Here is a 107,672-nt window from a genome sequence, read left to right as displayed (position 1 = left end):
CTGTTCCGTCGATTGAAGGGCTTTCGTCGCATCTTCTCGCGCTTCGACAAACTCGATCTGATGTTCATTGCCTTTATCAACTTCGCCCTGATTGTCGAAGCCCTTCGATAGTGTGAACACGCCCTAGTCTGTTGCCCGTCGGCCTTGCCTCGAATCTCAATGGCAACCTGTCGCACTACATAATCCGAAAGTGACTGGATGCAATGCTGATGTCAGGGCTTGCTGCCCGGCTGGGTTTCGATTTCTTTGATGATCTTGTCAGATAACGTGTTGAGCGCTCAGGCGGCGTCAATGAATTCGTCTTTATTGTTAATCCATGCTGCGTGATAGCCGCCCCTCTGCAGCTTCGTTATAGACGAAAGATTTTCTTTTGTCTTAAATAAAAGGATCGAAAGTTCAGTTACATTTTTCTGGATGGCACCGCTTTCAACCGCGAGCGCGAGTATGCCAGAAACCTCGGGTACTAAGTCGAAGAAATTGCTGTCAAAGCTTTTCATTTCTCTCCGAACGCCTAAGAATGATAGCTCACCGGACTCCTCTTCGAGAAAGTCCGATGTAGCGGACCGGAGCCGGTAGAGGGTTGGTAGTAGTGATGCCTGTGCAATTCGAGAGCGCGCCATTTTGTCAACAGCGGCCTGCTCCAAAGCACGTTTGCTTATTTTGTGCGGAACCCAAAAGGCAGCTACAGCAACTGCAAAAGAAGCAATACTTCCAAACGCTTGAATCGAAGCCGGCCAATCCAATTTCTCCTCCGTTAGTGTTGCATGTGCGAGCTTTGGCAAACGAATGTCAGTGTGGGCGCAGCGGAATCTTACCAGAGTAGGCGTTTGTGGCCGGCACTACGTCCATCCTTGAATTCGCGTGGCATGAGGGTGTTTCCCGCATGCAGGGTGACAGGCTCAGTAGCCGCATGGGGCCGTTGTTCGAGCGGAACCGTCGCTCGCATGTCCACGTGACGGTGATCGCGAACGTCACCTGTTGGCCGGAATCGGTCCCACGACCAATTCCGTAAACGACCCGAAGCGGACTGCCTGTATGCCGAAACATCAACAGCTCTTTGCAAAGTAGAGCGGACGTTCGTGCAGCGAAGTCCACAGACGGAGTTATCGGCCGTTGCGGTCGTCGGTGTCCACTGGTAGGTAAATATCACCAATGTCTAGTTTCGTGTTGAGCCAGTCAGTGGATTTTTTCATACCGCTTTTTATAGATTATTTTAATACATACATATATAGCTTGACCAACAATAGCTAGTCGCTGCATTTCGACAATATCCATCGAACCGGCATTTTGCGTTTTATAGAGATAAGTCGAGCCATCATCAAATTTGAAAGTAATGGATTTTGTCTGATTGCGTAGGCGATCACATTCGAGTCGCCGACAATATTTTGGTAGAGATCCATTAAACCTCCAGTGAATCAATAAAGGAGCAAGTAACATCTGTTTACGAGGATGAAAGCAATCTAAGGGCTACCGCCCCCTGGGCGTGCGGTCCGCACGTCCAGGGTGGAAATGTGTTCACTTTTTAGGAGGCTTGTGAACCGGTAGGGTTGGGTGTTTTCGTTTATTCGGGGGATCAACACGACGTCTTCTATCATCGTTGCCATCCTCTCGCTTTGGCTTTGGACCTGGCTTAATGGTTGTCATATGTTCCTCGCAGCATGTTAAAACACCGCTAAAATTAGCGGCCACTCTTATAGCTGGGCAAATGATAAGAAATCAATGCACCGTCGCAATTTTCACCATGGCAGAAGTGGCATGCTCATGTCCGAATGAAAGGTTCGAACAACATGCGTCTTGGGGATAGTGTTTCCACACGAATCACTACTCCCGCCCTAATACAACCACATGCTGAAATTCTCAGCTATCCAGTTTTTGTCCGTCACCCGAAATCCCCTTTTCGGGCGCTTATCCCCCTCCATTTTTTGGTGGTCAAAGACTTACTGTAGGAGGAAAGAGCCGTTTTTCGAGCAGCATTTACCCTTATTCGTGAGGACCGAGTCAGGAGACTGACGCCGCACATAGAGCGGTTGTTCGCGACCAGGCGGAACACGCTCGTTTGAATCCGCACCGATGAAGCGACGTTTAACACCGCGATTTGTTTGGCCGCTCCCTGGGCGTAGTCGACAGTTGAATGTCCGGGCGACGTTGCGGGCGAACGCCGCTTCTGGCCGGAATCGGTCCCACGACCGACTTCCGTAAACGCGCCGCAACGGACGCCCGAAGCAGAGCGCCGCGTATCTGACATGGAGTCCGTGACAGTGCGACGAACGCGCGATCGGGCCTCCGCGAGTGGCTCGGTTCGGCATGGCGCGCTGCCATGCCGCGCGGCGCTTTCGCGCTGAACGCGGGCGTCGACGGCGCAACCGCAAGCCGCCGAGCGCACGTGTTCAGCAAGCGCTGAGTCGGCGCGTTCTGCTCACCCGCCGGACGAATCGCTCAGCACAAAATCCCGCTCGCGCGAACCGAAACACGGCGCGCACTTTTTTTTCGGCGCACTTTGACGACGCAGCCCGGGCGCGACGTGGGCAGCATGCGCACGGACGACGGCATGCCCGCGAGCCGGCGAATCGACGCGCCCGGCGGGCGCGCGCCGCGACGCCGCGCCGCGCGCCCCGTCAATTTCCCGACAACCGGCCAGTGTTCGACCATGAGCCGCGACTGCAAGCTTGATCGGATAGATTTGCGCATCCGTTCAGAACTCCCCAAAAACAGCCGAATGCGCTCGACGCATTGTTCGGCGAGCAGCGGCACTGCGCGCCGCACGCGCCGATGTACACCGCCGATGTACACCGCCGACGTCAGCGATACGTCCAGATTCGATGCATCGCGAACGTGAACGGCGGCACGAGCGCGACGACGGCCGCGATGCTCCACGCGGCCGCGACGCCGAGCGCCTGCACGCCGCGCGAAATCGCCATCGTCAGCATCAATCCGGCGACCGACACGATCAGGAAACGCACGACGTTGCGCCAGCGCAGCGGCGCGGAAAAGCTCCACAACGTGTTCAGCAGGTACGACGCGCCCGTCGCGCTGACGAACGCGATCGCATTCGCCTGCACCGCGGTCGCGGCGAACGCGCCCATCAGCGCGCCGGCGATCGTCGCGTGCAGCACGGTGGACAATGCGCCGGACACACCGAAGCGCACGATCCGCGCGCCGATGCCGACGTCGGCGACGGCGCTCATCGCTGCGCGTCCCGCTTCGTCAGGACCGCGAACAGCGACACGCCGAATGGCAGCGAATGCTTCGGCAGCCAGCCGCGTTCCGCGCGGAAGATGCGATAGAGCATCGAATTGACCGCGCGCGGTCCGATCGCATCGCCGCTCGAACGCGCTCGATGCAGCAGCCGGTCGACCATCCGCGCGGCGACGGCAAGCGGAAACAGCAGCGTGTTGAAGTACGAACTCCGTACGATCGTGCAGCCGGCCGCCTGCGCGCAACGTTCGAGCGCCGCGCGGTCGTAGCGCCGGTAGTGATGGAGGAACGTGTCGTGCGCGCTCCACAGCCACTGGTACGCGGGCACGGTGACGACGATCGCGCCGCCCGGCGCGAGATGCTCGCTCACGCTGCGCAGCGCGGCCGCGTCGTCTTCGATGTGTTCGAGGCAATCGAAGAAGCAGATCAGATCGAAGCGCTGGTCGCCGAACGGCACGTTGTCCGGGCAGCGGCCCGCGCGGATGTCGAATCGCCAGCCGGTCTTCCGGTTCGCGAGCGCGCGTGCGGTTTCGTCCATCTCGAGCGCGCTCACCGCGCCGAACGCCGCGAGCATCCCGAGATTGCCGCCCGTGCCGGAACCGATTTCGAGAATGCGTGCGCCGGCCGGCAGCGCGAGCCCCGCCAGCAATGCATGCAGGATGTCGCGCCGTGCGCGGAACCACCAGTGCGTGGCCTCGGTTTCGGCCATCTGCAGATAAGCTTCGGGTGACATGGCGTCCTCCTGTCGGTCAGCGGCTTTCGGCGCGGGCGCGCGGCATCGCGCGCCGCCGCGCGAAATCGATCCGCGCGGCGTGCGCGGCACGCGACGCGGCGCTGCCGACGGGCAGCGCGGTCACCTTCGTGCGCGCCTGATAGCGGCGGCGCACGAGATAGATCGGCCGCTCCTTCGATTCGTAGTAGATGCGCCCGACGTACTCGCCGACGACACCGATGCCGATGAGCTCGATCCCGCCGATGAACAGCATCACCGAGATCAGCGATGCGTAGCCCGGCACCGGATTGCCCATCCACAGCGTGCGCGCGACGATGAAGCCGCCGTACAGGAACGCGAGCGCGGCGATGCACAGCCCGATGTAGGTCCAGCTGCGCAGCGGCACCGTGCTGAAGCTCGTGATCCCTTCGAGCGCGAAGTTCCAGAGCTTCCAGCCGGAGAACTTCGAATGCCCGGCGCAGCGCGCCTCGCGCTGATATTCGACGATCACGGTCCGGTAGCCGACCCACGCGAACAGCCCCTTCATGAAGCGGCGGCGTTCCGGCAAGCTGCGCAGTGCATTGACGACCTGCCGGTCCATCAGCCGGAAATCGCCGACGTTGACGGGCAGCTTCACTTCGGACAACGCATTGTGCACGCGGTAATAGAGCGAGGCCGCGGTGCGCTTCGCGAACGTGTCGCACGCGCGGTTGCTGCGCTTCGCCGCGACGACCTCGGCGCCTTCGCGCCAATGGTCGATCATCACCGGGATCAGGCTCGGCGGATCCTGCAAGTCCGCGTCGATCGGTATCACCGCGTCGCCGTTCGCTTCATCGAGGCCCGCCGTCAGCGCGGCTTCCTTGCCGAAGTTGCGCGTCAGGTCGATCACGCGCACGCGCGGGTCCTGCGCGCCGACGGCGACGAGCTTGTCGAGCGTGTCGTCGCGGCTGCCGTCGTTCACGCAGACGATCTCGAAGCGGATCGATTCGATGCGTTCCATCAACGGCACGACTTCCGCGAAAAATCGCGTGACCGCGTCGCCCTCGTTGTAGAACGGTACGACGAGCGAAATGAGCGGTGTGTTTATTTGATCCCGCATGGTGGTTCTCCCTGAGCCCCGTGGCAGCGGCGGCCGGCAAGCGGCAGCGCCGCTCGCGCGTGCCGCGGGGCGGCGACCGATGCGCCGCGCGCCGCAATGAAACGAATTGAATCGATCGCATCCGCCGCATCTTCGTCGCCGGGCAGACTCGGTGCGCCGTGGCGCTCGCGTGCGATGCGGCTCACGATGGCGGCGAGCGCGCCCGCCGTCACGAGCGGCAGGAACTGAAACCGCACCGGCTCGACGACGACGAGCCCCGCAAGCGGCATCACCGCGAGCAGCGCGAGCCCTTCGCGTTCGAGCGGCCGCCAGCCTTCCGCATGCGCGTAGCGCACAGCCCACGCGATCACGATTCCGTACCAGGCGAGGTCGTAGTCGTACAGGTACGGACTCACGAGCAGGCTCGCGCAGACGAGCGCGGCCGAACGCAGTGCATGCGAGGTCGCGCCACGCCACGCATAGATCACCGCGACGGCCGCGAACGCGATCGAGCCGGCTTGCAACAGTTGCGCGACGACGAGCGGCAGTCCCGCGAACGTCGCCAACGCGAAGAACGTCGGAATCCGCGCGAGCGTCGCCTGCCCTGCGCCGATCGTCTGCAGCGCGGACGCCGCGTCGTGCGCGAACGCACTCCATGCGCCGAAGCCGAACGCGAGCGTGCTCGACGCGGCGACGAGCGCGACCGTGGTCGCCCATGCGCGCAGCGCGCGCCACTGCGAAGCGCACAGCAGCGCGAGCGGAAACAGCAGCGCGAGCTGCGGCTTGATGACGAGGAGCCCGAAGCAACATCCGGCGAGCGTCGGGCGGCGGCGCAGCACGACGAGGCCGAGGCCGGCGAGCGCGGCCGTCAACAGGCTGTTCTGCCCGACGAGCGCGACGAAGAATGTGCCGGGGAACGCTAGCGCGCAAAGCGCCACGAGCCGGCGCGGCACGATCGCGCGCACCGTCGCGACGAACAGCGCGCCCGTGCCGGCGATCCACACGAGCGCCGCGACCGGATACGGCAGCCAGCCGAGCGGCGATACGAGCAGCAGCGTCGGCGGCGGATAGAGCCACAGCAACACGCCGCGCAAGTCGCGCATCGAAGGCACCGCCTGCAGCTCGACGGCGTGCAGCGTCGCGAACCGCCACGCGTCGACCGCGTGACCGTGCACCGCGAGCCGCGCGGCGCTCCACGTCGGCACGAAATCCAGCGTCGGCGGCAGCGGCGAGCCGAGTCCGCCGGACAGCCAGCGGAACAGGTAGATGGTCCCGAACGCCGCATAGCAAACGAGCGCGGCGATCGCATAGGTCCGCACCCGTTTCGCGCCCAGCCAGTGCGGGTGACGGCGCGGACCGGCCGCCGGCAGCGCCGGACATTCGACGTCGCGATGAACGGCCGCGTGGCCGTGCGGTTGCGCTTTCATCGTGCAGCTCCCGGCATCGTCCGCGCACGGCGCACGACGATCAGCAGCACCGCGAGCAGCACGACGGGCCCGATCTGCGGAAAGTGGGTCGCGCGATTGAAGAACTCGAAGAACGGCAGCAGCCAGCCGGCGACGAACACCGGCTGCTCGCCGGGCAGCCAGCCGGTATCGAGCGCGCACGCGAGCACGCAGAACAGCGCGACGCCGAGCCACGCGAGCTCGTAATGCCACAGATAGGGCGTCACGAGCAGCGTCGCGATCGCGAGCGCCGCAGCGCGAACACGCAGGTCGCTCGTGCGCAGCCAGACGTTCAGCGCCGCGACGGCCGCGAGCGCGCCGACGCCGATCTGCACCGCGTACGCGACGTGCAGCGACGCGCCGGCGAGCCGCATGGCCGAAAACGGCGCGGGCGACGCGAGCCAGTATTGAGCACCTTGCTCGAGCACGAGCTCGCGCAGCATCGTCGTGCCGGACAGGAACGCGCGCACGGACGCCGTTCCGCAGACGGCAACGCTCGCCGCCGCGAAGACCAGCGTGCCGACGGCGGCGGCGAAGAACGCGCGCCACGCGCGCGTCGCGACGAGCACCAGCGGAAACAACAGCGCCATGTGCGGCTTGATCGCGAGCAGGCTGATGCAGAGTCCGGCGATCACCGGACGCTTCGCGAGCAGTCGGACCGCGAATACCGCGCACGCGGCCGTGAGCAGCGAATTCTGCCCGGCGACGGCGGCAACGAGCACGCCGGGAAAAGACAGGATCACGAACGGTGCGAAACGCGGCTGCGTCAACCGCTCGCGCAAGCCCGACACCGCGCCGACGCCCTTCGCATACGCGACGAGACTGAACGCGCAGAACAGCAGGAGCGACGGCACGTAGGGCACGAGCGCGAGCGGCGCGACGAGCAGAAGCAGCGTCGGCGGATACACCCACGGCAGGAAGCTGCGATTCACGTACGCGCCGAGCTGCGCCGCTTCGACGCGCGAGAACGCGGGATAGTCGTAGACGGTCGCGGGCGCGCCGTGCAGCATCACGTGCGACCCGCTCCAGAACACCGTGAAGTCGATGCCGGGCCGAACGGTCGTGTTCGCGATGAACCCGTTTGTCGCCCACCCCCACGCGCCCAGCAGCGCGATGCTGAGAATCAGCGTCGCGCCGCCGTATGCGAGCACGCGATCGCTCGTCAGCCATCCGCCGGAACGCAACATGCCGAAGCATGTTCCCCGATTTGCGAGATCCATGATGCCCCGATGTGTGATTAAGCGTTTTGTTTAAACGCGTCGATATTTTTTGTGGGTTCGATCCGACGACGTTTCGATTGGCATGACGCCGCCGCGCTTCCATTGTTAGAAAAAAAAGCGAGTAGATGCAAATCGCGGCGGCGCGCGATATCGCCAGGGCCACGCAAAAAAAGCGAATTCCGCATGAAAAATGACGAACAGCGGCGGCCGCGTTACGGAGTTGAAACATTTTGAGTCGCAGGGTGTCTCCGCCGTCGTCGCCTGGCGCGGCTCTCGTCGCGGCGTTTCGAATCCGGGAAAGTCCCGACAAAATTTTTTCGACCTTGCCCGGCGGGCGTTTGCGGGCGGCGGCAGCGCGGCGGCACGCGCTCGTGTGTATCAAATCCGAAACCTTCTGCACCGCGTCATGCCCGCGGTATTGCATCGGTGAGCCGCTCGCCCTTGTCCCGCCGCGACTTCCCGAATGCTGGCCCACTCCTTGCGAAATGTGCTGCGCGGCAAACGACGACGCGACGATCGGAAGATTCGCAGCAGCCAGATCAACAGACAAGAATCTCGCCGACGTCACCCACGGGGTCGCATCCGACGCAATGCACGCGAGTGCGGCGCCGAATGTGTACAGGGAGTCGCCGTTCGACCAGCGGCGCACCGGCTACGGCCGGGCGCCGGGAAAAGATTGCTCGTTGTGAATACCGGGGAAAGGCAATGTCCACATTTACCACCCAGCGGCTTCCCAGCCGCTCCAGCAGCGAAACGGCGCACGCCTGCGCCGCCGCTCACGAACCGGCCGCCGGCCGGAACCGCCGGCGCTTGCGCATTTTTCCCGGGCGGCGCCGTGCGGCGCGCATCGACTCATGCGCACGCGCCGGCAAGCCCCATCCCGCAGATCGTTCCGTCCGCGCCGGCGCATGCGTTCGCGTGCAGGTCCCGCTGCGGCTGTTCTGATCCGCTGCCCGCTTTTCAGCAGTGCCCTGCAGTACCCGTAGTGCCTTGTAGTGCCTGTAGTTCCTTGTAGTTGGAGCAGTTCCCGTTGTACGTCCCGCGCCATCGATGGCAAGGGTTTTTCTTAGTGATTCAAAAGGAGAGAGTCATGTCCAGCCTCGTTCAATACGTGAAGCAGTTCGTTCGCGACGAAGGCGGCGTCAGTGCCATCGAATACGGCCTGATCGCTGCTTTGATCGCGATCGTGATCATCGGTTCGGTGAAGACGGTCGGCACCAATCTGAATTCCGTCTTCTCGACGATCGGCAGCGATCTGTAGGGTACGTCGCCGGAACGACGGACGGCTTCGTGCAACTCGCCGTCCGTCACGTTCCGTCCGTTCGTTCCCGTTCGATGTTCCGTTCGATACCGCTGAGGAGCGATTCATGAGAACCCAGTCCTTTTGCCGAAAGTCGATCCGTCCGCGCTGGCTCGACGCGCAACCCGCCCATGCCGTCATGAGCCGGCTGCGCGATGAATCAGGCGTGTCGGCGATCGAGTACGCGCTGATCGCAGCGCTCATCGCGATCGTGATCATCGGCTCGGTGCAGGTCGTCGGCACCAATCTGCAGTCGGTGTTCAGCACCGTCGCTTCGGATGTGTGATCTCAAACCTGCCTGGATGCGCCAGTCCGGCATGCCGGCTGGCGTCACCGCTGCGGCTTATCGAACAATTGAATACGACGCGAGGCCTTCCATGTTTTCCGCTCTGCCGCCGCAACCGATCCCGCTCTGCGTGACTTTGCTTGCAGTCGTCGCGGCCAGCATCGATCTGGCGAGCCGGCGCATTCCCAACCGACTGATCGCGCTCGGCCTCGCGGGCGCGCTCGTCGCGCAATGCGGGCTGCCCGGCCCGCACACCGGCTTCGCCGCCTGGCTCGCCGGAGCGGCAACGGGCGCCGGCCTGCTGCTGCCTTTCTATCTGTTGCGCGGCATCGCCGCGGGCGACGTGAAGCTGATGCTCGCGATCGGCGCGTGGGTCGGACCGTCGCTCGCGCTGCGCATCGTGCTCGCGACGTTCGTCGTCGGCGGCGCGTGGGCGCTCGCGGTCGCGCTCAAGCGCGGCCAATTCCGCAAGCTGCTCGCGAACCTGCGTCACCTGTTCGTGAGCGCGGCGCTGCTGCGCGATCCGTCGGCAGCGCGCGCCGCACCCGAGATCGACTCGGTCGGGACGCTGCCGTACGGCGTCGCGATCGCCATCGGCACGCTCGGCGTGCTGTTCACGGCGGCGACCTGACGCGGCGCATGCCGGCCCCTTACCCAACGATTGGAGCGACCATGAACCTGGATCAAGCAGAACCGCGACACGATGCGCAGATCGCCCATCTGCCGGAGCCGCCGGCGCTGCGCGCGTACCGCACGAAGCAGGCCACGCGTCTGCCGGCGGCACCGCGCTCGCTCGCGGAAACCGGCCTGGACGAAGCCTTCGTCGCGGCGCTGCTGCTGAAATCGATGCTCGTGCACGGGCGTTCGAGCCTGACCGAGATCGTCGAGCGTCACTGCCTGCCGCCCGTCGTGCTCGATGAAGTGCTGACGTTCCTCGCGTGCGAGCGTCTGATCGAAGTCACGCATCGCGGCCTGTCCGACATCGACCTGACGCTGCGCCTGACCGACCTCGGCCGCGCACTCGCGCGCGAGGAGAAAGCGCGCAACACTTACTGCGGCCCCGCACCCGTCACGCACGGAGCGTATGTCGCGACCGTCGCCGCCCACTCGATGCGCCACTTGACGATCGCGCGCGCCGACGCGCACGCGGCGTTCGACGGCGTCATCATCGAGCCGGCGATGCTCGACGCGGCCGCCGCGTCGATGAACGCAGGCCGGCCGCTGCTGCTCCACGGCCCCGCGGGCGGCGGCAAGACCTATCTCGCCGAGCGCCTCGGCGCGCTGCTGCGCGGCAACGTGCCGATTCCGCATGCGATCTACGCATCGGGCGAGATCATCAAGATCCACGATTCGCTCGTGCACGTCGATGCGCCGCGCGCGGCCGACGGCGCGAGCGGCGACCGCCGCTGGCGTCTGTGCCGCCGGCCCATCGTGCTGTCGGGCGGCGAGCTGACGCTCGACGAACTCGACCTGCGCCGCGACGGCGCGACGGGCTATTACCAGGCCCCGCCGCACGTGAAGGCGAACATGGGTCTCTACATCGTCGACGACCTCGGCCGCCAGCGCATCGCGCCGCGCGATCTGCTGAACCGCTGGCTGCTGCCGCTCGACCGCAACGTCGATCAGCTGACGTTCGCGAGCGGCGTGCGGCTCGAAATGCCGTTCGACGTGTGGCCGGTGTTCTCGAGCAACCTCACGCCCACGCAGTTCAACGACGACGCGTTCCTGCGGCGGCTCGGCTCGAAGCTGCATGTCGGGCCGCTGCCCGTCGACCGCTACCGCGCCGTGTACGACGCGAACTGCGCCGCGCTCGCGCTGACGTCGGACGCGTCGACGTTCGACTACCTGCTGCAACGCCTGCACACGCCCGCGCAGATACCGTTTCTCGCGTGCTATCCGGGCGATCTGCTGCGGCTCGTCTCGGCATCCGTCCGCTATCGCGGCGATGCGCCCACGGTCACGCCGCAGGCGCTGCACGAGGCGTGGCGCAGTTTCTTCGGTTCGGTGCCCGATGAACCGCCCTTCACCCCGCCGGATGCGGATCGCGATTGGTAACCGTCCGGTCCATTGGCTCTTGATACGACTAATGAGGAGTACCGCCATGAAAAACAGTCGCGCATTCACGATGCTCGCCATCGCCATCCTGGCGGGGCTGGCCGCCGTCGCCTTCGCATCGCGATGGCTCGTGCAGACATCGAGCAGCGCCGTCACGCCGGTCGCGGTGGCCGCGATCGACGTGAACCTCGGCGAGCCGCTCGGCCCGAACCAGCTCCGCATCATCAACTGGCCGACGGCCAGCGTGCCGCCCGGCGCGTTCACCGACGTCAAGTCACTCGAGGGCCGCGTCGTGCGCACGAGCCTCGCGCGCGGCGAGCCCGTGCTCGGCTCGAAGCTCGCGCCCGTCGGCACGAAGGGCGGCCTGTCCGCCGTGATCGCCCCGGGACACCGCGCGATCACCGTGCGCGTGAACGACGTCGTCGGCGTCGCGGGCTTCGCGCTGCCGGGCAACTACGTCGATGTGATCGTCAACACGCAGGAACAGTCGAAGGCCGATCCGCAGCAGAGCATCTCGAAGATCGTGCTCGAGAAGATCCTCGTGCTCGCCGTCGCGCAGCAAGTGAGCCGCGACGACACGGCGCCGAAGGTCGTCAACGCGGTCACGCTCGAAGTCTCGCCCGACCAGGCGGAAAAACTCGACCTCGCGCGCAGCGTCGGCACGCTGTCGCTCGTGCTGCGCAACCAGGTCGACAAGGACGCGCTGAATACCGGCGGCGCGACGAAGAACACGCTGCTCGGCCAGCCGGCGGCCGTGCCAGCGCCCGTCGCGGTGCACGCCGCGCAACCGCGCCCCGTGCGCACGCGCGTCGTCGTCGCGCATGCACATGGCGCGGCCGGCCGCGACTGCGTCGGCGTGTTGTCCGGCGTGACGGGCAGCGTCGAATGTTTCTGACATAAGCGGCAAAGCACTGACGATGCCTGGCGTTTCCGCTGCCCGTTTGCGTTTCGGCAGCTTTCGATAGTCAAACCCGGCGCACTGCGCCGGGCACTGGGGGACCACACGAAATGGACACCAAACCGCAACTTTCCCGGCCGACGCCGACGCGCTCGCGCGTCGTGCGCGGCGCGGCGCTCACCGCCGCGTGCTGCGCCGGGCTCCTCACCGTCTTCGCCGCGTCCGCGCAGGATGCCGTCGAAAATGCCGCAATCACGAAGGGCATCGCAGCGGCGCCGATGGCGATCGGCCGCGGACCGATGCAGATGATGATCAGCATGGCGCCCGCTCCGGTCGCCGGCGCCGCCGCGGCAGCCGAAGCCGCGGCGCCGCTGCGCGGTCCGAACTGCGTCGGCGAGATGCGCGAGGCGACGAGCGTCAGCGTGCCGCTCGGCAAGTCGCTGCTCGTGCCGCTCGACGAGCCGGTGCGCAACCGCACGATCGGCAATCCCGCCGTCGCGCAGGCGACGATGGTGTCGCCGCGCACGCTCTATCTCGTCGGTCTGTCGGTCGGCACGACCAACATGATCGTTCAGGGCAGGAGCGGCGCGTGCCAGATCATCGACGTCGCGGTCGGCGCGGACGCGGGCGGCCTGCAGGCGTCGCTGCGCCAGCTGATGCCCGCCGAGCGCGACATCCGCGTGTCGACCGCCGCCGACACGATCGTCCTCGCGGGCAACGTGTCGAGCGCGCAGGCCTCGCAGCAGGCGGTCGCGATCGCGAAGGCGTACAGCGACCGCACGAACGTCGGCGGGGGGGCCGGCGCGGGCCCGGGCGGCCCGCGCGGGGGCGTGCTCAACATGCTGACCGTCACGTCGCCGCAGCAGGTGATGCTCGAGGTGAAGGTCGCCGAGGTGTCGAAGACGCTGATCAACCAGATGGGGTCGGCCGTCAACATCCAGGGCGGATTCGGCTCGTGGACGGGCGCGCTCGTGACGAACCTGCTCGCGGGCGTCGGCAACGGCATCGCGGCGAGCAAGTCGAACAGGCTGCCGTTCAAGGCGGCGCTCGACGCGCAGAACACCGACCAGCCGGTGAAGATCCTCGCCGAGCCGCAGCTCGTGACGATCAGCGGCCAGGAAGCGACGTTCCTCGCGGGCGGCAAGATCTTCATCCCGGTTCCGCAGAGCAGCGGCACCGGCACGACGACGATCACGCTGCAGGAAGAGGAATTCGGCGTCGGGCTGAAGTTCACGCCGACCGTGCTGTCGAACGGCCGGATCAGCCTGAAGGTCGCGCCTGAAGTGTCCGAGCTGTCGCCGACGGGCGTCACGCTGTCCGCGACGAACGTGAGCGGCGTGTCGATCCTGCCGCTCATCACGACGCGGCGCGCATCGACGACGGTGCAGATGGGCGACGGCGAGACGTTCGCGATCGGCGGCCTCATCAAGGACAACATGCAAGGCTCGCTGAAGGCGCTGCCCGGCATCGGCGAGCTGCCCGTGCTCGGCGCGCTGTTGCGCAGCACGTCGTTCCAGCAGGATCGCACCGAGCTCGTGTTCGTCATCACGCCGCATCTGGTGAAGCCGCTCGAAACCGCTGACGTGCCGCTGCCGACCGACAGCTTCACGAAGCCCAATGAAATCGACGTCTATGCGACGGGCGACATGGAAGGCCGTGGCGCGATGCGCAAGCGCGAAGCCGCACCCGAGAACGCCGCACCTGCCGGCGCCGCCGTTCCCGCGAACGCCACGCCGATGAGCGCTGCGCCCGTCAATGCCGCCCCGACGGCCGCCGCGCCGACGCGCACCGCGCCCGCCGCTGCCGCTGCGCCCGCGAATGCTGCGCCCGCGAATGCTGCGCCCGTGAACGCCGCGCCGACCGCCGCCGCACCGGCGAACATCGCGCCGGATGCCGCGCAGACGTCCGCGCCTGCGCCTGCGCGTCCGTCGGCCACCGTGCAAGCGCCGCCGCCCGCGTTGCCGTCCGCGTCCGCGTCCGCGATCGCGCTGCGGCAAGGCGCGCGCGCCGCCGTGCCGGGCGCCGCGCCGGCCTTGCCCGCCGCACCGGCGGCCGCCACCGCATCGCCCACGCCCGCCGCACTCGCGGCGCCGGCTCCCGCCGGCGCGACCGCGCTGCGCCAAGGCGCCGCACAGCCGTCGCAACAGCTCGCCAACGCTGGCGCGATCGCGCAGCCCGTCGACCACTGAACTTCCGCAAGGGGACGCACATGAACCTCGATTACTTCACGCTGACGCGCCGCCTCGTGCTCGCCGCGTCGCTCGCCGCCTCGCTCGGCGGCTGCATGAACAGCACGCCCGTCTGGGACAGCCGCTTCGGCGATTCGGTCCGCGCCGTGATGCAGGCCCAGATCATCGATCCGCACGCCGCCGAGCACACGAAGTCGGCGACCGGCATCGACGGCAAGTCGGCCGCCGCTGCGCTCGAGAACTACGACAAGTCGTTCCAGCAGATCGAGCCCACGCCGAACGCTTTCGTGATCGGCGTCGGCGGCGGCAAGACGGGCGGTCAATAACCACCACGCGCTCAGGGAGACCGTCATGTCTCGCGTCACTTCTTCGTCAGGCGCCGCCCTTCACGGCGGGCGGCGCCGGCAGCGCGGCGTCGTATCGATTCTCGTCGCGCTGATGCTCGCGGTGCTGATCGGCTTCGTCGGCCTCGCGCTGGATCTCGGCAAGCTCTACGTGACGCGCAGCGAGTTGCAGAACAGCGCCGACGCATGCGCGCTCGCCGCGGCGCGCGACCTGACGGGCGCCACGATCAACTTGTCCGTGTCCGAGGCGGCCGGCATCACCGCCGGCCACCTCAACTACGCGCTGTTCGAGCAATTTCCGGTTCAGATGCAGACGAACTCGAACGTCACGTTCACCGATTCGCTCAGCAATCCGTTTCAACCGAAGAGCGCGATCGCCTCGCCCTCGTCGATCAAGTACGTGAAGTGCACGACGTCGCGAACGGGCATCGTCAACTGGTTCATCCAGACGCTCAACATGGTGCCGGGCGTGACCGTCGCGAATGCGTCGGTATCCGCGACCGCCGTCGCGACGATCGGCGCCGCGCAGACGACCTGCGCGATCCCGGTGTTCATCTGCAAGGCCGGCACGCAGACGAGCCCGCCCGTCGCGGGCGCGACGTACAACGTCGGCGACTGGCTGTCCGCGAAGACAGGCTCGCCGCCGTCGTTCGGCTCGGGCAATTTCGGCTGGTCGGCGCTCGACGGCTCGAACAGCGCGTCGGCGATCGCGAACGAGCTGACGGGCAACTACTGCGCACTGCCCGCGGCCGGCTCGCAGATCGGCACGCCGGGCAACAAGGCCGCGACGACGAACGCATACAACACTCGCTTCGGCATCTACGCGAATCCTTACAAGAATCCGTCGTTCGGCACGCCCGACTTCACCGGCTACGCGTACGACGCGACCACGTGGCCCGCGCAGAGCAACGCGTATTCGGACTTCGTCAGCAAGCGCTCGACGTTCACGAGCTATCAGGGCGATCTGATCACCGGCATCACCACGGGCGGCTCGTACAGCGCGAGCTACTACCAGGCGGGCGCCGACCGGCGGCTCGCGCTCGCGCCCGAAGTCGACTGCTCGGTGCTGCTGAGCGGCCACAGCGCGCCCGTGCTGTCGTGGGACTGCGTGCTGATGCTCGATCCGATGGGTTCCGGCGGCAGCGCAACACCCGTGCATCTCGAATACCGCGGCTCGTCGACGACTGCCGGCAGCCCGTGCGCGACGCAAGGCACGCCCGGCAACGGCAGTTCGGTCGGCCCGCAAGTGCCCGTCCTGCTCCAATAACCCGGAGACGATCATGAACCGACTCTCATCCCGCCCCCGTCCTGCGCGGATGCGCGGCGCCGTCGCGGTCGAATTCGCGATCGTGATGATTCCGCTCGTGCTGCTCGTGACCGGCGTCGCGGAATTCGGCCGCGCGATCTACCAGTACGAGGCGTTGACGAAAGCGACACGTGACGCGACGCGCTATCTGTCGACGTACCTGTCGACCGACCCCGCGTATCCGGTCGCGCAGGCGCAGTGTCTCGCCGTCTACGGCAGCACGACCTGCGGCTCGACCGGCAGCGAGCTCGCGCCGGGCCTGACGACGTCGATGGTCATCGTCTGCGATGCGTCGCACACGACGAACTGCGGCGACGCGTCCGATCCGGCGCAGTTCGCGAACGTGCCGACCTACGACACGAACAACGGCTCGCCCGATCCGGCGAATCTCGCGGGCAGCATCAATCTCGTCGAGGTCAAGATCAAGGGCTATCAGTACCAGCCGATCCCGGCGTTTCCGGGCCTGCCGACCTTGACCTTCGGCAACATCGTCACCGTGATGAGGCAAGTGTCATGAACGCGCGCCCCTTCTCCCTGATCCGGCGCCGTATGCAGCGCGGCGCGACGGCTGTCGAGTTCGCGCTCGTCGCCGCGATCCTCTGCACGATACTGATCGGCATCTGCGAGTTCGGCCGCGTGCTGTTCTACTGGAACACCGCGAGCGAGGCCGTCCGGCTCGGCGCGCGCACGGCGGCCGTCTGCGACGCCGATGCGTCCGTCGTGAAGACCCGCATCGGCCAGTTCATGCCGCTCATCGGCAATGCGAACGTGAGCCTGTCTTACTCGCCCGCCGGCTGCGATTCCGACGCGGCGACGGCGCGCAGCACCTGCACGTTCGTCACCGTGTCGGTCAAGAACGTGACGGTCAAGACGCTGATTCCGTTCGTGCCGCTCACGCTCGCGATGCCCTCCTTCGTCACCACGCTGCCCCGCGAAAGTCTCACGACGTCGTCGGGCGGCTCGGTTTGCCAATGAACCCCACACGAGGTCAACGACCATGATCAACATCCTCGTCGCTTCCGAAGACGCATCACGGCTCGCGCATCTCGCGCGGCTCGTCGGCGACGCCGGCCGCTATCGCGTCACGCGCACGATCGGCCGCGCCGCGCAGATCGTGCAGCGCACGGACGGCCTCGATGCGTTCGACATCCTGATGATCGACGGCCTCGCGCTCGACACCGCCGAGCTCGCCGCGATCGAGCGGCTGAGCCGCCTGCATCCGGGCCTGACGTGCATGCTCGTGACGACCGACGCGTCGTCGCAGACGCTGCTCGACGCGATGCGCGCCGGCGTGCGCGACGTGCTGCCCTGGCCGGTCGAACCGCACGCGCTCGACGATGCGCTGAAGCGCGCGGCCGCGCAGTGCACGCAGCGCGATACGCCCGACACGCGGATCGTGTCGTTCATGTCGTGCAAGGGCGGCGCGGGCACGAGCTTCATCGCGGGCAACGTCGCGTACGAGATCGCCGAAGGCGGGCAGCGCCGCACGCTGCTGATCGACCTGAACCAGCAGTTCGCCGACGCCGCGTTCCTCGTCAGCGACCAGACACCGCCGTCGACCATCGCACAGCTCTGCGGGCAGCTCGAAAGAATGGACGGCGCGTTTCTCGACGCGAGCGTCGTGCGCGTGACCGATACGTTCCACGTGCTCGCGGGCGCGGGCGATCCGCTCAAGGCCGCCGACCTCCGCGAGGACGCGCTCGAATGGATCCTCGGCGTCGCCGCGCCGCGCTACGACTTCGTGATCTTCGATCTCGGCGTGAGCCTGAACGCGGTGTCGATGGTCGCGCTCGACCGCAGCGACCACATCGAAGTCGTGCTGCAGCCGAGCATGCCGCACGTGCGCGCGGCCCGGCGCCTGCAGGAGCTGCTCGTGTCGCTCAGCTGCCCGCTCGAGCGCATGCAGCTCGTGCTGAACCGGCAGACGCGCGCATCCGACCGCGCGCGCGCGGCGCTCGAGGAAGTGCTCGGCGTGCGCGCGGCGCACGTGATTCCCGACGATCCCGCCACGGTCGGCGAGGCGGTCGACCAGGGCGTTCCGCTCTCCCGGCTCGCGCGCAACAGCGGCGTCGCGCGCAGCCTGCAGGCGTTCGCGAAGCGGCTCGTCGACGGCGGGCAGCGCCCGCGCCGCGACAGCACGCGCGACACACCGCTGATCGCACGGCTCTTCAGCCGTAGCGCGACGCCCAAACTCAAATCGATGTAACACCGTTCGAGGAGATCATCATGTCATTGCGAGACCAGATGTCCGTGCGGCGCGCACCACCGTTCATGTCCCGAAGCGACGCCATCGGCGCGGCGACCGCGATGGCGCGCGAAGCGTATCAGAAGCTGCGCCGCCAGATTCATGGCACCGTGCTCGAGCGCGTCGAGCTCGAGCGCCTGTCGCGGATGCCCGCCGAGCAGGTGCGCAACGAGATCGCCACGCTGATCGCGCGCATTCTCGACGACGAGAAGCTGCTCGCCAACGATCTCGAGCGGCGCCAGCTCACGATCGACGTCTACGACGAAATGTTCGGATTCGGTCCGCTCGAATCGCTGCTGCGCGATCCGACCGTGTCGGACATCCTCGTCAACACGGCGAGCGCCGTCTATGTCGAGCGGCATGGCCGGCTCGAGCTGACCGATGTCACGTTCTACGACGACGCGCACCTGATGAAGGTGATCGAGAAGATCGTGTCGCGCGTCGGCCGGCGGATCGACGAATCGAGCCCGATGGTCGACGCGCGCCTGCCCGACGGCTCGCGCGTGAACGCGATCATCCCGCCGTCCGCGATCGACGGCCCGTTGATGTCGATTCGTCGCTTCGCCGTCAATCCGCTGAAGATGGACGATCTCGTCAACTACCAGACGCTGACGCCGCCGATGGCGCAACTGCTCGAAGCGCTCGCGCACGCGAAGGTCAACGTGCTCGTGTCGGGCGGCACCGGCAGCGGCAAGACGACGCTCCTCAACATCCTGTCCGGCTTCATTCCCGATGACGAACGGATTGTGACGATCGAAGACGCGGCAGAGCTGCAATTGCAGCAGCATCACGTGCTGCGGCTCGAAACGCGGCCGCCGAACATCGAAGGCAAAGGCGAGATCACGCAGCGCACGCTCGTGCGCAACGCGCTGCGGATGCGGCCCGACCGCATCATCCTCGGCGAAGTGCGCGGCGCCGAAGCGCTCGACATGCTGAACGCGATGAATACCGGCCACGAAGGCTCGCTCGCGACGATCCACGCGAACACGCCGCGCGACGCGCTGACCCGGCTCGAAAACATGATCGGCGTCTCGGGCCTTTCGCTGCCGCCGAAGACGATGCGCCAGCAGATCAGCTCCGCGCTGTCGGTCGTCGTGCAGACCGCGCGCCTCACGGACGGCAAGCGCAAGATCGTCAGCATCCAGGAACTGACCGGCATGGAGGGCGAGATCATCAACATGCAGGAGATCTTCACGTTCAAGCGCACCGGTCTCGACGCGAACGGCAACGTGCTCGGCCACTTCACCGCGACGGGCGTGCGGCCGAAGTTCGCCGAGCGTCTGAGCGCGTTCGGCATCCAGTTGCCGGACGCGATGTACGACCCCGCACGCCGCTTCGACGTGGCGTAAGCCCGCGCTGAATGAAGGAGCCCGTCATGGACCCGATTTTCTACGGTTTCATTCTCCTGCTGTTCGTCGCCGTGGTGCTGGCGTTCGAAGGCGTCTATCAATGGTGGAACGCCCACCACGGCCCGGCCGCGCGGCGCATCGAGGCGCGCATCCGCGCGATGTCGGCGGGCGGCCAGGTGCAGAAGGAGCGGCTGTCGATCCTCAAGGAGCGGATGCTCAACGACGCGAAGCCGTTCGACCGCCTGCTGATGCGCCTGCCCCGCGTGCGGACGCTCGACCTGATGATCGAGCAATCGGGCCTCACGTGGTCAGTCGTGAAGCTCGCGTGGATCTCGCTTGCGATACCGTTCATCACATTCGTCGCGCTCAGCTTCGCGCCGCTGCCGCTATGGATCGCGGGCGCGGTTGCGGTCGCGGTCGTGTGCCTGCCGACGATGTTCGTGCTGCGCTGCCGGACGCGCCGCCTGCGCAAGCTCGAACGGCAGTTGCCGGACGCGTGCGACATGATCGCGCGCGCGCTGCGCGCGGGCCACGCGTTCTCGAGCGCGATCTCGATGGTGGGCGGGGAGTTCGCGGAGCCGATGGGCGGCGAATTCCGGATCACGTTCGACGAGATCAACTACGGCGTGCCGCTGCAGGAAGCGCTGCTGAATCTCGCGACGCGCGTGCCGGTGCCCGACCTGCGCTACTTCGTGATCGCGGTGCTGATCCAGCGCGAGACGGGCGGCAACCTCGCCGAGCTGCTCGACGGCATCGCGCTCCTGATTCGCGAGCGCTTCAAGCTGTTCGACAAGGTCCGCGTGCTGTCGGCGGAAGGCAAGCTGTCCGCGCTGATCCTGACGCTGCTGCCGTTCGGCACCGCGGCGCTCCTCGCGATCATGAATCCCGACTTCATCGCGGTGCTCTGGCAGGACCCGGCCGGCGTCCTGCTCGTCGGGGTCACGATCGGGGCGATGGCATTCGGCATCGTGTGGATGCGGTACATCATCCGGATTCGCGTGTGAAGCCGCGCACGACGCATCCGGCCATCATTCGTTGAACGACATTCGGGGACTGTCATGGAAAACTTCAACGTCACGCAACTCCTGCTGCTATTCGGCCTGTTCGCGATCGTCGTCGTGGGCGTGATGGCCGCGTGGCTCGCGTTCGCGCCGCGCGACTTCGCGCGGCGTCTCGAACAGATCGGCGGCGGCGCGGCGGCCGCGGCGGGCGACGGCGCGGCGCCGCAGGCCGTGTGGATCGAGAAGCTCGCCGAAATCTCGGCGCCGATCTCGAAGCTGTCGCTGCCGAAGGCCGGCTGGGAGAATTCGCCGCTGCGGCTGCGCCTCATCAACGCCGGATGGCGCTCGCCGGCCGCCGCGCACCTGTACTTCGCCGCGAAGACCGTGCTCGCGCTCGCGCTGCCCGCGGCCGCGATGCCGTTTCTGATCGACACCGTGCTCGCGGACAGCCCGTACATGCTGTCGTCGATGCTCGTGCTGATCGGCGCGTTCGGCTTCTATCTGCCGAACGCCGTGCTGTCGCGCCGCATCGCGTCGAGGCAGCGCGTCATCGTCGAGGATTTTCCGGACGCGCTCGACCTGCTGACCGTTTGCGTCGAAGCAGGACTCGGGCTCGACGCGGCGTTGACGAAGGTCGCCGACGAGCTACGGCTGCGCAGCCCCATCGTCGCGGACGAGCTCGGGCTGATGCTGCTCGAGATGCGCTCCGGCTTCTCGAAGGAGACCGCGCTGCGCAACCTCGCGCTGCGCACGGGCGCCGAAGACGTCGACGCGTTCAGCGCGATGCTGATCCAGGCGGACCGCTTCGGAACGAGCATCGGCGCGTCGCTGCGCGTGCTGTCGGACACGCTGCGCACGCAGCGGCGGATGCGCGCGGAGGAGCGCGCGGCGAAGATCGCGCTGAAGCTGCTGTTTCCGCTGATCTTCTGCATCTTTCCAGCGCTGCTGACGGTGCTGCTCGGGCCCGCGTTCATTCATATCTATCGGACGCTGCTGCCGACGATGGCGGGAGGTTGAGCGGCGCGCTCGCGGAGGCGCCGGGCGGCTTCGCCGTGCCGCTCGCGCCGTCCGGGCGGTCAACCCGCCGCGCCGGCAACAAGCAGTCCAAGGCCGCGCGGCGGTTGGGGCGTGGACGGCGGGCCGCCCGCCGCGCTAGGCGACGGCGCGTTCGCCGCGCGCCCGACGGCGTTCACTACCTGTATCGGGAATAGAGAAGCGGACGGCGCCCCGCCCGCGCGCCGCCCCGCCGCGCTTCCGCCTATGCCGGCTTGCTCGCGAGATCCAGCACCGAGCCGTCGCGCTTGAGCGTCGCGAGCACGATGCTCGAATTCGTCGACATCACGCCGCGTGCGCGATGCAGCCGGTTCATCACGAAATCGGAAAAGTGATCGAGGCTGCGGGCGCGCACGGTCAGCACGTAGTTCGATTCGCCCGTAACCACCTGCGCGGCGACGACCTCCGGCCACGACTGGATCGCGGCGACGAACGAGTCGTGCCAGTCGTCGATGTCGGGACGCATCGCCACGTGCACGAGCGCCTCGAATTCGACGCCGATGCGCTTCGGCGCGATCACGCACCGATAGCCTTCGATCACGCCCTGCTCTTCCATCAGCTTCACGCGCCGCAGGCACGCGGACGGCGACAGCGCGACCGACGTCGCGAGGTCCTGATTGCTGATGCGGCCGTCGCGCTCCAGCTCGCGAAGGATGCGCATATCGGTACGGTCCAGGCTCATTTCGCAGAATCCCGCAAAAAATCGATTTCGATTCGCAGACTCTATCACGACGAATCGTATCCAAGCACGATATCAGAAGCACATTTCATTTTTTCGCCGATAACATGCGCCCCATGAATCGTGCAGCGGCGGCGGCCCGGAAGGCCGCGCGCGGCGCGCGGCGCGGCCTTCGGGCGATGCGGCGCGCGGCGGCCCCGCCGCTGTTCCCGTCATCCCGCAGACAGCCTCCATCATGTTCGAACACATTCACGCATATCCCGGCGATCCGATCCTGTCGCTGTTCCAGGCATTCCAGCGCGATCCCGAGCCGCGCAAGGTCAACCTGAGCATCGGCCTTTATTACGACGAAAGCGGCGCCGTGCCGGTGCTGGACAGCGTGCGCGCGGCGGCGGCGCGGCTGAGCGAGCGGCACGGCGCGCACACGTATCTGCCGATGGAGGGCTTGGCCGACTACCGGCGCGCGCTGCAATCGCTCGTGTTCGGCGCCGACAGCGCCGCGCTGCGCGACAAGCGGATCGCGACGGTGCAGACGGTCGGCGGCTCCGGCGCGCTGCGTCTCGGCGCGGACCTCCTGAAGCGCTATTTCCCCGACAGCGCGATCTGGATCGGCGATCCGACCTGGGACAACCACCGCGTGCTGTTCGCCGCGGCGGGCCTCGACGTGCACACGTATCCGTATTACGACGCGGCGACGAACGGCATCCGCTTCGACGCGATGATGGCGACGCTCGACACGCTGCCCGCGCGCGCGATCGTGCTGCTGCAGCCGTGCTGCCACAACCCGACCGGCATCGACCTGTCGCGCGAGCAGTGGCGCGAAATCGTCGCGCTGTGCAGCCGGCGCGGGCTGATTCCGTTTCTCGACATCGCGTATCAAGGCTTCGGCGACGGCCTCGACGACGACGCATCGCCGATCCGCGCGATGACCGACGCGGGGCTGCCCGTCGTCGTCAGCAACTCGTTCTCGAAGAACTTCTCGCTGTACGGCGAGCGCTGCGGCGGGCTGTCGATCGCGTGCGCGAACGAAAGCGAAGCGGCGCAGGTGCTGAGCCAGATTCAGGCGGGCGTGCGCCGCATCTATTCGAGCCCGCCGCTCTATGGCGCGCGGCTGATCTCGACCGTGCTGAACGACGCGGCGCTCGCGCAGCAGTGGGATCGCGACGTCACCGCGATGCGCGAGCGCATCAAGCGGATGCGCTCGGCGCTCGCCGAGCGGCTCGCGGCGCGGCTGCCCGGCACGTCGTTCGGCTACCTGGTCGAGCAGCGCGGGATGTTCAGCTATACCGGCCTCGCACCCGCCGAAGTCGACGCGCTGCGCGAAGACAACGGCGTGTACCTGCTGCGCTCCGGCCGCGCGTGCGTCGCGGGCCTGAGCGACGCGAACGTCGACTACGTCGCGAACGCGATCGCCGCGGTGCTGAAGGCGCGCCGGATGCGCGCCGCAGCGTGACGTGACGTGACGTGTGACGTGAAGCGTGACGCATTTCGCGCGGCACCGAAACCGAAACAAGAACCGAAGCCGAAGCCGGAACCGACTGAAGCCGGCGGCGTGAACCCCGGCGCGCAAGCGCCGCGACGCTCCCGGCCCCTCCCCGACAATCAGATATCCAAAAGAGTTTCCCCATGCCCGAACTGATCCCCGTCGATCTGCCCGAACCCGCGCAGCCGTTCTCGTGGGCCACGCATGCACACGGCCTGATGTTCACCGCGCACGGTCCCGTCGATGCGGCGGGCGCGATCGTCGGCGGCGACATCGCGCAGCAGGCGCGTCTCACGCTGTCGAACCTCGCATCGGCCGTGCGCGCCGCCGATGCGCGGATGCAGGACATCGTTCAGGTGCTGCTGTACGTCGCCGACGCACGCGACATCCCTGTCATCGACACCGTCTACCGCGATTGCTTCGACGCGCCGTATCCGAACCGCGCTTGCGTCGCCGTGCAGGGCTTCGCGCATCCGGACATGCGCATCGAGCTCGTCGCGTACGTCGCGCTCGGGCAGCCGGCGAGCCGCGCCGCAGGCTAGGGCCGGTTCACGCCAATAACGGACCCGAGTCCGTCACTCGATCGACGCACCGCCGCCGGCCGACGACGCCGGCGGCGGCGCACGCGAAGCGTGTCGCAACACGGACGGCGGCGGCCCGCTCGCCTCGCCGCGGCAGGTTCCGCGCGGCGAGGGCTTTCCGCCGTCCGGCACAACGACACCTCGACAAGGAAACGAAGATGAACAGGTTTGGAGCATCGACATGGCCGATCGCGATCGGCATCGCGCTGTCGGGCCCTGCGTTCGCGCAGAGCTCGGTCACGCTGTACGGCATCGTCGACCAGAGCATCCGCTACACGACGCACGCCAACGCCGCGAACGACGGCGCCGTGCAGATGGCGAACGGCGCGATCACGAACAGCCGCTGGGGCCTGAAGGGCGCCGAGGATCTCGGCAACGGCCTGAAGGCGATCTTCCGTCTCGAGAACGGCTTCGAGCCGCAGTCGGGACAAGCGGACGGCGGGCGGCTGTTCGGCCGCTATGCGTACGTCGGCTTGTCGGGCGGCTTCGGCACGGTCGAGCTCGGCCGCCAGACGACCGAAGGCTTCAATCTGTTCGGCGATCTCGATCCGCTGACGATCGGCAACTACACGGCGAACATGTGGCCGTACTTTCTCACGCAGGGCTACGCGAGCAACGTCGTCAGCTATGCGAACTCGGTCGGCGGCCTCGCGGTCGGCGCAAGCTACGGCTTCGGCGGCGTCGCGGGCGGCATGAGCCGCAACGCCTATTGGGGCGTGCGCTCCGCCTACACGCACGGCGCGCTGACGGTCGGCGCGGTGTATCAGCAGACCCGCGACGCCGACGGCCGCGCACAGCAGATGTGGGGCGCGGCGGGCCGCTACGTCGCCGGGCCCGCGACGCTGTTCGTCGGCTATCTCGGCGGCAAGGATGCGACCGGCACGATCGATCGCGACTACCTGAACGATCCGGGCCGCGCTCTCGCCTACGGCTCGTTCGCCGATCACCCGCGCTACGACGCGATCGGCTACGCGGGCGTCGCGTACCGGATCGATCCGGCGATCACGCTCACGGGCGCGTTCTATTACGATGCGATCCGCAACGTGAACGGCGTCGACGGCAACGGCGGCAAGCGCTACGCGGGCGTGCTCGAAGCGGAATACGCACTGTCGAAGGCGACGCAGCTCTACGCGACCGTCGACTACAACAAGGTGTCGGGCGACGCCGTCACGGAGATGCCGGGCCGCGGCAACCAGACGGGCGTCGCGGTCGGGCTGCGGCACATGTTCTGACGAACGGTTCCGATCGTTCACGCAGGTCCGGCGGGCGCGCGACGCGCCCGCGATCCATAACGAGAATCGGAGGAGCATTCAATGAGTTCGGAAGAACAATTTCACGCGATCGCGGCCCGCGAAGGCGGGCTGCGGCGCACGCTGAGCGCGCGACAGATGTCGATGATCGCGATCGGCGGCGCGATCGGCACGGGCCTCTTTCTCGGCAGCGGCTTCGCGATCAGTTTCGCGGGGCCGAGCGTGCTGATCAGCTATGCGATCGGCGCGCTGATTTCGCTGCTGCTGATGGGCTGTCTTGCGGAGATGACGGTCGCGCACCCGACGTCGGGCTCGTTCGGCGCGCACGCCGAGCATTACCTGAGCCCGTGGGCGGGCTTTCTCGTGCGCTACGCGTATTGGGCGTGCATCGTGCTCGCAGTCGGCACCGAAGTCACCGCGATCGCGCTGTACATGAAGTACTGGCTTCCCGCGGTGCCGGGCTGGATCTGGATCGCCGGCTTCTCGGCCGTGCTCGTGCTCGTCAATGCGCGGAGCGTCGACGTGTTCGGCTCGGTCGAATACGGGTTCTCGGTCGTGAAGATCGCGGCGATCGTCGCGTTCATCGCGATCGGCGGCTATGTCGTGTTCGTCGATCCGTCGCTCGTCGCGGGTGCGGGCTCAAATGCGACCGCGAGCGGCGGCGCGGGCGCGCCGGGCCTTCATCACTACTTCGGGCACGGCGGCTTTTTCCCGAAAGGCATGTGGGGAATGTGGGTCGCGGTGATCGTGTCGATCTTCAGCTATCTGAGCATCGAGATGATCGCGGTCGCCGCGGGCGAGGCGCAGGACCCGGAGCGCGCGGTCACGCGCGCGTTCCGCTCGACGGTGATCCGCCTCGTGCTGTTCTATCTCGTCACGCTCGCGCTGATGCTCGCGATCGTCCCGTGGACCGCGGCCGGCCGCGACGAGAGCCCGTTCGTCAAGGTGATGATCGCGATTCATTTGCCGGGCGCGGCGGGCGTCATCAATTTCGTCGTGCTGATCGCCGCGCTGTCCGCGATGAACAGCCAGCTCTACATCACGACGCGGATGATGTTCAGCCTCGCGTGCGCGGGCCATGCGCCGCGCGGTCTCGGCAGGCTGAACGGGCGCGGCGTGCCGCTCAACGCGCTGCTGCTGTCGACGCTCGGCATCGCGATCGCGACGCTCGTGAGCATCGTCTATCCGGACGCGTCGTTCACGATCATGATGGCGATCTCGATGTTCGGCGCGATGTTCACGTGGATGATGATCTTCGTCACGCACTACTTCTTCCGCCGCAAGCGCGCGGCGCTCGGGATGCCGCAGCCCGGCTTCCGGATGCCGGGCTTCCCGTTCGCGACGCTCGCCGGCGCGGCGCTGATGCTCGCGATCATGGTGACGACGTACTTCACGCCCGAGTTCCACATGACGCTCGTGTTCGGCGTGCCGTTTCTCGTCGCGCTGAGCGTGCTGTACTTCGTGCGATATCGCCGTCAGCCGGCGGCGCTCGCGCAAGCGGAAACGCCGTCGCGGTAAGCGCGCCGCCGTCGTGCGCGCACGCGCGCCGCGTGCGCGACGGCGCGCGTCACGGCGCCCGGCCGGGCCTGCTCAGGCCGGGTCGAGGCTCGTCTCGCTGACGGCCGCGCGCAGCGCGACCATCGCCGTGCGCGCGCCGTTCGCGTCGCGGCCGTCGATCGCCGCGACGAGCCTGGCCGCCGCGTCGCGGATCGTGTCGTTGCGCTCGTTCAGCGTCGCCGCGTCCAGGTCGATCGCCATCACGCCCGCGCGCGCGACCTCGCCCATCTGCCGGATGAACTGATTGCGGCTCGCCTCGACGATCGACGCATGCAGCAGCTCGAGCGCGCGGCGCAGCGCGTCGGGCTCGACCGCCTCGCGCAGCGCCGCATGCGCGGCCCGGATCGCGCGCCGCTGCATGTCGTCCGAATGCATCGCCACCTGCGCGGCCGCTTCCGGTTCGATCAGGTCGCACATCGCGGTGACGTCGAGCAGGAAGTCCGTGTCCGCCGCGATCCGCATCCGCCACTGCATCACATGATCGTCGAAGAGCCGCCACTCGCAGCGCGGCGTGAGACGCGTGCCCGCTTTCGTCCGGGCGTGCAGCATCCGCCGCGCGGTCAGCATGCGCGTGACTTCGCGCATCACCGAGCGCGGCACGCCGAGCTGGCGCGCGAGCACGTCCTGCGGCGGCAGCAGGCCGGACGTGAATTCGCCGTCGACGATACGCGTGACGAGCTCGTCGAGCACCCGCTGCACGCGAGGGGACGCCTTCAGCGAGCGGCGCTCGGCGGCGTCGCTCAACGGTCTCGCCGGCGCACGCGCCGGGCTAAGGAGATGGTTGGTATCTAAGGAGTTCATCGGACTCATCCATGTGCGGAACGGAGTTTTTTCGCTGAAAACGGAAGGCGCGACTGCGGCATGCGAAGGCGGAGCCGGCTGCGGCAATCGCTGCCTCGGGAATAAAAAGCGCGATCGGAGCGTGTTCCGATCGCGAGGCCACTGCCGCAGACAACCGGGCCACCGGGCGGCAGATGGGGCACGACAGGCGCGGTGCGTGTCGTAACAATCGATTCGATGCGACCGGGCGGGCGCCGGGCGCGCAAGCGCAGAGAACGGGCGAACGACGCGCGCGCCCAGCCGGCGCGGCGGCGTCGACGCAGGACCGCGGACTGACCGGTGCATGCGGCGGGCGGCGCGCGGACGACATGCGCGGCGGCTGTACGGCCGCATGCGCGCAGCCGGTGCGCCGCGCGAGCGCGCACGCCGCGTCCGGACGCGAACCGCGCCCGGGCGCATGCTTCAGGGAACGCAACGCGCAACTTCGCCGCAGCGGCGCGCGCGCGACGAGGCATGGACGTTGCCGTACAATGCCGACAGCCATGTTGGGGTCTTCGCTGAAATTCTTTCGTGGTCAGGCCGCGCCGGGTGTTGGCGCACCTCGCGCGGCCGCTCGCATCAATGCACTCGTCCTATATCCATATCTCTCCCGCGATCCCTTCCGCGTGCGGCGCGCGCCGCCCGCCGCAGCCGAAAAACGGCGCGCCGCAAGGGCTCACGCGCATCCCGTCGGCCAGCGACGTCCAGCGTAAATCGGCCGGGTCGGCGGCCATCCAGCCGCCGGCTTTCGCGATCAGCACCGAATCTGCGATCGCATCGAAATCCGCCCGAAAATGGACGGAACTCTTGTTGACCAGAATCTTCATCGTTTCGGGCGCGACGCCCGCGATCCGATAGAAACTCCGGTCGGTCATCTGCACGCGCGCCGACGTGACGACGACGCGCACGTTGTCGATCCGCACGCACGCGGTCGGACCGAGCTCGAACGTCGCGCCCTTCAGCATCGGACCGTGGCAATGGCAGCGGCCGTTCGACAGCGACTCGACGCGAAACGTCCCGGTGAACGGCAGCCCGCTCTCCACGCCGAGCGTGAGCTCGACCGACGCGCCGAGCCCCGCCGCATGCGCGGCGCACGCGGCCGCCGGATCGAAGAACAGCCCGAGCGCCGCATCCGGCGCGCGATGCCTGACGAGCGCGCGCAGCAGCCCCGTCGTGTTCGAGGCGCCGCCCGCGCCCGGGTTGTCCTGCGTGTCGGCGATCACGACCGGCTTGTCCGCGCGGCGGGCGATCCGGATCGCCTCCTTCACCGCGTCGTCCGCCGACATGAAGTGCACCGACCACTCCGCCTCGCTCGACATGACGTGCTCGTACAGCGCGTCGACCGCGCGCGTCAGCTGGACGGGATCCGTGCCGTAGCCCCAGATCGCCGGCCCGCATTCGGAGAAGTCCGCCGCCGGAAAACCCGGCGCGAACGACAGCGACCGCACGCTGCCCGTCTCGAGCCGGCCGAGCAGCCGGAACAGACTCTTCGACGGCTCGAGCGACGTGCACATCGCGTTGACCGGAATCAGGAACGGCACGCGCCGCGCGATCCGGACATGGCGATGGCGCTTGCCGAGCAGCGCATCGAGCAGTGCGGCCGCGCGGCGCCCGGTGTCCGCCATGTCGACGTGCGGATACGTGCGGTACGTGACGAGCCCGTCCGCGCTGTCGAGCATCTGCTGCGTGACGTTCGCGTGCAGGTCGAGCGAAGCGACGATCGGCACGCGCGCGCCGGCCGCCCCGCGCAGCCGGCGCAGCAGCTCGCCTTCGCCGTCGTCGTAGCGCTCGGTCGCCATCGCGCCGTGCAGATCGACGTAGATGCCGTCGGCGCCGCACCGCTTCGCCGCATCGACGATCTCGCCCGCGATCCGCTCGAACGCGACCGATTCGACACGGCCCGACGGCATCGCGTCGGCCCAGATCGCGGGCAGCGCGACATGGCCGGCGTCGTCGAGCGCCGCGAGGCAGCCGGCGATCGGCAGGTTCATGCCCTTCAGCTTGCAGATCTCGGCGCCGCGCGACAGCGGATAGCGCCCGCCGTCCGCCGCGAAGCTCGCATAGCTCGCCTTGCTCGGAGCGAACGTGTTCGTCTCGTGCCGGAATCCGGCGACCAGGATCTTCATGATGCGGCGGCGCTCCATTTCTTCGCGTCGACGCGATTCACGAGCAGCACGATCGCGCCCGCGACGAACAGCGCGACCATCACCATCAGCCCGGCCTGCAGGCTGCCCGTTTCGTTCTTGATCCAGCCGATGATCGTCGGGCTCACGAAGCCGCCGAACAGGCCGATCGAATTGATGAGCGCGATGCCGCCCGCGGCGACGTCGCCCTTCAGATAGTCGGCGGGAATCGCCCAGAACACCGCGTATGCCGAATACATCAGCGCGGTTGCCGCGACGAGCGCGACCATCGCGACGACGAAGCGGTCGCCCGCGACCACCGTCGTCGTCAGCGCCGCCGCGCTCAAGAGCAGCGCGATCGCGCTGTGCAGGCGCCGCTCGCTGCGCTTGTCGGACCGGCGGCCGATCACCTGCATCGCGACGATCGCCGCCAGATACGGCAGCGCGGTGAGCGCGCCGATGTGCAGCAGGTTCTTCACGCCGGCGCCGCGCAGCAGCGTCGGCAGCCAGAAGCTGACCGCGTACAGGCCGCAGATGATCGCGAAGTAGGAGAACGCCATCGCATAGATTCGTGGATCTTTCAGCACCTCGCGAAACGCGGTGTGCCGGCTCGCCGCGCGCGGCGCCGAACCGAGTTCGCCCAGCAGGATCGCCTTCTCGCCGGCGCTCAGCCACTTCGCGTCGGCGGGCCGCTCGCACAGCGTGAAGAACAGCACGATGCCGAGCAGCACCGCGGGCAATCCTTCGAGCAGGAACAGCCACTGCCAGCCGGTCAGCCCGTACGCGCCCGAGAGCTGCGTCATGATGAGCGTCGACACCGGTCCGCCGATCAACGCGCCGACGGGCCCCGCGCACAGCAGCATCGCCATCGCGCGTCCCATTCGCGCCTCCGGATACCAGCGAGTCAGACAGAACAGCATGCCGGGGCTGAAGCCCGCCTCGAACACGCCAAGCAGAAAACGCAATACGTAGAACGTCGTGATGTCGGTCGCGAACATCATCGCGACCGACGTCAGCCCCCACAGCACCATGATGCGGCTCAGCGTGAGCCGCGCGCCGATACGGGTCAGCCACAGGTTGCTCGGCACCTCGAACGCCATGTAGCCGAGAAAGAAGATTCCCGCGCCGAATCCGTATACGGCCTCGTTCCATCCGAGGTCCGATTGCATCGCGAGCTTCGCGAAACTGATGTTGATGCGATCGATATAGGCCGTGATGTAACAGACTGCGAGAAACCCGAGGATGCGGATGTCGACCTTTCGATAGATTCGCGAGCGCGCGTTTCCGGAAGCGTTCTGTTCTCTCATAGGGCCCGTATTGGAATTTGAGTGCGCGTACTCCTGCGCCCATCTCATTTGTCGTGGCTCATTATCTCCATACTGTATGATCCCAGTGACAGCAACTTTGGTGTACAGCCGTTGCTTTGCAAGGCAACACGCGTATGGATCAATCGTTTCAGGTCAATCTCAGCCGCCTGCGTTACTTTCACGCGATTCTCGAACACGGATCGATCCGCGCGGCGGCTGAACGGCTGAACACCGCGCCATCCGTCGTCAGCCGGCAGTTGCAGCTGCTCGAGAACGAGATCGGCGCGCCGCTGTTCGAGCGCCGGCAGCACGGCATGATCGCGACCGAAGCAGCCGCCCTCCTCGTCCAATACACGCACGCGTGCCGGATCGGATTAGAGCAATTCCACGAATCGCTGCACGGCGAACTGCGCGGGCGCGTCGAAATCGCACTGACGGTCGGTTATGTCGAAGACCTGATGGATTCCGTCATCACGGAATTTCTGCATCGCCACCCGCACGTATCCGTCGAACTGAACGTGCGCACCGCGGACGGCGTCGTAGATGACGTATTACGCAAACGTGCACATATCGGCCTCACGTACAATCCGTCACTGCCGCCCGAGATTCGCGAGTGCCTGAGCGTCGCGCATCCGACGTTTCTCGCGGTCGCGCCCGATCATCCGCTCGCGATGCGCGGCGAGCCGCTCGAATTGCGCGAGGCGGTCCGCTATCCGCTCGCGCTGATGCCCGCGCCGTACTACGGCGTCGGACAGATCGTGCACACCGTCGCGCACGCGGAGAACATTCCGCTCGCGCCGCGGCTCGTCACGAACTCGGTGCCCGCGATGCGGCGTTTCGTGCGCTCGGGCAACGGAGTCGCGTTCCTCACGCGTCTGCTGATCGAGGAAGATCTCGAACGCGGCAAGATCGTCGCGCGGCGGATGCGCAATCCGCTGTTCAACTCGCCTTGCGGCAAGGTGCTCGTGCATAACGAACGCGCGTTGCCGCGCGCGGCGAATGAAATCCTCACGCGGATCGTGCGGGATTTGCCGTCGTTCAAGGTTTGATGCGCGGGGAGCGATGCGGCGCGGGCCCGTGGCCGGCGAAGCGCGTCGCTTCCGGTTCATACGCGCGTGCGGACGACAACGCGCGAGGCGGGCGACGCACATGACGCACATGACGCACATGACGCGCGTAACGCACTTGACGCACGCCGAGCTCGGCACCCGAGGACCATTCGCTCGATCCGTTCTCCGAACCCATTCATGAATCGAATCTGCTGCGCGAGCGGACGGGGGGAGCGTTCCGTCCACGCCGTGCTGACGGTCAGGTCTGTCGATCGATGACGCGTCGCTTACCTTGGCATCGGCGCATTCGTTCGGCAAACGTCGGGCAACCACATTCGCCGACGGCCGGCGCTCGACGACTACGCCGATAGGAAAGAGGTCCGGCATCCATCCGCACGCGCAGCCGCCGTCACCCCGCTACGCGCTCATGCACGCAATGTGTGCACATTAGCCGCGCCGCTCTCAGCATTCAAAGCGTATTCGCCCAATCGTTTCCCAGAACGAAATGATTCGCGACAGACGTCGCGCGTTCCGATGTCTCGCCGTTTCGCAAACGCCGACAGTCCGGCCGAGCGTATCCCTTCTTTTGACCGTCGCCGCGCGCCCGCGCCGGACTCTGCTCATTTGCCCGCGCGCGCGGGAACATATATGCGACGATGGACGCTGCCGCCGCCGTCCGTCGCGATGCACACGCCATGTACGCGCCGGTACGTCCGTTGCTTGGATTGTCGATTCAAGGCCGGCCGCCGGGGCCGGCCGAACGCCACCGCGGCGAGCACGCGGCGCGCAAGCCGAGTCTCGCGCGTCCTCGCCGCCCGTCAGGAGCCGCAATGCCGATACTCGAAGCGATCGTCCCGCTGTTCTCGCGCGCCGCCGGCCGACGGCCGCTTCCCAACGTGTCCGCCGGCATGCGCACCGCGTGCCGCGCCTGCCCGCCGCGCCGCCCGCACGCCGACGGCCATCCGCACGCCGCGCACCGCCATGCGCCGCAGGCGTCGCGCACGCGCCAGCCGGTCGAGATCCGGCGGCCCGAGCGGTTTGGCGTCGGCGACGTCGAGCCCGGCTCGTCGAACGCGCCCGAAGCGGGCGGCATCAAGCTGTGAGCGCGAGATGACGACCCGCAAGACCGCCTCGCCCAAGACCGCGCCCCGTCCGCCGGCGTCCGGCCGCAAGCACGCCCGCATCGCGCAGCAAAAATCCGGCCGCTACTGGTCGAACGACGTGACGCAGCACAGCAACGCGCTCGACCTCGAGGCGGATGTCTTCAAGTCGGACGACCCCGAAGCGATCGCGCAATCGCTGAAGCGCGCCGCGCTCAGCAGCACGCGGCGCAAAGGCACGCCGTTCCAGTCGGCGATGTCGATGCTCAATTTCTATGTGAACCGCGCTGGCCGCAATCTGCCCGAAGCGCGGCGCGAAACGCTCGAACGCGCGAAGAAGCGGCTGCGCGAGGCATTCGGCCGCAAGCCCTGACGCGCACGGCGCTCGGCGCAGGCCGTCGGCAACGCGGCGCACCGCCGCCCAATCGCACGTATGCCCGACGCGGCCGTCATCGTCGGGCGACGCCGAGCACGAGCGTCACGAGAAAAATCACGACGAACACGTAGAACAGGAGCTTCGCGATCTCGGCCGCGCCCGCCGCGATGCCGGAGAAGCCGAACGCCGCCGCGACGATCGCGATGATGAAAAAAATGAGCGCGGAACGGAGCATCAACACCTCCTGGTCTGAGTGGAGGACGGCGGGCGCGCGGCCGTCACGATTTCGACTTGTGTCGCGGCTTGCCTTTGGTCGGGGTTCCCGCGAGCTTCTCGAGTTCCTTCTCGCTCATCGATTCGTACATCGACTTCGACGGGCGCTTCAGCTCGCTCACCTTGATCCTGCCGCGCTTCGCGGACAGAGCCGCGCCGGCGGCATGCTGCTGGGCTTGCGATTTCGCTGGCATGGGGGCCTCCTTTCGCTTTCGCGAATCGTCGCCGGGCGCGCGCCGCCGCGCGTCCGCCACATCGTCAAACGGGTGCGCGCCGCCGCAGATCCGCGGGCGGAATCTTCATCGCCTGCCGGTACTTCGTGACCGTGCGGCGCGCAAGCACGATCCCGCGCCCCGCGAGACGCTGCGCGAGCGTGACGTCGGACAGCGGGTCGGCCGCCCGCTCGGCCGCGATCATGTCGCGGATCAGCACCTTCGCGACGGCCGCCGAGCACGCGCCCTTGCCCGCCGCCTCGAGCTTGCGCGGGAAAAAGTGCTTGAACTCGAACGTGCCGTGCGGCGTCGCCATGTACTTGTTGCCGGTCGCGCGCGAGATCGTCGATTCGTGCAGGCCGAGCTCGTCGGCGATGTCGCGCAGCACCAGCGGCTTCAGTGCGATCTCGCCGTAGCGGAAGAAGTCGCGCTGACGCGCGACGATGCATTCGCCGACGCGCTGGATCGTGTCGAAGCGCTTCTGCGCGTTGCGGATCAGCCAGCGCGCCTCCTGCAACTGCTGGCCGAGCGGCGACTGATGGGACCCGCTCGATTGCGCGAACAGTTCCGCATAGCGGCGATGAATGCGCGCGCGCGGCATCACGGCCGGATTGATCGTGACGATCCATTCGCCGCGGACCTGCCGCACGATCACGTCGGGCACGACATAGTTGCCGGCCGCGCTGCCGTACTGGTTGCCGGGGCGCGGATCGAGCCGCCGCACGAGCGCGCACGCGATGTGCAGCGTGCGTGCGTCGCAGCCGAGGCGGCGCTGCATCTCGGCCGTCTCGCGGCGCGCGAGACGCTCGAGATGATGCGCGGCGATCTCTCTTGCGTATTCGATGCCGGGCGTGCCGGCGGGCATCGCGCCGAGTTCGAGCAGCAGGCATTCGGACAGCGAGCGCGCGCCGATCCCCGGCTGGTCGAGCGACTGCACGAGCCGCAGCGCGACGAGCAGCTCCTGATCGGTCGGATGCAGCAGCGGGTCGGCCGCCGCCGCGAGCTCGGGCAGCGCCTGGCGCAGATAGCCGTCGTCGTCGAGCGCGTCGATGATCATGCGCGCGAGCGCGCGATCGCGCCGCGTCAGCTGATAGAGGCGCAGCGCGTCGTGCAAATGCTCGTGCAGCGACGGCTCGGCCGTCATCCAGTCGCCGGGCTCGAGATCCGATGCGTCGCCGGATCGCCGGCTCGAAACGCGCGCCGACAGCTCGGCCGTGAACGGCACATCCTGTCCGACGGGCGGCGACGCGTCGGCTGCGACGGCGCCGCCGTCGCCGTCGGCATAGCGGTCGTCCGCTCGCGCGTCCGCTTCAGCGGGCGGCTCGCCCGGCGTCGCCGCGGCCATGGCCGTGTCGTCGTCGGTCGATTGCATATCTTCGAGAAACGGATTGGTATCGAGCGCCTGGCGCAGTTCCTGCTGGAATTCGAGCGAGGAAAGCTGGAGCAGGCGAAGCGACTGCTGCAAGCGCGGCGTGAGCGCCAGGTGTTGACGCATTTGCAACGCGAGCGTGGCGGACATGCGGGACTCCCTGTCGTGTGAATGGCGGTGCGCAAGTCCCCGCAACTTCCGTACCAATCGCGCGGCGCCTTGCGCGAGCGGACTTTCGTCGCATCCGTTCGGCGCCGCCGCCGCATCGGCCGGCGCTTTTTACAAATGCGTGCGCAAGTTTTGGACCGCGACGCGCGCGGGCCGCATGCGGACGGCGTTCGACGCGATCGGCATGCCGCCTTCTTTCGATTGATGCATTTGCGTCAACGCATCCACGTAGATTTTGCCCTTCGCCGCAAAAATTCCATCCGCGCGCATCGCATTACGCGATCGGTTACATCCGCGCGGCCGTCCTTCGCCGCACCGCAGCAGCGGCCGCGCTCCGCCGCGAGCGCGGGACGGCGCGCTTCGAGTCGTGCATCGCCGCATCGCCGGGTATGCCCGTTGCTGTCTGCGAGCGCCCCGTCGCGCGATGCGCGGGTACGGCGACCGAGCCTGTTTTCGCCGCATCCATCGACATTCACCCACCGGCGGCGACGCGACGCGCCAGCACGTCCGCACGGGACGCTGCGAACCGCGCCGCGACGTGTCGGCCGACCGATACAGAGAGGGAGTCATGAAACCGATTCGAACCGTTGCGGCGCTGATCTCGGCCGTCGCGCTCGTCGCCGCATGCGGCGGCGATGACACGGGCACCGAGCTCGGCATCTCGAATCCGCAGGCGCGCTTCATCAACGCGGTTCCCGCCGGCCCCAGCCTCGACTATTTTCTGAATGCCCAGGCCAATGCGACCAACGTCGCGTACAAGGGCGTCACGCGCTACCGCTCGGTCGGCAGCGGCTCACAGACCGCGAGCTACAACGTGACCGGCACGAGCGTGACCATTGCGTCGCAGACGTTCAACGCGGCGAACGGGCACCACTACACGACGATCGCGATCCCGAGCACGTCAACGCCGATCTCGGTGATCGACGACCCGTTCGCGAAGGGCCTGCTGTCCGACCAGGCGCGCGTGCGCAGCTTCAACGCGTCGCCGAACGCGCAGAACGTCGACATCTACGTCGTGCCGCCGGGCACGAACATCGCCGCGCAGAGCCCGACGCTCGCGGGCGCCGCATATCAGAACGCGGTGCCGGCGTCGGGGCAGGATTCGATCTATCTGTCGGGCGGTACGTATCAGGTGATCGTCACGCTGCCGGGCTCGAAGACGCCGATCCTCACGACACCGCCCGTCAGCATCGCGAACAACGCGGACTGGCTGCTGCTGACGATTCCCGCGGGCGGCATCGCGGACGTCACGCCGAACGACATTCACGTGCTCGTCGCGCAGGGCAACGACGCGGATACGTCGGCGCAGGAGCTGGGGCCGCAGTGAGGCGCGCGCCCCGTACGGGACGTGCCGCGCGTGCGGCGCGTGCGGCGCGTGCGGCGCGTGCGAGGTCGGGCGAGCGATGGCGATGTCGTCCGGTTTTCGGCGTGTCGCGCACGGCGTTCGATGTTGTTTGGCGTCTGACGTGAAGCGTCTGACGTGAAGCGTTCGACGTGAAGCGTTCGACGTGAAGCGTTCGACGTGAAGCGTTCGACGTGAAGCGTTCGACGTGAAGCGTTCGACGTGAAGCGTTCGACGTGAAGCGTTCGACGTGAAGCGTTCGACGTGAAGCGTTCGACGTGAAGCGTTCGACGTGAAGCGTTCGACGTGAAGCGTTCGACGTGAAGCGTTCGACGTGAAGCGTTCGACGTGAAGCGTTCGACGTGAAGCGTTCGACGTGAAGCGTTCGACGTGAAGCGTTCGACGTGAAGCGTGGCGCGCGGCATGAGCCGCGCGCCCGCTTCTACCCCCGCACGCGCAGCCCGCGCGAACGCCGCGCATCAGCGCTTCGCATCGCTGCGCTCGGATGCCGAACGTTCGAGGAAAGCGATAACGATGTCGGACAGTTGCTCCGACAGCCACTGCGCCATGTCGATTTCCTGTTTCAGGGTCCGCTCGCAGCAATCGCGAATCTCCTTCTCGCCCGCGAGCTGAGCGGCGGCGATCAGCGTCTTGTACGACGCGATCTCGAGGTTCCCGAACACGTAGCTCGCCATCGCGCCCTTCACGACCTCGTCCGACACGAATACGCCGCTCGCCGCCTGCCCGTACGCGGCGATTCGCGCCGCCAGATCCTTGATCGCGGAAGGCGCGATATCCAGACGCCGCAGGCAGCCTTCGAGCATGCGCTGCTGTTCGAGCGTGACTTCGACGTGCTGCTGGATGCGCTCGCGCAGCACCGGATAGTTGTCGAGACGCGCCGCCTGAGACTTCAGCATCGTCTCGGCCTGGCGCTCCATCGCATACGCGTCGCGCAGCCAGTCTTCCAGATGTTCCCGCGGAGTGGTCATCGCATTCCTCCTGCCGCATGCCGGTGCGGCGAACCGCGCGGCACAACGCGCGCCGCATCGCGAGTCGCGCAACGCGCGTGCCCGTGCATCGGACACGCACGCCGCGTGTCGGCGCTTCCGGCGACATGGCGGCGCGGCACGGCGCTTCGCCGCGATTGCCGGCCGTTCGATTCGGTGGCCCGCCCCCGCTTCGATCACAATCGCCCCGATCGGCTTCAATCGCACGATCCGGCTTCGGTCGCACGATCGCGTCGCGCGTCGCGGCAGCGCACGACGCCATGATGCGCCGCTTACGTCGAACGCTCGAAGCTGAATACGCGCTCGGTGCGCGCGCCCGCCGTGTGCTCGACGTCGACGTTGCCGCCATGGACGACCCGCCAGCCTTCGCGCGGCTCGACCTCCGGCAGGTGGCCATGCGGGCGGCTCTCGATGCCGGCGAGGCCGTCGTCCGGCGTATCGACGGCCTCGTCGAGCGACGCGTTCGAATAGATCACGTTGTCGTGCCATTCGGACGCGCCCGTCTGCGCCTCGAGCCCCTTGCCGTCGACGTCGACCGTATTGTCGGTCGACGCCATGTTCGCGTTGTCGAGTGTGACGATCCGGCTTGCCGCGCGCCGGACGGGGTCGCCGCTGTCGCTCGCGTACTTGTCGACGTCGATGAGCGGCAGGCCGGTCGGCGTCTTGGCTGCGATCGCCTCGGCGGTGAGCTTGCGCTCGTTCGCGCCGAATTCCTTGCGCTGGGTCGCCGCGTCCGGCATGTCGCGGCCGGCGGCGGGCGTCTTCACGGGGCGCCTCGCCGTGATCTCGCGCTGTCGTTTCAGGGTGGGAGTTGATTTCGCGTTCTGCATGCACGCCTCCTTGCGAACGAAATACGAATGCCGCGCTCGGGGCGCGACACGGGTTCGTATCGATATGCAAGAAAGGCTCCCGCCGCTGTTGATTGCGCGGCGATGAGCGCGGCGAAACGCTTCGGACGTCGGGCTCCGGGCTTCGGGCTTCGGGCTTCGGGCTTCGGGCTTCGGGCTTCGGGCTTCGGACTGCGGGTGCGGGCTGCGGGCTGCGGGCTGCGGGTGCGGGTGCGGGTGCGGGTGCGGGTGCGGGTGCGGGTGCGGATTTCGGACTGCGAATTTCGGATTTCGGATTTCGGATTTCGGATTTCGGGGTCCGAACGCCGAACGCCGAACGCCGAACGCCGAACGCCGAACGCCGAACGCCGAACGCCGAACGCCGAACGCCGAACGCCGAACGTCGGGCTCCGGGCTCCGGGCTCCGAACTTCGAACTTCGAACTTCAGTGCTTGAGCCTCGTGCCTTCGACACGCCGATGCCGCCGCCCCGCCGCCCTAGAACTGGTAATTGATCGACACATCGACGACCGCGTTCGTCGAGCGCTGCGTGAGCGGGCTGCGCGCGGCGCTGCCGACGAGCTGGTCAACCGCGCCGTCGGCCGTCACGAACCAGTGCTTCGTGACGAACCAGACGAGCGTCACGCCGCCGCCGACCGACTTCAAGCCTGCGCTCGGCTCGTAGCGCGGATGGCCGGAACGCGCCGCCTGCGCGTCGTTCACGCCGAACCAGCCGTTCATGTAGCGCGAATCGGCGAACGTGACGGTCGGGCCCGCGAACCAGTAGAATTTTTCCGAGCTGCCGGGCAGCGGCATGTATGCGGCGAGGTCGGCGACCCAGCCGTTCGCGCCGCCGATGCTGCGCCGGACGTCCGCGCGCAGCACGAGCGGAAAGTCGTGCGAAATCACGTAATCGGCCGACAGCTTGATCACCGCCGCCGGATTGATGTTGCCGATGCCGGTCAGATGGCCGCGGTCGTCGGCCTCGCGGCGTCCGAGGTCGTAGCCCGCGGAGATCGTCGCGCGCCAGTTCGGCCCGCGCAGCACGTTGACGCCGATCCCCTCGCCCGTCGACGCGAACCACAGATCGCGATAGCGGACGTCGAACGTCGGGCCGGCCATCGGCCGGTACTGGTTCGAGCCCTCGTAGCGCGGCTGCAGCGTGCCGGCCGCACCGACCGTGACCTGCCAGTCCGGCTGCTGCGGGTTGAACAGCTTGTCGAGCGGCATGCCGGCCGAGTATTGCCACTCCGCGAGCGGGGAAGGCGTCTGCGCGCGCGCCGACACGGCCGCTACCGCGCACGACGCGCAGACGATGCCGCGCACGACACGCACGATGCGCTTGCGCGCCGCCGCGCGCCGCCGCTCGGCGGCTCCCCGGGTTGAAACCGCTCGTGCGTCGACCATTTGTTGTCCTCTTTGTTCGGGTTATTGTCGGTGCGGTGCGCCTGCGCGCGAACCGCGCGCGTGGCCAACGCATGCGCCGATGCGCCGCGCCGCCGAGCGCGCTGCGGCGGACGTCCCGGGCGCTCGACGCGGGGGCGACGGACGCGGCGCACACGGGCCGCGCGCTCGCCCCGATCGTCGCGAGCGGGATCGTCATCGCCGTATTGCACGGCGCGCGGCCGGCCCGGCCGGCTACACGACGCCGCCCCGGCCGGCCGCCGCTCAAGTGTGCACGCAAGCGGCGCATTCCGCGAGCCCCATCGCGCGACGCTTGGCGTCAATAGCTGCTGCCCGGCGCGCCCGGCGCCGGAGTAGCGCCGTTACCGCTGCCGCCCGGCGCCATCGGCGACGCGCCGTGATCGCCCGAGCCGCCGTCGCGCGCGCCGTCGGACGGCGTGACGGCTATCGGCGGCGGCTGGCCGACGCCGTCGGTCATCGCGCCGCCGCTGCGCGGCGAGCCGCCGTACGAGCCGTTTGGCGAACAGGCCGCCGCCGCGAGCGCCAGGGCGGCCGCGCACGCCACTTTCGTCGAAATCGCGTGAATGGACATCGAAAGCTCCTTCGAGCGTGCAGCGCGTGCGCGCGGCCCGGCGTCGCGGGCGCGGCGCGCGCGATCCGCTCAGAATCGGTTGATGTGAAAGTCGCCCGCGTACGCGGTCGGACTGCGCTGCGCCATCATCTCGGCAAACTCGTCGACGAGCCGCAGCAGCGCGAGGCGCTTCTGCTCGACGTCCCAATGGACGAATGCGGCGAACGCGTCGTCGTCGAACGTGATCGTCACGGCGGCCGGATGCCCGTCCGCGTGAAAGCTGATGTGCAGCACGTCGGCCGGATGCTCTTCGATATGGAACGGCACCGCGCGGGCTTCGAAGTAGCGGCCCAGCATCTCGGCGATTTCGCGCTTGTCGCCGGGCTCGATTCGGATCGTCATCGTTTCCTCCGTGGGTTGCGGCCGATGTGGATACGGCCGACGTGGATACGGCCGACGTGGACACGGCCGACGTGGACACGGCCGCGGTCGGCACGGTCGCCTTGAATTCGTCGGCATCGGTTCGGCCGCGGCCCATTCGTGCGCTGCGAGCCTGGCTGCCGGACGCGCGGTTGCCTGCATTCGGTTGTCGCCGTCGCGGTGGCCGTGAAATTGGTCGCCGGGATTCCGGTCGCCGTGAATCCGAACGCCGTGAATCCGGTCGCCGTGAATCCGATCGTCGGGATTCCGAGCGCCGTGAATCCGGTCGCCGGGAATGTGCCGGCGATCAGGAACAGCGCACGTTCGGCCGACGCAAGACCGACCGCATCACACGAACCACGCGTGAACAAGCGGCCCCGGCGGCGGGTCGCCTTCCGGATGACGATAAGGTTCCGGCGGATCGGTCATCTTGTCGTCGTCATCGTCGTGATCGGGCGGCACGTATTCGGGGTCGATGTTGGGGATCGGCGGAATCGGCCGATGAAAGAGCGCGTCAGGTTGCATGGCGGATCGATGAATCGGTTTGCGTTACGGGATCAGTTCGGCGTCAGCGCCGGTCCAATTCAACGCAAGCGCCGTGCCCATCGACGCTTTCGCGCACGCCGAGATCGCTCCGTCCGCTCGCCGCGCGGCGCGACCCCGCACGCCCCGATCTCCGATTTCGCGTGCGCTTCACGATCGCGCGAGATTCGATCGTCCGCGCCCGTGCGCCGCTCCAGGGCTTCGGACAAGCGGTCCGGTGCTTTCTCGCGCGCCGGCCGACAATCTGGCATGCCCGCGCCGTCCCGCCCGGGCGCGCACGAAGCGATCGCCCGCATCGCTCGATGCCGGTGCGTCCGCAGCGCAAGCGCGTTCTAGCAAGCAATCGCTCGCTCGCGCGGCGGCACACCCCGCCCAATCACGCGAGCGGCCCGCGCGCAGCGCGCCTCGCGCGATACGCCGCGCCCATCGCCCGCTGCGCGGCGCGGCCTCGCACGCCATACGGCGCACTTCACGCGTTGCACGCCATGCGCCCCACCCCGTACGTCATACGTTCATACGCATGCGCGATACAACGACACCCGGACGGCATCGGTTACACCCCGCGCTTGTAAATCCTGCAAGCCCGCCGTGCGACGCGATCACGCCTCGAACGCGGCCATCACGAGCCACATGCAGTGGTCGTCGTCGCGAATCGGCGCGGCGAGCGCGAAGCGGTCGCACGGCGCGCACGAGCGGATCAACGCATGACGCGCCTTGTCCGGACTGTCGAACGCCTCGTCGCCCAGGCGGCGCACACTGTCCTTGCCCTCGAACATGCGGCGCTCGGGTCGAGAGACGAGCGGCTCGCGCTTCCAATCCTCAAAGCGGTCCAGTACCGATTCGAAACTGCCGCCGCATACGTTGGCTTCGTAATGAACCGTTGGCTTCGACGTTTCCATGTGCCCACCTCCCGGCGGCTCGGACGCCGCGCGACGCGTCATCGTCGACGCCGGCAAGACGCCCCGAGCAAATTCGATTGCGCGCGTCGCGCCGGCTGCCCGGAGGACGCAACGCTCGACGGCCGGCCTGTCCGGCATCGATGCCGCCGCGCATCCGGCGGGTCGAGCGTCGGCGAACGGCGCTGCCGCGAAATGCGGCGCTTTGCGCGACACGGCAAACCACATGCCCGCCGCGCGGGTCCGCCGGGAACGGCCCTTGCTTACGATAGGCACGCACCTTGCCGGAGAACCGATATGACTCAGCACACCCCTCGACAGCGCGCGCCGAATTCCCCGCCGCTGAAAAACAAGGACGAGATCCGCACACGCCGGTCGGAGGCATTGATCGACAAGGCGCTCGAAGACACCTTCCCCGCGAGCGATCCGCCCGCGATGGGCGGCGTCACGCGCATCGATCCGTCGAAGCCCGCCGCCGGCGGCGACAAGCCGCACGGTCGGGCCCGCGACGAACATCGGCGCGGCGGCGCGAAGCATTGACGCACCGGGCCGCCGCCCGCGCGGGTTTTCCGTCGGTCCTCGGCCACACCGGGCGGCTGCGCGAAGGCACGCGTGCGTGCCGTTCCGGCCAGATCGTTTTTTATGGAGAAACATCCGGCGGCGGACGCGCCGCCGCCGGCTCGCCGTTCAAGGAGCATCAAATGAGCAGGGCCAAGCGCATGTGGAGGGAAGTCGAAGGCGCCGTCGAAGTCACCGCATTGGCGGCGGTCGAATGCGCGCTGCTGATCGTCATTCTGGCCGTGTTGGGACTTCCGCACGCGGCCGCGCACTGAGAACCACGAGGCGTTACTCAAACCCGGCCGCTGCATGATCTGCTGGAAAATTTTTCAGCGGCCTCAGCAGCCGTTATGAAACCGTCTCTTAGCGGCGCGCCGCCGTGTGAATCGCATTCGTCGCGTCGATCGCGCGTCGTAATCACTGCGTCGATCGCATCGCGCTCGCCCTGCCGCGATCACGTTGCATCGCGTCGCGTGACGCATGCGCCTCTCGCCGCGATTCGATTCGCAAACGCTCGCCATAGCGCACCACACGAACGCGCAATCGGGCCGTATGGCGAAGCATCGCCGGCTCACGGCGGCGAAGACGCCATGCGATCACCGATGTCTTCGATGTCTTCGATGTCTTCGATGTCTTCGGCCCGCAACGGACGCACGCAGGCCGATCGTTGCCGCAGACCGATCCGGCACGTCGCACCGGTCGGCGCGCCGGGCATAGGCCGGCACATCCGCTCAAACGTCGCGCTCGATGCGGTCCGCCAGCAGATTCAACGCCCGCGAAACCTGACGTCCGAAGTAACTCGGACGCTCACGCTCATACGCGCGCAGCAGCGCCGTGCACTCGCGTTCCGCCCAGCGCCAGTAAGGCCCTTGCTTCGCAAACGCCGGGTGATCCCGCAATTCGGCCGGCACCGCGTGCTCGTCCTCCCAACCCCAGAAATATGCCTGGTGCGGACGCGCGAACGACATGCCGACCATGGTCGCGACCATCGCATCGTGACGCATCGTGAAGTCGACGATTTCGGTTCGCGCGAGCCCGTCGGCATCGGTGTGGCTGGCCTCGATCCAGCAGTGGTACCGCGCGAGTTGCGACAGATGCTTCGCGGCGCGGCGTCGTTCGCGCGTCGAGCAAAGGACGAAGAGATTGTGTTCGCCGAAATCCATGACTTCGCCGCCCGCGACAGGCCGGTACCGCGCGCCGGTCAGCATGCTCAGCAAGCGCGCGCCGACGATTGCGTAATCGGCGCAGCGCATGTAGCCGTCCTTGGTCGTCGCCTCCGACACGCTTCGGTGAACGACCTCGTCGATGACGGGACGCAGCGCCGCGTGGATCGGTACGGTCAGAATCGGGGAGCGTGTATGAGGTTCGTATTGCATCGAGGCTGGGCGCGTTCAACCGATCGTCGGCACGGGGTGACAGCCGCGGGATTATTACTTTTCGTTACATTCCGATGTGTCGAATTTGGAGAAGGTTTGTATGTTTTTGTCGCGGCGGATGAACACGACAGTCATCCGGCGCGGCGCGCGTCGGCGGCACGCCCCTTGCTGCATCCGGCATGCATCCCACAGCACAGGAGGTCTTATGCATCGCATCAACGAAATCATGTCGCGCGACGTCGTCCACGTCGCCCCGTCCGATTCGATCCGGCACGCGGCGGAGCTGATGGCGCGCTTCGACGTCGGTGCGCTGCCTGTCTGCCGCGACATCCGGCTCATCGGCATGATCACCGATCGCGATATCGCCGTACGCGCGGTCTCGGCCGGCAAGACGCCCGACACGAAGGTGCACGAAGTCGCGTCCGGCCCAATCGAGTGGTGCTTCGACGACGATCAGATCGACGACGTCCAGACGTTCATGGCGGATGCGCAGTTGCGGCGGATGCCTGTCGTCGATCACGACAAGCGCCTCGTCGGCATGCTGTCGATCGGCGATCTCGCGACGCGCACCGACGGCCCGTCGCGCGACGAAGTCGCGAACACGCTCGAAAGCGTGTCGCAGCCGCGGCGCTCGTGATGGCGGCGAGGCGCCCGCAACCGGACGCGGCAGCGGGCCGTGCGCCCGCACCGCGCCCTGTCCGGACCGGTGCGGCGGCATCGCCCGGTCGCGCGACGCCGCCGGACGACGTCCGGCCGTCGCTTAATTGAAGGAGATCGACGATGAACACCCCTCAACCAGGCACCACGCGGATCATCGGCAAGGGTCGCGCCACCGCCGCGGGCCCTGGGCCCGACGTGATGGCGGCGGGCACGCTCGATGGCGACAAGGTTTACACGACGGACGGCGACGACGTCGGCAAGATCAAGGAGATCATGCTCGACGTGCGGACGGGCCGGGTCGCGTATGCGGTGCTGTCGAGCGGCGGCTTGCTCGGCATCGGCGACAAGCTGCTCGCGATTCCGTGGAGCGCGCTCACGCTCGACACCGACCGCAAGTGCTTTCTCGTGTCGGTATCGTCCGAGCGCATCAAGAACGCGCCCGGATTCGACAAGAGCCATTGGCCGGCGATGGCCGATCCGAACTGGGCCGCGTCGCTGCATCAGTACTACGGCAGCGCGCCGTACTGGAGCGATGTCGACGAGGAGCTCGGCATCGACGCGCCGCCCCGCGAGGCGTCGCCCGACCAGCCCGAGCGCGGCGAGGGCCGGCACTAGCGCCGGCGTTCAGGTCGCGCGCGGCGCCGTGCGGCGCGCTGCTCTGTGAACACGTCCGGGAACCTGAGGTTCGAGCGCAGAGCAGTCCTTCGAGCGCCTCGCGGCGCTCTCTTTTTGCGCGGCGCGCACACCTGCCTCGTTCTTTTTTACAAACGCGCTGTAACGAAAGCGTCAGCCGAGAAATTCAGCCGTCGCGCGCGCCCGCGCTCGCCGCTTCGAGAAAGCACAGCAGGCGGTGCGGCGTCAGCGGCTTCGCGCAGTGCGCGTCGAATCCCGCCTCGCGCGCGCGAGGTCCTGCCGCGCCGAGAGAACGCGCTGCACGCGACGAGCAGCATGTCCGCGGTTTCCCGCTCGCGCCGCAGCCGCTGGGCGATCTCGAGCCCGTCGAGGCCCAGCATCGCAATGTCGAGCACGATCGCGAACGGCGTCAGCGCGCCGCGCCGACCTTGTGCGACACCGCGCGTGCGTCGGCGAGGTGCCGCCGCAACATCGGCAGCGTCTGCGCGGCGAACGCGCGCAGATCGGGGTCGCGGCCCGCCCGCGCTTCGTCCTCGAACAGCCGGATCGCCTTGCGGTGCGCGGCCGGGCCCGCGGCGGCAAGGTACGCGACGTCGAAGTCGCGGCCATTCTTGCCGCGCAGCGCCTCGACGTCCGGATCGATGATCTGCGCGGCCTGCACGGGCAAGCCCTTGCGCTCGGCGAGCCGGCGCAGCGCCTCGTTGAGCCGGCCATGATCGGCGATCATCCGCTTCGCGAACGCGCGCACGTCCGGCGTCGCCGAGCGCTCGCCGGCGAGCTGGCCCGCCTGCACTTCGCTCTTGCCGGCGAGTGCGGCCTTGTCGACAAATTCGGCGTCGATGCCTTGCGGCCGCTTCACGATCTGCGCGTCGCTCTTGCCGTCAGGCGGATTGATGACGCCGACGCTGCCGACGCGGGCGTTCGGTTCAGGCGGCCCGCTCGGCATCTGCGCATGCGGCGCGGCCGCGCCGAGCGCCGCACTGCATGCGCCTGCGATGATCCATCTGCGCGTTTTCATCGGTCACCTCCTGTGAGAATGCACCGCCCGCGGCCGTCGTCACTCGCCGACGGCGGCTGCGCCCCTCGCTCGCCTCACATGAGCTTGCCGACTTCCTTCGACACCGACGCCGGCGTGTCGTACCGCCGGCCTGCAATTCGCCGAAGCATGTCGATGACATCGGCGCCGGCGTGCGAGCGCTCCGCGCAATGGACGACGTCGTCCTTGCTCGCCGGATAGCCGATGCCCTTCAGCGCCTTTTGAATGCCGACCCGGCTCGGCGCCTTGCCGCGCCCTCTCTGATGGCCGCCCTTGTCGTGATCCTGCTGCATGCGATCGCCTTCTTGCGCACGCGAGCGGCTCAGCTCGTGGCCGGTATGCGGATGGTGTCGGGATGTCATCTGGCAACCTCCTGTCGAATGACGCATCGCGGCGGCGCGGCGGCGGATCGCGCCGCGCGTCGCCGGACGCCTGATCGGACGGCGAATCGCCGCATCCGCGAATCGAACGACAGCTCGCCCGACCCGCGCGAAACGATGCCCGGACTACGAAGCGATCGCACGCGGGCGACGCGGCGTCGCCTCGTAGCGGCTGACGTCGGCGGCGGCCGCGACGGCCAGGTCGCCGTGCTGTCGAATCTCTTCACACTGCGCTTCGAGCGCGGTCTCGTTGCGTGCGGCGAGCACGCGCTTCGCGCCCTTCTTCGCGGCCTTGCGCGCGGCGACGAGACCGATGCCGCTCATCGCGCCGCTAATCACGATCGTCTGCTCGCCGATCGGCTTCAGCGTGCGTTTCATGACCGAATTCCCTGCCGGACGAACCGGTTATTTCGGCTGCACCGACAGCTTGTCGCGCACGGTCTTCACGCCCTCCACCTGCTTCGTGACGTCGACGGCGAGCGTGCGCTGCCGTTCGTCGGGCACCGTGCCCGCGAGCTGGACCGTGCCGCGCCGCGTCGTCACGTGGATGTCGCCCGACTTCAAGTCGTTCGTGCCGAGCAGCGCAGCCTTCACCTTCGTCGTGATCGCGGTGTCGCGCAGCCGCGTACCCGTGCTCGTCGAATGCGACGAAGACCCGCTGTTCGCGTCGCTCATGTCGCTCGCGCGATTCACGGTATTCGCGCCCGTCATGTCGTTCGGGCCGTTCGCGCCGCCCGCGTCGTCGCCCGCGGCCGCCGCGGCTTGCGGCAACGCGAGGCACACGGCCGCGATCGCGATCAGCACGGCCGCGCCGAAGCCGCCGAAGCGCTTCGCGGCTTGGCGCGGCGAATGCCGGGGCATGTCTTGCGATGTGGGTAATTGCATTCCTTTCATCGTCAGCTCCTTTTGTCGAATCGGCGCGGCGGCCGGGTGCATCACGGCGTCGCAAACGGCGTTCCACCGTGCGCGGCCGGCGCAAGACATGGGCTCGCACATCGCGGGGCGCGAGCCGCCGTGCTTTTCGGCAAGCCGTTGTAATTTTTTGCGGCCGCGTTCGCGCAACTTGCGCGCGATGCAAACAGGCATGCGTGTTGCGCGTCCGGCGGGCCGTGGGCACAGGTCGCATCCGCATCGCGGGAGGCCATCGCCACGCAGAAAATCGCATTGGTCAGCGGGCGGGCGTCGCATCGCGCGCCGGGCGATCTCATGCGCGGCACGCGTATTGCATCGCACCTGCTCGCGCGCGTGAGTGCGCGCGGCGGGCCGAATGTCGGTGCGTAGCGTCGAGACAGGAGCGATGTCGCGCAGGCCGGCCCCGATAACCGCCGACGACTGCCGACGACTGCGCGGCCGCGCGCTCGCGCGCGTCAGCGGCTCCCCGTCGCGCGCAGGATCGCGCGCGCGAGCGTCTGCAGGTCGACCGGCTTGCACAGATAGCCGTCGAAGCCCGCGGCAAGCACGCGGCGCTCGTCCTCGCGTCCCGCGTGCGCGGTGACGGCGAGCACCGGCGCGTCGTTCGCCGCGCGCGCGCGCGCATGGCGCAGTGTGTCGAGCAGCCAGAAGCCGTCGCCGTCCGGCATCGCGAGATCGGACAGCACGACGGTCGGCCGCATCGCGCCCGCCTTCGCGATCGCCTCGCGCCCCGACGCCGCGACGATCACCTCCGCACCGAGCGTCTTCAGCGCGGCGGCGAGACTCGCGCGCGACGTCGCGTCGTCGTCGACGAGCAAGATCCGCTGTGCGCCGAGCGTCATCGGCGCGCCGCGCGCAGCCTGTTGCGCAGCCCACGCGAGCGCGCCGATCGGCTGCCAGCCGGCCGGCAGCGTGACGGCGAACGTCGTGCCGCGGCTCTTGCCTGCGCTCGCGGCCTCGACCTTGCCGCCGTGCAGCTCCGCGATGTGCCGCACGATCGATAGCCCGAGACCGAGCCCCCGCCGTGGCGATGCGGGCGAGCCGTCCGCACGGCGGAACGCTTCGAACACGTGCGGCAGGAATTCCGGCGAGATGCCCTGGCCCGTATCGGCGACCGTGAGCGTCGCGTGCGTGTCGGTGCGCACGAGCGACACCGTCACGCGACCGCCGCGCTGCGTGAACTTGAACGCGTTCGACAGCAGGTTCGACAGCATCTGCCGCAGCCGCTCGCCGTCGCCGGACACGATGCAGGTCTCGAGCGCGCATTCGATCGTCAAATCGAGCCCTTCGGCCTGCGCGGCCGTGCCGAGCGTGCCCGTCACGTCGTTGACGATGCGCACGAGGTCGACCGGCATCGCATCGAGCCGCAGCTTGCCCGTCGCGAGCGACGACGCGTCGAGGATGTCGCCGACCATTCGCGACAGCGAGCGAGCGCTGCGGTCGATCGCATCGATCGCCTGCCGCTGCAGCGCGCCGTCGACCGGATTGCGCAGCACCTCGATCCAGCCATAGATCACGTTGAGCGGCGTGCGCAGCTCGTGCGACACGGTCGCGAGCAGTTCATCCTTCAGCCGGTTCGACGTGTCGGCCTGCCGGCGCGCGTCGCGCGCGCCGCGCAGCGAGTGATGGGTGCGGCGCTCGCGGCGGCGCTGCTCGCCGGTATCGCGCAGCGTCAGCGACAGCGCGACGCACGCGTCGCGATCGTCGAACACGGGCGACGCCGACAGCGTCGCGCGCAGGCGCGAGCCGTCCTGCCGCATGCACAGCACGTCGACGTTCTCGATCGGCTCCTGCACGCCGGACACCGACGCGGGCAGCGGATGGCGGCGTCTCCAGCGCGGCGCGAGCAGCATCGCGACGTCGCGGCCGCGCGCCGCCTGCTCGTCATAGCCGAATATCCGGTGCGCGGCCGGATTCCAGCTCGTGATCCGGCGATCCGCGCCGACGCCGACGATCGCATCGGGCGAAGCGTCGACGAGCCGCTGCAGCATCCGGTTCGCGGCCGCGCGCTCGCGATCGCCGCTGATGTCGCGCACGATCAGCACCGCGCCCGTCATGTCGCCCGCCGAATCGACGAGCGGCGACGCAACTTCGGCGATCGGCACGCGCGCGCCGTCGCGCGGCGCGAGCCAATGATGCTCGACGGTCGCGCTCTCGCCGCTTCGCAGCACCTGCTCGAGCGCGGTCGACCGGGCGCGCACGCCGCGGCCGTCGTACGCGTTGAACACGTCGCGAAACGGCAGGCCGCGCACGACCGTCGCATCGCAGCCGATCAGCTCGGCGGCGGCCGGGTTCATGTATGTGAGCACCCCGCGCCGGTCGCTGACGATCACGCCCTGCGTGAGCGACTGCAGCAGCGCCTCGTAGTAGCGCCGCGCGAACGCCTCGCGGCGGCGCAGCGCCTCGTTCATGCGCCGCGAGCGCTTGAGCGCCGCGACGATCGCGCAGATCGCGCCGTTCACGATGACGAATGTCGCGAGCTGCACGATCCGCGCCGACAGCGGCCCCGGATACGCGATCGTGTCGGACAGAAACATCACCCAGATCAGCACGGCGCTCGCGAGCGTCGCGCCGAGCCCGCCCGCGAGCGACGTCGCCCACGCGGCCGCCGCGATGAACGGGAAATATGGCATGAGCGGCATGTCGGCGCTGCCGAAATGCACGAGCGCCGCCTGCAGCAGCGTCGCGATCGCGACGAGCCCGGCGATCGCCGCATAACTTCTCGTGCGTCTTCGTGCAAATCGCGCCATCACATCGACTCCCGCTCGCGCGTGTGCGCGCGGTGCTGCGCCGCACCCGGACAAGGCCCGGAGGCACGGAAGCGGCGGCCCCGAACGAAAACGCGGCAGGCCCGCCCCCGCTGCGTCGCCGAGGCTCGACCATCACGACACCGACGCGCCGCCGGCTCGTCGTCTTGCCGCATCTCGACGGCGGTGCAGTCGGCTGCGCACGGCTGCGCGCGCAATCGCCCGGCTCGGTCGTCGTCACTGTGTTCGCCCGCATCCCGCCGCCGCGCCCGCCCGCGCCATGATGGGGCCGCCGTGCGGGTTTCGCGACCGCCGACGACGCGCGGCGCGCCGAGGACCGGCGCACGCGGCGACTCGCGCCTCGCACGCGGCGCGACGCGGGCGGCTTCCGCGGCTGGCCGCGCACGATTGCCGGCCTGCCGTCGACGCCGCGCGAGCGTCATACGATGCCGCATCGCGTCGACGCGAAGCGGCGCATCGTCGAAGCCGCCGGCCGCATCGCGCGCCAGCAAGCTCGACGACGGCAACGGCAACGGCAACCGCAACCGCAACCGCATCGGCATCGGCATCGTCCGCATCTTCATCGCTTCGACTTGTCGTCGCCCTCTTCTTCCAGTTGCGCGAGCCGGTTGTAGATCGTCTTCAAACTGATGTCGAGCACCTCGGCCGCGTGCGTCTTCACGCCGCCGCACCGTTCGAGCGTGCCGAGAATGATCCGCTTGTCGACTTCCTCTAGCGTCGCGCCGAACGGCACCGTGACCGAATCGCCGACGTCGCCCGGCTCGCTCGCCACTTCCTCCATGATCGGCGGCGGCAATGTGTCGATCACGTCGCCGTCGCTGAAAATGCACGCGCGCTGCACGAGGTTGCGCAGCTCGCGCACGTTGCCCGGCCAATCGTATCCCGACAGCGCGGCGAGCGCGGACGGCGAGAAGTGCATCGTCCGCCCGCTCTCTTCGCCGAGCTGCCGCAGGAACGCCTCGGCGAGCATCGGTAAGTCGTCGCCGCGCGCGCGCAGCGGCGGCAGCGTGATCGGAAACACGTTGATCCGGTGATACAGGTCCGGGCGCAGCTTGCCGTCCGCCATCGCGGCTTCCGGATCGAGATTCGTCGCGGCGACGATCCGCACGTCGACGTCGATCTCGCGCGCGGAGCCGAGCCGCGTCAGGCGTCCCGTCTCGAGCACGCGCAGCAGCTTCACTTGCGACTCGACGGGCATCTCGGTGATCTCGTCGAGAAACAGCGTGCCGCCATCCGCGCGCTCGAAAAAGCCCTTGTGCTGACGATCCGCGCCGGTGAAGCTGCCGCGGTCGTGGCCGAACATCTCGCTTTCGACGAGGTTCGCCGCGATCGCCCCGCAGTTGACCGCGAGAAACGCCCCCTTGCGGCGCAGACTCTGATCGTGGATCGTCTGCGCGGCGAGTTCCTTGCCGGTGCCCGATTCGCCCATCAGCAGCACGGACGCCTCGGTGCCCGCGACGCGGCTGATCGCGTCGTACGTTGTCTGCATCACGGGCGAGCTGCCGAGCATTCTGCCGAAGCGGCCGAGCCGCTGCAGCTCGGAACGCAGCGCGGCGATCTCTTCATGCAGCACGCTGGTGCGCGGCACGCGCGCAAAGATGCTGTTGAGCCGCTGGATGTTGAGCGGCTTCACCAGATAATCGGTCGCGCCGCGCCGCAACGCGTCGATCGCGGTCTCGAGGCTCGCGTGTCCCGTCGTCAGCACCATCTCCACGTGCGCGCCTTTCGGCAGCTCATCGAAGAGATCCATGCCGTTTCCGTCCGGCAAGACGAGATCGCACAGCACGAGGTCAGGCGTATTCGTAGCAATCAGCGTGCGCGCTTCCTCCAGCGTCGCGGCCGCATCGCAGGAGAGTTGCTGGGTATGGGCGAGCGCGGACAGCATGTCTCTCGTGTCCGCGTCGTCCTCGACGATCAGAATGTAGGGCATTCACGCTCCTTCCATTCGCTGCGCCGACACAAGCAACGAACGAGCCCGCATGCTGGCGCATAGATTAGGCAGCCGAACGATGCCGGCCGATTGACGATGCGCGATCGATCGGATCATTCGGACCGATCGATCGCGGCTGCGAAACGCATTGCTCGTTACAGTATAGAAAACGCGTCCGCCGCGATGCCCGCTATCGGATATTTCTATCCGGGCGCGCCCGCGACATTGGAAATTTCAATTCATCAATTGAAAAATAGTCGCTAGGCTTCTCCTGTGTAAAAAATGCAAGCACCGAATGCAATCGATGCCGATTCCGTCGGAGCAGGCCCGCACGGCGCGGGCTCAGGGCATCCCACTTAGCGAGACATCCATGTCGCAACACTGCAGTGACGGCAGACGGCTGCACGGCAATTCGTGTCTGATCCAGGCGTTGCTGCAGAAGGTCGAAAAAGTGGCTGCAACCCGCGCAAGCGTGCTGATCGTCGGCGAAAGTGGGGTCGGCAAGGATATCGTCGCCAGGCTCCTTCATGACATGAGTCCGCGCCATCACGGCCCGTTCGTCCCCGTCAATTGCGGCGCGATTCCGCACGACATCGCCGAATCGCAATTGTTCGGTCACGAGAAAGGGAGCTTCACCGGCGCGGCCGCGCAACACATCGGCTTTTTCGAGGCCGCGCGCGGCGGCACGATCTTTCTCGACGAAATCGCGGAGATGCCGCGCGACCTGCAAGTCAAGCTGCTGCGCGCGCTCGAGTCGAACAGCATCATGCGCGTCGGCGGCAGCGAACCGATCGCGCTCGACGTGCGCATCGTCGCCGCCACCCATCACAATCCGGCCGAAGCCGTCCAGGAAGGACGCTTTCGCGAAGACCTGTTCTACCGGCTGGCGGTGTTCGCGCTGCGCGTGCCGGCGCTCCGGTATCGCGAGGACGACATCGAGAGCATCGCGCAAGCGCTTGTCGACGCGCTGAACACGCGGCACGGCACGCGCAAGCGGCTGTCGGGGCAGGCGCTGAAGACGCTGCGCGCCTATTCGTGGCCCGGCAACGTGCGCGAGCTGCGCAATGCGATCGAGCGCGCGTACATCCTCTCCGACGAGCAGATCGACCTGCTGACGGTGAAGCGGCCGCCGCCGCGCGGCGACGTGCGCAAGAACGCGATGTCGCTGCCGCTCGGCGCGACGCTCGCGCATTCGCAGCAACGCTTCATTGCCGCGTCGCTCGAGCATTTCAACGGCGACAAGCCGCGCACCGCGAAGGCGCTCGGCATCAGCCTGAAGACGTTGTACAACCGGCTCGCGCTGATGCGCGAGCACGAAGAGGAAGTCGCGCAGCATTGAATGCGCGTGCCGCGCATCGCCCGGCCGCGCCGATGTCGAGGCGGCGCGAAACGCGTCGTCCCGGTCGCACGCGAAACGCGCGATCCCGAGCACGCGCTTCGCGTCGATGCGATCGATGCGATCGATGCGATCGATGCGATCGAAGTGATCGAAGTGATCGAAGTGATCGAAGTGATCGATACGTTGGTCGCCCGCCTCGGCCTTCGTCGGACGAACGAAATGCCGATCAGCCGGCTATGTCGAAATGAAAAACGGTGTCGCCGTTTCCTTCGAGCCGCACGACGTTCGTCGCGCCGGCCGCGGCGATCGCACGCGGCCAGAAATGACGAGCGGGCGCGTTCCCGCGCATCACGCCGACTTCCCAGCGCCCCGGTTGCGCGCGCCACAGCGCGCATGCCGCGGCGACGCCGCAGCCCCGGCCACGCGCCGGCGGCAAGATGAAGAACTCGGCGATCGAATAATCGATGCCCGGCTCGCCGGGCGCGCGCACGAACGCGAAGCCGACGCGCTCCGGTCCCGCGTCGAGCAGATAGGGCCAGCGCGCTTCGCCGGATTGCCAGTACAGCTCGAAATAGGGGTAGTCGGAACTCACTTCGTCGTACTGGCCGAGTTCCGACAGGTAGCGGTGCAACATCGATCGGACGAGCGGCCGGTCCGCTTCCGAAGCGATCGTCAATGCGACCGGCGCGCCGTTCGAATGATGGCTCGTCATGCATGATCTCCCACGCGGATCGAAGCGGACCGACGCGCTTGCGCCATTGCGCGTTTGTGTCGAAAAACGGATCGCCGCGTCGCCATCGATCGTTCGATTCCGCGCACCCCGCACGCCATTCGCCCGCGAGCGCGCGAACGCGAACGCGAACGCGAACGGCGTACGCCGCGCCGATCGCAAGCGTCCGTCGCGACGGACTGTCCGCGCATGCGGTCTCTGTATCGAGAGCGGCCCGTCATCGCGCAGACGCGCCGCACATCGCGACGAATCCGGACGAACCCGCGTTCGTCAACCACCCGCGTTCCGCGCCGCGCTGCGCGTCTCGATCGCGCGCACGACCGCCGCCATGTCCGCCTGCCCGTGCCCGAGCTCCAGGGTCTCGCGATACAGATCGCAGCAGACTTCGAGCAGCGGCGACGCGAGATGCGCGCCATGCGCGGCCTCGGTCGCGAGCCGGCTGTTCTTCAGCACGTCGGTGATCGACGCCTGGACGTCGAAGTCTTCGTTGACGAGCTTGTCGATCTTCACGCGCGACACGCTGCTCGCCATCGGCCCTGCATCGAGCACCGCCTGGAACTGCTTCATGTCGAGCCCGAAGCCGCGCGCCGCATGCGCGGCCTCGGCGAGCCCCGTCACCATCGAGATCAGGAACGTGTTGACGGCGAGCTTCATCAGCAGGCCGGTCGGCACCGGCCCGGTCGCGACGATCTCATGACACATCGGCTCGAGCAGCGGCCGCACCTCGTCGACCACCGCCGGCTCACCCGCCAGCATCGCAACGAGCTGCCCGGCCTCGGCCGGCTTGCGCGAGCCCGACACGGGCGCCTCGACGTAGCGGCCGCCCGCCGCGCGGATATCGGCTTCGAGGCCGCGCGAATACTCGGCCGACACCGTCCCCATATGGACGATCGTGTGCCGCGCGACGTTTTCCGCGAACGCGGGCGTGCCGCGGCCGAGCACCGCGTCGAGCGCGGCGTCGGTCGCCATCATCAGGATCACGATGCGCGCCTGGCGGTAGACGTCGGCCGCCGAATCGGCGACCTGCGCGCCGGCCGCGCGCAACGGTTCGCAACGTTCGGGCGTGCGATTCCACACGACGAGTTCGGTACCGGCGCGCGCGAGATTGAGCGCCATCGGCTGCCCCATCACGCCGATGCCGATGAATCCTACTTTCATGAGCGTCTCCATGAGATCGCCGCTGCTCGTGGCGGCGGCGCATCGGATAGGTTGCGGGCGATCGGTGCGCTGTACTCGGCCGGACGCCCTGGCTGGCGGCGGGTTGCAAGCCGCGCCGCCGGCCAGTTTAGCTAAATTGCCGCAACCTGTGCGTCATGAGCGTAGCGACTCTCCCTGTAAGGCAGCCCGAGATGGTCGCGCAGCGTCGCGCCACGCCGCACCGGATCGAAGTAGCCGCGCGCGGTCAGCTCGGGCAGCACGTAATCGACGAAGTCGTCGAGCCCGAAGCCCGTCACCGGCAGGCCGAGCATGAAGCCGTCCGCCGCGCCTTCGTCGACCCAGCGGATCATCTCGTCCGCGACCTTGTCCGGCGTGCCGATGAACGCTTCCGACGTGCCGATGTTCGAGCGCCGCGTCGCGACTTCGTACGCAACCTCGCGCAGCGTCAGATTGCGCTCGCGCGCGAGCCGCTTGATGTTGTCGGTGGTCGACTGGAAGCCGTCGCTGCCGAGGCTGCCGATGTCGGGAAACGGGCCGTCGAGCGGATAGACGCTGAAGTCGTGCTGCTGGAAGAAGTGGCCGAGATACGCGAGCGCCTCGCGCGCAGACAGCAGATCGCGCACCTGCCGGTACTTGTCGTCGGCTTCGTCCTGCGTCGCGCCGACGATCGGGCCGATGCCCGGAAACACCTTCACGTGGTCCGGATTCCGGCCCGCGGCGGCGGCCGCCGCCTTCACGCGGCGGTGGAACGTGCGCGCGTCGTCGAACGTGCCGCCGTTCGAGAACACCGCGTCCGCATAGCGGCCCGCGAAGCCGATCCCGTCTTCCGACGAGCCCGCCTGGAAGATCACCGGCTGCCCTTGCGGCGAGCGCCGGATGTTGAGCGGCCCTTCGACCGAAAAGAAACGGCCGCGGTGATCGAGACGATGCAGCTTGTCCGGATCGAAGAAGCGGCCGGTCGCGCGATCGCGGACGAGCGCGTCGTCGTCCCAGCTATCCCACAGGCCCTGGACCACGTCGAGATGCTCTTCGGCGATCGCGTAGCGCTGCGCGTGATCCGGATGCGGGCGGCCGTAATTCTTCCCCGTGCCCTCGATCGACGACGTCACGACGTTCCAGCCCGCGCGCCCGCCGCTGATCAGGTCGAGCGAAGCGAACTGCCGCGCGACCGTGTACGGCTCGCTGTATGACGACGACACCGTGCCGACGAGACCGATCTTCGACGTGACGGCCGCGAGCGCGGACAGCAGCGAGATCGGCTCGATGCGGTTGAGGAAGTGCGGCGCCGACTTCGGCGTCACGTACGCCGAATCCGCGATGAACGCGAACGCAATGCCGGCCGCTTCGGCGCGGCGCGCGCGATCGACGTAGAAGTCGAAGTTGATGCTCGCGTCCGGGGGCACGCTCGGATGCTTCCACGCGTTCATGTTCGCACCCGCCCCCTGTATCAGGACGCCGAAATGGATGTGTTTTCTGGTCATGGGAAGGCTCTATCGAAACGTTCAAACAGCGCGCGCGAACGCCGCGGCACAGACGCCGCCGTCGCCGCGCGCCCGGTAAGGCCGCATGTCATGGCGTGCGGCCTCGCGGCGCCGTCATCCGTCGAACCCGGTCTTCGTCGAGCGACGACGCCTGTTGCGAACGTCGGGCGAACGTCGCCCGTCTGTTCGCGATACTAATAAAATTCACGAGACCGCTCCGTGCACGAAGCGATCGTCCCCTTGTCAGCGCGCCAGCGCGCTCAGTCGATCGCGGCCGCGCCGCGCAGGCTCGCGGCCGGACCCGGCACGATCTCGCGCACGCGGATGTCGAATGGATGCGTCGCCGCGCGGGCGTCGCGAATCCCGACCGCCATCCGGTGCTGCGCGCCGATATCGAGCAACGTGAACTGCCAATGGCTCGCGTCGTCGTCGGCGTGCCGATCGAACGCGATGCGGATCGGCTGCGCCGGCAGCGCGAACGAGAACTGTCCGAGATCGATCGACAGCCCGACGCCGCGCGCCTTGATGTACGCCTCCTTCAGCGTCCACAGCTCGAAGAAGCGCTCGCGCCGCTGTTCGGCCGGCAGCGCGAAGAACGCCGCGCGCTCGCTCGCCGAGAAATGCGACGCGGCGATGCCGTCGAGATCGTTGCTGCGCGCAACCTCCTCGACATCGATTCCCGCATCGGCTGTTCGCGTGACGATGCACGCGACGACGCTGCGCGCGTTCGACAGATTGAAGCGCAACGGCGGCCGCGCATCGCCCGCGTCGATCTCCGGCCGGCCGTGCGCGTTCGCGCGGAACCGCCACTGCGCGGGCGAGACGTCGTCGACATACGCGGACAGCACCGTGCGGCACAGCGCGCGCGTCACCAGGTACTCGATCTTCAGGTGCTCGAACGCGAAGCGTTCGAGGCGCTCCCGCTCGTCCGCGCTCAGCAGCGCGCGATAGCGCTCGCGCCGCGCGGGCGTGTCGCATGCGGCGGTGCGCGCGTACCAGACGTGCGCATCGCGTTCGTCTAGCGGCAGCGGCGTCGGTGCATGCATCGTCGGGAAGGTCGTCAAAACATTCGTCATGTCGAATCGCCGTGTTGTTTGCCCCATTTGCATTTGCGTTCGCTATGTCGCGCACGCGAGCGGTGCGGCGGCGCAGGCCGGCTTCTTGTTCACATCGATCGGGCGACGGCCGGCCGGCTCGTACCTCACGCGCACCGTCACGCGCTCGCACGCGCCTGCACGCCGCCGCGCCGCGCTATGCCCGCGCCGCGACCGCACCGCCATGCGCGGGCGCATCGTCGATCGGAAAATGCAGCAGCGCGGCGAACAGCCCCGCGAGCGCCGTCGCGCCCCAGATCAGCGAATACGACCCCGTTACGTCGAACACGTAGCCGCCGAGCCATGAGCCGAGGAACGAGCCGATCTGATGACTGAGGAAGCAGACGCCGAACAGCGTGCCGAGATGCCGCGTGCCGAACACCTTCGCGACGAGCCCGCTCGTCAGCGGCACGGTGCCGAGCCACGTGAGCCCCATGATCGCCGCGAAAACGACGACCGACGCATCCGTCTTCGGCGCGAGGAAGAACACCGCGATCGTCGCGCCGCGAATCAGGTACAGCCAGCCGAGCACGTGATGCTGCCGATAGCGTCCGCCGAGCCAGCCGCACGCCCAGCTTCCCGCCATGTTGAACAGGCCGATCAGCGCGAGCGCCGTCGCGCCCAGCCCGACCGGCATGTGGCAAAGCAGCAGGTAGTTCGGCAGATGGGTCGCGATGAACGCGAGCTGGAACCCGCACGTGAAGAAGCCGATCGTCAGCAGGCAATAGCCGCGATGCCGCGCCGCGTGCGACAGCGCGTCCTTCAACGAGACGGCCGCCGCCTCGTGCGCGCTCGCGCGGCTCGCGCCCGCATGGCGATCGAGCAGCACGCCGAGCGGCGCAATCGCAATCAGGCAGCCGGCGAGCACGAGGAGCGACACCATCGTCCCCGAATGCGACGTGAACCATTGCGCGACCGGCACGAGCGCCACCTGGCCGAGCGAGCCGCCCGCGCTCGCGATGCCCATCGCCATGCTGCGCTTCTCGGGCGGCGCGCCGCGGCCGACCGCGGTCAGCACGACGCCGAAGCTCGTGCAGCTGATCCCGATGCCGACGAGCACGCCCATCCCGAGCACGAGCATCGCGCCGGACGGCGCGATGGCTGCGATCGCGAGACCGAGCGCGAACACGACCGCGCCGATCGCGACGAGCGGTCCGCAGCCGTAGCGGTCGGCCGCCGCGCCGGCGAACGGCTGCGCGACACCCCAGACGAGATTGTGCAGCGCGATCGCGAATGCGATCGTCGTGACGGGCAAGCCGTGATCGAACGAGAACGGCCCGATGAAGAGGCCGAAGGTTTGCCGCACGCCCATCGCGGCGCTCATGATGAGCGCGCCGGCGAGCACGGCGATCATCGCCGGATTGAATAGACGTGGAGAGCCGTCGCGTCGATGCGTTTCGGGTGCAAACATGTCCGCTCCTGTTATGGCGTCTGTCCGCGGCGCGGGCACGTCGCGGACAGCGCGATTCGTTTTATGTCGATACGGCGTCGCACCCTCGGTCACGCGGCGCGGGCAGGCACGCGCATTCGCGAACGCGATAGCGCGGCGTGCGGCAAGCAATGTGTCGCCGGCCCTCGGATGCACGCGACGACTTCGCTTGCGCTCGCACCGCACGCGAGCCTCGGCGCGATCGAAGACTTTGCGGCGCAACGATCCGGCGCGTGTCGACGCGCCGCGCCGCCGCGATGGAACCATCAGATGATTCGCTTTGCAGTCTATATGAGCGTTTCGCATTTGTGCAGGAATTCCCTCGCCGACGCCGCGTCATTGCGCATCGTGCGCGCACGCGGTCAGCGCGCGCGCCGCGCACGGCCCGCCGTCCTGCCACAGCAGCGGCGCGACGGGCCCCGCGACCCGCACCGAATCGACCCTGCCGATCACGATCGTGTGGCTGCCGTAGCTGAAATCGCCGTCGATGTCGCACAGCAGCGTCGCCTGCGCGCCGGCGAGCACCGGCACGCCGCACGCGTCGCGCCATTCGCCGTGCGCGAAGCGCGCATCGTGATCGAGCTTGCCGCTGAACGGCGCAATCAATTCGAGCTGGCGCTCGTGCAGCAGATTCACCGAGAAGCGGCGCGCGCGCATCAGCGGCACATGGAGCGTCGCCGTGCGGTTGACGCACACGAGAATCGCGGGCGGCTCGGTGCTGACCGCGCTCACCGCGGTCGCCGCCATCCCGAAGCGCGCTTCGGCTTCGCGCGTCGCGACGATCGACACCGTCGACGTCAACCTGCGCATCGCGGACTTGAAGTGCTGCGTGAGCGTGTCGGGCGCGGGCGATGCGCCGCCGTTCGATGCCGATGCGCGGCCGTTCGGCGTCGATGCGACAGGCTCGGCGCGCACGTCGCGCCGTTCGCGTTCGAGCGCCGGCAGCTCGAATGCGGCGTGTGCGTCGATTGCGGCGCGCGACGCGCGGTCGGTCCATGAGCTCGCCATTACGTCTCCTCCTTCGGATATCTGGCTGTCGGTGCCGAGCGGCCGTCGAACAATGCGAATTCGGATGCGCCGGGACGCGACGCGATGCTGCCGATGAGGAACCAGCCGCTGCCGATATACAGCGCACCGGCGGATGCGATGCGGGCGTCGACCGCATGCCCTGCACCATCCGCCCCCGCCGTGCCGACCGACAGCGCGCGCCGTCCCGCGCCGCGCGCGATCCGCCGCAACCGCCGCAACCGCCACAACCGCCGCGCCAATTCGATGTATGTCGCCATCTGCCGAATCCTCGCTGCGAAGCGTCTTCGCGGGCGCCTTCCCTTCGTGATTCAGGCGGCATTGCGCGCCGGCGGATGGGCGAACGATGCTCCGCACATGCATGCGTCGATGCGCGCGATCGTTCGTCGACGTCTACCGGCCCCTCGTCGTCCGATTGCCTCTCGTTCGAACCTGCTCGTTTCTGTTTCTCGGCGTCCGGCGCGATCTCAGCCCGCGTCGGACGCACTTCGTCACTTGTTCAACTTGAATCTTGAATCGATGGATACAGCGGCAAACCTGACAGCGCGTCCGGACGGCGCACCGCGCGCATGCGCGGCGTTCGTCCGGCGATGCATCGCGTATTGCGTCCGATGCGTGCGATACAGGCTAACGGAAAACGCCCGCGTAATGCCTTAGATTGTTTACGGCATATGACGCGCGCCGTTGCGCTCATTTCGAGATATAGCCCTCGGCGAGCAGTCCCAACCGTTTCGCCTTCGTCGCGCTGCTCTTGATGTGCTTGCTGTCCATCTTGCGATTGATCGCGGTAAACAGCTGATAGACCGCGCGCTCGTCGAGCCGCAGCTCCTCGGCCACGTGACGCGCGCCGCCGCCGCGCGCGACGAGCCGCAGCGCGAGCACGTCCTGTGCGGCGAGCGACAGCTCCTGCGCGAGCTCGCGCCGCCGCCGCACGACGCGCCATTCGAGCAGCTCGTTCGCGAGCCCGCGCAGCACGCGCCGATTGCGCCACAGCGCATCCTCGCCCTGCGGCGCAGCCAGCGGCGTGCCGACGTGCAGCAGTCCGAACGTCGCGACATCGCGCCGATGCGCGGGAAAAAACACGTTGCTGCCGAGCCCTTGCGTCTGTGCATAGTGGTTCAGCCAGTGATCGGCCGGCAATGCGGCGAGCGACGAGCCGCGCAGCGGCTGCGTGTTGTCGCGCGCGTGCGCGACCGCCGGGTCGTTCAGATACCAGTGCTGGTGAACGTAGCGCTGCGCCCATGCGGGCGCGCCGCCGATCAGCAGATCGTGAGTCGCGAACTCGCCCGTTTCTTCGTCGACGACGAACCAGTGATAGAAGCACTGCGTCGCGCCGCACGACGCGCAAACGCGGCGCATCAGCGCGAGCAGCGCGCCGTCGTGCTCGCATTCGGCCGCGAACTCCGGCTGCGCAACCGGCGCGGCGAAAACGGGCCCGGATGGGCGGGATGCATCGGCCGCGCCGTCCGCATCGTGCGCATGGCGTGCACCCTGCACAGGTCGCGCATCTTGCCGGTCCGCCGCATCCGACGCGCCGTGCACGCCGAGCACCGCCCGATAGTCGAGCCCGAGTTGCGCCGCATACGGGTCGTGCTCGACGAACGCCGCGACGGCCGCCGGATCGCGCAGGCCGACGCGCTGCGTCGATACCGGCTCGCCGGGGCTCCTGCAGCGCCGCTCGAGCACGTAGCCGCGCTGCGCGTCGCCTTGCACGCCGAGCGAGATGCGCTTGCCGTCGACGATGCCGTGCCGGGTCCGCGCGAGATCGGATGAGGAAAGTTCGAAAGGAACTGAGGTGGATTGTCGAGCCATGACGCCGATCCAGTGGTTGGGGTAGGAAGGCGATGGCGGTTTGGCCCGACGACCGGAAAGCGCACGACGACCGGGCGGCTCACGGCGACAGGTCAAATTGCGAACGGTGACGTGAACGCGCCGTGCGGAGTCGGGGAAGAAAAGAAATGCTCCTGCATCACGGCCACCGGCGGCCATCGGTGGTGATCAGTCGCGCGGCAGCGGCGCTGCCGTCGTCAAGCGAAGTCGAGCAAGGAAAAAAGGGGGGCGCGCCCGTGCGATGCGCGGGCGAGTCGAACGCCGGCGTGCCCGGCGGGCCTCGTTATCTGGGCTGGAACCGGTACGCCGACACGGCGCACCGAAGGCGAAAACGCGCGCGAAGCGCGCGGCAGAGGCTGCGTTCGCTCAAGCGGCAAGCCGCCGGCGCGAGGCACGACGCCGCGCACCGGCGGCGCGCGCCGGAATGGCGAACGAAACGCGTCGGCCGGCGCAGCCCGCGACGCGCGAACGCGTCCGGCACATCGCCGTACCGCTTAGTTTTCGTCGTAGTGGAAGTGGAAGATCGCCATTCGCCCTCGCTCGCCTCTGTGCCTGATGGCCGGGATCGCGACGCGTCCCGGCGTCGTTGATGTCGAATGCGATCGCGCGTCGCGCGCGATCGCGAATGCGTGCTTTAGATGTGCAACGCGTGGCCGAGCGCACGAAGCGCGGCTTCCATCACCGCTTCTCCGAGCGTCGGGTGTGCGTGAATCGTACCACCGACGTCCTCGAGGCGTGCGCCCATTTCGATCGATTGCGAAAACGCGGCGGCGAGCTCGGACACGCCGACGCCGACCGCCTGCCAGCCGACGATCAGGTGATCGTCGCGGCGCGCGACGGCGCGCACGAAGCCGTCCGCGCCCTCGAGCGTCAGCGCGCGGCCGTTCGCGGCGAACGGAAACGATGCGCTCAGGCAGTCGCCGAGCTCGCGTTCAGCCTCGTCGGGCGCGAGCCCGACCGACACGACCTCGGGATCGGTGAAGCAGATCGCTGGAATCGCAGCCGGCGTGAAACGGCGCTGCTTGCCAGCGACCCGTTCCGCGACCACCTCGCCTTGCGCCATCGCGCGATGCGCGAGCATCGGCTCGCCCGTCAGGTCGCCGATCGCCCACACGTTGCGCATCGACGTGCGGCACATGTCGTCGATCTTCAGCGCGGCGCCCGCGCGGTCGAGCTGCAGCGTCTCGAGCCCCCAGCCTTGCGTGCGCGGACGGCGGCCGACCGTCACGAGCACCTGGTCGGCGGCGAGCTCGCTTTCCTTGTGCGCGTCGTCCTGCACGCGCACCGCGTCGCCGCGCGCGCTCAGCCCGAGCACCTTGTGGCCGAGATGCACGCGCACGCCGAGGCGCTTGAGCGACGCCGCGACGGGCTTCGTCAGTTCCTCGTCGTAGATCGGCAGGATGCGCTCGCGCGCCTCGACGACGGTCACGTCGACGCCGAGCTTCCGGTACGCAATGCCGAGCTCGAGGCCGATGTAGCCCGCCCCGACGACGACGAGCCGCTTCGGCAGCGTGCGCGGCGACAATGCCTCGGTCGACGAGATCACGTTGCCGCCGAACGGCATCGCCGGCAGCTCGACGGGCCCGGAGCCCGCCGCGAGCAGCAGATGCTCGCACCGGACCCGCACGCGCGCGCCGTCGCCCGTGTCGACGTCGACGGTCTTGCCGTCGACGATCCGCGCATCGCCGTGCACGACTTCGACGCCGTTCTTCTTCAACAGCGCGCCGACGCCGCCCGTCAGCTTCCCGACGATGCCGTCCTTCCACGCGACGGTGCGCGCGATGTCGATCGCGGGCGCCTCCGTGCGGATGCCGAGCGGCGAATCGCCGGCGAAGCCGCGCACTTTGTCGAATTCGCCCGCCGCGTGGATCAGCGCCTTCGAAGGGATGCAGCCGATGTTCAGGCAGGTGCCGCCCAGCCTGTCACGCTCGACGAGCATCGTGCGCACGCCGAGCTGCCCCGCGCGAATCGCGGCGACGTAGCCGCCCGGCCCGCCGCCGATCACGAGCAGGGTCGTTGTCTTGTTGTCGCTCATCGGCTCATTCCACGAAAAGAAGGGCGGGTTGCTCGAGCAGCGCGCGCACGGCCTGGATGAATTCGGCCGCGTCCATGCCGTCGATCACGCGATGGTCGAACGACGACGACAGGTTCATCAGCTTGCGCGCGACGACCGCGCCGTCGCGAAACATCGGCCGCTCGACGATCCGGTTCACGCCGACGATGCCGACTTCGGGCGAATTGATGACGGGCGTCGAGGCGATCCCGCCCAGCGCGCCCAGGCTCGTGATCGTGATCGTCGAGCCCGACAGCGCGTCGCGCTCCGCGCGGCCCGCGCGCACCGCGTCCGCGAGCCGCGCGATCTCGGCCGCGATCGCCCACGGATCGCGCGCCTCCGCGTGGCGCACGACGGGCACCATCAGGCCCGCCTTGCTCTGCGTCGCGATGCCGAGATGCACCGCGCCGTGACGCGTGACGACGCCGGCTTCGTCGTCGTAGCGCGCGTTGATCTGCGGGAAGTCGCGCAGCGCGATCACCATCGCGCGCGCGAGGAACGGCAGCACCGTCAGGCGGCCGCGCGCTTCGCCGTACTTGCGGTTCAGCTCGGCGCGCAACGCTTCGAGCTCGGTGACGTCGATCTCCTCGACGTAGCTGAAATGCGGAATGCGGCGCTTCGCGTCCTGCATCCGCTGCGCGATCTTGCGGCGCAGCCCGATCACGGGCACCGCTTCCTCGTCGTGCCGCTCGGCGTACGCCGCGTGGCCGCCGCGCGCGCCCGGCGCGACGATGCCGCGGCCTTGCAGGTATGCATCGAGATCCTCGTGCAGGATGCGGCCCGCTTCGCCCGTGCCGTGCACGTAGCGCAGCTCGATGCCGAGATCCCATGCGCGCTTGCGCACCGCGGGCGACGCGAGCGGGCGCTCGCCCGGCCGGCGCGCGGGCGGCGGCGAGGCTTGCTCGCGGGCGGCGTGCCGTGTATCGGCGGCGGCGGACGTCGCCGGCATCGCGGCGCGCGAAGCGTCGCGTTCGTCGCGTTCGTCGCGTTCGTCGCGTTCCGTACGTTCGCCACGTTCCGTACGTTCGGCGCGATCGTCGTTCGCATCCGCTGCCTCGCGCGAGGCAGCGCGCGCATCGCCAACGCCACGCTCGGCGCGCGCCGACTGCGCGCCGGCGTTCGCATGCGCGTGCGCCGCCTCGGCGACGCGCTCCGGCTGTGCGCTCGCCGCGTCGCGCGCGCCGCCGTTCGCGGCATCGCCGTAACGATCGCCCCGGTGATTGCCGTCGCCTTCGATCTCGAGCCGCACGAGCTCGCTGCCGACCGCGAGCACGTCGCCTTCCTTGCCGCCGAGCGCGACGACGACGCCCGAGACGGGCGACGGAATCTCGACCGACGCCTTGTCGGTCATCACGTCGGCGATCGCCTGGTCTTCCTTCACGCGATCGCCGATCTTCACGTGCCACAGCCCGAGCTCGACTTCCGCGATGCCTTCGCCGATATCCGGCATCTTGATGACGTGGATGCCCATGTCAGTTCTCCATCACGCGCCGCAGCGCGTCGCCGACCCGGTTCGGGCCCGGGAAATACGCCCATTCCTGCGCATGCGGATAGGGCGTGTCCCAGCCCGTCACGCGCTCGACGGGCGCTTCGAGCCAATGGAAGCAATGCTCCTGCACGAGCGAGATCAGCTCTGCGCCGAAGCCGCAGGTGCGCGTCGCTTCGTGCACGACGACGCAGCGCCCCGTCTTGCGCACCGATTCGACGATCGCGTCGAGATCGAGTGGCCACAGGCTGCGCAGGTCGATCACTTCGGCGTCGATGCCGGTCTCGTCGGCGGCGGCGATCGACACGTGCACGGTCGTCCCGTAGGTCAGCACCGTCACGTCGCTGCCCGGACGCACGATCGCCGCCGATTCGAGCGGCACCGTGTAATAGCCGTCGGGCACGAGGCTCGCCGGATGCTTGCTCCACGGCGTCACCGGCCGTTCGTGATGGCCGTCGAAAGGACCGTTGTAGAGCCGCTTCGGCTCGAGGAAAATCACCGGATCGTCGTTCTCGATCGCCGCGATCAAGAGGCCCTTCGCGTCGTACGGATTCGACGGCATCACGGTGCGCAGCCCGCATACCTGCGTGAACATCGCCTCGGGGCTCTGGCTGTGCGTCTGGCCGCCGTAGATGCCGCCGCCGCACGGCATGCGGATCGTCAGCGGCGCGATGAACTCGGCCGCCGACCGGTAGCGCAGCCGCGCCGCCTCCGACACGATCTGGTCGGACGCCGGATAGAAATAGTCGGCGAACTGGATCTCGCAGACGGGCCGCAGCCCGTACGCGCCCATCCCGACCGCCGCGCCGACGATCCCGCCTTCGTTGATCGGCGCATCGAACACGCGCGACTTGCCGTATTTGTTCTGCAGTCCTTCGGTGCAGCGAAACACGCCGCCGAAATAGCCGACGTCCTGTCCGAACACCACCACGTTGCCGTCGCGCTCGAGCATCACGTCCATTGCCGAGCGCAAAGCCTGGATCATGGTCATCGGCGAAGCCGCCGGACCTTCTTTGCTTGCTGTCGTCATCGCTTCAAACCCCGAGCTGTTGGCGCTGCCGGCGCAAGTGCTCCGGCATCTCCTTGTAGACGTCCTCGAAAATGCTCGCGACGTTCGGCACGTGCTCGTCGGCGAGCGTGCCGTAGCGCTCCGCTTCCTTCTGCGCAGCGAGCACTTCCGCTTCGAACGCGGCCTTCGTGTCCTCGTGCTCCTGCTCGGACCACACGCCGATGCCGATCATGTGGCGCTTCAGGCGCTCGAGCGGATCGCCGAGCGGGAAGCACGTCCAGTCGTCGCCGGGGCGATATTTGGAAGGATCGTCGGACGTCGAATGCGGGCCCGCGCGATACGTGACCCACTCGATCAGCGTCGGCCCGAGGTTGCGGCGCGCGCGTTCGGCCGCCCAGCGGGATGCGGCGTAGACAGCGAGGAAATCGTTGCCGTCGACGCGCAGCGAAGCGATGCCGCAGCCGACGCCGCGCCCGGCGAAGGTCGCGCCTTCGCCGCCCGCGATCGCCTGGAACGTCGAGATCGCCCACTGGTTGTTGACGACGTTGAGGATCACGGGCGCGCGGTACACGTGCGCGAACGTGAGCGCGGTGTGGAAGTCGGCTTCGGCCGTCGCGCCGTCGCCGATCCACGCGGACGCGATCCGCGTGTCGCCCTTGATCGCCGACGCCATCGCCCAGCCGACCGCCTGGATGAACTGCGTCGCGAGATTGCCCGAGATCGAGAAGAAGCCGGCTTCGCGCGTCGAGTACATCACCGGCAACTGGCGGCCCTTCAGCGGATCGCGCGCGTTCGACATCAGCTGGCACATCATGTCGACAAGCGGATAGTCGCGCACCATCAGGATGCCTTGCTGACGATAGGTCGGGAAGCACATGTCGCCGCGCTGGAGCGCGAGCGTGTGCGCGACCGCGATCGCTTCCTCGCCGAGGCATTGCATGTAGAACGAAATTTTCTTCTGGCGCTGCGCGACCTGCATGCGCGCGTCGAAGACGCGCGTCTTCAGCATCGCGCGGATGCCTTTGCGCAGGATGTCGGGGTCGAGATCGGGCGCCCATGGCCCGACGGCTCGTCCGTCGTCGTCGAGCACGCGGACGAGGCCATAGGCCAGGTCGCTCGTGTCGGCGGGGGCGACGTCGATAGGGGGTTTGCGCACCTTGCCGGGGGGCGACAGGTGCAAATAGGAAAAATCGGTCTTGCATCCCGGACGCCCGGTAGGCTCCGGCACATGCAATCGCAATGGCCCGTACTGGCTCATTCAATTGTCTCCACGTTTGATTTTGTCGCACGCTTCGCCGCAGAGCGTAACAAAGTTATCGCGCGTGGTGAAAGCCTCTTCGGACTCGGAGTCGCCCCGATTTTCAAACGGGCGGCGGAATGTTATGACACCTTTCAGCACGCTCGTTCGCATGACGTCGATCGCGGAAATCGCATGCTGCCAACGCAATATCGCGCTGTGTCGCGCCGCACATGCCGCCAGCGCGCTCGCATGGCTCTCTTTTGTGCGACGCGCAAACACTGCCGGATCAAGACGCATTCGACGCCGCCGCGCGTTCGCGCATCGGCAATCGACGGGTTCGCGCTCGCGATCCCCCCACTCGCGTCACGAGTTATTCGCGCTCGCCCGATCGGCCATCACGCATCGCGACTCGAATATGGCTTATCACCATTATCAATTTCCGCAGTTGCGCGTTTCGTCCTAGACTCCCCAGAACGTTACATCGATCGATGTCAACATCGATCGCGCAAGCGCTGCTTCACCCGTCGTGCGTCGATCGCGCACGCGGCACGGCAGCGCGATATTCCAATTCATCAATGACACGGAAACCGCCCGAGCACGCGATTTCGTTCGCATCCCGAATCGCCCCGGCTTCGCCGCGCCCACCCCTCGACCTCGCTCTCGCCATGAACTCAGTCATCGCCCCAGGAAACGCTCCGTCCCACTCCGCCGCGCGCACCAGCCGGCTCATGTCAGCGCTCGCGCGGATCGTCGTCGCCGCGCTGCTGCCGAAAATCGATCGCGCGGCCGACGCGTCGACGCGCCCGTTCGGCGCACCGGACATGCTCGTGCCGCACGTGCGCGAGAAGCGCTACGGGCTCACGCATTACGGCGTCTTCTTTCCGAGCCTGCCCGAGCCGCACCGGTACTGCAACGTGATGACGCTGCTCGGCGCGACGGGCAGCCTCGCGTTCGACAACGACTACCTGGTCGACGGCGATCCGCGCGATGTCGCGACGGTCCTGTCGTCGACGGCGGCGGACGACGCGCATCACTATCGCGCGTATTCGATCGGCCGCGAATGTGTCGTGCAGCGCGCGGACACGGTCGTCGCGTTCGGCGACGACCTGACGATCGCGGGCGCGTACCCGCGCTACACGGTGAAAGCCGACTATGCGCACTTCGGCATGGACGTCGCGATCGACTGCACCGACATCGTCTCGTGGTTCGTCCACAACGTCGCATACGACCATCTGAGCCTGCTCGCGAAGTGCTCGGGGACAATCCGCCACGGCGATCGCACGACGCCGATCGACACGCTGTGCACGTTCGAATACGCGCGGATGACGACGCCGCAAGCGTGGTTCGCGCAGCCGCTGAGCGAGCGCTGGAAGCTGCCGCTCGATTTCTTCACGTACCAGATCGTCAATCTCGACGACGGCGTCCAGTTGCTGCTGACCGAAGTCCGCGTGCTCGGCGAAAAGGCGTTCAAGGGCGTTCACCTGCGCGCGCTCGACGGCACCGCCGAGATTCACGAGCGCGGCGTCGCGTTCGTCATCGACGAGTATCGGCAAGAGCTCGCCACGTCGCCGGACGGCAAGCGCATGCGGCTGCCGCATCGCCTGTCGTGGACCGCGCGCGACGGCGCCGGCCGGCCGTGGCTCGATCTGCACGGCACGATCGACAGTCCGTGGCGCTTCGGCCACGGGCGCGGCTACGTCGCCAGCTATCGCTTCGAAGGCAGCGTCAAGGGCCGCGCACACAGCGGGCGCGGGTACATCGAATACGTCGACTGCGAGGTGTCGTCCGGCTGATGCGTCATCTCGCATCGGCCGCGCCGCGCGTGCGCGTGCGCGTTCCAACCGGATCGTACGCCGGGCGGCATCGACGGCGGCGTTTCAGCTTCATCAACAGGGAGAAAAAAGCATGGAGACTTCAGTCATTCGGCAACCGACCGCGCAATCACCGGTCGCGCAGCGCATCGTCATCGGCGCATTGATCGCGGGCCTCGGTATCTTCAGCGTCGGCGATCACTTCTATCACGTGTGGAACGGCATCCTCTGGTACAACTGGGCGCCGCGGCTCGACGGTCAATCGGTGATCGTGTGGCCAATCTTCGTCGCGGCCAGCGTCGCGATCCTCGCCGCGACGCATCCGTTCACGAGCGGCACGACGCCGCCGCCGCTGTCGACGCTCGTGTCGCTCGTCGCCGTTACGCACCTCGTTTATGGAGCGACCGGGCTGTTCGGCAATACGCATCCGTTCATGCTGTCGATCGCGCTCGTCGCGCTCTGGATCGTGCGAATCGCCGCCACGACCGACTATCGGATGCGGATCGCCGTGCTGTCCGTCATCGTCGCCGCGACCGGGCCGTTGGCCGAAGGACTCGTGTCATGGCTCGGCCTGTTCGACTACAAACTGCAGCAATTCACGCGCGTGCCGTACTGGCTGTTCGCCGCGTATCTGCACGCCGGCCCGCTCGCGTTCACGTTCGGCCGGTGGGTCCGGAACGGGCGCCTCGGCGGCGCTGCCTGAATGCCCCGTCGGCACCGCAGCCGACGGGTTCGCTGCGCGCATGCGGCTCCCGGCTTCGAATTCGATTTCTCACGCCGCGACATTCGGATGCGCGGGTTTCGGAAATCACGCGAACGCACGCGCGCGCCGCCCCCGCGATATGACCCCGCGCCGACACACGCAATCGCCCCGATTGACGTTGCCATTGATCAATGTCATCGTCATCACGTGCGCGACGAGACCGGCACTCGTGGTGCGCCGCAACATCGACCGACACCCGTCAGAACGTTGCGCAGCACGACCGCATGCCGGCCGCCCCTCCATCCTCGACACGCGACATCCACATGAAACAGCAACGCATAGAAATCGCCGAAGAGTTCGACGCTCCGGTTCAGCAGGTTTTCCGCTTCTTCAGCGAGCACGAGAATCTCGCGTCGATCTTCTCGCCCGCCAAGATCCGCCGGATCAGCGACGGCAAGCCGGCGCGCAACGGCGTCGGCTCCGCGCGCGAGATGCGCGTGCCCGGCGCGCCGTCGTTCGTCGAGACGGTGACCGCCTATCAGGAAAACGAACTGATCGAATACCGGATCACACGCGGCAGCCCGCTGCGCGACCATCTCGGCGTGATGCGCTTTCATCCGATCGACGAGCGCCGCACGTACTTTCATTACGTGATCACGTTCGAAGGCAAGGTGCCGCTCGTCGCGCCGATCGTCCGGCATGTGCTCGAAGGCAGCATTCGCCGCGGCATCGGGAAGGCGCTGAGGCGGCGGTCCTGGGCGTGATCGCGCGACGGGCGTCGGCGTGCGCGGCGCATTCGGCGCGCACGGCACGCACGGCACGCACGACGCGCACGACATGCACCGCAGCGTGCCGATGCGCGACGCGCCGATGAAAATCCGCGAACGAACGGACGCGGCGCGCTCAACGTCGAGCGCCGCACGCGTCTTCGTCTTCGAGCCGCCGCTTCAGGAGCGTCAGCGAATGCGCGGATTCGCGTTCGACACGCTTGCGCATCACGAGCGCGTTCGCGAGCCGCAGCAGCGGATTCGGCGAATGATATTGCAGCGTGCGAATGAAGCGCGCACCCCGCGCGCCGTCGCGGCATTCGTAGGTCAGCAGGATGCGAAGATCGCCTCTCGCGTTGACGGCGCGCGCCTGCCAGATCGCGCCGGCCTCGTCGCGCACGACGTCCCAGCGCAGATGGTCGACGCGCCCCGCGGCGCGCACGTCCTCTTCGAAGCGGCTGCCTGCCGCGAGCGGGCCCGCCGGGCCGTCAACGCGCAGCGACGACGGATGCCATTCCGGCCAGCACGCCGCGGTGCTCGCATAGGCGAGCACCGCGGCGGGGCGGCGCGCGATGTCGATCTCGTGCCGCATGAACGTCGAGCATTCGGCCTGCGGCTCCGCGTTCCAGCGCAACGTGCCGTGCAGCCAATCCATCAACGGCAGGATGACGTCGAAGTTGCAAGTCCGCATCAGCTCGTTGCGATGGTGGATCCGGTGCAACGTGCGCATCTGCCGAATCCATGGCCACGTCGCGAGCGGATGCGTATCGGGCAGATGCTCGCACGCGTGAAGAAATTCGTAGAGCAGATAGCCGCCGAGCATCGTGCTCGCGAACAGACCCGCGAAGTTTGCATCGATGCGGCTCAACACCGCATGCACGGCGAACAGGCCGACGCTGAACACGACGATCAGCCAGGCCGGGAACAGGATCACACGCCAGTCGCGCGCGTCGCGGTACGTCATCCGCTCGCTCGAGAAGAAGCTGTGGTGATCGCCCGTGTGACGCCGATAGAACATCGCGCCGAAGCGGCGCTTGAAGTGACCGGCGTGTCGATGAACCGTGAATTCGAGCCAGTTGAACAGCAGGAACGTGAACGGCACCGTCGCCCATTGAAACGCGCTCACGCGCGCGACGTCCTTCAGAAAGAACGCGATCGCCGCGATCCCGTATGCGAGCACGAAACCGCCGTGCAGCCATGCGTTGTAGCGCGGATGAACGTTCGCGCGGTAATGCGCGCGGAACGCCTTCACGTCCTGGGTCATCGCGGTCTCCTGTCGTCCGGCACGTGCGGCGCGCCCGAAGCGCGCCGGCTCGACCGCAGATTAGAGTAGCCTCGGCGATTTCTCCAATGGAGAATCGTGATTTGATTTATTCATCGATCTGATTTCGATCATGCGCCGCGCCGATATGTCGAACGATGCATTCGATTGCGAACGGAGACCGCCCGCGCTGACGCGACGGCGCACGACGCGCCCGCGCCGCCGCACGTCCGGCGAGCGTTCCCGCTTCGGCGCGCGCACATCCCGGAGCGCCGCCGAATGATCCAGAATCTTCGACAACTGGACTTGAACCTGCTGCTCGTCTTCGACGCGCTGATGCAGGAGCAGAACCTGTCGCGCGCCGCGGTGCGGCTGCACATGAGCCAGCCGGCCGTCAGCAATGCGCTGACGCGGCTGCGCCAGCAACTCGGCGAGCCGCTCTTCACGCGCACGGCGCGCGGGATGACGCCGACCGCGCAGGCGCGCGCGCTGTACGAACCGGTGCGTCAAGCGCTGTACCTGCTGCAGATTGGGCTCGGCCCGCAGACCGATTTCGAGCTCGACACGCATCATCTGTTCCGGCTGTCGATGAACGACTACGGACAAACCGTGCTGCTGCCCGATCTGCTCGCGCACATCAAGGCGCGCGCGCCGAACGTGATGCTGTCGGTGCAGAGCGACGATGCAGGCTCGATTCCCGCCCAGCTGACGACGGGCACGCTCGATCTCGCGGTCGACTATCTGCATTTCGACAATCCCGAGCTCTGCTACGAGCCGCTGCACGAGGAGCTGCTCGTCGTCATCGGGCGCGCCGGTCATCCGGCGTTCGCGGACGGCCTCGCGCTGCGCGGCTATGAAGAGAGCGGCCACGTGTCGATCCAGCCGCGCGACCGGCGCGGCTCGCCGCTCGAGATCGTGCTCGGCTCCGCGCGCGTGCGCCGCGTCGTGCATTTGCAGGTGCCGCACTATCTGACGATTCCCGCGCTCGTCGCGAAATCGGATTTGCTCGGCACGATCCCGCGTCGGCTCGCGGAAAGCTTCGCCGACGTCTATGCGCTGCAGATCGCGCCGCTGCCGATCGACATTCCGCCGATACAGGTGAGCCTCATCTGGCATCGGCAACAGGATGCACAGCCCGGCCTTCGCTGGCTGCGCGAGCAGATCGCGCACACGCATCGCGCGATCATCGCGGCGGCCGACGGCGTATCGGCGTAAGAAGCGCGTCTAGCGCCGGTGTTGGCGCACGTCTTGCGCTAGACGCGCTGCAACGCGACGACGCCGTAGCCGATCGCGAACAGCGCGATCAGCACGAGGCCCGCGACGTCGCCGGCGCGCAGGCTGCGCGTCTCCGGCACGGGCCGGTTCGCGGCCGCGAGCGCGCGTTCTCGATGGATCAGGAACACCGGAAACGCGACGCTGACCGCGACCGCGATGCTCAGCACGATGTAGATCCACGCGCCGCGCATCGCGAGGCGCCGCGCTTCGAGCACGAGCCACAGGAACAGCGCCGCGCCGAGCAGCACGATGTCGACCGTGATCGATCGGCTCGCGGGATTCGCGAGCGTGTCGAGCAGGAAGCGCGGGCCGGCGTTCGCCGCGCCGAGCGGCAGATACAGCAGATTGTTGCTCCAGGTGCCGATCAGCGCGGCAAGCGCGATCAGGCCGTAAGCAGCGCAAAGCATTTTCCTCGAGATGGGCATGGCGGTCGTCGTCGTTCGTCTGGTGGTGGTGGATTCTGCGTCGTGCGGGAAAGCTAGAGCAATGCGGCTCGGCCGGCAAGTGCGCGATCGGACCGCTTCGGCTCCGCTTGTTTGAATCTTCACGCAAACGAAAACGAATTCAATGCGATAAGGCATGCATCGTGTTTCGAATTGATACTCGACGGCAAGCGCTCGACACTAGAGAGTTCGCGCGGCTGACGAACATTGCGGGGGCGACGATGCGCGCGCATCGCGTGCACGCCCATGCACACGCGATGCGGCCGCGCATTGTCGCCGAATCGCGCGAACGCGAAAACAGGGAGACGAACCGCTCGCGCGCCGCCGCGCGCGCCAGCCGGCTCGAACAATCAAAAAAGGTAAACCGAATGAAACAGCAGTCCTACGATTACGACTACGTCGTGGTCGGCTCCGGCTTCGGCGGCAGCGTGTCGGCGCTGCGCCTGTCCGAGAAAGGCTATCGCGTGCTCGTGATCGAGCAGGGCCGGCGCTGGACGCCCGACAACCTGCCCGCGACCACGTGGAATCTGTCGCGCTGGCAATGGCGGCCCGCGCTCGGGTTGCGCGGCTTCTTCGGCATGCGCTTCTTCAAGCACGTCGTCGTGCTGAACGGCAATGCGGTCGGCGGCGGGTCGATCACCTACGCGAACACGCTGCTCGTGCCGCCCGACAAAGTGTGGCGCGAAGGAAGCTGGGCGGGCCTCGCGGATTGGGAGCGCGTGATGCCCGGGCACTACGCGACCGCGAAGCGGATGCTCGGCGTCGTCACGAACCGGCGAATGGACGCGGCCGATTTCCGGCTGAAGGAGATGGCGAAGCTGATCGGCGTCGAGAAGAGCTTTTATCCGACGGACGTCGGCGTATTCTTCGGCGACGACGCCGACGCACCCGGCACGCGCTACGCCGATCCGTACTTCGGCGGCGAAGGCCCGGAACGCACGTCGTGCATCGGCTGCGGCGGCTGCATGGTCGGCTGCCGGCACGGCGCGAAGAACACGCTCGACCGCAATTATCTGTATCTCGCCGAGCGCCGCGGCGCGCAGGTGCGCGCGGAAACGAAGGTCGTCGACGTGCGCCCGCTCGACGCGCGCGCCGACGGCGCGGCGGGCTACGCGGTCGAAGCGGTATCGCTCGCGGCCGGCATGCGCGGCACGAAAAGCCGCGTCACGTGCCGCGGCGTCGTGTTCGCCGCTTCGTCGCTCGGCACGCAGGATCTGCTGATGCGCCTGAAGGAGAAGCGCTCGCTGCCGCATCTGTCGGGCGCGCTCGGCGAGCGCGTGCGCACGAACGCCGAATCGCTGATCGGCGTGCGCTTCCCGAAATCGACCGTCGATCTGTCGAAGGGCGTCGCGATCGGCTCGGGCATCTATATCGACGAGCACACGCACATCGAAGCGACGCGCTATCCTTCGGGCTCCGACACGATGGGACTGCTGACGACCGTGCTCACGCGCGGCGCGCCCGCGGGGCTGCGCCCGCTCATGTGGCTCGGCGCGCTCGCGAAGCTGCTGGTGACGCGGCCGCTGACCGCGATACGGATGATCGATCCGCGCGGCTTCGCGCACGATACGATGATCTTCCTCTGCATGCAGACGCTCGAAGGACACCTGACGATGCGTCTGAAGCGCCGCTGGTTCTGGCCGTTCTCGAAGCAGCTCGCGACGGCCGGCGACAAGATCCCCGCGTACATCCCGGCCGCGAACGACTTCGCGGAGAAGGCCGCGCGCGCATTCGGCGGCGTGCCAATGACGTCGCTGACGGAAATCCTGCTGAACGTGCCGATGACCGCGCACTGCATGGGCGGCGCGGCGATGGCGCGCAGCCGGCGCGACGGCGTGTGCGACGGCCGCAGCCGCGTGTTCGGCTATCGCAACATGTACATCTGCGACGGCTCGATGCTCGGAGCGAATCTCGGCGTCAACCCGAGCCTCACGATCACCGCACTCTCCGAGCATGCAATGAGCCACGTGCCCGCCGCGATCGCGCAGCGCTGGGACAGCATCGGGGAAGAGCTCGCCGCGTGAGTGCGGTGCGCGCGGCGAGCGAGGCACACGGCGTCACGCAACGTGACGCGGCGCGATCCAACGCGGCGCGCGTCACGCGCCGCGATGCTTGCGCCGATGATTCGCGCGGCCGTTCGCGAGCGCGACGAGCGCCGCGTCATAGCCCTGCTTCTGCAACTGCGCGACCGCGTCCGACGAAAAATCGTAGTCCTCGATGAACGACAACTGCCCGTCGCGATTCAGCGTGATCCGTGCGATGTCGAGCGCCGCGCGGTTGCCCATCAGCCGGATATACAGCGGTTTCTGGCGGATTTCGTTCGCGGTCTGCTCGTCGACGTGCGCGAGGATGCCATCGACGAGATCGCCGAAGTCGCTCGCGTATTCCTCGAAGCGCAGATCGTTGCGCACGCGGTCCATGTACGTGATTTCCTCGCGGCGCAGCATCACTTCGACAAGGTTCGTCGGCAGCGTCTTCGTGCCCGAGAACAGATCGATGATGAACACGCGTCCGCCGATCTGCCCGCAGCGCTCGATCACGAGATCGAGCGGCGAATTGCTGATGACGCCGCCGTCCCAGTATGGCCGGCCGTCGACGACGGTCCACGGCATACCGGGCGGCAGGCTGCCGCTCGCGAGCAGATGCGCGGGGCTCAGGCGATCGACGTAGCTGTCGAAGATGCGCGGCTCGCCCGTCTCGACGTCGACCGCGCTGATCAGCAAACGCGTCGGGCTCGTGCCGAGAGAATCGAAATCGACGTAGCGCGCGACGAGCTTCTCGATCGACGTCGCGTCGAAGAAGCTCGTCCATTTCGCGCGCAGCGGGTCGATGCCGAAGCCGAGCTGCGACCATTGCGGCTTCAGGAAATTCGGCACCCCGAACGACAGCACGTACGCGGACAGCCACGCCTGGTGCCACGGCGAGCCGTACAGCGACGGCAGCGCGATCGACAGGTCGCGCCAGAACGCCTCGAGCGCCTTGACCGCGCCCTTCGGATGGCTCGCGACGATCGCGCCGTTGAACGCGCCGATCGACACGGCCGAGATCACGTCGGGCCGCACGCCATGCTGCTCGAGCGCCTTGACCGCGCCGCATTCGAACGCGCCGAGCGCGCCGCCGCCTTGCAGGATCAGCATCGTCTGCACCGGCAGCTTGTCGAGCGGAAAGTTCGGATCGCTCAATTTTGCCTTCTGCGCGGCGACGTTCACGCGCAGCCGGATCGCGTCGTTCAGCGCGGCGATCTCGACGGCCGGCCGGTCGATCGTGAACGCGGCGCGCAGCACGTCGTCGGCAAGATAGAGGAGCGCGTACGAGCGATCGTCGAACGAGCCGCGCTCGATCGTCTCGGTCACGCCGGCCTGATAGCCGAGCAGGTTGTACGACAGCCCGAACACGCTGCCGTAGAAAATCGATACGTCGCGATACGGCAGCCGGTGGCCGAGCATGTTGCGCGCGACGATCTTGCCCTGCCGCATCGCGTTGTCCCAGTGCTCGATCCGCCGCCGCACGCCAAAGATCGGATCGTCGAAATGCGCGACGTCGCCGGCCGCGAACACGTTCGGATCGGTCGTCTGCAAGAACGCGTCGACTTCGATCCCGTCGCCGAGCGCGAGGCCGCTGCCTTCGAGCCAGCCGCAGTTCGGCGTCACGCCGATCGCCGCGACGAACAGATCGCACGGCCGCGTCTCGCCGTCGCTCGTCTCGACCGCCTCGACGCGGCGCGCGCCGAGCACGCGGCGCACCTCGTGGCGCGTCAGCACGTCGATGCCGCGCGCCTTGCACAGCGCGTCGAAATGGCTCGCGAGCGCCGGCGCGCGCAGCGTCGGCATCAGTTCCGGTTCGTGCTCGACGAGCGTCACCTGCAAGCCGAGCGTCTGCAACGTCGCGGCGATCTCGACGCCGAGAAAGCCGCCGCCCAGCACCGTCGCGCTGCGTGCGTACGCCACCGCGTCCTTCAGCGCCTCCGCTTGCGCGATCGTGTGCAGCACGTGCACGCCGTCGAGCTCGATGCCGGGCAGCGCGGGCATCTTCGCGGTCGCGCCCGTCGCGATCAGCAGCTTGCAATAGCGGAACGCGGCGCCGTTCGACGCGCGCACGATCCGCTTCGCGAGATCGAGACGCTCGGCGCGCGCGCCGAGCACGACATCGATGCGCTGCGACGCATAAAACGCCGCGTCGTGCAGCGTGATGGTCGCGGCCTGCTCGGTGCCGATCAGGATTTCCTGGCTGAGGGGCGGGCGCTGATACGGCAGGACGGGTTCGCCGCACAGGATCGCGATGCTCGCCGACGCGTCCTCGCCGCGCAGCGACCGCGCGGCGGTGACGCTCGCGATGCCGCCGCCGACGAGCAGATAGTCGACGTCACGCATCGGCGCCTCCCGTCGTGGAGAAGCGCGCGGCGAGCGCGGCGCGCGGCCGGACCGCGCCGCTCACAGCGACGACCTCGGCTGCGTCGCGAATCGCCGCTCGTGCGCGTGCTGGCACGACGCGCAGCGCAACGCGGTCGGGCGCGCGAGCAGACGCTCGTATTCGATCGGCTGCCCGCAGTCCGCGCAGGAGCCGTAGCTGCGCCGCGCGATCCGCTGCAACGCGGCGTCGACGTCGCGCAGCTCGGCGAGCTTCATGCCGATCAGCGCGTGGTCGACGTCGACGAACAGATCCGCATTCGCCTCGTCGCCTTCGTCGGGCGCCTGGCCCGCGAGATTCGCGTACGGCTCGTCGGCGCGATGCTGCTCGCGTGTGCGCACGTCCGCCTGCAGCGCCTGCTTGCACGCGTTCAACAGACCGCTCAGAACCTGGAGTTGATGCTCGTCGAACGCTGCCATCCCATCCTCCGATTTCTGCGTTTTCTGCGTTTGCCGCATCGGGTCCGCGCCGCCGTGGCGATGGGGCGATGCGTGCTGCTTCGCTTGTTGCTTGCGCTGCTTGCGCTGCGTGTGTTGCGTGTGTTGCGTGTGTTGCGTGTGTTGCGTGTGTTGCGTGTGTTGCGTGTGTTGCGTGTGTTGCGTGTGCTGCGTGTGCTGCGTGTGCTGCGTGTGCTGCGTGTGCTGCGTGTGCTGCTTGTGCTGCTTGTGCTGCTTGTGCTGCTTGTGCTGCGCCCGACAAGCGGTCGCGCCGTCGCCCAGGCACCGGCGATCCGTTTCCGTTTTCAAACGATTCGCCACGACGCAACCCGGCCGCCGGCCGATTGTCGCGTAGCGTATGGCGCGCCGGTCGGCCACCGTTGACCTGAGTCAATCGGCGCGCGCCTCCGCAGCGGTACGACGGCGCCGGAACGCGCCGGAACGCGCCGGAACGCGCATTCACGCCACGATGCCACCACGCGCGGGCCGCCGCAACGTCTTGCGTCGGACGATTGCGGAATGACGCGCTTCGCCGTCGAGCGATTTCGGCGCGGCAACACCGCCCAAGCCGCAGCGTTGCGCGGCGCCCCTGCATCGCCGCGCCGCAACGGCGGCCGCGATCGCTCGGAGCCGATGCACGCCCCCGTCGTCACGATGCCGCCCCGGCGCCGCACAATCGACCGTCGCCCGCCTCCATTCGCCGCCTGCTTGACGATCGTCAAAAGCGCTGCAAGCGCGGCTTTTAATCTGGCGATGAGGCGTCCGCAGGCCTATTCTGTCCCAATCCGATGCGCGATGAATACGGATACGTTGCGCTGCGGCAAACGGATCGCGCCTGGCCGCCGCCGGCAGCAGGCTTCGCAGCGGCGCCCGCTTCAGTGCCTGGAGCGCCCGCCGAGCGTGCGCCGACTGCCGCCGGCCGCGTGCGCCGGCTGGCCGCGGCGCGCGCATCCCGCCTCTCGCGACCTGCGCGCGCCGCGACTTCGGTAGTCCGTTCCCGCAACGCCGGTAAGGAGATTCGATGCTGTACGCGTGGCTTGAAGCGCAACGTGAATTCGTCCGCGCGTGCCAGCCGTGGACGGGCGCCGCGCAGCGCGCGGACGCGAACGCGCGCCCGGCGGGCTGGCCCACATGGGGCCCGATGACGCGCGCGGCCGACGCGGTCGCCGTGCCGCCGCCGTTCGCGATCGCAGCGGTCGTGATCGACGGCGCGGCCGTCGCGATCGACGAGCGCATCGTCGACGACACGCCGTTCTGCGCGCTGCGCAAGTTCGCGCGCCGGCTCGACGGCGACGTGGCCGCACGCCCCGCGGTCTTTCTATGCACGCCGCTTGCCGGGCACCACGCGGTGATGCTGCGCGAGACCGTCGAGACGCTGCTCGCGACGCGCGACGTCTACGTGACCGATTGGCGCAACGCACGCGACGTCCCGCCCGACGCTGGCGCATTCGGCCTCGACGACTACGTGCGCACGCTCGAGCGCTTCGTCGCCGGCGCGAATGCGAACGGGCTGCACATGATGGCGGTCTGTCAGGCGACGGTGCCCGCGCTCGCGTCCGCCGCGCTGCTTGCCGCGCGCGGCGTCCACATCGCGAGCGTCGCGCTGCTGGGCGGCCCGATCGACACGCGCGCGCACCCGACGCTCGTCGACCGCTTCGCGCTCGAACACGACCTCGACTGGTTCCGCCGCACGGCGATCGACGTCGTGCCGCCGCCGTACGCGGGCGCCGGACGGCGCGTCTATCCCGGCTTCGTCCAGCACGCGGCGATCGTCGTCGCGCATCCGCAGCGGCGCGTCGCGCTCGAAAGCCGCTACTGGGCCGCGTGGATGACGGGCGACTTCGCCGGCGCCGCGCGCTGCCTGCGCGAGATGAACGAATACGGCGCGGTGCTCGACATGACCGAGCGCTATTTCCTCGACACGATCCGTGTGATCTTTCACGAGCGCCTGCTGGCGAACGGCCGCTGGTCGGTCGGCCGCCGCCGCGTCGCGCCGCAACGGCTCACGCGCACCGCGCTCTGCACGATCGAAGGCGGCCGCGACGACATTTCCGGCGCCGGCCAGACGCATGCCGCACAGCAATTGTGCGATGCGCTGCCCGACGCCGCGCGCGAACGAATCACCGCGCCGGACTGCGATCACTACGACCTCTTCCTCGGCCCGCACTGGCGGCGATCGATCTACCCGGCGCTCGAGGCGTTCTGGACGCGCATCGAAACGCAGCACGCGAGACGCCCGCGCCGCGCCGCGCATTGAGCCGCCGCGCGCGGCCCGCGCGCACGCCGCTTGCGGACGATCAAAAAACGGACGCGCACCGTTCGCCACGCCGATTCGTTCGTCCGCATGATCGGCAACATGGACGACCAACCGATCTGCGACGCCGTATTCGCCGACCGCTACGCGCTGCCGGACGAGACGTCGCGCGCTCAGGCATGCGCGCGGGTCGCGCGCGCGCTCGCGCTCGTGGAACCGGTCGCGACGCGCTCCGGCGCGGCGCGGCGCTTCTACCGGAACCTGCTGAACGGCGCGCTCGGCGCGGGCCGCATCATGGCGCGCGCGGGCGCGGCTCAGGATCAGACGATGGCGAGCTGCTTCGTCCATCCGATCCGCGCGCCCGCCGCGCTTACGCGCTTTCATCCCGACCTCGGCCACGCGATCGACGAAGCGCGCCTGACGCTCGCGATGGGCGGCGACGTCGGCTACGACTTCTCGGAGATCCCGCCCGCGCGTGCGCGGCCCGACGCCGACCAGTCGACATCGCCCGGCGTGTGCGCGGCGCTCGACCGGTTCGATCGCATCGGCGTGCAGGCGGGCGAGCACGACGGACGCCGCCGCGCGCAACTCGCGGTGCTGCGCTGCGATCATCCGGATCTGCTCGCGTTCGTCGCCGCGAAGCGCGGGCGCGCGCGCTGGGAGACGCTCGAGCTCGCGGTGGCCGTTACCGATGCGTTCATGCAGGCGGTCGAGCAGGATCTGCCGTGGACGCTGCGACATCCGGCGCCGCCGCGCGACACGGCGAGCGGCGCGCTGCCCGCGCCCGACGGCGCGTGGACGTATGCGACGACGCCCGCGCGCCATCTGTGGCGCGAGATCGTCGCCACGACGCGCGACGGTGAAGGGCCCGGCCTCGTGTTCGTCGACGCAATCGACGCGGCCGACCCGCTGCGCGGCCGCGAGCGGATCGACGCGATGAGCCCGTGCGGCGCGCAGCCGCTGCCGCCGTACGGTAGCTGCATGCTCGGCGCGGTCGACCTGTCGCGGTTCGTGCGCAATCCGTTCGGCGCCGGCGGCGAGCCGCGCTTCGACTTCGCCGCGTTCGACGCGGCCGTGCGGGTCGAGGTGCGCCTCCTCGACAACGCGCTCGACGTCACGCGCTGGCCGCTCGCCGCGCACGCGCGCGAGTCGTATCAGAAGCGGCGGATCGGCGTCGGCGTGACGGGGCTCGCCGACATGCTCGCGATGATGCGGCTGCGCTACGATTCGCCGGCCGCGCGCGAGATGACGCGCTACATCGCGTCCGATCTGCGCAATCACGCGTATGCGGCGTCGGCCGAGCTCACCGCCGAGCGCGGCGCGTTTCCGTTGTGCGACCGCGATGCGCATCTCGACGCGCTGCACGCGGGGCCGCCGCTGCCGCACGCGGTCCGCCACGCGATCGAGCGCAATGGGCTGCGCAACAGCCATCTGACGTCGTTCGCGCCCGTCGTCGGCGTGAGCCTCGCGTTCGGCGACAACTGCTCGCCCGGCATCGAGCCGGCGCGCGCGTGGATCGAGCACCGGCCGGTGCGCACCGGCACCGGCACCGGCGCGACAGGCGCGCCGGGGATGCGTGCGGAGAACCACGCGCACCGGCTGTTCCGGTCGCTGCGCGGCGAGCGCGTCGCGCTGCCCGACTATTTCGCGACCGACGCCGACATCGCGCCGAGCGACCGCCTCGCGATGCGCGCGGCGCTGCAGCCGTATGTGGACGCGGGGGTCGCGAATACGCTGACGCTCGCGGGCCACTATTCGCTCGAGGAGATCAATGCGCTGCTGTTCGGCGCATGGCGCGCGAAGCTGAAGAGCATCGCGATCCGGCGGGCGGATGTGGCGCGCGAGGCGGAGGGAAACTGCGAGGGCGGCGCTTAGAAGCGGGTTCCTTTGCGCTCGGCACGTTTGGTGAAATATCGCGTGGCGCGGCGAACGGCTGGGCGGCGCGATCGGTCGCCGCGAATCGTCGCCGCGAATCGTCGCCGCGAATCGTCGCCGCGAATCGTCGCCGCGAATCGTCGCCGCGAATCGTCGCCGCGCCGCCGGCCGCCCGGCCGCGTTCGAGCATGCGACCGCTCACGCGCGGCGGCCGGCGAGCGCGCCTTCACGCAAAGAACGCGCTCTCCCGGCCCGCATCGCCGGACGCGTCGCACATCGCGCAACGAAGCCGCGCAAGCGCCGTTCAACGTCGAGCGCCGCCCGACGGACGAATGCCCGCCATCGCGATCCCGTCGACACAAACCTCGAACGCCCGCCCCACGCCCGCTTGCTTGACCCACGTCAAGCCGACGCCCGCAGCAATCGGGTCGAATGACAGCGGGCGCATCCGCGGCGCGGCGGCCTCGACGGCCGTCGGCAGTCGCACGGCCGACGGCGCCCGCATCCCGCGCGGCCACGATCCCCGGAGGTGACGGATGCGCCGTTCGCGCCCGTCGAAGCTCGCGAAATCCGCCGACGAATCGCGCGGCGCACGCCGCCTCGCGCGCGCCGCCGCCATACGCGGCAACGGCCCGCAGCGGCGCGCTGTGCGCGAGCGCGCGGCCCGCCGCCTGTCGCGCGAAGTCGACGCGACGCTGCGCCGCGCGTCGACGTATCCGCATCCGGCCGGCCACATCGCGCGCATCGAGACGCACATCTCCGTCGTCTATCTCGCCGGGCGTTTCGCATACAAGCGCCTGAAGCCGTTCGACTTCGGCTTCGCGAATTTCAGCGGCCTCGCCGCGCGCCGCCGCGCATGCGAAGCCGAACTCGCGCTGAACCGCCCGCTCGCCGAGCCGATCTATGTCGCGGTCCGTCCGATCGTGCGGCGCGCGCGCGGCCTGCGCGTCGGCGGCGCGGGCGTCGCCGTCGATCATGTCGTCAAGATGCGCCGCTTCGACGAGCGGATGCTGTTCTCGCAACGGCTCGCGCACGGCGAGCTCGGCGCGCCGGACATCGACGCCGCCGCGACGCGTCTCGCCGCGTACCACCTGCACGCGCCGCGCGACGTCCCGCAGCGCGCATACGGCAGCGCGCACGAGCTGCGCAAGCAGATCGAAGACGTGTTCACGCCGCTCGAACGCGCGCTCGGCCCGGCGCTGCCGGCGTCGCTGCGCGCGTGGTGTCTGCGCCGTTGCGACGCGCTCGCCGCGCATCTCGACGCGCGCCGCGCCGATGGCTACGTCCGCGCGTGCCACGGCGACCTGCATCTCGACAATGTCGTGAAGCACGGCCGCGACGCGCTGATGTTCGACTGCATCGACTTCGACGACGCGCTGCGCTGGATCGACGTGATCAACGATCTGTCGTTTCTGCTGATGGATCTGCACGCACACCGGCGCGCCGATCTCGCGCACCGGCTGCTGAACCGCTGGCTCGACGAGACGGGCGACTTCGCGGGCCTTGCCGCGCTGCCGCTGTACGTCGCGTATCGTGCACTCGTGCGCGCGCTCGTCGCGACGATGCGCGCGGGCGGCGACGATGCGGCGCGCAACGCGCACCGCGAGCGGGCGCGCGCGTACATCGACGTCGCCGCGCACGCGGCTCGCGCGCGCCGTCCGTGCCTGCTGCTGTGTCACGGTTATTCGGGCTCGGGCAAGTCGGTCGCGAGCCGAGCGCTCGCCAATGTCTCGGGCGCGATCCGGCTGTCGAGCGACAGCGAGCGCAAGCGCGCGCGGCCGTTCACGGCGGTCGACGCGCGGCGGCTGCCCGCAAGCGCGTACACGCCGCAGCAGATCGACGCGCAATACGAACGCCTGCGCGCGCTCGCGCGCGACGTGCTGCGCGCCGGCTACACGGCGCTCGTCGACGCGACGTTTCTCGCACGCGCGCGCCGCGCGAACTTCGTCGCGCTCGCGCAGGCGCAGCAGGTGCCCGTCTTCATTCTCGATTTCCGCGCGAGCCGCGCGTGTCTCGAACGGCGCGTCGATGCGCGCGCCGCCGCGCAAAGCGATCGTTCGGACGCAGGCGCGGCCGTGCTCGCAACGCAGCTCGCGACAGCCGATCCGCTCGACGCCGGCGAGCGCGCGCGCACGATCGGCTTCGATACCGATGTGCCGCTGGAGACGATTCGGTCAGCCGGGTATTGGCGGGCGGTGCTCGACGTGCTCGATACGGCCTCAATTGATGCCGCGACAACGAGTTGATGTCGAAAAGGCCCTGCGTCGGAGACGCTCGCCACTATCGAATGAACCGCCTGGGTCTGATCAATTGCACTGCCGCGGCAGCCCATTTCACATTGGCAATGCGTCGTACTGGATCGTGCGATCTGACCAAGCGCGCCACAGCGATACAGCGCACCCGGCCGAATCGATCTAGTGCGATGCGGACGCTTGCCCAACAGCTCAGTCAAACGGGCCGACGTTGTCCACGATCCAACCTTTGCAGGTCATCTTGGCAACGTACCGGTGCCCGTTGACCCTGTATGGAACCTTCCATTGCGCGACATCGCTCAGATATGAAAAATCTTCATCGAAGTCAATTTTTGGATTCTTGTTATTTCGATACGCGTACTTCACGATTTTAGATTTAATCTCCTGTCGCGTCATATCGGGGCAAATTCCATCGCCTCCGTCATAGACTCTCACGTACATCATGGCAATCACCAACCCGACAATCGCCAGAACAAGAGTAACAGCGGAGGCCATCACCACCCTTGCCTTCCGAGATCGATTTAAATCCAATTAAATTTACCATCCATTAAAACAATTCAACAACCATAACATAATTCAAATATCACGCCATCACACACATCCAGTCAGCGATGCATTCAATCGAGAGCATCTTTACAAATTTAAACAGAATACCCCCGGCCGAATATGTCAATGCCCATTACTTATATCCCGGAAACATTTCCATTTATTATGTCCCGCATCCCAAGGCTGGGCAACCCTCCCATGGACGGCCTGCGAACCACCCCGTGTTCATCCATGGCTTTAATGTTCCGACGAGCCCCCGAAACATTCAAAGGTTGAGACCCTTTAAAATAAATCATGAAATCTGTATGACCATTTATTTCACCCATCTTTCTGACCAAGGTAGTCAACACCTCCTGTATATACGGCCTTGAGTTCGATGCATCAAAATCGAATTTATCCGGATTCAACGTATACTCCCCGGCAAATGAAAAACCTCCATCAGCCGTCAAAACGAGCTGACCAACGACATGCCCGCTCACCCGGCCAAGCGCGGAACCGACGATATATTCTTTATCGCTCAGCAGATTCGTACTGAACTCAGCATCGATGGGATAAGCACCAGGTCCCATGCCATCATTGACGATAATGGATCGAATGGGGCCAATCTCGTTGGCCCCGATGCCCAACCGTAAAAATTTGAGATCGACCACCCGGGGAGATCCGTTTCCGCGAATCCAATAATCATAGGCGGCGAGAGTAAAGAATGGTGTAGCGTAAAATTTGAATTCTGAAATAGGCGGCGCAGGCAGGTGGCTAAAATAATAATCACTGAACAAACCGAACGCTGTCGTCAAGCCACTCAGCTGTGTATTTGACAGTCCATACTGATCGGCACCGACGACACCCTGCCACCCATTGTTCGCCAACCATTGAGTAAAAATTCCATAGGTTGCAATTTATGCCTTGACTAGATTATTACTCGCCAGCTCTATTCCATACGCAAATTCGGAGAGCACGTCGAGCGACTTTCCAGCTTCAGCAGCAGATAGAATTTTCCTGCCATTGACCAGATTGAATTTTCCGATTTGATATATTCCGCCTCGTATATTGTCGAATCCAGTCGTCCAACTATATCCGCCCACTGACCCTCCAACCGAAGGAATCGGCAGACTGGTTTCACGAGGCGCGGTAACGGAAATCATAGGGAGTTCGTCGGCTGGTCCATGTCATCTCGTCTGCGCCCAGCTCCGAACCGAAGGCAGCAGCATCGCCGCCGGGAATGCAATTGAAGTGCGTATTAGCGACCTTCTCTTTCTGGAAACTTGCATCACGCGATTCTTATTCTATATTGAATTCCAGAATTTTTCTCTTCCATCCAATATCCCGAAAAATTTATTTCCGCTATTATTCATATATTAATTCAACAGAATAAAAAAAACGAGAACGACAAACGGGACAAGCTTCACGCTCGCACCTCGATGGCCTAAAATGAAATACGTGCGCCGCAAGATAATTGAAATATCGAGTCATATCAACCGAAACACCTGACTCCCCATCAAAGTTCGATTGAATCCCTCAATCACATATGAAGCATTACAGGCGCGCTTTCTATATTTATCACTTCGATTAAAACAGATAGGTCTCGATGAGAGGCGAGCGCACCGGTCCTCCGATTGCAACGGGCGTCCATTCGGACAGAAAGACACGCGTCCGCTAGCCCTACAACGGAATACCCGCTCGCCCCCCGCCCATCCGCCGTTGATCTGGGTCAAGCACCGCCCGGCAGCCGCTCCATAGACTGGAATCGATCCTACGCAGTGCGCACCGCCCTCGAACTCCGGCGCGTCACATCCGCCCGCGCACGACCGCGCCTCCCGACAGGAGAACAGCAACATGGAAACGCCCAAGCGCCAGACGCCGCCGCATGACGACATCCCCCCGTTCGATCCGTCGGCGAGCGTCGAGGACCCGCTTCGCCTCGCGATCCGCTACGCGATCCTCGCGCCGTCGAGCCACAACACGCAGCCGTGGCGCTTCATCCTCGGCGACGCGTCGGTGATGCTGTGCGCGGACCGGCTGCGCGCGCTGCCCGTCGTCGACCCGTACGACCGCGAGCTGCTCGTCAGTTGCGGCGCGGCGCTCTTCAATCTGCGCGTCGCGCTGAGCCACTTCGGGCTCGCGTATTCGATCGACATGTTCCCGTCGAGCTCGGACCCCGACGTGATCGCGCTCGTGCGGCTCGATCCCCGCGGCTACCACGACGAAAGCCTCGTGCCGCTGTTCGACGCGATCGTCGAGCGCGTGACGACCCGCGCGCCGTTCGCGAACGAAGCGGTCTCGCGCGAGATCCAGCGCGCGCTTGTCGATGCCGGCGCGGCCGAAGGCGCCGAAATCGCCTGTGTCGACACGCCCGCCGCGCGCGAGGAGATCGCCGAGCTGATCGCCGAAGCCGACCGCCTCCAGTTCGCCGATCTGCGCTTTCGGCGCGAGCTCGCGAACTGGGTGCATCCGCGCCGCCGCGATGACGGAATGCCGGCGTTCGCGGCCGGCGTGCCCGCGCTGCTCGACTTCGCGACGCCCGTCATCGCGTCGGTGATCCGCACGTTCGATCTCGGCGGCGGAATGGCGGCGATGCATCACAAGCTCGTCGACGGCTCGCCGCTCGTCGTCGGCATCTCGACCGCGAGCGACGATCGCGACGCGTGGGTCGCGACCGGCCAGGCGCTCGAGCGCGTGCTGCTCGTCGCGACGGCGGCGGGGCTGACCGCGTCCTATCTGAATCAGCCGATCGAAATCGACACACTGCGCGAAAGACTGCGCCCGCTGCTGCACGTCGACGCCCATCCGCAACTGCTGCTGCGCATCGGACGCGGCCCGGTCGTTCCGCACGCGCCGCGGCGTCCGCTGATGGACGTCGTGTCTTGATCGAGCGGGAACGCGCCGCGCGCGAACGGAACGTCGTGCGGCGCGGCGGCGGCGCGGCGTGGCGCCGCTGGCTGCCGGGCGTCGCGACGCTGCGCACGTACCAGCGCGCGTGGCTCGCGCGCGACCTGTTCGCGGGCGTCGCGCTGACCGCGGTCCTCGTGCCGGTCGGCATGAGCTACGCACAGGCGGCCGGCCTGCCCGTCGTCGCCGGACTGAACGCGACGATCGCCGCGCTCGTCGGCTACGCGATCTTCGGCCCGAGCCGGATTCTCGTGCTCGGCCCCGATTCCGCCCTTGCCGCGCTGATCGCCGGCGCGATCGCGCCTATCGCGCATGGCGACCCCGCGCACGCGGTCGCGCTGTCGGCCGCGCTCGCGCTGATGTCGGGCGGCTTCTGCGTGCTCGCCGGCCTGCTGAAGCTCGGCTTCGTCACCGATCTGTTGTCCAAACCGATTCAGTACGGCTATCTGAACGGCCTCGCGCTGACGCTGATCGCGAGCCAGCTCCCGAGCCTGTTCGGCGCCGCGCCGTGCGGCGGCACGTTCGTCGACGAAGTGACGAGCATTGCCGCGACCGTCGCGCAAGGCCGGATCGACGCCGCATCGCTCGCGCTCGGCGCCGGCTGTCTCGCCGGCATCGTGCTGCTGCGACGCGTTGCGCCCGCGTGGCCCGGCATTCTGATCGCGGTCGCCGCCGCGTCGATTGCCGCAGCGTGGCTCGGCACTGTGCCGGACGCGCACGTCGCCAACGCGCACGTCGCCAACGCGCACGTCGCCAACGCGCACGTCGCCAACGCGCATGTCGCCAACGCGCACGTCGCCCTCGTCGGCCCGCTCGCCGGCAGCATGCCGCTGCCCGGCCTCCCGGCCATATCGCTCGCCGACGCGAGCCGGCTCATCGCCGGCGCGCTCGCGATCGCCATGGTGTCGGTCGCCGACATCAGCGTGCTATCGCGCGTGTTCGCGCAGGACGACGGCCGCGAAACCGAGCGCAATCAGGAACTGATCGCGCTCGGCGCGGCGAACCTGCTCGCCGGCGCGCTGCGCGGCTGCGCGGTCAGCAGCAGTTCGTCGCGCACGCCTGTCGCGCTCGCGGCCGGCGCGCGCACGCAGTTGACGAGCGTCGTCGCGGCAGGCTGCATCGCGCTGCTGCTCGTCGCGCCGACATTGCTCGCCCGCGTGCCGCTCGCGGCGCTCGCGGCGGTCGTCATCTATTCGGCGAGCGGCCTCGTCGACGTGCGCGCGGTCGTTCGGCTCTTCAATATGCGCCGCGGCGAATGCGCGGTGTCGATCCTGTGCTTCGCGGGCGTCGTGCTGCTCGGCGTCGTGCCGGGCATTCTGCTCGCGGTCGGGCTGTCGCTGCTGTCGTTCGTCTGGCGCGCGTGGCATCCGTACGATACGGTGCTCGGCCGCGTCGATGGCATGCACGGCTATCACGACGTGTCGCGCCATCCGGACGCGCGGCAGATGACCGGCCTCGTCGCGTTCCGCTGGGACGCACCGCTGTTTCATGCGAACGCGACGATCTTTCGCGACCACGTGCACGACGCGATCGCCGACGCCGACGCACCGGTGCGCTGCGTCGTGATCGCGGCCGAGCCGATCACCGACGTCGACGTCACCGCCGCAGATATGCTCGCGACGCTGCGCGACGAACTCGCCGCGCGGCGGATCACGCTTTATTTCGCGGAGATGAAAGGGCCGGTCAAGGACCGGCTGCGCACCTACGGGCTCTTCGACAAGATCGGCGCCGATCACTTCTTTCCGACGGTGACGGATGCGGTCTTGCACTTCGCGCAGGCGCGCAAGGAAACCGCGGCCGCGCGGCGCGCGCGGCGTTAGCACTTCAACGGCCATGCGCCAGCGCGGCGCAACGGGGGTCGCACGACGGCAATGGTGCACGAAAGTGCCGAATCGACTGGCGGCGTGCCCCCGGAATCCGCGGACATGAAACCGATTGCACGAACGCAGCTCGCCCATTCGACGGCGCAATGCCGCGCGCATGCAATCGACGGCGTGAGACCGATAGCGCGAACGCGCCGCGACGCCGCCGCGGACAGCGCGCGAGCGCACGTCAGCTCCGCGCCTTCTCCTCGAAGTGAACCTGACGCCGCGAAACCGACGCGATCTCGTCGAACAGCGACGCCGCGCACGCCAACACGTCGTCCAGGGACACCATCCCGACGAGCGCGCCCTCGGCATTCACGACCGGCATCCGGCGCGCGCCCGTCAGTCGCATCCGATGCGCGATCGTCCACAAGCTGTCCTGCTCGTGGACGACGGCCACCGGCGCGGACATGATCTCGCCGACAAACAGCGCGGCGGGATCGACCCCCTTCGCGATCAGCGACAGCACGATGTCGCGGTCGGTCAGCATGCCGACCGGTTCTTGCGCGCGACCCGCGTCGTCGACGACGATCAGGTCGCCGACGTGGCGGTCGCGCATCAGGTGCGCGGCGTCGAGCACGGTGTCGGTGCGGCGACACACGGCGACGGCGCGGGTGCAGATCTCGGCAGCATTCACGATCGGCCTCCGTTCGTAAGCATGATGGACGCGCGCGCCGCAGCCCGCGGCCGACGGCCTTGCGGCAACGCAGCGCACGACGAGGCGAAGCGCGCGGACGCACAAACGTGCAACACAGCGTCGCACGCGCGTCCGTCTCCCATTCTGATGCATGTCAACTTCGCCGGCACGCGCGCGCCGGCGTGCGACACTTGATCGGGATCAGTTCGACGTGCGACACACTCGCTATCGTTGAGAAGCGAGCGCGCTCGCGAGCGGGTGCGGCGCGGTTTTCCACTGTCTTGGAGACGGACATGAGCGATCCCGAACTGCTGACCTATCAACCGATCGCCGTGGCATTGCCCGCGCCCGCGGAAGAGGAGGCGCCCGCGATCATCGATCTGCCGCAGCCCGATCTCGGCGCGGGCCTGCCGCTGATGGCCGCGCTGTCGCTGCGGGCGAGCACGCGCGAGTTCTCGTCCGCGCCGCTCGCGCCGGCGACGCTCGGCGAACTGCTGTGGGCAGCCGGCGGCGTCAACCGTCCGGCGACGGGCGGCCGCACCGCGCCGTCCGCGCATGCGTTCAACGAGATCGACATCTACGTCGCGCTGCCCGACGGCGTCTACCGCTACGATCCGGCGCTGCACCGGCTGCTGCTGAAGCGCTCGATCGACGCACGCAACCTGACCGGCTATCAGGACTTCGTCGGCGCCGCGCCGCTCGATCTCGTCTATGTCGTGCGGTCGTCGCGGCTGCAGTCGATGCCGAAACCGCTGCGCGAGACGTTCTCCGCGGTGGCGGCGGGCGCGATCGCGCAGAACGTCGCGCTGTATTGCGCGTCGGCGGGACTCGGCTGCGTGGTGCGCGGCTGGATCAACCATCGGCTGCTCGCCGACGCGCTCAGCCTGAATGAAGACGAATTGCCGATCCTCGCGCAGACGGTCGGCATGCCGGTTGCGCACGCGGGCGGCGCGCACGCCTGAGCGTCGCGCGATCCCGCTGCGCCGATGCGGGCGGGATCGCTGCGCGCGGGCGAGGCGTACGGCTCGCTCGTCGCGGCTGACGTGTCGCGTATCGCGCGTGCCGCGTCGCGCGTAGCGCTGCCGCGCTTTGGCTTTGCACGATGCGCGGTACGCGACGTGCGCCACGCCGCATCAGGAAGACAAAAGAACCGCCGGCGCACCGCCAAGAGCGTGCCGACTTGCATCGCAAAGCAAACGCAAAGCGCCGCGTGAACCGCGGCGCGCACGCGCACTCAGCTTATCGCCAGCTTCTTCCTCTCCGCAGTCGCCTTTTTCGGCAGCGTCAGCGACAGCACGCCGTCCTGATACTGCGCGGTCGCGGCGTCGCGGTCGATTTCGCCCGTGAGCGAGAAGGACCGGCTGAACTCGCCCGAATAGCGTTCGCGCCGGATCACGCGCTCGCCTTCCTTCAGCTCCTTGTTCCGCTCGACCTTCGCGCTGATCGACACGGCGTTGCCTTCGATCTGCACGTTGATGTCGTTCTTGTCGACGCCCGGCAGCTCGGCTTTGACAAGGTAGGACTGGTCATTTTCGGTCACGTCGATCTTCATCGATGCGAGCTTCTCTTCTTCGACGTCAATCATCCCGCGCAGCGGACGGAACAAGCCCTGGAACAAATCGGACATCGGTTCCAGCGAAAACGGGTCGTAACGCGTCAAATTGCTCATTGCTCTCTCCTGGAATTCGCAGCCGCGCACGATGCGCGGCCGACACCGCTGACGACATCCGGCACACGCCGGACGCCCCCTCAATGACCTGATGCCGATCGAATCGATACGGCCGGTTTTTAGCGTAGCGACGCGGATCCGGCCGGCATTGACGTGTGTCAATCGGCGGTCACGCTTGCCGCGCGCGCCGAACGCACCCGGCGCCAATCGACGCGCGTGTCGACGTTTCGCCCCTATTGATTTCGACAATTTCGTTCCCGATTCGATTCGACGATGCGTCGCGCGAAATTCTACGGCGCGCATGCCCCGTTCCTCGCCTGAGCCGAGACCGGCCTGCCGCCCGAGAGAACCCCTATCGGCACGCCATCATCGCGCTCGGCGCCGCAAGCGCCGTCGCCGCACATGAGCGAGCGCGGGGCGTCGATACGACATCGCCGAAGTCTGCCCATCTGCATGCATTGCGCGGACCGGACGCGCCGCCATCGACGGAAGCCGGCCGTAGCGCGCGTTCGCGCGCCGGCACATCCGTCGCGGATCGGCGATCTATCAGCCTCGCCGATGACTTCAGTTTGAAATCGCGATTTGTCATACCAGCGCGCCGCACATAGCATGCAAAGCGCGAGACGGCATCCGTCGCGCTCGCTTCGACGGAACCTTCGATAAAGAGCGAACATGAACGATCGCGTGCGAGCCGGAAACGAGCCACTCGAAGTCAAGACGACAACCTGCTACATGTGCGCGTGCCGCTGCGGAATCCGCGTGCATCTGCGAAACGGCGAAGTCCGCTATATCGACGGCAACCCCGATCACCCGCTCAACCAGGGCGTGATCTGCGCGAAAGGCGCGTCGGGAATCATGAAGCAGTACTCGCCCGCGCGGCTCACGCGGCCGCTGATGCGCAAGGCGGGCGCCGAGCGCGGCAGCGCGCAGTTCGAGCCGGTGTCGTGGGACGTCGCGTTCGCCGTGCTCGAAAAGCGGCTCGCGCATCTGCGCGCGACCGATCCGAAGCAATTCGCGCTCTTCACCGGCCGCGACCAGATGCAGGCGCTGACGGGTCTCTTCGCGAAGCAGTACGGCACGCCCAATTACGCGGCGCACGGCGGCTTCTGCTCGGCGAACATGGCGGCCGGCATGATCTACACGATCGGCGGCTCGTTCTGGGAATTCGGCGGCCCCGATCTCGATCGCGCAAAGCTGTTTTTCATGATCGGCACCGCCGAGGACCATCATTCGAATCCGCTGAAAATCGCGATCTCGAAGTTCAAGCGCGCGGGCGGCCGGTTCGTCGCGATCAATCCGATCCGCACCGGCTACGCGGCGATCGCCGACGAATGGGTGCCGATTCGTCCCGGCACCGACGGCGCGCTGTTCATGGCGCTGATTCGCGAGCTGATCGACACGGGCCGCTACGACCGCGACTTCGTCACGCGCTACACGAACGCGGCCGAGCTGCTCGACATGCGCGCCGACGCCGACACGTTCGGGCTCTTCGTGCGCGATGCGGCCACGCCCGAGCGCAATCCGCTGTTTCCGCAGGATCACCTGTGGTGGGATCTCGGCAGCGGCCGGCCCGTGCCGCATCACACGCGCGGCGCGACGCCCGCGCTCGACGGCCGCTACACGCTCGACGACGGCACGCCCGTCGCGCCGTCGTTCGCGCTGCTGCGCGAGCGCGTCGCCGCATGCACGCCGGAATGGGCCGAACGGATCACGGGCATATCGGCCGACACGATCCGCCGGCTCGCGCACGAAATGGCCGATGTCGCGCGCGACCACAAAATCACGCTGCCGATCCGCTGGACCGACGCGTGGGGCGAAACGCACGACGCCGTCACCGGCAATCCGATCGCGTTCCATGCGATGCGCGGACTCGCCGCGCACTCGAACGGCTTCCAGTCGATCCGCGCGCTCGCGGTGCTGATGTCGCTGCTCGGGACGATCGACCGGCCGGGCGGCTTCCGCCACAAGTCGCCGTATCCGCGCGCGGTGCCGCCTTCGGCGAAGCCGCCGAGCGGCCCCGGCGCGGTGCGCCCGGACACGCCGCTCGCGGCGGGCCCGCTCGGCTGGCCCGCCGCGCCCGAGGATCTGTTCGTCGACGAGCAAGGCGGCCCGGTGCGGATCGACAAGGCGTTTTCGTGGGAATACCCGCTCGCGGTCCACGGGCTGATGCACAGCGTGATCACGAACGCGTGGCGCGGCGATCCCTATCCGATCGACACGCTGATGATCTTCATGGCCAACATGGCGTGGAATTCGTCGATGAACACGGTCGAGGTCCGCAAGATGCTCGCGGACAAGCACGCGCACGGCGAATACAAGATTCCGTTCATCGTCGTGTGCGACGCGTTCCAGTCCGAAATGACCGCGTTCGCCGATCTGATCCTGCCCGACACGACGTATCTCGAGCGGCACGATGCGATGTCGATGCTCGACCGGCCGATCTCCGAATTCGACGGACCGGCGGATTCGGTGCGCATACCGGTGGTGCCGCCGACCGGCGAATGCAAGCCGTTCCAGGACGTGCTGATCGAGCTCGCGAGCCGGCTGAAGCTGCCGGCGTTCACAACGCCGGACGGCGCACGCAAGTTCCGCGACTATCCGGACTTCATCGTCAACTATCAGACCGCGCCCGATTCGGGCGTCGGCTTCCTGATGGGCTGGCGCGGCGGGGACGGCGGCGGCGCGCTCGTCGGCGAGCCGAATCCGCGTCAATGGGACGAATACGCGAAGCACGACTGCGTCTTCCACTACACGCTGCCGGAGACGCTGCAATACATGCGCGGCTGCAACGGCCCGTATCTGAAATGGGCGGTCGAGCAAGGCTTCCGGAAGTTCGGCGAACCGATCGTGATCCATCTGTATTCGGACGTGATGCAGACATTCCGTCTCGCCGCGCAGGGCAAGACGCACGGCCGGCAACCGCCCGAGCGCTTGCGCGCGCGCATCGAGCGCTATTTCGATCCGCTGCCGTTCTGGTACGAACCGCTCGAGCTCGACGCGACCGATCCGCAGCGCTACCCGCTCGCCGCCGTCACGCAGCGGCCGATGGCGATGTATCACTCGTGGGATTCGCAGAACGCGTGGCTGCGGCAGATTCATGGGGAGAACGATCTGTTCGTGAACCCGAGGATCGCGCGCGATGCGGGGATCGCGGACGGCGGCTGGATCTACGTCGAGTCGCAATGGGGCAAGGTGCGCTGCCGCGCGCGCTATAGCGAAGTCGTCGAGCCGGGCACCGTGTGGACCTGGAACGCGATCGGCAAGGCCGCGGGCGCGTGGAATCTCGGGCCGAACGCAAACGAATCGCAGCGCGGCTTCCTGCTCAATCACGTGATCACCGACGAGCTGCCCGGCGACACCGCGCATGCGCCGCGCATCTCGAACTCCGATCCGATCACCGGCCAGGCCGCGTGGTACGACGTGCGCGTGCGGATCTATCCGGCCGAAGCGGATGCCGACCATACGCTGCCGCAGTTCGCGCCGATGCCGGCGCTGCCCGGCGTGACGGGCGCGGTTCGGCGCATCGTGCAGAGCTACTTCGCAGGCCGAGGCGAATTCGCCGCCCGGTTGCGCAATCCGGCGAAACGCCGTTGACGAGGAACATGCGATGACGCAAATGGCGCTCGTAATCGATCTGAACGTGTGCGTGGGATGCCACGCGTGCGTAACGAGCTGCAAGGAGTGGAATACGTCGGGCGAAGCGGGCGCGCTGTCGGATGCGCGGCCGTACGACGCCGATCCGTCCGGCACGTTCTTCAACCGCGTGCAGACGTTCGAGGCGGGCGAATTCCCGCTCGCCGACACGATCCATTTCCCGAAGTCGTGCCTGCATTGCGAAGATCCGCCGTGCGTGCCCGTATGCCCGACGGGCGCGAGCTACAAGCGCAAGGAAGACGGGCTCGTGCTCATCGATTACGACAAGTGCATCGGCTGCAAGTACTGCGCGTGGGCGTGTCCGTACGGCGCGCGCGAGCTCGACGAGGCGCGCAAGGAGATGACGAAGTGCACGCTCTGCGCGGACCGCATCCATGACGACGCGCTGCCCGAGCGCGATCGCAAGCCCGCGTGCGTGCTCGCGTGCCCGACTTCGGCGCGCCTATTCGGCGACATTCACGATCCGGAGTCGGTCGTATCGCAAGCGATTCGCGAGCGCGGCGGCTATCAGTTGATGCCGGAATGGGGCGCGCGGCCCGCGAATCACTATCTGCCCCGACGCACGACGACGGCTTGCGGCAGCGGCGACGCGTGTTCGTGCCGATCGGCCGGCGCGGAGCCGGCGCTCGCATCGGCCGGCGACCGCCTGGCGCACGAGCCGGTGCATCTCGCCGCGCTCGCGAAGCGCGCCTGAACGCGCCGCGCGCCGGCGCTACCGACACCGAATCCGGAGCAACACGAATGAAACCCGCTTTTTCGGTCATATTCCTGACGACGCTGAGCGGCGCGAGCCAGGGGCTCGTGATCGCGCTGTTCGGCGTCGAGCTCGCGGCGCGGCTCGGGCTAACCGCGTTGCCGCCGCAGGCGTTCTTCATCGCGGGCGCGGCGCTCGCCGTGCTGCTCGGCTCGCTCGGCCTGTTCGCATCGTTCTTCCATCTCGGGCGTCCGGAGCGCGCATGGCGCGCGGTCGCGATGTGGCGCACGTCGTGGCTGGCGCGCGAATGCATCGCGCTGCCGGTGTTTCTCGCGTGCGCGACGGCTTACGGCGGCGCGCATGCGCTCGCATTGCCGTATTCGCTCGCGCTCGGCATGCTCGCGACGCTCGCGAGCGGCGTACTGTTCGTCTGCACCGGCATGATCTACATCTGTCTGCGCTTCCTTCAGGAATGGGCGACGCCGCTGACGATGACCAACTTCGTGCTGCTTGGCTGCGCGTCCGGCTTCACGCTCGCGACCGCCGGCGCCGCGTGGTTCGCGCCGCCGCTCGTGCCGGCGCTCGCCGGATGCGCGTGCGCGCTGACGCTCGCGGGTTGCGCGACGCGCACCGCAGCATTGGTGCGCAACGCGCGGCTGCGGCCGCGATCGACGGTGCAAAGCGCGACCGGCATCCATGCGCGGCGGGTCGTGCAGCGATCGCGCGGCTTCACGGCCGGCGCGTTCAACCTGCGCGAGTTCTTCCACGGGAAGACGCCGCTGACGCTGCAGCGCGTGAAGTGGACCTTTCTGATCTGCGCGTTTGCCGTGCCGTTTGCGCTGCTGGCGATCGGCGGCGCTGCGGCGCCGGCCGTCGCGTCGTTCGGGCTCGCGTGCGGCGCATTCGCGATCCAGTACGCAGGGCTCGTCGCGGAGCGCTGGTTCTTCTTGGCCGAGGCGCGGCATCCGCAGAACATCTATTACCAGCGTGCCGCGTGACCGGCGGCGCATGCGTGCCGCGCGCGGCGGGCATCGCGCCCGGCACGCGCACGCGCACGCGTGCCGATCGTCTGTCCGCCGCGCGTCGATGCCGCACGTCGATGCCACGCGTCCATTCGCGACGGCGGCACCGCCGCGCATCGTCAGCGCCTTTCATTCCCCTGCCGCTTCGCCGCCGGCGGCGCCGTTCGCACCGGGCGACTCCGTCCCGCCAAAGCTGGCGTTCTTGACTACGATCAACCGCCGATGCTCAAACCATAGCAGCATGGTTGCCGTATCAGGACCGATTCGACGCGAACCGCACGGCGGCGCCGCGATGCGATCGACGAGCCGGCCATCGCGTCGGCGTTCGACATCGCCAAAGGTGAGGCTTTTCGGGAGCTGTCCCGCATGATGCCGACACTGACGATCGCGCATGGGCGTAAGCGAGCGCGAATCGTCATCGACGCGCCAATGGCTGGTCGCGGCGTGTGTCGAGTCGTTTGTCGTTTGTCGTTTGTCGTTTGTCGTGTGTCGTGTGTCGTGTGTCGTGTGTCGTGTGTCGTTTGTCACAAGCTTCGAATAACGGAAGGAATGCCCTTGCGACACTCAGGCTCCTGGCTCACCCGATTTCGGTTCGCAGCCGCGGCCTGGTGTCTCGCGTCAGCGTGCGTCGCGCCGTCCGCGCCGTCCGCGCCAGCCGCAACCGACGCCGCCACGCGCCCCGCCGCCGACGCGTCACGCCCCGCGATCCTCGTCTATCACCGCTTCTCCACATCGACGCCGCCCGACTCGATGACGGTCCGCATCAGTACGTTCGAAGCGCAGCTCGCGTTCCTGCGCGCGCACGGCTACGAAATCGTGCCGCTGCGCGACGTCGTCGGATGGGCGGCATCGCCGTCCGCGCGCCTGCCGGACAAGGCAGTCGCGATCACCGTCGACGACGGCCATCGCTCGGTGTACGACCTGTTGCGTCCGATCGTGCTGCGCGAGCGGCTGCCCGTCACGCTGTTCATCTATCCGTCCGCGATCTCGAACGCATCGTACGCGATGACGTGGGACGAGCTGCGCGCATTGCGCGACACCGGCCGCTTCGACATCGAGTCGCACACGTGGTGGCATCCGAACTTTCGCACCGAGCGCCGGCGCCTCGCGCCGGACGCGTTCCGCCGCTTCGCCGCGACGCAGTTCGCGCATTCGCGCGCGCTGCTCGAACGCGAAGTCGGCGGTCCGGTCGATCTGCTCGCGTGGCCGTTCGGTCTCTACGACGACGAGCTGACGTCGCTCGCCGCGCAGTCGGGCTACATCGCCGGCTTCACGCTCGACGCGCGCAAGGTCCGGCGCGGCGACGCGCCGCTCGCGCTGCCGCGCTTGCTGATCGTCGACGGCTGCACGCCGGCCGTGCTCGCGCGGATGCTCGGCGAGCGCGGCGATGCGCATGCCGATGCACACGCGGAGGACCGGCCATGAACAAGATCGCCCAATGGTTGCGGGCGAGCGCCTGTGCGTGCGCGCTCGCGGCAGTCGCCGCCGCGCCGCCCGGCGATGCGAGGGCCGCCAACGCGACGACCGGCAATCCGGTGGCCGGCGGCACGGCGGCCGGCGGCACGGTGACTGGCGGCACGGCGGCTGGCGTCCCAGTGGCCGGCAATCCGGCGGCCGGCATCCCGGCCGCAGCCGTTCACGGCACCGTCGTCGACGCGCGGACCGGCAAGCCCATCGCGGCCGCGATCGTAACGATCGGCGGCCGTCCGATGCACGCAGACGAACAAGGCGCGTTCTCGACCAACGCCGCGGCGACCGAGATCGCCGTCCGCGCGCCCGGCTATCTGGCGACGCGCACCGCCGTCGCGGCAGGCAAGCCTGTCACCGTCGCGCTCGCGCCGTTCCGGCCGAAGGCCGTCTATCTGTCCGTATTCGGGATCACGAGCAAGACGCTGCGCGAGGCCGCCGTGAATCTCAAGGGCGCCACCGCGATCAACGCGCTCGTCATCGACATGAAGGGCGATCGCGGCATCACGCCGTATCCGAGCGCGGCGCGGCGCGCATCAGGCGCGGCGGCGCAGACGCCGAACGCGCCCGTCGTGCGCGACTTCGCGGCGCTCGTCGCCGATCTGCACCGGCGGGGGCTCTACCTGATCGCGCGAATCGTCGTGTTCAAGGACGATCCGCTTGCGGCCGCGCATCCGGAATGGACGGTGCGCGATGCGGACGGCGACATCTGGCACGACCGGGAAAAGCTGCGCTGGATCGATCCGTCGTCACGCGAAGCGTGGATGCACAACCTCGATGTCGCCGAGGAAGCGGCGAAGCTCGGCTTCGACGAGATCCAGTTCGACTACGTGCGCTTCCCGGACGCGCGCGGGCTGCGCTTCAGCGCGCCGAACACGCGCGCGAACCGCACCGCGGCGATCACGGGCTTCCTGCAAGCGGCGCACGACCGGCTCGCGCCGTACAACGTGTTCGTCGCCGCCGACATCTTCGGCTACGTCTGCTGGAACGAGGACGACACCGCGATCGGTCAGCAGATCGAAACGCTCGGCGGGCCGCTCGACTACATCTCGCCGATGCTCTATCCGTCCGGCTTCACGTGGGGATTGCCGGGCTGCACGCAGCCGACCGCCGATCCGGGGCAGATCGTGCGCCGCTCGCTTGCCGAGGCGCGCTCGCGAACCGGGCTGCCCGGCGTGCGGTTCCGGCCGTGGCTACAGGCGTTCCGCGACTACGCGTTCGACCGCCGCGATTTCGAGGCGGCGGAAATTCGCGCACAGGTCGACGCCGCCGACGCCGTCGAGACCGACGGATGGATGCTGTGGAACGCGCGGAATCGCTACGATCCGAAGCAGTTGCCGAAATAGCCGTGCGGCTTCGCGACACGGCGGCGCGGCCCGCCGGGGCGGGGGCCGAGCACGCCGGGAGGCAGGGCGAAGCGCGGCGCGCCCCGACAGCGTGGTAGTTGCGGCCGCAACGACTGTGACTGCGACACACGAGTCTATCCAGGCCCTAATGCCGTTCAGTCAAGATCAAAAAGGCCGCTCCGATTCATACCGGAGCGGCCTTTTTCCTGGGTTCTGCAAGGCCAGGCCACTGCGAACCACGCTTAACTGAACGGCATTACTATCCAGACCCGCCCTTCACCGCCCACCCGCGCCCCACGCGGTCTCCGGATCGAGCGGAAAGGCGGGATGCGGAACGCGCGACGCGCGCGAAGTCGAGCAGCCCTTCCTCGGAGCCTGTCACGCTGCGTCGCCGCTCCCCACCGCTAATTGCCGGCCGCTCCGCTCGCGGCCGGCGCATCGGGCGTCGGCGTCGGCGACATCGGCGCGTTGTCGTTCGGCAAACCGTTGCCCGGCTGCGCGCCGGGCAGTGACGGCGACGGCGACGGCGACGGCGACAGCGGAGACGACGGCGGCGTCGACGGCAACAACGGCGGCATCTCCGGCGTGAGTGCGGAAGCGCCGCCCGGCGCGGCGAACGGTACGCCGCTTGCGGCTGATGCCGCCGCCGACGCTTCGGACGCGAACGCCGCCGACGCGGCCGCCTCCGACGCCGCCTCGACCTCGGAAGCCGGCATCACCTCCTCCACCGGCGCGCGCGGCGCTTTCGGCGGCGCGGCCTTCTGCGGCTCGGCTTTCTCGAACAGATAGCGATACCAGTCGTTGAGCTTGTCGCGGAACGTGTCGAACGCGCTCGGCGGCGCCTCGGTCGCGAAGCGCTCGCGCGTGTCGACGATCCGCGCGCGGATCGCCCGCTGATAAAAATCGCCGACGATCGGCAGCGCGCTCCTCGCGCCCTGCCCCCAGCCGCTGCCGAGCGTCACGCGGCCGTCGTCGAAGCCGACCCACGCGCCCGCGACGAGCTGCGGCTGCATCAGGATGAACCAGCCGTCGGTGTCGCCCTGCGTCGTGCCGGTCTTTCCCGCGACATCCGCGCGAATGCCATAGCGCGAGCGGATCGCCGCGCCGGTGCCGCGCTCGACGACGCCGCGCATCACATCGATCAGCGTGCGCGCGGGCGCCGCATCGAGCGCCCGCTCGGGCGACGCGCTCGCGAACTCGGCGAGCGCTTCGCCGTTGCGATCCTCGATGCGCGTGACCATCCGCGGCTCGACGTATTCGCCGACGTTCGCGATCGTCGCGTATGCGGACACCATCTCCTTCAGCGTCACGGGGCTCGTGCCGAGCGCGAGCGACGGCACCGCGTCGAGCTCGCTGTCGCGCACGCCCATCGCGCGCGCGAGCCGCGCGACCTTCTGCGGGCCGACCTTCATCACCAGTTGCGCGGTGATCCGGTTGCGCGAATACGCGATCGCGTCGCGCAGCGTCATCGGCTTGCCGCTCGGCGATGCGTCGTCGTCGGGCCGCCAGATCTCGCCGCCCTTCAGCGCAATCTCGACCGGCTGATCGACGAACGTGTCGTCGGGCGTCGCGCCGGCCGCGAACGCCGCGCCGTAGACGAACGGCTTGAACGTCGAGCCCGGCTGCCGGCGCGCCTGCTGCACGTGGTCGAACGGCTCGGTCGTGAAGTCGCGGCTGCCGACCCACGCCCTGATCTGTCCGTTGCGCGGATCGATCGCGAGAAAGCCCGCCTGCACGTCGGACTTCGCCTTGCACAGCGCGCGCGTAAAACCGCGATCGGCGAGCAAATGCTTGAGCGCCGCGTCTTCGGTCGCGCCGCCGTCGAGCGCCGCGCGGAACGCCGGCGTCTCGCGCACGAACGCGCGGAACAGCGGATTGCCCGGCGCGCAGCCGCTGCCGGCGTTCCACATCCCGTTCGCGATCCCTTGCAGCTGATTCGTCTGCCGCGCGAGCGCCTGCGTCGCATACGCCTGCAGCCGCGAATCGATCGTCGTGCGCACGACGAGGCCGTCCGCGTAGACGTTGTAGTCGTTGCGGTCGGCCCACGCGATCAGCCACTTGCGCAGTTGCTGCGCGAAATGCGGCGCGGGACCGGGCGGCTCCTTCTGCCGCTCGAAGTCGATCCGCAGCGGCTTCTTCTGCAGCGACGCATACGCGGCCGGCGACAGCTTCCCGTACTTGACCATCTGCGCGAGCACCGTGTTGCGCCGCGCGAGCGCGCGCTCGGGATTCAGCACCGGGTTGTAGTAGCTGTTGCCCTTCAGCATGCCGACGAGCGTCGCGGCGTCGAGCGCGTCGAGCTGATCGGCCGATTTGTCGAAATACGTGCGCGCCGCCATCTCGACACCGTACGCGTTGTACAGGAACGGCACCGTGTTCAGATACGTCTCGAGAATCTGCGCCTTGCTGTAGACCGCCTCGATCTTCAGCGCGGTGATCGCTTCCTTCAGCTTGCGCGTGAGCGTCGGCGCGCGGCCGATCTCGTCCGGATACAGATTGCGCGCGAGCTGCTGCGTGATCGTCGAGCCGCCCTGGCGATCGCCCGAGAACGTGCGCAGCGCGGCGCCCGCCGTGCGGCGCCAGTCGAGGCCGTGGTGCTCGTAGAAGCGGTGGTCTTCGGTCGAAATCAGCGCGTCGACCATCTTCGGCGAAATGCCCGCGAGCGGCACCCATTCGCGGTTCGACGGCTTGAACTCGGCGAGCAGCTTGCCGTCGGCGGACAGGATCTGCGCGGGCGCGTCGACGCGCGCCTTGCGGATGTCGCCGATGCCCGGCGTGAACGGGATCAGCGCGAGCACGTAGAGCAGGAGCAGCGCCGGCACGGCGGCGATGGCGAGTGCGACGCCGCGTCGCGTCGGATGGCGCAGGCGATGGAGGACGGCGGCGGCGTGCGGCTTCGCGGCGGCGAGCCAGGCCGCGCAACGGTCGAGGAAGGACGACACGATTCGGCGATTCACGCGGTGATGCGAACAGGTGGGAAAGTGTGAATCGTACCAAACGCGGCGAAGCGGCTGGAGAAAGCGGTGCGGCGGACGAGCGGCGACGGCGACGCGGCAACCGCGCCGCCGCGCCGCCGGACGTCAGACCTTCGCCGTCTTGATCAGGCTCTCGCAGGTGCCGACCTGCGGATCGCCCGCCGGCAGCTTCCCGCACACAGCCTCGAACTGCTTGACGACCGCCTGCACGGTCGCGTCGTGCGCGCCGCGCTGCCGCCAATGCGCGAGCTGCGCGATGACCCGCGTCAGCGCGCGCCGGTTCGCGCCGTAGAACGCGTTGCGCGTCTGGCCCGCCTGCGTCAGCACGTCGTTTGCAATCTGCCGGATTCGCGCGGCGTCGTCCGGTGCGAGATCGACCGCGTTCGCGAAGTACGCGGCGCCCCAGCGCAGCCGCGTCGCCGGGCCGCTCGCCGCCTCGTACGCCTTCCGGTACCAGTCGAGCGCGGCCGCGCGATCGCCGCGCGCCTTCGCGTTCGCCGCGAGCCCCGACATGAAGTAGTACGGCGTCGGCGAGCGCGCGAGCTCCGCCTTCAGCAGCGCGCCGGCCGCGTCGAACTGGCCGGCGTCGGTCAACGTGTCGGCCGCTTCGCTCACGACCGCCTGCCGCGCATAGACGTTCGTCGATTCGGCGACCGCCGATGCGGTCTGCCGACGCACCGCGTCGGCGAGCGCGGGCGGCAGCGGCGCGCCCGGTTTCGCGTCGAGCCGCGTGACGCGCACGCGGCCGTGCAGCGCCATCGTCCGGTCGATCGCGGCGAGCGACGTGTCGGCCGACAGCCGCGCGAGCGCCGCGTCGAACTGCTTCGCGAGCGACGCGCGCGCCGCCGCGTCGCCGCCGCCGGCCAGATACTGGACGACGTCGGCCGGCGCCGCGACGAGCACGTCGTAATCGGCGCGCGCGCGCTTCGGATCGCGCAGCGCGTCGCGTACGGCGGCGGCGCCCGCTGTCTTGTCGATGTCGCCTTGCTGCGGCGGATCGCCGAGCGCCGCCGACACGACCGCCTTCAATTCGAGCCGCAGCGCTTCGGCGTTCGCATGATCCGCGCGCGCATGGCTCGCGAGCGTCTGCAGCGTCGTCGCGACGCGCTCGTTCGGCACCGGCAGATCGCCGTCGGTGTCCCACGAGTAATCGGCAAGCACGCGCCAGTCGTCGGGCGTCATGCGCGCGCCGCCCTTCAGCGCGGCCGCGAGCGTCTGCTTGAACGGATGCGCGGCGTTCAGGCCGATCGACAGCGCCTGCATGTAGCGGTCGAGATCGACTTCGCCCGGCAGCCGCGTCACTTCGGCGCCGTCCGGCCGGAACAGGATCATCGTCGGATAGCCGCGCACCTTGAAGCGGTCGCCGATCTTCTGCGCGTTCTCCGTGTCGCCGTCGAGATAGACCGGCACGAAGAACGACGAGCGCGACTTGAACGCCTGCTGGCTAAAAATCGTCGACTTCACCTGATTGCATGACGGACACCAGACGGCGCCCCAGTACAGGAACAGCGGCTTGTTCGTGCGCTTCGCCTCGGCGAATGCGGCGTCGACGTCGCCTTGCCGCCACGCGATGCCGGGCGGCAGATGCTCGGGCGCGTGCGGCGCGTGCGGCACGTCGGCGGCGAAGCAGGCGGTCGCGGCGGCGAAGAGCAGCGACGCCGTCAGCTTTCGAATCGCGGTTTTCATCGATGAGCGTCCGGTTGGGGGCGGCGCCGCGCCGGTTCGGCATCTTCGTCGCGGCCCGCATCGGGTTGACGTTCGAGCGCGTCGGGCACGCGCTCCGTTCTTTTACGTCGCAATCGTATGAAGTATAGAAACAATCGCGGGCGCCGCGGGAGACCTTCATGCGCGCAGGGGAAAGCGCGATGCGAAGCGCGTCGCTCGGCGCGGCGGCGTGACGCTTGCGCGGAGTTCGGCGACCCCGGAACTGCATCGCGACAGCCCGCGCGGCTGCGACGGCTGCGGCTGCGGACGGGATCGACGTTATCGCAACTTATTCCATTCGCGACGGTCGCGAGAATTACGATCGACTTCATCGGCTTCATCGGCTTCATCGGCTTCATCGGCTTCATCGGCTTCATCGGCTTCATCGGCTTCATCGGCTTCATCGGCTTCATCGGCTTCATCGGCTTCATCGGCTTCATCGGCTTCATCGGCTTCATCGGCTTCATCGGCTTCATCGACTTCGACCGCCTCCACGTCTTCACCCGACTCCCCGACCTCCTCGACCCCGGCCACCCCTCCGTCCCGCCCCCCGCCCAACGCGC

At 67.9% G+C, this 107,672-nt stretch carries 97 protein-coding genes and 5 pseudogenes; 47 read left to right on the top strand and 55 right to left on the bottom strand.

Annotated features, from left to right (window positions below):
* Positions 1–111 (top strand): annotated as a pseudogene (locus tag WS62_RS13325) (IS5-like element ISCARN85 family transposase); the annotation flags it as partial.
* Between the two features lie 167 nt (positions 112–278).
* Here WS62_RS13325 and WS62_RS36345 read toward each other — a convergent pair.
* The 6 genes from WS62_RS36345 to WS62_RS13290 all read right to left on the bottom strand — a co-directional run bounded on the left by WS62_RS36345 (position 279) and on the right by WS62_RS13290 (position 7,617).
* Entirely contained in the window at positions 279–743 is a 465-nt protein-coding gene (locus tag WS62_RS36345) for a hypothetical protein (protein ID WP_156440969.1), read from the bottom strand.
* Between the two features lie 2,055 nt (positions 744–2,798).
* Complete coding sequence (locus WS62_RS13310; protein ID WP_066571335.1) at positions 2,799–3,185, bottom strand: GtrA family protein; 387 nt, start codon at positions 3,183–3,185, stop codon at positions 2,799–2,801.
* Entirely contained in the window at positions 3,182–3,928 is a 747-nt protein-coding gene (locus WS62_RS13305) for a class I SAM-dependent methyltransferase (protein ID WP_066571370.1), read from the bottom strand. The genes WS62_RS13310 and WS62_RS13305 overlap by 4 nt, the downstream gene beginning before the upstream one ends.
* A gap of 16 nt (positions 3,929–3,944) precedes the next feature.
* Positions 3,945–5,006, bottom strand: a complete 1,062-nt coding sequence (locus WS62_RS13300) for a glycosyltransferase family 2 protein (RefSeq protein ID WP_066571333.1) — start codon at positions 5,004–5,006, stop codon at positions 3,945–3,947.
* Positions 4,991–6,412, bottom strand: a complete 1,422-nt coding sequence (locus WS62_RS13295) for a glycosyltransferase family 87 protein (RefSeq protein ID WP_066571332.1) — start codon at positions 6,410–6,412, stop codon at positions 4,991–4,993. The genes WS62_RS13300 and WS62_RS13295 overlap by 16 nt, the downstream gene beginning before the upstream one ends.
* Complete coding sequence (locus WS62_RS13290; protein WP_066571369.1) at positions 6,409–7,617, bottom strand: glycosyltransferase family 87 protein; 1,209 nt, start codon at positions 7,615–7,617, stop codon at positions 6,409–6,411. The genes WS62_RS13295 and WS62_RS13290 overlap by 4 nt, the downstream gene beginning before the upstream one ends.
* A gap of 1,123 nt (positions 7,618–8,740) precedes the next feature.
* On the opposite strand from WS62_RS13290, the gene WS62_RS13285 reads away from it, so the two are divergent.
* The 14 genes from WS62_RS13285 (at position 8,741) to WS62_RS13220 (ending at position 21,640) form a co-directional block, all read left to right on the top strand.
* The gene (locus WS62_RS13285; RefSeq protein WP_066571331.1) at positions 8,741–8,911 is read left to right on the top strand and encodes a Flp family type IVb pilin; all 171 of its coding nucleotides are present in this window, start codon (positions 8,741–8,743) and stop codon (positions 8,909–8,911) included.
* Between the two features lie 178 nt (positions 8,912–9,089).
* Entirely contained in the window at positions 9,090–9,236 is a 147-nt protein-coding gene (locus tag WS62_RS13280) for a Flp family type IVb pilin (protein ID WP_066571367.1), read from the top strand.
* Positions 9,237–9,327: 91 nt separating this feature from the next.
* Positions 9,328–9,867 (top strand): A24 family peptidase, encoded by a 540-nt coding sequence (locus WS62_RS13275; RefSeq protein ID WP_066571330.1) that lies wholly within the window; start codon positions 9,328–9,330, stop codon positions 9,865–9,867.
* 41 nt (positions 9,868–9,908) lie between these two features.
* Entirely contained in the window at positions 9,909–11,291 is a 1,383-nt protein-coding gene (locus WS62_RS13270) for an ATPase (RefSeq protein ID WP_066571329.1), read from the top strand.
* A gap of 46 nt (positions 11,292–11,337) precedes the next feature.
* Positions 11,338–12,186 (top strand): Flp pilus assembly protein CpaB, encoded by an 849-nt coding sequence (gene cpaB, locus WS62_RS13265; protein ID WP_066571328.1) that lies wholly within the window; start codon positions 11,338–11,340, stop codon positions 12,184–12,186.
* A 113-nt stretch (positions 12,187–12,299) separates the two neighbouring features.
* Positions 12,300–14,378, top strand: coding sequence for a type II and III secretion system protein family protein (locus WS62_RS13260; protein WP_066571326.1), 2,079 nt, complete (start codon positions 12,300–12,302; stop codon positions 14,376–14,378).
* A gap of 20 nt (positions 14,379–14,398) precedes the next feature.
* Positions 14,399–14,704 carry a hypothetical protein gene (locus WS62_RS13255; RefSeq protein WP_066571324.1) on the top strand — a complete coding sequence of 102 codons (306 nt, stop codon included), beginning with the start codon at positions 14,399–14,401 and terminating at the stop codon, positions 14,702–14,704.
* A 25-nt stretch (positions 14,705–14,729) separates the two neighbouring features.
* A complete protein-coding gene (locus tag WS62_RS13250) occupies positions 14,730–15,989 on the top strand; it encodes a pilus assembly protein TadG-related protein (protein ID WP_066571321.1) in 1,260 nt (419 codons plus the stop codon).
* 49 nt (positions 15,990–16,038) lie between these two features.
* A complete protein-coding gene (locus tag WS62_RS13245; RefSeq protein WP_066571319.1) occupies positions 16,039–16,545 on the top strand; it encodes a TadE/TadG family type IV pilus assembly protein in 507 nt (168 codons plus the stop codon).
* Positions 16,542–17,003 carry a TadE/TadG family type IV pilus assembly protein gene (locus WS62_RS13240; protein ID WP_066571318.1) on the top strand — a complete coding sequence of 154 codons (462 nt, stop codon included), beginning with the start codon at positions 16,542–16,544 and terminating at the stop codon, positions 17,001–17,003. Before WS62_RS13245 ends, WS62_RS13240 begins: the two co-directional genes overlap by 4 nt.
* Before the next feature lie 22 nt (positions 17,004–17,025).
* Positions 17,026–18,234: an AAA family ATPase gene (locus tag WS62_RS13235; protein WP_066571316.1), complete on the top strand. Its 1,209-nt coding sequence runs from the start codon at positions 17,026–17,028 to the stop codon at positions 18,232–18,234.
* A 20-nt stretch (positions 18,235–18,254) separates the two neighbouring features.
* The gene (locus WS62_RS13230; protein WP_066571315.1) at positions 18,255–19,622 is read left to right on the top strand and encodes a CpaF family protein; all 1,368 of its coding nucleotides are present in this window, start codon (positions 18,255–18,257) and stop codon (positions 19,620–19,622) included.
* Between the two features lie 26 nt (positions 19,623–19,648).
* Complete coding sequence (locus WS62_RS13225; protein WP_066571363.1) at positions 19,649–20,626, top strand: type II secretion system F family protein; 978 nt, start codon at positions 19,649–19,651, stop codon at positions 20,624–20,626.
* A gap of 54 nt (positions 20,627–20,680) precedes the next feature.
* Complete coding sequence (locus WS62_RS13220) at positions 20,681–21,640, top strand: type II secretion system F family protein (RefSeq protein ID WP_066571314.1); 960 nt, start codon at positions 20,681–20,683, stop codon at positions 21,638–21,640.
* Positions 21,641–21,881: 241 nt separating this feature from the next.
* Here the strand turns inward: WS62_RS13220 and WS62_RS13215 are convergent, their stop codons facing one another.
* Positions 21,882–22,358: an Lrp/AsnC family transcriptional regulator gene (locus tag WS62_RS13215; RefSeq protein ID WP_066571313.1), complete on the bottom strand. Its 477-nt coding sequence runs from the start codon at positions 22,356–22,358 to the stop codon at positions 21,882–21,884.
* A 232-nt stretch (positions 22,359–22,590) separates the two neighbouring features.
* On the opposite strand from WS62_RS13215, the gene WS62_RS13210 reads away from it, so the two are divergent.
* From WS62_RS13210 to WS62_RS13195, 4 genes are all read left to right on the top strand, one after another.
* A complete protein-coding gene (locus tag WS62_RS13210; RefSeq protein ID WP_066571312.1) occupies positions 22,591–23,808 on the top strand; it encodes an amino acid aminotransferase in 1,218 nt (405 codons plus the stop codon).
* Between the two features lie 173 nt (positions 23,809–23,981).
* A complete protein-coding gene (locus WS62_RS13205; RefSeq protein ID WP_066571310.1) occupies positions 23,982–24,380 on the top strand; it encodes a RidA family protein in 399 nt (132 codons plus the stop codon).
* Positions 24,381–24,577: 197 nt separating this feature from the next.
* Entirely contained in the window at positions 24,578–25,651 is a 1,074-nt protein-coding gene (locus WS62_RS13200) for a porin (RefSeq protein ID WP_066571309.1), read from the top strand.
* A gap of 81 nt (positions 25,652–25,732) precedes the next feature.
* Positions 25,733–27,187: an amino acid permease gene (locus tag WS62_RS13195; protein WP_066571308.1), complete on the top strand. Its 1,455-nt coding sequence runs from the start codon at positions 25,733–25,735 to the stop codon at positions 27,185–27,187.
* A gap of 72 nt (positions 27,188–27,259) precedes the next feature.
* Here WS62_RS13195 and WS62_RS13190 read toward each other — a convergent pair whose 3' ends face one another.
* The 3 genes from WS62_RS13190 to WS62_RS13180 all read right to left on the bottom strand — a co-directional run bounded on the left by WS62_RS13190 (position 27,260) and on the right by WS62_RS13180 (position 31,475).
* Positions 27,260–28,027, bottom strand: a complete 768-nt coding sequence (locus tag WS62_RS13190; protein ID WP_066571307.1) for a FadR/GntR family transcriptional regulator — start codon at positions 28,025–28,027, stop codon at positions 27,260–27,262.
* Positions 28,028–28,638: 611 nt separating this feature from the next.
* On the bottom strand, positions 28,639–30,171 hold the full coding sequence (locus tag WS62_RS13185) for a M81 family metallopeptidase (RefSeq protein WP_066571361.1): 1,533 nt from the start codon (positions 30,169–30,171) through the stop codon (positions 28,639–28,641).
* Positions 30,168–31,475 (bottom strand): MFS transporter, encoded by a 1,308-nt coding sequence (locus WS62_RS13180; RefSeq protein WP_066571305.1) that lies wholly within the window; start codon positions 31,473–31,475, stop codon positions 30,168–30,170. Before WS62_RS13180 ends, WS62_RS13185 begins: the two co-directional genes overlap by 4 nt.
* A gap of 134 nt (positions 31,476–31,609) precedes the next feature.
* Here WS62_RS13180 and WS62_RS13175 point away from each other — a divergent pair, with 134 nt between their 5' ends.
* The 3 genes from WS62_RS13175 (at position 31,610) to WS62_RS13165 (ending at position 33,997) form a co-directional block, all read left to right on the top strand.
* Entirely contained in the window at positions 31,610–32,524 is a 915-nt protein-coding gene (locus tag WS62_RS13175) for a LysR family transcriptional regulator (protein ID WP_066571302.1), read from the top strand.
* 830 nt (positions 32,525–33,354) lie between these two features.
* On the top strand, positions 33,355–33,627 hold the full coding sequence (locus WS62_RS13170) for a hypothetical protein (protein WP_066571359.1): 273 nt from the start codon (positions 33,355–33,357) through the stop codon (positions 33,625–33,627).
* Between the two features lie 7 nt (positions 33,628–33,634).
* The gene (locus tag WS62_RS13165; protein ID WP_066571300.1) at positions 33,635–33,997 is read left to right on the top strand and encodes a DUF3175 domain-containing protein; all 363 of its coding nucleotides are present in this window, start codon (positions 33,635–33,637) and stop codon (positions 33,995–33,997) included.
* Between the two features lie 76 nt (positions 33,998–34,073).
* Here the strand turns inward: WS62_RS13165 and WS62_RS33570 are convergent, their stop codons facing one another.
* From WS62_RS33570 to WS62_RS13155, 3 genes are all read right to left on the bottom strand, one after another.
* Entirely contained in the window at positions 34,074–34,235 is a 162-nt protein-coding gene (locus WS62_RS33570) for a DUF1328 domain-containing protein (protein WP_082720935.1), read from the bottom strand.
* Between the two features lie 43 nt (positions 34,236–34,278).
* Positions 34,279–34,467: a DUF3008 family protein gene (locus tag WS62_RS13160; RefSeq protein WP_066493025.1), complete on the bottom strand. Its 189-nt coding sequence runs from the start codon at positions 34,465–34,467 to the stop codon at positions 34,279–34,281.
* 64 nt (positions 34,468–34,531) lie between these two features.
* Positions 34,532–36,004 (bottom strand): RNA polymerase factor sigma-54, encoded by a 1,473-nt coding sequence (locus WS62_RS13155; RefSeq protein ID WP_066571299.1) that lies wholly within the window; start codon positions 36,002–36,004, stop codon positions 34,532–34,534.
* 586 nt (positions 36,005–36,590) lie between these two features.
* Between WS62_RS13155 and WS62_RS13150 the strand changes: the two genes are divergently transcribed.
* A complete protein-coding gene (locus WS62_RS13150) occupies positions 36,591–37,349 on the top strand; it encodes a DUF4397 domain-containing protein (RefSeq protein WP_066571298.1) in 759 nt (252 codons plus the stop codon).
* Between the two features lie 494 nt (positions 37,350–37,843).
* Here WS62_RS13150 and WS62_RS13145 read toward each other — a convergent pair whose 3' ends face one another.
* The 7 genes from WS62_RS13145 to WS62_RS13110 form a co-directional block, all read right to left on the bottom strand.
* Positions 37,844–38,353 carry a ferritin-like domain-containing protein gene (locus tag WS62_RS13145; RefSeq protein ID WP_066571297.1) on the bottom strand — a complete coding sequence of 170 codons (510 nt, stop codon included), beginning with the start codon at positions 38,351–38,353 and terminating at the stop codon, positions 37,844–37,846.
* A gap of 290 nt (positions 38,354–38,643) precedes the next feature.
* Positions 38,644–39,201, bottom strand: a complete 558-nt coding sequence (locus WS62_RS13135) for a DUF3005 domain-containing protein (protein WP_066571294.1) — start codon at positions 39,199–39,201, stop codon at positions 38,644–38,646.
* A gap of 494 nt (positions 39,202–39,695) precedes the next feature.
* Positions 39,696–40,604: a MipA/OmpV family protein gene (locus tag WS62_RS13130; protein ID WP_066571292.1), complete on the bottom strand. Its 909-nt coding sequence runs from the start codon at positions 40,602–40,604 to the stop codon at positions 39,696–39,698.
* Positions 40,605–40,920: 316 nt separating this feature from the next.
* Positions 40,921–41,193 carry a hypothetical protein gene (locus tag WS62_RS13120; protein ID WP_066571288.1) on the bottom strand — a complete coding sequence of 91 codons (273 nt, stop codon included), beginning with the start codon at positions 41,191–41,193 and terminating at the stop codon, positions 40,921–40,923.
* A 69-nt stretch (positions 41,194–41,262) separates the two neighbouring features.
* The gene (locus WS62_RS13115; RefSeq protein ID WP_066488139.1) at positions 41,263–41,574 is read right to left on the bottom strand and encodes a hypothetical protein; all 312 of its coding nucleotides are present in this window, start codon (positions 41,572–41,574) and stop codon (positions 41,263–41,265) included.
* A 366-nt stretch (positions 41,575–41,940) separates the two neighbouring features.
* The gene (locus tag WS62_RS37410; RefSeq protein WP_197422825.1) at positions 41,941–42,117 is read right to left on the bottom strand and encodes a hypothetical protein; all 177 of its coding nucleotides are present in this window, start codon (positions 42,115–42,117) and stop codon (positions 41,941–41,943) included.
* 617 nt (positions 42,118–42,734) lie between these two features.
* Positions 42,735–43,034: a hypothetical protein gene (locus tag WS62_RS13110; protein WP_066571357.1), complete on the bottom strand. Its 300-nt coding sequence runs from the start codon at positions 43,032–43,034 to the stop codon at positions 42,735–42,737.
* 294 nt (positions 43,035–43,328) lie between these two features.
* Here WS62_RS13110 and WS62_RS13105 point away from each other — a divergent pair, with 294 nt between their 5' ends.
* Positions 43,329–43,571: a hypothetical protein gene (locus WS62_RS13105; RefSeq protein ID WP_066571286.1), complete on the top strand. Its 243-nt coding sequence runs from the start codon at positions 43,329–43,331 to the stop codon at positions 43,569–43,571.
* Positions 43,568–43,864 carry a hypothetical protein gene (locus WS62_RS13100; RefSeq protein WP_066571284.1) on the top strand — a complete coding sequence of 99 codons (297 nt, stop codon included), beginning with the start codon at positions 43,568–43,570 and terminating at the stop codon, positions 43,862–43,864. Before WS62_RS13105 ends, WS62_RS13100 begins: the two co-directional genes overlap by 4 nt.
* A gap of 296 nt (positions 43,865–44,160) precedes the next feature.
* Here the strand turns inward: WS62_RS13100 and WS62_RS36335 are convergent, their stop codons facing one another.
* Positions 44,161–44,304, bottom strand: coding sequence for a hypothetical protein (locus WS62_RS36335; RefSeq protein ID WP_156440968.1), 144 nt, complete (start codon positions 44,302–44,304; stop codon positions 44,161–44,163).
* A gap of 16 nt (positions 44,305–44,320) precedes the next feature.
* A complete protein-coding gene (locus tag WS62_RS13095) occupies positions 44,321–44,965 on the bottom strand; it encodes a hypothetical protein (protein WP_066571282.1) in 645 nt (214 codons plus the stop codon).
* A gap of 205 nt (positions 44,966–45,170) precedes the next feature.
* Between WS62_RS13095 and WS62_RS13090 the strand changes: the two genes are divergently transcribed.
* Entirely contained in the window at positions 45,171–45,602 is a 432-nt protein-coding gene (locus tag WS62_RS13090) for a CBS domain-containing protein (RefSeq protein WP_066571280.1), read from the top strand.
* Positions 45,603–45,745: 143 nt separating this feature from the next.
* The gene (locus WS62_RS13085; protein WP_066571279.1) at positions 45,746–46,240 is read left to right on the top strand and encodes a PRC-barrel domain-containing protein; all 495 of its coding nucleotides are present in this window, start codon (positions 45,746–45,748) and stop codon (positions 46,238–46,240) included.
* A gap of 184 nt (positions 46,241–46,424) precedes the next feature.
* On the opposite strand, the pseudogene WS62_RS13080 reads toward WS62_RS13085, so the two are convergent.
* The 6 genes and pseudogenes from WS62_RS13080 to WS62_RS13055 form a co-directional block, all read right to left on the bottom strand.
* Positions 46,425–46,665: pseudogene (locus WS62_RS13080) on the bottom strand (response regulator); the annotation flags it as partial.
* A gap of 2 nt (positions 46,666–46,667) precedes the next feature.
* A complete protein-coding gene (locus tag WS62_RS13075; protein WP_066571277.1) occupies positions 46,668–47,276 on the bottom strand; it encodes a DUF4142 domain-containing protein in 609 nt (202 codons plus the stop codon).
* A gap of 74 nt (positions 47,277–47,350) precedes the next feature.
* Positions 47,351–47,656, bottom strand: a complete 306-nt coding sequence (locus tag WS62_RS13070; RefSeq protein WP_066571276.1) for a DUF2795 domain-containing protein — start codon at positions 47,654–47,656, stop codon at positions 47,351–47,353.
* A gap of 168 nt (positions 47,657–47,824) precedes the next feature.
* A pseudogene (locus WS62_RS13065) lies at positions 47,825–48,052 on the bottom strand (SDR family NAD(P)-dependent oxidoreductase); the annotation flags it as partial.
* A gap of 27 nt (positions 48,053–48,079) precedes the next feature.
* Positions 48,080–48,568, bottom strand: a complete 489-nt coding sequence (locus WS62_RS13060; protein ID WP_442855087.1) for a BON domain-containing protein — start codon at positions 48,566–48,568, stop codon at positions 48,080–48,082.
* A gap of 473 nt (positions 48,569–49,041) precedes the next feature.
* The gene (locus WS62_RS13055) at positions 49,042–51,336 is read right to left on the bottom strand and encodes a hybrid sensor histidine kinase/response regulator (protein WP_066571268.1); all 2,295 of its coding nucleotides are present in this window, start codon (positions 51,334–51,336) and stop codon (positions 49,042–49,044) included.
* 131 nt (positions 51,337–51,467) lie between these two features.
* Here WS62_RS13055 and WS62_RS38115 point away from each other — a divergent pair.
* Positions 51,468–51,701 (top strand): annotated as a pseudogene (locus WS62_RS38115) (PIG-L family deacetylase); the annotation flags it as partial.
* A 212-nt stretch (positions 51,702–51,913) separates the two neighbouring features.
* Here the strand turns inward: WS62_RS38115 and WS62_RS13045 are convergent.
* On the bottom strand, positions 51,914–53,284 hold the full coding sequence (locus WS62_RS13045) for a sigma-54-dependent transcriptional regulator (protein ID WP_066571266.1): 1,371 nt from the start codon (positions 53,282–53,284) through the stop codon (positions 51,914–51,916).
* Positions 53,285–53,654: 370 nt separating this feature from the next.
* Here WS62_RS13045 and WS62_RS13040 point away from each other — a divergent pair, with 370 nt between their 5' ends.
* Complete coding sequence (locus WS62_RS13040; RefSeq protein WP_066571265.1) at positions 53,655–54,623, top strand: sigma-54 interaction domain-containing protein; 969 nt, start codon at positions 53,655–53,657, stop codon at positions 54,621–54,623.
* Positions 54,624–54,849: 226 nt separating this feature from the next.
* Here WS62_RS13040 and WS62_RS13035 read toward each other — a convergent pair whose 3' ends face one another.
* The 8 genes from WS62_RS13035 to WS62_RS13000 all read right to left on the bottom strand — a co-directional run bounded on the left by WS62_RS13035 (position 54,850) and on the right by WS62_RS13000 (position 63,353).
* On the bottom strand, positions 54,850–55,335 hold the full coding sequence (locus tag WS62_RS13035; protein WP_066571350.1) for a hypothetical protein: 486 nt from the start codon (positions 55,333–55,335) through the stop codon (positions 54,850–54,852).
* Positions 55,336–55,623: 288 nt separating this feature from the next.
* Complete coding sequence (locus tag WS62_RS13030; protein ID WP_197422824.1) at positions 55,624–56,523, bottom strand: NAD(P)-dependent oxidoreductase; 900 nt, start codon at positions 56,521–56,523, stop codon at positions 55,624–55,626.
* A 119-nt stretch (positions 56,524–56,642) separates the two neighbouring features.
* Positions 56,643–57,992, bottom strand: coding sequence for an LLM class flavin-dependent oxidoreductase (locus WS62_RS13025; protein ID WP_066571261.1), 1,350 nt, complete (start codon positions 57,990–57,992; stop codon positions 56,643–56,645).
* A 260-nt stretch (positions 57,993–58,252) separates the two neighbouring features.
* Positions 58,253–59,068, bottom strand: a complete 816-nt coding sequence (locus WS62_RS13020) for a 4'-phosphopantetheinyl transferase family protein (RefSeq protein ID WP_066571259.1) — start codon at positions 59,066–59,068, stop codon at positions 58,253–58,255.
* 175 nt (positions 59,069–59,243) lie between these two features.
* The gene (locus WS62_RS13015; RefSeq protein ID WP_066571257.1) at positions 59,244–60,497 is read right to left on the bottom strand and encodes an MFS transporter; all 1,254 of its coding nucleotides are present in this window, start codon (positions 60,495–60,497) and stop codon (positions 59,244–59,246) included.
* 354 nt (positions 60,498–60,851) lie between these two features.
* Entirely contained in the window at positions 60,852–61,523 is a 672-nt protein-coding gene (locus WS62_RS13010; RefSeq protein ID WP_066571255.1) for a flavin reductase family protein, read from the bottom strand.
* On the bottom strand, positions 61,523–61,801 hold the full coding sequence (locus WS62_RS13005; protein WP_066571254.1) for a hypothetical protein: 279 nt from the start codon (positions 61,799–61,801) through the stop codon (positions 61,523–61,525). The genes WS62_RS13010 and WS62_RS13005 overlap by 1 nt, the downstream gene beginning before the upstream one ends.
* A gap of 430 nt (positions 61,802–62,231) precedes the next feature.
* Positions 62,232–63,353, bottom strand: coding sequence for an autoinducer binding domain-containing protein (locus WS62_RS13000; protein ID WP_066571253.1), 1,122 nt, complete (start codon positions 63,351–63,353; stop codon positions 62,232–62,234).
* A gap of 146 nt (positions 63,354–63,499) precedes the next feature.
* On the opposite strand from WS62_RS13000, the gene WS62_RS33540 reads away from it, so the two are divergent.
* Positions 63,500–63,961, top strand: coding sequence for a hypothetical protein (locus WS62_RS33540; RefSeq protein WP_231748279.1), 462 nt, complete (start codon positions 63,500–63,502; stop codon positions 63,959–63,961).
* Between the two features lie 44 nt (positions 63,962–64,005).
* On the opposite strand, the gene lpdA is transcribed toward WS62_RS33540, so the two are convergent.
* The 5 genes from lpdA to WS62_RS37405 are packed head-to-tail and all read right to left on the bottom strand — an operon-like array spanning position 64,006 to position 69,456.
* On the bottom strand, positions 64,006–65,406 hold the full coding sequence (gene lpdA, locus WS62_RS12995; RefSeq protein WP_066571251.1) for a dihydrolipoyl dehydrogenase: 1,401 nt from the start codon (positions 65,404–65,406) through the stop codon (positions 64,006–64,008).
* A gap of 4 nt (positions 65,407–65,410) precedes the next feature.
* Positions 65,411–66,895: a dihydrolipoamide acetyltransferase family protein gene (locus WS62_RS12990; protein ID WP_066571249.1), complete on the bottom strand. Its 1,485-nt coding sequence runs from the start codon at positions 66,893–66,895 to the stop codon at positions 65,411–65,413.
* A 1-nt stretch (position 66,896) separates the two neighbouring features.
* Entirely contained in the window at positions 66,897–67,940 is a 1,044-nt protein-coding gene (locus WS62_RS12985) for an alpha-ketoacid dehydrogenase subunit beta (RefSeq protein ID WP_066571247.1), read from the bottom strand.
* A 4-nt stretch (positions 67,941–67,944) separates the two neighbouring features.
* Complete coding sequence (locus tag WS62_RS12980) at positions 67,945–69,177, bottom strand: 3-methyl-2-oxobutanoate dehydrogenase (2-methylpropanoyl-transferring) subunit alpha (RefSeq protein WP_066571245.1); 1,233 nt, start codon at positions 69,175–69,177, stop codon at positions 67,945–67,947.
* Positions 69,178–69,456: a hypothetical protein gene (locus WS62_RS37405; protein WP_197422827.1), complete on the bottom strand. Its 279-nt coding sequence runs from the start codon at positions 69,454–69,456 to the stop codon at positions 69,178–69,180.
* Positions 69,457–69,887: 431 nt separating this feature from the next.
* On the opposite strand from WS62_RS37405, the gene WS62_RS12975 reads away from it, so the two are divergent.
* From WS62_RS12975 to WS62_RS12965, 3 genes are all read left to right on the top strand, one after another.
* Positions 69,888–70,952, top strand: a complete 1,065-nt coding sequence (locus WS62_RS12975) for a DUF6670 family protein (protein ID WP_231748278.1) — start codon at positions 69,888–69,890, stop codon at positions 70,950–70,952.
* A 112-nt stretch (positions 70,953–71,064) separates the two neighbouring features.
* Entirely contained in the window at positions 71,065–71,673 is a 609-nt protein-coding gene (locus WS62_RS12970) for a hypothetical protein (RefSeq protein ID WP_066571241.1), read from the top strand.
* Between the two features lie 323 nt (positions 71,674–71,996).
* Positions 71,997–72,437 (top strand): SRPBCC family protein, encoded by a 441-nt coding sequence (locus tag WS62_RS12965; protein WP_066571240.1) that lies wholly within the window; start codon positions 71,997–71,999, stop codon positions 72,435–72,437.
* Between the two features lie 139 nt (positions 72,438–72,576).
* Here the strand turns inward: WS62_RS12965 and WS62_RS12960 are convergent, their stop codons facing one another.
* A complete protein-coding gene (locus tag WS62_RS12960) occupies positions 72,577–73,704 on the bottom strand; it encodes a sterol desaturase/SRPBCC family protein (protein ID WP_066571238.1) in 1,128 nt (375 codons plus the stop codon).
* Positions 73,705–73,980: 276 nt separating this feature from the next.
* On the opposite strand from WS62_RS12960, the gene bsrA reads away from it, so the two are divergent.
* Positions 73,981–74,916: a LysR family transcriptional regulator BsrA gene (bsrA, locus tag WS62_RS12955; protein ID WP_066571236.1), complete on the top strand. Its 936-nt coding sequence runs from the start codon at positions 73,981–73,983 to the stop codon at positions 74,914–74,916.
* A gap of 38 nt (positions 74,917–74,954) precedes the next feature.
* Here bsrA and WS62_RS12950 read toward each other — a convergent pair whose 3' ends face one another.
* The gene (locus WS62_RS12950) at positions 74,955–75,383 is read right to left on the bottom strand and encodes a DUF2834 domain-containing protein (RefSeq protein WP_066571234.1); all 429 of its coding nucleotides are present in this window, start codon (positions 75,381–75,383) and stop codon (positions 74,955–74,957) included.
* Positions 75,384–75,787: 404 nt separating this feature from the next.
* Here WS62_RS12950 and WS62_RS12945 point away from each other — a divergent pair, with 404 nt between their 5' ends.
* A complete protein-coding gene (locus tag WS62_RS12945) occupies positions 75,788–77,443 on the top strand; it encodes a GMC oxidoreductase (protein WP_066571346.1) in 1,656 nt (551 codons plus the stop codon).
* Positions 77,444–77,515: 72 nt separating this feature from the next.
* Here the strand turns inward: WS62_RS12945 and WS62_RS12940 are convergent, their stop codons facing one another.
* Positions 77,516–79,789 carry an FAD-dependent oxidoreductase gene (locus WS62_RS12940; RefSeq protein WP_066571232.1) on the bottom strand — a complete coding sequence of 758 codons (2,274 nt, stop codon included), beginning with the start codon at positions 79,787–79,789 and terminating at the stop codon, positions 77,516–77,518.
* Positions 79,790–79,849: 60 nt separating this feature from the next.
* Positions 79,850–80,245 (bottom strand): TraR/DksA family transcriptional regulator, encoded by a 396-nt coding sequence (locus tag WS62_RS12935; protein ID WP_066571345.1) that lies wholly within the window; start codon positions 80,243–80,245, stop codon positions 79,850–79,852.
* On the opposite strand from WS62_RS12935, the gene WS62_RS37400 reads away from it, so the two are divergent.
* From WS62_RS37400 to WS62_RS12905, 4 genes are all read left to right on the top strand, one after another.
* The gene (locus tag WS62_RS37400) at positions 80,225–80,647 is read left to right on the top strand and encodes a hypothetical protein (protein ID WP_197422823.1); all 423 of its coding nucleotides are present in this window, start codon (positions 80,225–80,227) and stop codon (positions 80,645–80,647) included. The two genes, WS62_RS12935 and WS62_RS37400, sit on opposite strands and share 21 nt — an antisense overlap.
* Positions 80,648–81,284: 637 nt before the next feature.
* On the top strand, positions 81,285–82,520 hold the full coding sequence (phaZ, locus tag WS62_RS12925; RefSeq protein ID WP_066571229.1) for a polyhydroxyalkanoate depolymerase: 1,236 nt from the start codon (positions 81,285–81,287) through the stop codon (positions 82,518–82,520).
* A gap of 30 nt (positions 82,521–82,550) precedes the next feature.
* Complete coding sequence (locus tag WS62_RS12920; protein ID WP_066571228.1) at positions 82,551–84,392, top strand: ribonucleotide reductase N-terminal alpha domain-containing protein; 1,842 nt, start codon at positions 82,551–82,553, stop codon at positions 84,390–84,392.
* Between the two features lie 536 nt (positions 84,393–84,928).
* On the top strand, positions 84,929–86,638 hold the full coding sequence (locus WS62_RS12905) for a bifunctional aminoglycoside phosphotransferase/ATP-binding protein (RefSeq protein ID WP_066571223.1): 1,710 nt from the start codon (positions 84,929–84,931) through the stop codon (positions 86,636–86,638).
* 198 nt (positions 86,639–86,836) lie between these two features.
* On the opposite strand, the gene WS62_RS33515 is transcribed toward WS62_RS12905, so the two are convergent.
* From WS62_RS33515 to WS62_RS38105, 3 genes are all read right to left on the bottom strand, one after another.
* Positions 86,837–87,139: a hypothetical protein gene (locus WS62_RS33515; RefSeq protein ID WP_231748281.1), complete on the bottom strand. Its 303-nt coding sequence runs from the start codon at positions 87,137–87,139 to the stop codon at positions 86,837–86,839.
* A gap of 188 nt (positions 87,140–87,327) precedes the next feature.
* Positions 87,328–87,984, bottom strand: a complete 657-nt coding sequence (locus WS62_RS38110; RefSeq protein ID WP_231748277.1) for a lipid II-degrading bacteriocin — start codon at positions 87,982–87,984, stop codon at positions 87,328–87,330.
* 102 nt (positions 87,985–88,086) lie between these two features.
* The gene (locus tag WS62_RS38105) at positions 88,087–88,332 is read right to left on the bottom strand and encodes a hypothetical protein (RefSeq protein ID WP_231748276.1); all 246 of its coding nucleotides are present in this window, start codon (positions 88,330–88,332) and stop codon (positions 88,087–88,089) included.
* Positions 88,333–89,023: 691 nt separating this feature from the next.
* On the opposite strand from WS62_RS38105, the gene WS62_RS12895 reads away from it, so the two are divergent.
* Both WS62_RS12895 and WS62_RS12890 read left to right on the top strand, forming a co-directional pair.
* Complete coding sequence (locus tag WS62_RS12895) at positions 89,024–90,055, top strand: Acg family FMN-binding oxidoreductase (RefSeq protein ID WP_066571221.1); 1,032 nt, start codon at positions 89,024–89,026, stop codon at positions 90,053–90,055.
* The gene (locus WS62_RS12890; protein WP_066571213.1) at positions 90,052–91,896 is read left to right on the top strand and encodes a SulP family inorganic anion transporter; all 1,845 of its coding nucleotides are present in this window, start codon (positions 90,052–90,054) and stop codon (positions 91,894–91,896) included. The genes WS62_RS12895 and WS62_RS12890 overlap by 4 nt, the downstream gene beginning before the upstream one ends.
* 232 nt (positions 91,897–92,128) lie before the next feature.
* Here the strand turns inward: WS62_RS12890 and WS62_RS12885 are convergent, their stop codons facing one another.
* Positions 92,129–92,578 (bottom strand): CBS domain-containing protein, encoded by a 450-nt coding sequence (locus tag WS62_RS12885; RefSeq protein ID WP_066571341.1) that lies wholly within the window; start codon positions 92,576–92,578, stop codon positions 92,129–92,131.
* Positions 92,579–92,871: 293 nt separating this feature from the next.
* On the opposite strand from WS62_RS12885, the gene WS62_RS12880 reads away from it, so the two are divergent.
* Entirely contained in the window at positions 92,872–93,540 is a 669-nt protein-coding gene (locus tag WS62_RS12880) for a nitroreductase family protein (protein ID WP_066571211.1), read from the top strand.
* Between the two features lie 272 nt (positions 93,541–93,812).
* Here WS62_RS12880 and WS62_RS12870 read toward each other — a convergent pair whose 3' ends face one another.
* Positions 93,813–94,247 (bottom strand): Hsp20/alpha crystallin family protein, encoded by a 435-nt coding sequence (locus WS62_RS12870; protein WP_066571206.1) that lies wholly within the window; start codon positions 94,245–94,247, stop codon positions 93,813–93,815.
* A 672-nt stretch (positions 94,248–94,919) separates the two neighbouring features.
* Here WS62_RS12870 and WS62_RS12865 point away from each other — a divergent pair.
* Genes WS62_RS12865 through WS62_RS12855 form a run of 3 tightly spaced genes read left to right on the top strand, consistent with a single transcriptional unit; the run spans position 94,920 to position 99,593 of the window.
* Positions 94,920–97,841 (top strand): molybdopterin oxidoreductase family protein, encoded by a 2,922-nt coding sequence (locus WS62_RS12865; RefSeq protein WP_066571204.1) that lies wholly within the window; start codon positions 94,920–94,922, stop codon positions 97,839–97,841.
* Between the two features lie 13 nt (positions 97,842–97,854).
* On the top strand, positions 97,855–98,595 hold the full coding sequence (locus tag WS62_RS12860; protein WP_066571202.1) for a 4Fe-4S dicluster domain-containing protein: 741 nt from the start codon (positions 97,855–97,857) through the stop codon (positions 98,593–98,595).
* 47 nt (positions 98,596–98,642) lie between these two features.
* Positions 98,643–99,593 (top strand): dimethyl sulfoxide reductase anchor subunit family protein, encoded by a 951-nt coding sequence (locus tag WS62_RS12855; protein WP_066571201.1) that lies wholly within the window; start codon positions 98,643–98,645, stop codon positions 99,591–99,593.
* A gap of 153 nt (positions 99,594–99,746) precedes the next feature.
* Here the strand turns inward: WS62_RS12855 and WS62_RS36325 are convergent, their stop codons facing one another.
* Positions 99,747–100,010, bottom strand: a complete 264-nt coding sequence (locus WS62_RS36325) for a hypothetical protein (RefSeq protein WP_156440966.1) — start codon at positions 100,008–100,010, stop codon at positions 99,747–99,749.
* Positions 100,011–100,169: 159 nt separating this feature from the next.
* On the opposite strand from WS62_RS36325, the pseudogene WS62_RS12850 reads away from it, so the two are divergent.
* Positions 100,170–101,042, top strand: a pseudogene (locus WS62_RS12850) (polysaccharide deacetylase family protein); the annotation flags it as partial.
* A complete protein-coding gene (locus WS62_RS12845) occupies positions 101,039–102,430 on the top strand; it encodes a putative glycoside hydrolase (protein ID WP_066571199.1) in 1,392 nt (463 codons plus the stop codon). The pseudogene WS62_RS12850 and the gene WS62_RS12845, both read left to right, overlap by 4 nt.
* 404 nt (positions 102,431–102,834) lie before the next feature.
* Here the strand turns inward: WS62_RS12845 and WS62_RS12840 are convergent, their stop codons facing one another.
* From WS62_RS12840 to WS62_RS36315, 3 genes are all read right to left on the bottom strand, one after another.
* Positions 102,835–105,387: a penicillin-binding protein 1A gene (locus tag WS62_RS12840; protein ID WP_066571197.1), complete on the bottom strand. Its 2,553-nt coding sequence runs from the start codon at positions 105,385–105,387 to the stop codon at positions 102,835–102,837.
* Between the two features lie 123 nt (positions 105,388–105,510).
* A complete protein-coding gene (locus tag WS62_RS12835) occupies positions 105,511–107,091 on the bottom strand; it encodes a thioredoxin family protein (RefSeq protein ID WP_066571194.1) in 1,581 nt (526 codons plus the stop codon).
* Positions 107,092–107,388: 297 nt separating this feature from the next.
* The coding region (locus WS62_RS36315; protein ID WP_231748275.1) for a hypothetical protein at positions 107,389–107,672 on the bottom strand (284 nt) is incomplete at its 5' end.

The sequence above is a fragment of the Burkholderia sp. ABCPW 14 genome (assembly GCF_001523835.1).
In the GTDB taxonomy this organism is placed as follows: domain Bacteria; phylum Pseudomonadota; class Gammaproteobacteria; order Burkholderiales; family Burkholderiaceae; genus Burkholderia; species Burkholderia mayonis.
The sequence above is the reverse complement of the archived record's forward strand: the minus strand, read 5'-3'. Positions and strand labels throughout refer to the sequence as shown.

What these genes read in the sequence shown, in the direction of transcription:
- WS62_RS13015 (WP_066571257.1), bottom strand. Translation starts at nt 60,497, where the DNA reads ATGTTTGCACCCGAAACGCATCGACGCGACGGCTCTCCACGTCTATTC.
- WS62_RS13075 (WP_066571277.1), bottom strand. Translation starts at nt 47,276, where the DNA reads ATGAAAACGCGCAGATGGATCATCGCAGGCGCATGCAGTGCGGCGCTC.
- WS62_RS13245 (WP_066571319.1), top strand. Translation starts at nt 16,039, where the DNA reads ATGCGCGGCGCCGTCGCGGTCGAATTCGCGATCGTGATGATTCCGCTC.
- WS62_RS13115 (WP_066488139.1), bottom strand. Translation starts at nt 41,574, where the DNA reads ATGACGATCCGAATCGAGCCCGGCGACAAGCGCGAAATCGCCGAGATG.
- WS62_RS12965 (WP_066571240.1), top strand. Translation starts at nt 71,997, where the DNA reads ATGAAACAGCAACGCATAGAAATCGCCGAAGAGTTCGACGCTCCGGTT.
- WS62_RS13205 (WP_066571310.1), top strand. Translation starts at nt 23,982, where the DNA reads ATGCCCGAACTGATCCCCGTCGATCTGCCCGAACCCGCGCAGCCGTTC.
- WS62_RS13060 (WP_442855087.1), bottom strand. Translation starts at nt 48,568, where the DNA reads ATGAAAGGAATGCAATTACCCACATCGCAAGACATGCCCCGGCATTCG.
- WS62_RS12870 (WP_066571206.1), bottom strand. Translation starts at nt 94,247, where the DNA reads ATGAGCAATTTGACGCGTTACGACCCGTTTTCGCTGGAACCGATGTCC.
- WS62_RS13070 (WP_066571276.1), bottom strand. Translation starts at nt 47,656, where the DNA reads ATGACATCCCGACACCATCCGCATACCGGCCACGAGCTGAGCCGCTCG.
- WS62_RS13090 (WP_066571280.1), top strand. Translation starts at nt 45,171, where the DNA reads ATGCATCGCATCAACGAAATCATGTCGCGCGACGTCGTCCACGTCGCC.
- WS62_RS12970 (WP_066571241.1), top strand. Translation starts at nt 71,065, where the DNA reads ATGGAGACTTCAGTCATTCGGCAACCGACCGCGCAATCACCGGTCGCG.
- WS62_RS13110 (WP_066571357.1), bottom strand. Translation starts at nt 43,034, where the DNA reads ATGGAAACGTCGAAGCCAACGGTTCATTACGAAGCCAACGTATGCGGC.
- WS62_RS13035 (WP_066571350.1), bottom strand. Translation starts at nt 55,335, where the DNA reads ATGACGAGCCATCATTCGAACGGCGCGCCGGTCGCATTGACGATCGCT.
- WS62_RS13150 (WP_066571298.1), top strand. Translation starts at nt 36,591, where the DNA reads ATGAAACCGATTCGAACCGTTGCGGCGCTGATCTCGGCCGTCGCGCTC.
- WS62_RS13255 (WP_066571324.1), top strand. Translation starts at nt 14,399, where the DNA reads ATGAACCTCGATTACTTCACGCTGACGCGCCGCCTCGTGCTCGCCGCG.
- WS62_RS37405 (WP_197422827.1), bottom strand. Translation starts at nt 69,456, where the DNA reads ATGCGTCTTGATCCGGCAGTGTTTGCGCGTCGCACAAAAGAGAGCCAT.
- WS62_RS13285 (WP_066571331.1), top strand. Translation starts at nt 8,741, where the DNA reads ATGTCCAGCCTCGTTCAATACGTGAAGCAGTTCGTTCGCGACGAAGGC.
- WS62_RS13135 (WP_066571294.1), bottom strand. Translation starts at nt 39,201, where the DNA reads ATGCAGAACGCGAAATCAACTCCCACCCTGAAACGACAGCGCGAGATC.
- WS62_RS13235 (WP_066571316.1), top strand. Translation starts at nt 17,026, where the DNA reads ATGATCAACATCCTCGTCGCTTCCGAAGACGCATCACGGCTCGCGCAT.
- WS62_RS13005 (WP_066571254.1), bottom strand. Translation starts at nt 61,801, where the DNA reads ATGGCGACATACATCGAATTGGCGCGGCGGTTGTGGCGGTTGCGGCGG.
- WS62_RS13010 (WP_066571255.1), bottom strand. Translation starts at nt 61,523, where the DNA reads ATGGCGAGCTCATGGACCGACCGCGCGTCGCGCGCCGCAATCGACGCA.
- WS62_RS13055 (WP_066571268.1), bottom strand. Translation starts at nt 51,336, where the DNA reads ATGGCGCGATTTGCACGAAGACGCACGAGAAGTTATGCGGCGATCGCC.
- WS62_RS12945 (WP_066571346.1), top strand. Translation starts at nt 75,788, where the DNA reads ATGAAACAGCAGTCCTACGATTACGACTACGTCGTGGTCGGCTCCGGC.
- WS62_RS13270 (WP_066571329.1), top strand. Translation starts at nt 9,909, where the DNA reads ATGAACCTGGATCAAGCAGAACCGCGACACGATGCGCAGATCGCCCAT.
- WS62_RS13215 (WP_066571313.1), bottom strand. Translation starts at nt 22,358, where the DNA reads ATGAGCCTGGACCGTACCGATATGCGCATCCTTCGCGAGCTGGAGCGC.
- WS62_RS13085 (WP_066571279.1), top strand. Translation starts at nt 45,746, where the DNA reads ATGAACACCCCTCAACCAGGCACCACGCGGATCATCGGCAAGGGTCGC.
- WS62_RS13220 (WP_066571314.1), top strand. Translation starts at nt 20,681, where the DNA reads ATGGAAAACTTCAACGTCACGCAACTCCTGCTGCTATTCGGCCTGTTC.
- WS62_RS36325 (WP_156440966.1), bottom strand. Translation starts at nt 100,010, where the DNA reads ATGCGCGATCGTCAGTGTCGGCATCATGCGGGACAGCTCCCGAAAAGC.
- WS62_RS13155 (WP_066571299.1), bottom strand. Translation starts at nt 36,004, where the DNA reads ATGTCCGCCACGCTCGCGTTGCAAATGCGTCAACACCTGGCGCTCACG.
- WS62_RS13260 (WP_066571326.1), top strand. Translation starts at nt 12,300, where the DNA reads ATGGACACCAAACCGCAACTTTCCCGGCCGACGCCGACGCGCTCGCGC.
- WS62_RS13040 (WP_066571265.1), top strand. Translation starts at nt 53,655, where the DNA reads ATGTCGCAACACTGCAGTGACGGCAGACGGCTGCACGGCAATTCGTGT.
- WS62_RS12865 (WP_066571204.1), top strand. Translation starts at nt 94,920, where the DNA reads ATGAACGATCGCGTGCGAGCCGGAAACGAGCCACTCGAAGTCAAGACG.
- WS62_RS12980 (WP_066571245.1), bottom strand. Translation starts at nt 69,177, where the DNA reads ATGAGCCAGTACGGGCCATTGCGATTGCATGTGCCGGAGCCTACCGGG.
- WS62_RS13185 (WP_066571361.1), bottom strand. Translation starts at nt 30,171, where the DNA reads ATGAAGATCCTGGTCGCCGGATTCCGGCACGAGACGAACACGTTCGCT.
- WS62_RS13280 (WP_066571367.1), top strand. Translation starts at nt 9,090, where the DNA reads ATGAGCCGGCTGCGCGATGAATCAGGCGTGTCGGCGATCGAGTACGCG.
- WS62_RS37400 (WP_197422823.1), top strand. Translation starts at nt 80,225, where the DNA reads ATGCTCGTCGAACGCTGCCATCCCATCCTCCGATTTCTGCGTTTTCTG.
- WS62_RS33540 (WP_231748279.1), top strand. Translation starts at nt 63,500, where the DNA reads ATGCTCCTGCATCACGGCCACCGGCGGCCATCGGTGGTGATCAGTCGC.
- lpdA (WP_066571251.1), bottom strand. Translation starts at nt 65,406, where the DNA reads ATGAGCGACAACAAGACAACGACCCTGCTCGTGATCGGCGGCGGGCCG.
- WS62_RS13275 (WP_066571330.1), top strand. Translation starts at nt 9,328, where the DNA reads ATGTTTTCCGCTCTGCCGCCGCAACCGATCCCGCTCTGCGTGACTTTG.
- WS62_RS12990 (WP_066571249.1), bottom strand. Translation starts at nt 66,895, where the DNA reads ATGGGCATCCACGTCATCAAGATGCCGGATATCGGCGAAGGCATCGCG.
- WS62_RS36335 (WP_156440968.1), bottom strand. Translation starts at nt 44,304, where the DNA reads ATGCCCGGCGCGCCGACCGGTGCGACGTGCCGGATCGGTCTGCGGCAA.
- WS62_RS13030 (WP_197422824.1), bottom strand. Translation starts at nt 56,523, where the DNA reads ATGGAGACGCTCATGAAAGTAGGATTCATCGGCATCGGCGTGATGGGG.
- WS62_RS13305 (WP_066571370.1), bottom strand. Translation starts at nt 3,928, where the DNA reads ATGTCACCCGAAGCTTATCTGCAGATGGCCGAAACCGAGGCCACGCAC.
- WS62_RS13000 (WP_066571253.1), bottom strand. Translation starts at nt 63,353, where the DNA reads ATGGCTCGACAATCCACCTCAGTTCCTTTCGAACTTTCCTCATCCGAT.
- WS62_RS12940 (WP_066571232.1), bottom strand. Translation starts at nt 79,789, where the DNA reads ATGCGTGACGTCGACTATCTGCTCGTCGGCGGCGGCATCGCGAGCGTC.
- WS62_RS13195 (WP_066571308.1), top strand. Translation starts at nt 25,733, where the DNA reads ATGAGTTCGGAAGAACAATTTCACGCGATCGCGGCCCGCGAAGGCGGG.
- WS62_RS13130 (WP_066571292.1), bottom strand. Translation starts at nt 40,604, where the DNA reads ATGGTCGACGCACGAGCGGTTTCAACCCGGGGAGCCGCCGAGCGGCGG.
- WS62_RS13175 (WP_066571302.1), top strand. Translation starts at nt 31,610, where the DNA reads ATGGATCAATCGTTTCAGGTCAATCTCAGCCGCCTGCGTTACTTTCAC.
- WS62_RS13300 (WP_066571333.1), bottom strand. Translation starts at nt 5,006, where the DNA reads ATGCGGGATCAAATAAACACACCGCTCATTTCGCTCGTCGTACCGTTC.
- WS62_RS37410 (WP_197422825.1), bottom strand. Translation starts at nt 42,117, where the DNA reads ATGCAACCTGACGCGCTCTTTCATCGGCCGATTCCGCCGATCCCCAAC.
- bsrA (WP_066571236.1), top strand. Translation starts at nt 73,981, where the DNA reads ATGATCCAGAATCTTCGACAACTGGACTTGAACCTGCTGCTCGTCTTC.
- WS62_RS13095 (WP_066571282.1), bottom strand. Translation starts at nt 44,965, where the DNA reads ATGCAATACGAACCTCATACACGCTCCCCGATTCTGACCGTACCGATC.
- WS62_RS12950 (WP_066571234.1), bottom strand. Translation starts at nt 75,383, where the DNA reads ATGCTTTGCGCTGCTTACGGCCTGATCGCGCTTGCCGCGCTGATCGGC.
- WS62_RS13250 (WP_066571321.1), top strand. Translation starts at nt 14,730, where the DNA reads ATGTCTCGCGTCACTTCTTCGTCAGGCGCCGCCCTTCACGGCGGGCGG.
- WS62_RS13105 (WP_066571286.1), top strand. Translation starts at nt 43,329, where the DNA reads ATGACTCAGCACACCCCTCGACAGCGCGCGCCGAATTCCCCGCCGCTG.
- WS62_RS13180 (WP_066571305.1), bottom strand. Translation starts at nt 31,475, where the DNA reads ATGAGAGAACAGAACGCTTCCGGAAACGCGCGCTCGCGAATCTATCGA.
- phaZ (WP_066571229.1), top strand. Translation starts at nt 81,285, where the DNA reads ATGCTGTACGCGTGGCTTGAAGCGCAACGTGAATTCGTCCGCGCGTGC.
- WS62_RS13190 (WP_066571307.1), bottom strand. Translation starts at nt 28,027, where the DNA reads ATGAACTCCTTAGATACCAACCATCTCCTTAGCCCGGCGCGTGCGCCG.
- WS62_RS13295 (WP_066571332.1), bottom strand. Translation starts at nt 6,412, where the DNA reads ATGAAAGCGCAACCGCACGGCCACGCGGCCGTTCATCGCGACGTCGAA.
- WS62_RS12895 (WP_066571221.1), top strand. Translation starts at nt 89,024, where the DNA reads ATGGAAACGCCCAAGCGCCAGACGCCGCCGCATGACGACATCCCCCCG.
- WS62_RS12860 (WP_066571202.1), top strand. Translation starts at nt 97,855, where the DNA reads ATGACGCAAATGGCGCTCGTAATCGATCTGAACGTGTGCGTGGGATGC.
- WS62_RS13225 (WP_066571363.1), top strand. Translation starts at nt 19,649, where the DNA reads ATGGACCCGATTTTCTACGGTTTCATTCTCCTGCTGTTCGTCGCCGTG.
- WS62_RS12880 (WP_066571211.1), top strand. Translation starts at nt 92,872, where the DNA reads ATGAGCGATCCCGAACTGCTGACCTATCAACCGATCGCCGTGGCATTG.
- WS62_RS12985 (WP_066571247.1), bottom strand. Translation starts at nt 67,940, where the DNA reads ATGACGACAGCAAGCAAAGAAGGTCCGGCGGCTTCGCCGATGACCATG.
- WS62_RS13170 (WP_066571359.1), top strand. Translation starts at nt 33,355, where the DNA reads ATGCCGATACTCGAAGCGATCGTCCCGCTGTTCTCGCGCGCCGCCGGC.
- WS62_RS13120 (WP_066571288.1), bottom strand. Translation starts at nt 41,193, where the DNA reads ATGTCCATTCACGCGATTTCGACGAAAGTGGCGTGCGCGGCCGCCCTG.
- WS62_RS12975 (WP_231748278.1), top strand. Translation starts at nt 69,888, where the DNA reads ATGTCAGCGCTCGCGCGGATCGTCGTCGCCGCGCTGCTGCCGAAAATC.
- WS62_RS12855 (WP_066571201.1), top strand. Translation starts at nt 98,643, where the DNA reads ATGAAACCCGCTTTTTCGGTCATATTCCTGACGACGCTGAGCGGCGCG.
- WS62_RS12905 (WP_066571223.1), top strand. Translation starts at nt 84,929, where the DNA reads ATGCGCCGTTCGCGCCCGTCGAAGCTCGCGAAATCCGCCGACGAATCG.
- WS62_RS13020 (WP_066571259.1), bottom strand. Translation starts at nt 59,068, where the DNA reads ATGACGAATGTTTTGACGACCTTCCCGACGATGCATGCACCGACGCCG.
- WS62_RS13210 (WP_066571312.1), top strand. Translation starts at nt 22,591, where the DNA reads ATGTTCGAACACATTCACGCATATCCCGGCGATCCGATCCTGTCGCTG.
- WS62_RS13160 (WP_066493025.1), bottom strand. Translation starts at nt 34,467, where the DNA reads ATGCCAGCGAAATCGCAAGCCCAGCAGCATGCCGCCGGCGCGGCTCTG.
- WS62_RS13290 (WP_066571369.1), bottom strand. Translation starts at nt 7,617, where the DNA reads ATGTTGCGTTCCGGCGGATGGCTGACGAGCGATCGCGTGCTCGCATAC.
- WS62_RS13165 (WP_066571300.1), top strand. Translation starts at nt 33,635, where the DNA reads ATGACGACCCGCAAGACCGCCTCGCCCAAGACCGCGCCCCGTCCGCCG.
- WS62_RS13145 (WP_066571297.1), bottom strand. Translation starts at nt 38,353, where the DNA reads ATGACCACTCCGCGGGAACATCTGGAAGACTGGCTGCGCGACGCGTAT.
- WS62_RS12935 (WP_066571345.1), bottom strand. Translation starts at nt 80,245, where the DNA reads ATGGCAGCGTTCGACGAGCATCAACTCCAGGTTCTGAGCGGTCTGTTG.
- WS62_RS33515 (WP_231748281.1), bottom strand. Translation starts at nt 87,139, where the DNA reads ATGGCCTCCGCTGTTACTCTTGTTCTGGCGATTGTCGGGTTGGTGATT.
- WS62_RS38105 (WP_231748276.1), bottom strand. Translation starts at nt 88,332, where the DNA reads ATGATTTCCGTTACCGCGCCTCGTGAAACCAGTCTGCCGATTCCTTCG.
- WS62_RS33570 (WP_082720935.1), bottom strand. Translation starts at nt 34,235, where the DNA reads ATGCTCCGTTCCGCGCTCATTTTTTTCATCATCGCGATCGTCGCGGCG.
- WS62_RS13310 (WP_066571335.1), bottom strand. Translation starts at nt 3,185, where the DNA reads ATGAGCGCCGTCGCCGACGTCGGCATCGGCGCGCGGATCGTGCGCTTC.
- WS62_RS13025 (WP_066571261.1), bottom strand. Translation starts at nt 57,992, where the DNA reads ATGACCAGAAAACACATCCATTTCGGCGTCCTGATACAGGGGGCGGGT.
- WS62_RS13240 (WP_066571318.1), top strand. Translation starts at nt 16,542, where the DNA reads ATGAACGCGCGCCCCTTCTCCCTGATCCGGCGCCGTATGCAGCGCGGC.
- WS62_RS13200 (WP_066571309.1), top strand. Translation starts at nt 24,578, where the DNA reads ATGAACAGGTTTGGAGCATCGACATGGCCGATCGCGATCGGCATCGCG.
- WS62_RS12845 (WP_066571199.1), top strand. Translation starts at nt 101,039, where the DNA reads ATGAACAAGATCGCCCAATGGTTGCGGGCGAGCGCCTGTGCGTGCGCG.
- cpaB (WP_066571328.1), top strand. Translation starts at nt 11,338, where the DNA reads ATGAAAAACAGTCGCGCATTCACGATGCTCGCCATCGCCATCCTGGCG.
- WS62_RS13045 (WP_066571266.1), bottom strand. Translation starts at nt 53,284, where the DNA reads ATGCCCTACATTCTGATCGTCGAGGACGACGCGGACACGAGAGACATG.
- WS62_RS12835 (WP_066571194.1), bottom strand. Translation starts at nt 107,091, where the DNA reads ATGAAAACCGCGATTCGAAAGCTGACGGCGTCGCTGCTCTTCGCCGCC.
- WS62_RS13230 (WP_066571315.1), top strand. Translation starts at nt 18,255, where the DNA reads ATGTCATTGCGAGACCAGATGTCCGTGCGGCGCGCACCACCGTTCATG.
- WS62_RS12960 (WP_066571238.1), bottom strand. Translation starts at nt 73,704, where the DNA reads ATGACCCAGGACGTGAAGGCGTTCCGCGCGCATTACCGCGCGAACGTT.